Raw genomic sequence first — 115343 nt, forward strand, 5'->3', positions numbered from 1 at the left:
GCCCATCATCCTTGTCTTTCTTACCCTCCAACATGCCCTCTTTGACCAAGGTTTTTACTGCCTTGGTAACAGCAGCCTGGCTGACATTGAGAGCCTTAGCCAACTCAGAATTGGTCTTTTGCCCCTCAGACAAAAGCATGAGAATATGCTCCTGGGTGTTGGTCAACTTAACCTTACTTCGGCACTGACCAATGAGGAGCTCATACTGATTTTCAGCCTTAAGCAAAATTTGATTAATCAATTGATTTACTTGTTCTTCTAGTTCTATCATTACTTTCTCCATTTACTTAACCAGTTAATTATATCGAAAACACAGAGGTTTTGCAAGGAAAAATAAAAAGTCCAACCGCAGCTAGACTTAAAAATGATAATAGGTTTAAGATACTGCCCGTGTCTCTTCCTTCCAAAAACAGGTATAACCTATATTAAATACCGCCAAGAAAGCCAAGAGAGTCCATGACCAAGTAGCACCCAAGGACTGGTTTAAGGCCAAAATCACAGCTGCACCCAGGGGTACAGTCGCTGTGACAATGGTTGAAAAGATACTAAAGACAGCGTTCTGTCGCTCTTCGACAATGGAGAAGATGACGATGGTATCTGATTTTGGATTGGAAATGGCTGTCGCATAAGAAGAAAGAAAAAGCAAGGTAAAGAGGACAATGGGATTGTGCCATACAAAGATACTGATAATCATCAACAATGCTAGACTATTCTCAAAAAGCAGGTTGGACCTAATGGACCACTTGCGGTAAAAGTCGAACGGAAAAAGTGATCCTAAAAAGAAAGCAACCAATTCAATAGACTCAAAGACTGTGATAGTCACAGCATAAGACCCCAACTGCAACTCCTTGACCGATAAGAGATAAATCATCAACAGGGTGGCCATGGCTGACGAGAGCAGGTTCATACTAGAGTAAATCATGACCAAATTAAAAATAGAGGACTGGGATTTGAGAAAGGTGAAATTAGTTATGGTGTCCCTGACAAACTGACAAATCAGGGCTTTTAAGGATTCTGCTTGTTGTTCTTTGGACTCAGGTATTGGTTCATCAAGATGGTCAAAAAGTTTTCGCCCTCGTCGCAAGACCAGATAAGAAGCCAAGAAAACCAAAACATTAATCAAGGCAAACAAGAAATAGTTATGAGCCAGCAGGGCAATGAGCATGACACCCACGCTCTTTCCCGCTAAGGTGACGATATTAGACATTCCCTTACGAAAAGAGATGGCTAAGGAAAAATTCTCCTCATCTACCACCCGACGATTGAGGGAAAGATTGAGATAGGCAGTGTAATTACCAATAATATCACTCATAAAGTTGATGGCTAGGACCAAGACGAAGACCCACCAACTAGGTTTAAGCAAGGTTAACACCCCAAAAAAGACATATAGACTCATCTGCAACCAGCGTACCAATTTCATGGCCTTAAAGCTATTTGACGCTCGATCAGAGACATAACCCACAATAAAATCAAAAACATAGGGAAGCGAGGTAATCAAACTCGCCAACCCCACCGCCAATTCTGGATTAGGGAAGGTAGCCGCATAGAGAACCGAAACCAAGTCAAACAAGGTGGTCCCAAAGATACCTAACAAGATGGATAGGGTCAAAACCCTATAAGGCTTGTGTTGTAAAAAAAGCTGCATTTAAACCTCCTGATGGGGGAGAAATAGATTAAACATAAATTGATACTCATGAGTTACATCTCTCTCCTCATTATTAGAATAATAATCATAAATACGTAATCGATTCTTTTCTCTTAACTCGAATATTGAAGAATTAGACAGCTGTCTCATCGCTTTATTCGTCAGATTACAAGCAATTTATTATATATGAGCCCTGTTAGAGTACATACTAACAGAGCTCTTTCTATTTCATCGTAAAGTCGCAAAGATTTCTTTGACCTGAGCAACAGACTCGGCACGCGAGACTTCGCCACGAACCTTAGCTGCTCCTGCTGTTCCACGAAGATAGTGTGGAGCAAGACCACGGAATTCACGGACAGCAATCATCTCACCTTTAAGGTCTACCAAACGTTTGAGGTGATCTTCAGCAATGTCCAGCTTCTTATCAAACGGAAGATCTGGCAACTCCTCTCCCGTTTCGAAGAAGTGATTGATTTGCGTGAAGATGTATGGATTATTCATGGCTGCACGACCCACCATAACGGCATCTACGCCAAGTTCTTCAATCATGAGTTTAGCGTCTTGAACGTTACGCACATCTCCATTTCCGATAAATGGAATCTTAGTAATAGCTTTAGCAACACGAGCCAGCGTCTCGTGGTCACAGTGACCAGTATACATTTGTTCACGGGTACGACCGTGCATGGCAAGAGCAGAAACACCTGCAGACTCAGCTGCAAGAGCGTTTTCCACAGCCAAATCACTGTCTGACCATCCCGTACGCATCTTAACGGTCAAGGGAATATCAAGCACTGACGTTACTTCCTTGACAATGTGGTAAATCTTGTCTGGATCCTTGAGCCACTTGGCACCCGCTTCATTTTTGACTACCTTATTGACCGGACAACCCATATTGATATCAACGATATCAGCCTTGGTATTGGTCTGAATAAAATCAGCTGCACGCTTCAAGCCCTCAGCATCACCACCGAAAAGCTGGATAGACATTGGATGTTCATTCTCATCAATATGAAGCATGTGGAGGGTTTTCTCATTATTGTAGAGGAGACCTTTTTCAGAAATCATCTCCATCACCACAAGACCAGCACCAAACTCTTTTGCAATAGTACGGAAGGCAGAGTTGGTCACGCCTGCCATAGGAGCTAGGACTGTTCGGTGAGGGATCTCTACATTTCCAATCATAAAGGATGAATTAAGTTTAGTCATTGATGAGTTCCTCCAAGTCAGCTTCTGAAAATTCATACTTAGTTTGGCAGAATTGACAGACGATTTCAGCCCCATGGTCCTCGTCTTTCATAGCTTGAAGTTCATCCTTACCAAGCGTCAAGAGGGCATTTTCAAAGCGTTCACGTGAGCAATCGCACTCAAAGCTAAGCTCCTCTTCAGACAAGCGTTTGAAAGGCTCATCCCCATAAATGGCATTCAAGAGCGCTTCAATATGGTCATCAGACTCCAAAAGTGTTGAAATGGCTGGCATCTCTTGGATGCGTTTTTCGTAACGAGCGATTTCTTCCTCGCTAGCTCCTGGTAAGACCTGAAGCATGAAACCACCAGCAACCTTGACCTTATCCTCTTTGTCAAGAAGTACATTAAGACCAACAGCAGATGGTGTTTGCTCAGACTCTGTCAAATAGTAGGCAAAGTCTTCACCGATTTCACCAGAAATAAGCGGTGTTGATGACGTGTAAGGATTACCAGTTCCATAATCGATGATTGAGACAAATTGTCCTTGCCCCATGAAAGGACCTACTAAAACTTCACCAGTCGCTGTTTTCTTGATGTCTACACCTGGATTTTGGATGTAGCCCTTAACATGTCCTTTGGTATCAGCTACAGAGATGATATGACCAAAAGAGCCGTTTCCGATAACCTTAACTGTAATTTTGCTATCACCCTTTTGGTTAGCAGCCAAGATTTGATTGGCAATAAGGGTACGCCCCAAAGCAACTGTTGATGACGATAATGTATTGTGTTTTTCTTGTGCAGTTCTGACCGTTTCAGTACTATCAAGAACATAAGCACGGAAAGAACCTGATTCTGAAATTGTTTTAATTAATTTATCCATAGTGTTTCCATTATAACACAAAAAAGAGGATGGAAAAGTCATAAACGCTTGGCATTTCCTCTCCCACTCTCTCTAGCAAATTACCATAAAAATTCAGACAGTTTTTCCCTCAAACTTGCTAGTTGCCTATTGTCAAAATGATGCTTTTGCCTTATTACAGGTGATAAATTCTCCAAATACTCAATATAGATGCTGACAAGGAGATTATAGTCAATAGTCGTCAAGCGTTTGAGTTGACTATGAATGAAGGCTGTCACCTGATCATACTTTTCCTGAATTAACAAATCATCAATGTAAACATTTCCATCAACAGTCTGCCCTTGATCGTCTCCCACCTGACCTAAATCAATATCCAGAGTCTCAAATTTAAAAGCCTTGATGACGACATTAGCTGTCCCTCGAATCTGATTGAGTAGCCAGTCACTGTTGTTGTATACTCCCATATTAGTCCCCTTTCACTATTGCTCTATCACCCTTATCATACTGTTTTGCCTCTGGATTGTAAACGCTTACTAATCAAAAGGAGGTGACTAGAGAATCACCACCTTTTTACAGTTTAATTAGACTTGGTTTCTTCTTTATAATTTTTAGCCTCTGCTTCTGTAGCATAAACAAAATGCCCTGGTCGGATTTCATACATTTGTCTATTTTCCCCATCATTTTCAATAGAGGAATCGTAAATCAAATGCTGACGCTTACGCTCTCTTTCTGGATCTGGTTCTGGAATTGCAGATAATAGACTCTTTGTATAAGGATGAATCGGGTTATGATAGATCTCATCTGCTGGTCCTACTTCAAGAAGTTTACCCCAATGCATTACACCAATACGATCGGATATATATTTAACCATCGATAGGTCATGGGCAATAAACAAATAAGTTAACCCCTGTTCATGTTGCAACTTCTGCATCAAATTAACCACTTGTGCTTGAATAGAAACATCCAAAGCAGAAATCGGTTCGTCTGCTACAATAAAATGAGGATTAACCGCTAAAGCACGCGCAATACCAATCCCTTGACGTTGACCACCAGAAAACTAATGAGGATATCTTGATAGGTGATCTTCATTTAACCCTACCAAATCAATGAGTTCTTTAACCTTAGCTTAACACTCTTCCTTAGATTTAGCCAATTTATGAATATCAATGCCTTCAGCAATAATATCACGGATTTTCATGCGTCCATTAAGACTAGATTGAGGATCTTGAAAAATCATCTGAGCTGTCTTACGGAAATCATGAAGATCTTTCCCTTTTAAACTTGATATCTCATTACCTGAAAAGGTAACAGTACCCGAATCAATATCAGAAAGTTTTAAAACAGATCGCCCAATGGTTGTTTTACCTGATCCAGATTCTCCAACTAGTCCAAAAATTTCGCCCTCATAGATATCAAAGCTAACGTCATCAATAGCCTCAACCTCGTTTGATTTTCCTTTATTAAAAGTTAGAGACACATTTTTTAGTTCTACTAACTTTTTACGTTCTTGTGTCATCTTATTTCTCCTTCATCTTTGACCATTTTTCCCATCGTTTCAATATTGGCGAAGGAGGGGTTACTTTAGGAGCTAGTTCATCTAAGAGCCATGTTGCTGCAAAATGCGTATCTGATACTTTAAACATTGGCGGTTCTTCCTGATAATCAATATCTAAAGCAAAGACATTTCGAGCAGCAAAGGCATCACCTTTAGGAGGATAAAGCCAATCTGGAGGAGTTCCTGGAATAGCTTCTAGGCTACCAGATTCTGTTTCTATTGTAGGCATAGAGTTAAGAAGTCCCCATGTGTATGGGTGTTGCGGATTATAGAAAACCTCATCCACAGTCCCATATTCCACAATTTTACCGCAAACATAACTGCTACACGATCAGCCATCCCAGTGACAACACCCAAGTCATGATTAATAAAAATAATGGATAAATCACGCTCTTCTTGGATTTTTTTCATCAGACGAAGAATTTGTGCTTGAATCGTAACATCTAAAGCTGTAGTAGGCTCGTCAGCAATCAAAATTTCAGGAGCTGCAGCTAGAGCAATGGCAATTACTGCTCTGTGAAGCATTCCTCCTGACCATTGGTGAGGGTAGTCATTTATATGTTCTTCGTCATTAGGTATCCCAACATCTTTCATTAATTGTAAAGCCATTATCTAAGGCTTCTTTCTGATATAATTTGGTATGAAACATAATAGGCTCAGCAATTTGGCGCCCAATTTTCATAGTAGGGTCAAGACTGGTCATAGGATCTTGAAAAATCATAGCAATATCATTTCCACGAACTTTAACCCAATCTTCCTCCCTTAAGGCTTGCATATCGCGCCCTTTAAAGGTAATGTCTCCAGTTACCTTAGCGTTTTTTTGTCTGATAGACCCATTAGCGTCCTTGTCGTTACAGATTTTCCTGAACCAGACTCACCAACAATTGCCAGTGTCTCACCTTTTTTCAAGTCAAAATTGACATCACGAATCGCTTTTACATCTCCAGCGTAAGTATGAAAATTAACATGGAGATTTTTTACACTTAAAATCGTTTCTTTCATTATTATTACGCTCCTGTTAGTTTTCTTTGTTAGATTTAAGGTCAAATGCATCACGCAAGCCGTCCTCCCCTAAAAGAATGAAGGCAAGAGAGACAAAAACAAGAGCCAAGGCAGAAATAAGCACCTGATAAGAGTAGTATTGAAGATTCTCAGAAGCATCCGTAATCAACGAACCTAAAGAAATTATTGGTGGCTTAACCCCCAAATTGATAGCTGATAGAACCGCCTCGTACATAATAGCACTTGGAACGGTCATCATAATTTGAACAATAATGATACCTGAAATATTTGGCAAAACATGTTAAAAAGCTATCTTGAATTTATTTTCACCCAAAGCGCGTGAGGCTAAAACAAATTCACGTTCTCGGTAGGATAGGGTCAAATTACGGACTTGACGCGCCATAGACGTCCATCCGACAATGGCAATTGAGATAATGATTGACAAACACACCACTACCCAAGAGAAGCCCTAACATCGTTACTATGACCAAGTTAGGGATAGATGAGATGACCTCAATAACACGTTGCATGAAGAGGTCAATTTTTCCACCTAAGAAACCTGACACCAGACCATATGTTACTCCAATAATCAAATCAATTAAAGTAGCAACGATGGCAATTAAGAGAGAAATACGTATACCAACAATCACACGTTTTGCTAAGTTACGTCCTAGATTGTCAGTTCCCAAAATAAATTTATCGTCTTTTGGAACTGATTGATCAGAGTACACATCATTAGGCTCCTTATTACCTGAAAAGACAATACTACCATTCTAGAATGGTAGGCTATCTGATAGTTTAGGTGGTAAATTACGATATGTCTTAACTTCATCACCATTAAAATTATTAGCATCCTTGGCATTAACAAAGAAATTTGATCCAATTGAAAAGACCAGTAGAATTGCTAAAAACCAAAGTGATATGGTCGCCAATTTATTTTTTTCAGACGTCTCCAAACATCTTGTGTAAAAGAGAGAGTCGGTTTTTCAATTTTTTCTTGTGATTCAGTATTTCCAGCACCAACAAGGTTGACTAGTTGTTTTTCTTCCATAATACTCTCCTTAATTCAGACGGACACGTGGATCCACAAAACTAGTAATGATATCTGTCAATAGGATAGCTACCATAAGCATAACGGCATAAACGATAGTGGTTCCCATAATGACAGGATAATCTTTTGTTGGAATGGAGGTAACAAACTGTTGGCCAATCCCAGGAATTGAGAAAATCTGCTCTATAAGTGCTGAACCGGTTAGAATATTAGCAGCCATTGGACCGATCTGGAACTGAGCCTGTATCAACCGCAGCTTCGACAATACCTTTACGGTCGGTAGCAAGGTTGAGAGCTTGACGGATTTTAAAATTATCTAGACCTTTAACTTTACCAGTTTCATTATAAGTCATATAACTTGTTGTTGCTTCTGGAACTGTAACAACATCTTTGTTCTTTTTATTTGAGTTAAAGATTGCTGACGTACTTGAAATGCTTGCAAAGTCAAGTTGACCTTGTTTATACATTTGGACAGCAGTATCAGGTTTTTTAACCGTTTGAATATTGATTGTCTTTGTTTTGACGTGCTTTGCATCCCAATAATTGTTATTTTTGACAAGTTTGAAGCCACCACTTGTACCATTCCAATTTTCAACCTTGAAAGGTCCAGAATAAATTTGTTTGTCAGACTTCGTTCCATATTGTTTTCCAGTCTTTTCTACAAATTCCTTATGTTGTGGAACAAAGTTTGAGAATGACAAAAGACTTTTGAATTGTGGAGAAGGATTTGACAAGGTAAAGATAACTATATTTCCCTCAGCCTTAACACCCAATTCATCAACGCTCTTATTACCAGCAATAATGTCTGCAACATTAACAAGGTGAGAATCTGAAGCGAGGTAAGCATACTCAGAAGCTGTAGCAGGATCAACCATACGTTGCCAAGTATAGACAAAGTCCTCAGCAGTAATCTTAGTACCATCTGAATAATTCAAGCCATCTCTAAGAGTCACTGTATAAGTCAAACCATCGGATGACACATCAACTTTTTAGCCAAATCAGGTTGTAACTTCCCATTTTTATCAACACGAAGTAAGTTACTTTCTGAGTTCCCAAGCGCCAAGGCTAAATAGTGATCTGAATTTTTTAGAAATATCAAGGGTCAATATTTCAGTAGGGGTGTACCAGTTATTTCATCTTTACTTGAGGTTGATTTTGAGCCACAAGCAGCAAGAAGTGTTGCAGAAGCCAAAGCAATTACTCCAACAGCTACAATACTCTTAAAGTTACGTTTCTTAATCATAATTATAAGAGGCCTCCTCCAATCAAAAATTTACTTTCGTGTATATTTATACCTTAAAATAGTCTAAAGTAAAGACATAATTCTTAATAATTCGACAATTCAGTTATTTTGTCTCGAAAAAGACTCGAAATATCCAAAAAATGACGCATCTGTAGCTCTTGTCCACTACACATAAACGTTTTACAATCAATCCAAACAAAAAAGGCTAAGAAGTATATCTTAACCTTATAGTATTTTGAACCAATTTCTCAGTTTACTCTGTATTTTTACACAAACTTACTGCTTACCCAACTGATCCTTCCATTTCATAGCTAATCAAGCGGTTAAGCTCAACAGCATATTCCATTGGAAGTTCTTTGGTAAATGGTTCCACAAATCCCATGACAATCATTTCAGTTGCTTCTTGTTCTGAAAGTCCACGGCTCATGAGGTAGTAGAGCTGTTCTTCAGAAATCTTAGAAACTTTAGCTTCGTGTTCAAGCGCAACTTGTGAATTGTGGATTTCGTTGAATGGGATAGTATCTGATTTAGATAAGTCATCCATCAAGATGGTGTCACATTCGATGTGAGATACTGATTTCTTGGAATCCTTGTTGAAGGTTACTTGTCCACGATAGTCAACCTTACCACCATTACGAGCAATTGATTTAGAAACAATAGATGATGATGTATGCGGTGCATTGTGAATCATCTTAGCCCCTGTATCTTGGTGTTGACCAGCATTAGCAAAGGCAATTGAAAGCATGGTACCACGTGCACCTTCACCATCAAGGTAAACAGATGGATACTTCATGGTTACTTCAGCACCCAGGTTACCATCAATCCACTCAACAGTTGCGTTTTTCTTAGCCGTAGCACGTTTAGTTACCAAGTTGTAGACGTTATCTGACCAGTTTTGAATAGTTGAGTAGCGCATGTAGGCACCATCAAGTGCAAAGATTTCAACGATGGCCGCATGAAGGCTTGCCGTTGTGTATGTAGGCGCTGTACATCCTTCAACATAGTGAACGCTGGCACCTTCATCAACAATGATAAGAGTACGTTCAAATTGAGCAGTTGCTTCGTTGTTAATACGGAAGTAGGTTTGAAGCGGAATATCTACCTTAACGCCTTTTGGTACATAAATAAAGGTACCACCTGACCAGAAGGCAGAGTTAAGGGCCGCAAATTTGTTATCTGTTGGCGGAACCAGTTTTGAGAAGTACTTCTTAAAGAGTTCTGGATGCTCTTTAAGTGCTGAATCTGTATCTGTAAAGATAATACCCAACTTGTCATACTCTTCTTTCATATTGTGGTAAACCACTTCTGACTCATACTGAGCTGAGGCTCCAGCAAGATAGGCACGTTCTGCTTCTGGAATACCAATACGTTCAAAAGTTTCCTTGATTTTCTCAGGAACATCTTCCCAGTCACGAGCAGGTTTGTCTGATGCCTTTTGGAAATAAGTCAGATCATCAAAGTTAATACCAGAAAGGTCTGGCCCCCACTCTTGCATAGCCATTTTGTTAAAGGTTTCCAATGATTTCAAGCGGAATTCAAGCATCCACTCAGGCTCCTCTTTTTCAGCAGACATGGCACGGACCACGTCTTCACTGATTCCTTTTCCTGTTGAAAAGACTGGTGTCACATCATCACGGAAACCGTATTTATATTCCCCAAGATCAATGGGTTTTGGTTCTACTTTTTCATTTGTTTCAGTCATAGTATTTTCCTTTATCAAAGGTTTGATTAATTTGCTTTATTTAAGACTTGAGCAAGGAAGATAATTACTCCATTGCTTCCTAGAACTCACTTCTCTCTATAGCCATTTTAAGGGCATTCCAAGAGAGCGTTGCACATTTGATACGTTGTGGAAATTTAGAAACCCCCGCCAAAAGCTTGGCCTCACCTAACTTATCCTCATCCACTTTATGATTTCCTTGAATCATAAGAGAGAAAATTTCTGCTAGTTCTAAAGCCTCTGCCTTAGTTTTACCGATAACCGCATCCGTCATCATACTTGATGAGGCTGTTGAAATGGTACAACCATCACCAGCAAAGGCGATGTCTTCAATCATATCACCATCAAACTTAACTGACAGATTGATAACATCTCCACATGTCGGATTATTCAGTTGAAGTTGCTCCACATTAGGTAGAACACCGTGATGATGAGGGCTCTTAGAGTGATCCGCCACAACAGCCATATATAAACTATCTAGTCTAGAGAGTGCCATTGAAAAACTCCTTCGTCGCAAGAATTGCCTCTACAAGCTTGTCACAATCCTCTTTGGTATTGTAAATGTAGAAACTTGCACGGGCAGCCGATGAAATACCTAAATGATTAATTAAAGGTTGAGCACAGTGGTGACCCGCACGAACCGCCACCCCTTCATAGTCAAGGGCAGTCGCCACATCATGAGGATGAAGTCCATTAATATTAAAGGCGATAACACCCGCATGTTTGCCAGAATCTTCTGGCCCATATACCGTCAATCCCTCAATCGCTTGAAGCTTAGGCAAGACATAGTCTACCAACTCTTGCTCATAAGCATGAACATTTTCCATACCTAAAGCAGAGAGGTAGTCCACAGCAGTACCTAGTGCAATAGCTCCCGCAATGTTAGGTGTGCCAGCCTCAAATTTCCAAGGCAGTTCCTTCCAAGTGGCTTCTTGTTCATAAACGAAATCAATCATCTCACCACCAAATTCGATAGGATTCATCTGGTTGAGAATCTCTTCTTTTCCATAGAGAACCCCAATCCCTGTTGGGCCTAACATCTTATGTCCAGAAAGGATAAAGAAATCACAATCCAAATCCTGAACATCAATAGCCATGTGAGGTGCAGATTGGGCACCATCCACTACCATATAGGCGCCAACTCGGTGGGCCATTTGTGCAATCTCTTTAACAGGATTGATGCAACCTAAAACGTTAGAAACATGAGCCAGACTGACAAATTTTGTCTTTTCACTAATCTTATTGGCCAAGTCTTCCATATCCAACTGACCATCTTTCAAGTAGGCATAAACAAGTTTAGCCCCCGCCTTCTTACAAGCTTCCTGCCAAGGGATGATATTAGAGTGGTGTTCCATAATTGAAATAACCACCTCATCTCCTGGCTCAAGAACCTGCTCTGCAAAACGACCAACCCAGTTAAGACCAGTTGTCGTTCCACGTGTAAAGAGAATCTCTTTAGTTGATTTGGCACTAATAAACTGGCGAATTTTTTCACGACTAGCTTCGTAAGCAGCTGTGGCACGCTCTGCCAAAGTGTGCACGCCACGGTGCACATTAGCATTCTCCTCACGATAGTAGGCCATGAGGGTGTCCAAAACTACTTGAGGTTTCTGAGTCGTCGCTGCATTATCCAAGTATACCAAAGGTTCATCATTGACTACCTGATCTAAGATGGCAAAATCTTGTCGAATCTTATAGGCATCTAGAGCTGACATCTTATCTCCCTATCTAGATATATAATCGGTTAGACTATCTGCGTTGATAGTCCCTAACGTTTGTTTAGTTTTGTATCAGTTACAGAAATCATCTCGTCACGCACTTCCTTAACTGGGATTTCAGTGATAACTGCTCCCAAGAAACCGCGAATAACCAAGCGTTCTGCAGTCTCTTGATCAAGTCCACGACTCATGAGGTAGTACATATCCTCTGGATCCACCTGACCGATTGAAGCAGCGTGTCCTGCTGTAACTTCATTTTCATCAATCAAAAGTATTGGGTTAGCGTCTGAACGGGCCTTATCAGAAAGCATAAGAACGCGGCTTTCTTGTTGTGCATCGGCACCCTTAGCACCCTTGACAATGTGACCAATACCATTGAAAGTCAAGGTACCACGCTCCAAGATAACGCCATGTTGTAAGATATGTCCCACAGAGTTGTTACCATAGTTAGTCACACGAGTATCAATCCCCTGAACTTGGCGACCTGATGACAGACCAATAACTTTAAGATTGGCATGACTTCCATTGCCAATCAAGTCGCTATCAAAGTCAGCAATAACATTACCCTCGTTCATGATTCCGAGAGCCCAGTCAATGCTTGCATCACGACCAATACGACCACGACGGCTGATATAAGTTGTGACATTTTCACCTAAACGGTCAATAGCCGCAAACTTAACTTGAGCACCGTCTTGTGCAATAACTTCCACAGAAATGTTGGCACTAGCTTTTTCAGTAGATTCACCTAGCGTTTCAAAACGCTCAAGATAAGTCAATTTACTGTTTTTACCCGCTACAATCAAAACATGTTTGTTAAATGGAACAGATGAATCGCCATCTTGGTAGAAATAGCTCTCAACTGGCAAGTCAATTTCAACATTATCTGGTACATAAAGGACTGCTGCACTATTGAAATAGGCATAGTTATAGGCTGCTAATTTGTCCTCATCGTAGGCTACAGCCTTACCAAAGAAGGATTCAACGACTTCTGGGATTTCTTCAAGAGCTGTTGCAAGGTCTGTGAAGACAAGACCTTGATTAATCAAGTCAGATGGCAATTGTTCAAGGACAGTATTTGTTCCTACTTGAACCAATTTAGGATTGTTTCCAAGCGCTGTAAAGTCAGGCACATTTGCTGATGATTCATTTTCAGCAATCGTTCCATCGCCTAGATTCCAACGGTGGAATTTAACACGCTCAATTTTCGGAAGAGCCAAACCGTCAAGCTTATCAAACGCTGCTTGACGAAGGTCTTGCAACCAGAGTGGCTCTGCTTTTGCTTGTGAAAAAGCGATAATAGATTCTTTTGACATAGGTTACTCCTTTTCTAGTTATTTCGAGTAACAGACTTAGGCTTCTTCGTGGTACTCGTAACCGAGCTCTTCAGCGATTTTCGCATAACCTTCTTGCTCAAGACGGGCAGCCAATTCAGGACCACCTGAAAGAACCACTTGACCTTCCATCATTACGTGTACAACATCTGGAGTGATGTAGTTCAAGAGACGTTGGTAGTGAGTGATAATCATAGCACCAAAGCCTTCGCCACGCATAGCGTTAACCCCTTTTGAAACCACTTTAAGAGCATCAATATCAAGACCTGAGTCAATCTCATCAAGAAGAGCAAACTTAGGTTCCAACATAAGCAACTGAAGAATTTCGTTACGTTTCTTCTCACCACCTGAGAAACCTTCGTTAAGGTAACGCTCAGCCATTTCTTCACGCATACCAAGTAATTCCATCTTTTCATCCAATTTAGTGATGAAATCAAGGACAGAAATCTTTTCATCATCTTCTTTACCAGCATTCATAGCCGCACGGATAAACTCAGCATTTGTAATCCCTGGGATTTCAGCTGGGTATTGCATAGCAAGAAAAAGACCTAGGCGTGCACGTTCATCAACTTCTAAGTCGAGGATGCTTTCACCATCAAAAAGGATGTCTCCTTCTGTGATTTCATAATTTGGGTTACCCATGATAGCAGCCGAAAGGGTAGATTTACCAGTTCCGTTAGGACCCATAATAGCAGCAATCTCACCAGTTTTAAGAGTCAAATTAAGCCCCTTCAAGATTTCTTTATCTTCAACAGAAACATGAAGATTTTTGATTTCAAGTACAGACATTGTATACCCCTTTTCCATATATACAGCGAGCATGTGCTCGCTAATTGCATTATTTTTTTGAAAATAGCAAAACTATTTTCCGGAAAATAAAAAGAGAACTTCCATTTTCCTTAATTAGAATCATTATAACAAAAAAGCCATTGCTTGGCTTTTCAAATGTTTATTTTTTTCGACCTTGCTTCCATTTCAACATGATTGCTTGACGATAATTACTGTTCCCGATAAATTTCAGGAAGTTAAAGAGAGGTGTTCGACCAATGCCCCAAATCTCGAGCCCTTCAATCAGAATTTCCATCCCTAAAAGTAGACTCAAGAGCAGAAGGATACCACCAAGACGACTGGAAACATTCAACAAGAGGGCAATCAATGAAAAGAGAGTAGCGATGGCATAAACCACCAGAACTGCTCCTCGATGAGTGAACCCCATAGCTAAAAGGCGATGATGCAAGTGCATCTTGTCAGCCTCCATGGCTGGGCGCCCTGACAACTTACGGCGGACAATAGCCACCACCGTATCAGTAATAGGCACCCCCAGGATAATAACAGGCGACAAAATAGCTACTGCTGTCGCATTTTTCAGCCCTTGCAATGACAAGACACCTATCATAAAGCCAATAAAGAGCGCCCCTGTATCACCTAGATAGATAATCGCTGGATGATAATTGTAAGGGAAAAAGCCTATAATGGCAGCCACTAAGACAAAGATGGTCAAGTTCAAGAAAATATCAGTATCATAGAGGAAGAAATAAGAAATCACCCCCATGGTCATCAGGGAAATGATAGAAACTCCTCCAACCAATCCATCCAAACCATCAATCAGATTAATGGCATTGGTGATAGCAGCAATCCACAACACTGTTAGAATCAAGGTCAAGACTGGACCAAACTGAATCACGGGACCGCCAAAAGGTATCTTAAAGCTATCAAATCGAAAATCCGTAAAAGCCCAAACAATGACAGCCCCGATAACAATACCGAGCATCTTAGGCAAAGGTTTTAATTCAAAGATATCATCAATGAAACCTGTCAATACCACAATAGCACCACCCACAGCAACCGGTAGGATGTATCTAAAATAAGAAATATGCCAGACATCCTTCTGAATAATCATAGGCATAAATACCAAGGTCGCCAGTACAAAAGCCAAGAAAATAGCTAGACCACCAGCACTCGGCATTGGCTTTTTATTGATACGTCTTGCATTTGGATTATCAACTGCTCCGACTCGAAAGGCCAAAGAGCGAACCAGTGGGGTTCCCACAATGGCAATCAAAAAGGTCCCAATCAAGACAAAAATATAATTAATGGTCCAAGGCATGTCCTAGCTCCATTTCGTTGCTTGTAATACCGGTAAGGCGTCCTCTTCCATCAAGATTGTTGCATGCTCTTGTAGATAGGGACGTGTTCGGTCTGCCACATTCGCATATTCAAGAAAACGCGCATACATATTGTTCGCGTAATAATCAGGCTCATCAGCCAAGTAAAGAAGGATAGTCATATAGTAGACATCACCAAGTTTATAAAATTCAGAACCCTCCACTGACACATTCTTCAAACCTTGCGCAAAGGTCACTACTTGATCAAAGTCAGAGAAAGCCAAGACATAGTGAGTATAATCTTCACGAATAGTTTCCTCAGCCACTTCCTTAGCCGGCTCTGTCATAGTCTCATCAACCTCTTTCAAGGTCTTATCATGCTCTTCGAGCTTATGGTGGGCTTCAATATCTCCCTTATCCATAAAGTTATCTTCAAGAGCTTTGAGGAATTCTTCTGGAGAAAGTCCTGAATAGTCTTCCATATCTGACAAATCATTGAAATCAAGGTCTTCCTTAAGATCTGATTTAGTCACAAAAACATCCACACGATCCTTTCGTGGCGTGACACGGAAGCTCAACATCCCACTATTTTTAAAGTTATCAGGCAAGTCCAACTCATCCATGACAGTATAGAAAAATTCCTCTGTTTTTTCCTGGGGAATCAAGAAATCTTTCAGCTCCATACCATGTTCTTCAAGATCTTCCATGGTAATCATGATTTTTAGAGTTGTCTCGCTTATTTGTTTCATTTCCATATGTAAAAACCTCGCACGAGTAGTTATTTCATTATACTAGAAAAACAAAGAGATATCAATTTCTGAACAAGTTTAGATCTTATTTTAGGAAGCTTTTTTTAAAATTCTCTAATACTAGCAAAGACTTGAATTTTCCTATTTATAGCTGTCAGCTATCCTAGAAAAGAGTAAAATAAAAGTGGATATATAGTTGTAGGTAACAACCATGACTGCCTATAAAAAAGGATGACTTCGAACTAGCAATACTGTAAGAATAACGAGTTTTTTGACGCTCTTTCTCTACTTGTCAGGAAAACCTTATCAAGTAAACAAATCTACCTTTCTTACAGGATTAATCCTTGCCACTATACTGGCAACTGCACCCATTTACGACGATAATCATTTGACATTCAGACAACAATCACTCCTCCACTTCTCGATCTTGTATGTTACCATCCTTCCAATCCTCTGTTTTTCCGGATGGCATCCCTTGCATAATGATTGTAGACTTATTGAAAATCCTTTCCGGTTTCCTAACTTGCGGACTAGTTCTTTAGACACTAGCTTATCTTATCTTTGGAAAACTTCTCAATAACTAATCTCTAAACCAGATAAAAAGGACTTCAATCGAAATCCTTTCAATTTTTTATCCAAAAATAAGTTTGACAGCTCCATAGAAAAGCACAATGATACCGAGTACGATACGGTATTTTCCAAAAACAGTGAAATCGTGTTTCTTAATATAGTTCATCAAGAAGCGAATCACAAATAGGCTGACAAGAAAGGCTGTCACACTAGCTACCAATAGAATGGCCGCTTGTCCACCAGTCAAGGTGTTCCCATCAATAAAATACTTAACTGCCTTAAGCCCACTATAACCAAACATCGTTGGAATAGCAAGGAAGAAGGTAAAGTCAGCTGCTACGCTACGACTAGTACCAACGATGATTCCCCCAAGAATAGTAGCACCTGAACGACTAGTCCCTGGAATGATACTCAAGACTTGGAAAAGACCAATATAGAAAGCGGTCTTGTAAGACATACGTGCCAAGTCCGTTACCTTAGGCTCTACACGTCGATTGCGGTCCTCAATCCAAATAAAGGCAATCCCGTAGACCACCAACATGATAGCTACTACAAAGAAATTACTGAGGTGGGCCTCCATCCAATCATCTAAAAGAAGACCAAAGAAGGCTGAGGGAATACAAGCAATGACCACCTTGAGCCAAAGTTGCCAAGTCAACTGCACTTCACGTGCTGTTTTACCAGGTTGAAAGGGATTCAAACGTTTAAAGTAAATGACCATAACTGCTAAAATAGCCCCAAGCTGGATAACGATATTAAACATATCAATGAAATCTTTACTTTGTCTTAAGTTCAAGAATTCATTAACCAAGATCAAATGACCTGTTGATGAGATGGGTAACCACTCAGTTATCCCTTCGACAATCCCAAGAAAGACTGCCTTTAGTAATTCAATAATATACTGTGCCGTTTGCATTATTATCTCCGTTTTTAAATGTTAGACTTATCACATCAATAGTGAATAAGACTCCAAATCATACTCCCCATTATATCAAATTAGCAACTGTATTTAAAGACAATCCTGATATACAGTTTTTTCTAGCATCACCTTATTGTCATCAGTCTCAATTTCCTGTAAAATAGTAAGGAATGACATTTTTATAGGAGACATTGTTTCAATGAAAAAAATTATTGTAGCCTGCTTTGCGGCTCTCCTCCTCGTTTTTGGCGGAGTATCAAGCGCTCAAGCAGACGAGTATCTCCGTGTTGGTATGGAAGCTGCCTATGCACCTTTCAACTGGACACAGGATGATAACTCAAACGGAGCCATTCCAATAGAAGGTACTAAACAGTATGCCAACGGTTATGACGTGCAAATCGCTAAAAAAATCGCTGAAGCTCAAGGTAAGAAACCCTTGGTGGTCAAAACAGCTTGGACAGGTTTGATTCCTGCCCTCACTTCTGGCAAGATTGATATGATTATCGCAGGTATGAGTCCAACAGCTGAACGTCGTCAAGAAATTGACTTTTCAGATAGCTACTACCGTAGTGAACCTGTTATAGTTGTTAGCTCTGATGGCAATTACGCCAAGGCTAAGAGCGTCAAGGATTTCAAGAATGCTAAAATCACAGCTCAACAAGGAGTTTACCTCTACAACTTGATTGATCAGATTCCAAATGTGAACAAACAAACTGCCATGGGGGACTTCGGTGCGATGCGGCAAGCCCTTGCATCTGGTATCATCGATGGTTATGTCTCAGAGCGACCAGAAGCACGCACTGCTGAAAAGGCTAGCTCAAAATATAAGATGATTTCACTTAAAGATGGCGGCTTCCAGGTATCAGACGATGATGTTTCCTTGGCTGTCGGTCTTCGTAAAGGAGACAACCAGCAAATGGAACAAGTCAATAAGGTTCTTGCTGGTATCAGCCAAGAAAAGCGTGTCAAACTGATGGATCACATCATTGACATTCAACCTGCAGATAAGACTGATGAAGCTAAAAAAGGAAACTTCTTTAGCCAAGTGACTACTATTATTGCTAAAAACTGGCCACAATTCTTGCGTGGTACAGCAATGACACTTCTTATCTCCATTATCGGTACTGTTGTCGGAACTTTTATCGGTCTTATGATTGGTGTTTACCGTACAGCTCCTAAGGCTGCTAATAAATTTGTAGCCTTGCTCCAAAAAATCTTCGGTTGGTTTCTTAACGTTTATATCGAAGTTTTCCGTGGTACACCAATGATTGTACAATCTATGGTTATCTATTACGGTACTGCCCAAGCTTTTGGCATCAATATTGACCGTACACTGGCAGCTATATTCATTGTTTCTATTAACACCGGAGCCTACATGAGTGAAATTGTTCGTGGTGGTATCTTCGCTGTTGATAAGGGGCAATTCGAAGCTGCTACTGCTCTTGGTTTTACCCACGGTCAAACCATGCGCAAGATTGTTCTTCCACAGGTTATCCGTAACATCTTGCCAGCCACTGGTAATGAGTTCGTCATTAATATTAAAGATACCTCTGTGTTGAATGTTATCTCTGTCGTGGAACTTTACTTCGCAGGTAACACTGTTGCAACCCAAACTTACCAATACTTCCAAACATTCTTTGTTATTGCAGCAATCTACTTTGTTCTTACTTTCACAGTAACTCGCATCTTGCGTTATGTAGAACGCCGTTTGGATCAAGATACTTACACACAAGGAGGAGGGGTTCACTAATGACTGAGACGATTTTAGAAATCAAAAACCTCAAAAAATCATACGGAAAAAACGAAGTTCTCAAAGATATCTCCCTCAGTGTCAAAAAGGGGGAGGTTATCTCAATTATTGGTTCTTCAGGTTCAGGAAAATCAACCTTCCTTCGCTCTATTAACCTACTCGAATCACCTTCAGGTGGTGAAATCCTCTATCATGGGGATAACGTCCTTGAAAAAGGTTATGATCTCACTACCTATCGTGAGAGACTCGGTATGGTGTTCCAATCCTTCAACCTCTTTGAAAACCTTAATGTCTTGGAAAATGCTATCGTAGCTCAAACAACTGTTCTCAAACGTGACCGTAAAGAAGCCGAGAGTATCGCCAAAGCTAACTTAGAGAAAGTTGGTATGGGGGAACAATACTGGAAAGCTAAACCAAAACAACTTTCAGGGGGCCAAAAACAACGTGTGGCGATTGCTCGTGCCCTCTCTGTTGACCCAGAAGCCATCCTCTTTGACGAGCCAACTTCAGCCCTTGACCCAGAAATGGTAGGGGAAGTACTCAAGACCATGCAGGAGCTATCTGGAACCGGGTTGACCATGATTATCGTTACCCATGAAATGGAGTTCGCACGCGATGTTTCAGACCGTGTCATCTTCATGGATAAAGGGGTAATCGCTGAACAAGGTAGCCCAGAACAAATCTTTGAAAATCCTAAAGAAGAACGTACCAAGGAATTCCTCAAACGTTTCTTGGGTTAAAAACGAAAAAGTTAAGGTTTCGGCCTTAACTTTTTTAGATTCTCTGATATAAGAAACGGCAACTGCCATTTTTTGTCTCTATTTGCTTAGTTACGACGTGTACGTCTGTCAACAAAACCAAGAAAGGCCAATAGTGTCATAAAAAGACCTAAAAAGGCAAGTCCTACTACAGTTACCTCACCTGTTTCTGGCAAGCTGTATACTTCTTGAACAGGTACTTGTTTTTCAGCGTTTGTTTGAGTGGCTTTTTCTTGTGTTGTGAGAGCGACAACTTTACCATCTACATTATAAATTTGTCTGCTACATCTTTGGAAGTTTTTTCTGCTGATTGAGCGGTCGCTACTGCTGTCTTAGCTTCGTTAGCTTCATTTTCAGCGATGGATACTTGACCTTGAGCTACAGCAATAGCTTCTAGACTTGCTTCATCGGCTGCTGTTTGTGCCTTTTGCAAGTTAGCATCTGCAGTCGCTAAGTTTGCTTTAGCATGATTGATAGTCTCTTCGTGATCAGCGACTACTAACTCTTGATGCGATACCGATTGACTTACAGCATTGCTTGTTCCCTAGCCGTTTCTACTTGTGATTGAGTTGGGATAGCTTGTGTAGCTGTCTATAATACTGATGCTGTTGTTAAGACTTGATCATTTGTCGTTACCTCATCAGCTTTAGCAACTGAAGCAGAAACTGCAAGTGCTGCAATTCCAGCTGTCGTCAAAACCCTTTTTATTCATAAGACGAACTACTTTTTTTATTAAAAATCACTACTATACAATAATATTTTAACAGTATTAAGGCAGGATATTATCTTCTAATTTTTAAAATTTAATTATTTTATAAGGTTTCATAGCCTGCTTACAAAAATTGTTAGTCAAAAGTAGAATTGCTGTTTCAAAGTCCCTTTTTAGCCTTTGATTTTGCCCTACCCACCTATTCTATAAAATCTTCGTTACAGTTTCTTAACTTTCTTTAAACATTTTTTTGATATAATGTGTACTCATCATATGCAAAAGGAAGGGAAAAGTGGAAAAAGTATTGAGTAACATCCTACTAAGAATCATCTCACTTGGCTTGTCTTACTGGTTTTACAGAGGACATCTGGAACAATATGTTCATTATATCGCCCATTACGGTCCCTACTTCCAAGTTTTCCTAAACCTAGTCATTATTATTTTATTAGGGTACTTCGTCTACGCTTTTTTGAAACTCCTTCTCACTAGGAAAATAAAAAAACAAACACTTCTCCTACTTTACTTCATTTATTTTCTTTCTCTCTTTTACCTACTTTTCTTGAAAAACATCGGCATCCAAGGGATATCCCTTAATCCTCTTTCCTTCGCTCAGGAACTACACTGGGGCAGCCACTTTGTTCCCATCATGAACCTATTAATGTTCATCCCCCTAGGACTCCTCTTTTCTTCCCGAATGAGTAATCTCCTACTCTGTCTCATCGCCCTTTTCTCCGTCGAATCCATCCAATACTTTGGACATCTTGGAATATTTGATTTAGGAGATATCGTCTTAAATATGTTAGGTCTCCTTGTCGGGACTGCAATTCATCAACTCCCTCAGTTTCAAACATTAATCAAAAAAATTTTAACATAGAAAAGCCTCCAGAACTTAAATCTGGAGGTTCCGTTAGGGCACTTTTTTAGATGAATACAAAAAAATTAAACGAGGACGTCTTATAGGTTCGGAATAAAAGACAAAATAATAGCTTTCTGAATCCAGCTAGCTGTTTTGAACTTGGGCTAAAATCCTAATCAAAAATAAAAACTGCTCCATCATGGAGCAGTTTCAATTTCGTTCATTCAAGATACAAAGCTATCTTGAATTAACGACGAAGTCCAAGTGAGCTGATCAACTCACGGTAACGGTTAACGTCTTTGCGACGAAGGTATGCCAACAAGTTACGACGGTGACCGATTTTTTTCATCAAACCACGGTAAGTAGCGTGGTCTTTTTTGTGTTGTTTGATATGGTCGTTAAGGTGGTTGATTTCCCAAGTAAGGACAGCAACTTGAACCTCTACTGAACCAGTGTCACCTTCGTGACGTGCGTATTGTGCAATGATTTCATTTTTTTTCTCTTTTGAGATTGCCATGTTTTTTCTCCTTTTTTTGCTCCATCCGAGTCTTAGGATTGGCTCTCCTAAAACCAAGAAAGAGTTGGTTTGTCTTTACGACCTCTCTATTCTAGCTTATCTACTAATCTTTGTCAATCGTCAAATTCACTGTTTGAGACTTTCTAACTTAGGGTTTTTTGACCATTCTTGAATTCAGAAGGAAGCCTAAGAAAAGTAGAAAACTAACTATAGCATAAGCTAGGAAAATCCAACTAAAACTTGAAGAGACCAGTGCCAGCAATTTCAAAACATAAGGGGATACGGCTGAGCCTAGGTTGCATCCTAAGAGAACATAAGCCGTCGCCTTATTCAGCAAATTTCTAGCAATACATTCAGAAAGACGATGAAAGATAAAGGTCAAAATAATACTGTAAAAGAAACCAACACCAACAGAAGACAAAATCAATGTCAGCAAGTTGTTAGCCAGAGCTATTCCAAATAGACAGATAGATAGGCAAAGCAGGGCCATCGGCAAGAGACGGTTCTTAATGTGAGCTAGCAATGAAGCAAAGCTAAGTCCAGCTGCAATCCCAATTCCCTGCTCCAAACTAAGTACCAGAGCTGATTCCCCACCTACAATGGTCTTACCATCAACTTGAAAAAGAGGCACGCGCAAACTAATCGATGAATTAATGCAAATCACAAAACCTGACAAGAGGGCCATGCCTAAAATCATAGCAAAATCTTTTTTATTCAAACCTTGTTTACTTTTTTGTATCTCTTTCTTCTCTATCTGCTCCATCGGTGGTACAAAGAGAAGGTACATTGCTAGGATGATAAAACCAAAACCGTAGATAAGAAAAGCAAGTGTCCAATGAATTTTCAGTAATTGTCCAACCAAAAGGGAACATGATGCCCCACCAATCAATTCCACGGAACCTCTAATTCCAAGCATCTGAATCCTCTCTTTGCCCTGGTAACGCTGACTAATGATAGAAATAGCCTTGGCATTGATGAAACCGATACCCATTCCAAAAACAAGACGAGACAGTAAAACAAGTGGATACCATTGTACAAAGAAAGGAAAAATTCCAGCACTACTTAGTAAAATTAAACCTGTCATAATCAATTGCCTGTCATTTAACCATTTGTCAACAAAAGGATTAAGTAAGAGCATAGCCACTACGGAAAAAGAAGGGACAGACACCAAAAGCTCGACTTGAGAAGCATTATATGTTGGACTATAGTAGTCCAACATAGGTGGTAGAGCGGTTGAAATCGAGAAGGCTGAAATCAAAAGCAAAGATAGCCCGAGTAGGCTCATTTTTTCTAAAATCTTTGTCATAATCATAATATAGGGATAAGAGCATCCTTTCTTTACTTGTCTGATAGTTATTTTTTCATTATAATCTAAGAAGAGCTAAAAAAATAGGACCTAAGTCCTAAAAAGGAGATGTATGCGTAACCACACTATTCACCCTCAACTTGAACAAGTCTTCTCAGCCCCCTATCTCAGCCAATTACAGAAAGTCACCTTTCAAAAAGGCAATTACATTTGCACTCAGGGACAAGATATCACTGAGTTAACCTACATTTTATCAGGTAGGGTAAAAATTGTTCGCTCCCTATCCAATGGTAAAGAACACATCCTAGAAATGCCTCAACAACCACAGCTACTGGGAGACGTTGAACTCATGACCAATCAATTAGCGGGTTCTTCAGTCATTGCTTTAGAAGAAGTTCAAACAGTCCAGCTCCCATTAAATAATAAAGAGGCACTCCTCAAAGACCCTATTTTTCTCTATCATATTGGGCGTAACCTAGCAATGGCTCTGCATAGACAGGGCATTACTGCCTCAACGAATGCCAGCTACTTTGTCAAAGAGCGTCTAGCTACTCATATTTTGAATATTGAGGAACAAGATATCTTTCAGTTATCACCATCCATTTTATCTTCTAGTTTTGGGACTAGCTATCGACATGTACAGCGAGTCATCAAACAATTTATCGACCAAGGAATCATTGAGAAGAAAGCTTTTAAAACCTATCGCATTTTACAGAGAGATAGCTTGGAAACCTTGGCTTTCATCGATTAAAAAAACGCTATTTTAGCCCTTGATGGTTTAACTTTCAACCCTTTTGTGCTATAGTTATAAACAAGTAAACAAGTAAATCAAATAAAATAGAGGTATACAAATGGATGCTCAAACCAAAATTATTCGCGCCAGCCACATGATTGATATGAACGATATCATACGCGAAGGCAACCCAACCTTGCGTGCTGTCACTGAAGACGTAACCCTACCACTTTCAGATGAAGATATTATCCTTGGTGAAAAAATGATGCAGTTTCTTCGTAATTCACAGGACCCTGTTATCGCTGAAAAAATGGGACTTCGAGGAGGTGTTGGTCTTGCAGCACCACAATTAGATATTTCAAAACGCATTATTGCTGTTCTCGTTCCAAATCCTGAAGACGCTAAGGGGAATCCACCTAAAGAAGCTTATAGCCTTCAAGAAATCATGTATAATCCTAAAGTAGTTGCCCATTCTGTTCAGGAGGCTGCTCTAGGTAACGGTGAAGGATGCCTTTCAGTCGATCGCGACGTTCCTGGATATGTCGTTCGCCATGCTCGTGTTACTATTGAATACTTCAACAAAGAGGGTGAAAAGAAACGTATTAAACTCCGTGGTTACGACTCAATCGTTGTTCAACATGAAATCGACCATACTAACGGTATCATGTTCTACGACCGTATCAATAAAGACAATCCATTTACTATCAAGGATGGACTCTTGATTATCGAATAATGAGAATCCTCAGTAGAGATACTGGGGATTTAGATTGAAGAAATGATCCTCCTTAAGTCTTTCTAGATTATGATGGATTCTTCAAAGTATTTCATCGCTAGTTTACACATAGAAAAGAACTGACTAATATCAGTTCTTTTTTCATTATATGAACCCGTCCTCAGACAAGCATGTTGTAAAGTGTTTCATTTCCGTTAAGATTAATGTAACTTGGATCAAATTCAGAAAGACGCTCAAGAAGACCATCATAATCATTCTTATCACTAAGAGCTATACCAATGAGAACTGGACCTTTCCCTTTATTGGCACGTTTGATGTACTCAAAACGAGTAATGTCATCATTTGGCCCTAAGATATCATTTACAAACTCACGAAGGGCTCCTGGACGTTGTGGGAAATTAACCACAAAATAGTGCTTGATCCCATCATAGATAAGGGCACGTTCTTCCATCTCTGGCATACGGTTGATATCATTATTACCGCCTGAAATGATGCAAACGATAGTTTTTCCTTTAATTTCATCTTTAATCACTTCAAGTGCCGCAACTGATGCTGCCCCTGCAGGTTCTGCGATAGTACCAACCTTCGAGTACATATCAATTAAGGTTTCTGAGATTAATCCTTCATCAACTCCCAAGAGACGATCTACATATTTACGAGCAACTTCGTAAGTTTTTGCACCTACCTTTTGGACAGCAATCCCATCTGCAAACTTATCAATCTTTTCAAGTTTTACAGGATAACCATGGTCAAAGGCTGCACGCATACTACGAGCACCACTAGCCTCAACACCTACAACCTCTATAGAGGGTGCCACATCCTTGATATAGGTAGCCACACCAGAGATGAGTCCACCCCCACCTACCGGCACTAAGATACTATCAAAGGAAACACCTTCCTCTTGAGCTTGCTCATAAATTTCATAAGCAACAGTTCCTTGACCCGCTTGGACATTATAATCATCGAATGGATCAATAAAAGTCATCCCTTCCGACTTCGTATACTCTTGTGCCGCTTTAGCAGATTCATCAAAGGTATCTCCAACCAATTTAATTGTTACAAACTTGCCACCAAAGAAACGTACTTGACCAATTTTTTGGAGAGGGGTTGTTACTGGCATAAAGATAGTTGCAGGAATCTTCATTTCATTACAAGTATAAGCAACACCTTGGGCATGGTTTCCGGCTGATGCACAGACCACACCATGTTCCTTGTCTTCATCACTTAACTGATGGATCGCATAGTAGGCACCACGTAATTTAAAGGAACGTACCTTTTGCATATTTTCTTTTTTAATATAAATAGTCGCTCCATATTTTTCAGATAAGTAGCGATCAAAATCTAGTGGGGTACGCTCCACCACGTTTTTTAAGACTTCATTAGCCTTTACGATATCATTTGCAGTAATCATTGGCTCTCCTTTGACACAAAATTCAAACTATTTCTATTGTATCACAATTTTCAGAAAAATAGCAATCTATCAAAAGAAAACTCCTTGTTCATACAAAGAGTTTTACCTATTATTTATTCTTTTTTGACATCAAGAAATTACGAAGAACTGTCACCTCTGCTAGGACTATAGTTTTAAGTATAGCAACAACACGTTCTCCCCACTTATGAGATTTTGCTGTTTTATCAATGTAGCCTTAAGATTTTTAGTTGATCTTTTATCATCTGCTTGCATCTTTATCCTACTGGCAAGGTTAAGATCTTAACTACCATTGTAGGTGTTCTCTGACGAAGGTGTATTGACAAGGTCTTGACGACTGCTACACATATAACTGACATCCATTGTGATGCTGTCAATCATCTCAACAATATTTCTGATTGTTGTTGCATCATACAAGCCACCCTCCGTATCTCTCAAGATAGGTACTGCTAATTTTTCGATAGAAACCTCTGAAGTAGCTACTACCATAGAGTGAGATTCCGAGCTAGCTGTTTCTGAATATCTTTCATAATTACTAAAGAGTGATGCTACTTCTGTGACTGTTTTAAAAGTACTTAGTAAAAATTCTGAGACCCGTGGAGTTTCAGAAAGACGATTCCAACTATTGATGTTTTCTGGTACTCCTTCAAAGATCATTTCCTCTGAAGTGCTTGCCTGGCTCTCTGATTCTGTCAAATAAACTGCTGGTTCTTCAACTACTTCTGATTCTGAAGTTGACGCTTCTAATGATGCTGTTGTACTTTCTGACACTTCTGACAAGGCGACTGAAACAGATATACTTGCGGCCTCCGAAATTAAAATATTGATTGAATCTGATACTACTGAACCTTGATCCGTATTAGACGCTGAGTTATCACCTTTCTTAGCATGCAAGATCTCTGATACAGCTATTGCTACCGGAGCAGCTACTGAATTTACTAGCTCGTCAACTAATGGTGATGCTTTAAATGTCTCATCTAATTTAGGAGATTCCATAGATGGTTTCACATCTGTTGTAGCCTCTGAATCTTTGTATACTAAAGCATGTTCCAAAGAGTTAGTTTAGGAACTCAAATGACAAGTACCGGTTAATCATTTTCATCTGTTTCAAGCCTTGCTTGTGCCTTTCTCATAATCGAAAGTTGCCCAATCATCTGGTGACATCATATAGAGTTGATCTGCAATTTTAACAGCCTCTTGAGCTGTTTTTCCTGATAGGCTAAGACGAACTGTGAGATTTTCTTGAGCATACGGTGTTTTATTGTCCACATCACCCTCTTCATTATGCCAGCTCGCATTGATGCCGATCATGTTAATCATTTGAACAGTTGATAAGCCTTTCCCAGACTTGACAAATATCCAAACTTTATCACCTGTCACACCTAGAGCATCCTTAGAAAGGATTTCACCAGTAATATTCTTAGTAGATACAGACCGATTACTGTTAGTCACACCCTCACTGCGGAGAAGATTTTCATAAGCAGTGATAAACTGTTGGTGGTTGTAAAGCTTACGAATAGTATACTTAGCTACACTAAGGTATGGAGTTTGGTAATAGGCAACTTTGAAAGACGTTAAGAGCTGCAATGGACATGTGATAACCACCAGCTGCAACTACTGTCGCATCTACCAGAAAAGCCGCGTCGGCTTGTAATGGCTTGCTCGCAAAAACATTTTTACCAACACTGTTAGTTGCTTTTCCAGCAAGAACAGTATAGTCAATCCCCGATTCCCCCATGTAAGCACCAACGATAAGTGATTCAGTTTTGTTGCGTACCATATCAATACGTGCTTTCAAATCACCGTAGGCAATCTGCATACGACCTGGAATAACTAATAACTGGTTTTATTACTTCTGAATTGACCACGTTACCTGCCTTGGCAGCTTGATTCATCCCTAGGATACCACCGGCTACAAACAACCCTGATAATAATTTAGTTGACGCTACTTTCTTTAACATATCTACCTATCCCTCTAAAAAAGTTTAAATCACCTCAGCGTTTCAAATTATTACTATTTGTATTTGCATGCTGTAAACTCGAGTTATTTTTTGTAAAACAAGGGAATTTCCAGAAATCATCATAAACGGTAATTTTTTCATCTTGAATAGTCAGTTTTTTTCAGAAATTAGATATCCAGTTATCTAATTCTATCTAGAATGATAAAAATAAACAGTAAATGATGACATTTCAGCTCCTAAAATCCTAAATTTGATGAGAATAAAAAACATCTCCCATGCAAAGTGAGAAATGATTTGTTTATCTATTTTTAGTATCCAAGATGACAGTAACAGGGCCATCATTGACCAGACTAACCTGCATATCTGCACCAAAGCGTCCTCTTTCTACAGGAACATAACTTGACAAGGATTGGTTGAAATCGTCATAGAACTGGCTGGCCATGTCAGGCTTTGCAGCTCCCGTAAATGCCGGTCGATTCCCTTTTTTCGTATCTGCAAAAAGCGTAAACTGAGAAATCGATAAAATCTGACCACCAATATCCTTAACAGAGAGATTCATCTTGCCATCTTCATCTGAAAAAATGCGCATATTGATAATCTTACGAACCGCATAGTCAAGATCCTCTTTAGTGTCTTCTGGGCCAACTCCAACCAAGAGCAAAAGCCCTTGCTTAATAGTACCGACCGTACTATCCTCAATAGCTACAGAAGCACTTTGCACACGCTGAATCACAATCTTCATAGCAGCAACTCCTTAACCATTAGTACGTTTAACACTATAAACATCTGGAATAATTTTAATCTTATCCACAAGGCCAGTCAATTCAATAAGATTAGCAATTTCAAAGCTAACGTGAATATTGGCAAACTTCATATCCTTAGTTGGTTGTGCATTAACCGAAGCAATGCTCTTGGTTGTATTTGACAAGATTTGAAGAACATCGTTCAAAAGACCCGAACGATTTAGGCCATAGATATCAATCTCAGCTAAGTAAGATTTATTGGTATTGCGTTCATCCCACTCAACTTCAATTAAACGTTGCTCATAACCTTCTTGATTCTTGATATTATTACAATCTGAGCGATGAATAGCTATTCCACGTCCCTTAGTGATATAACCTTCAATCTCATCTCCAGGTACTGGGTTACAACACTTAGCGATACGCATAAGGAGACCTGAGGCACCTTGAATGATAACTCCATTTTCACTTTTAACCTTGAGAACATCTTTCTTCTCAGTCTTGACCTCGCCACCATTCATCAGTTCTTCAGCTTCAGCTTTTGCCTTAGCACGCTCTTCCTCACGGCGTTCTTTTTCTGTCAGACGATTGAAAACCGCAGCGGCACTAATTTCACCAAAACCAACAGCAGCATAGAGAGCTTCCTCACTACGCACACTCATACGAGGAAGGATCTCCTCTATATGTTTCTTGTCTAGGTACTTGTTGGCAATATAGCCATGCTCTTGGAAATAGGCTATCAAAAGCTCACGACCCTTGGTGATTGAAGCTTCCTTGTCTTGATTCTTAAAGAATTGACGAATTTTATTTCTGGCCTTAGTCGTTTTGACCATCTTAATCCAGTCACGACTAGGACCAAAGGAATGAGCATTGGTAATAATCTCAACCACATCACCCGTCTTGAGTTTGGCAGTCAGAGGCACCATACGACCATTAACCTTGGCACCTGTGGCTTTCTCGCCGACTTGGGTATGGATGGCATAGGCAAAGTCAATAGGACCTGAATCTTTAGGCAATTCCTGAACATCACCTTTTGGTGTAAAGACATAAATTCGCTCTGAGAAGATATCCTCTTTTACAGAGTCAACAAATCCCTTAGCATCCCCGTTTGAGGCATCTTGAAGTTCCACAAGATCTTTAATCCAATTCATTCCCAAAGCAGACTCTTTCGAATCGACCTTGCCCTTGATACCTTTCTTGTAAGCCCAGTGAGCTGCAACCCCGTATTCGGCAACTTGGTGCATCTCCTTAGTACGGATTTGGATTTCAATAGGCCCTATGGGACCATAAACCGTCGTATGGATAGACTGATAACCATTGGATTTAGGATTGGCAATATAGTCTTTGAAACGTCCAGGCATAGGACGCCAGAGCTCGTGGATGTATCCCAACATAGCATAAACGTCACTATGCGTCTCCATGACACAACGAATAGCAATCAAATCATAAATCTGATCAAAGCGTTTCTTCTTGTCACGCATCTTACGAAAGATAGAGTAGATGTGTTTTGGACGGCCATAAACATCACCGACAAGCCCTTGTTCAGCTGTATAGGTCTTAATTTTATCGACAATCTCGTCCACAAGTGCCTCACGCTCGCGGCGTTTTTCCTTCATCATGTGGGAAATCTTATAAAATTCTACCTCGTTAAGGTAACGGAAAGCCGTGTCTTCCAATTCCCATTTGATGCGGCTGATACCCAAACGGTGGGCCAAAGGAGCGTAAATTTCCATCGTTTCACGAGAAATGCGCTCCTGCTTATCCTTACGAAGATGCTTGAGAGTACGCATATTGTGCAAACGGTCTGCCAGCTTAACCAAGATTACTCGGATGTCCTTAGACATGGCCATAAGCATCTTACGGTGATTTTCAGCCAACTGCTCCTCGTGAGACTTATATTCAACCTTACCAAGCTTGGTAACACCGTCTACAATATTGCGTACATCCGTACCAAAATCCGCTTCTAAATCATCTAGCGTCTTTTCCGTGTCTTCAACGACATCATGCAAGAAACCACAGGCCACTGTTACTGCATCAAGATGGAGATCTGCCAAAATACCTGCCACTTGAATAGGGTGGATTATATAAGGTTCTCCTGACTGACGAAATTGCTCACTATGAGCATCCGTCGCATAATGCCAGGCCTTTTCGACTAATTTCAAATCATCTGCTGACATATAGGACGAGCAAACGTCTAAAATTTCTTCTCCTGTTACATTTTTATCTTTAGCCATGATTTCTTCCTTCGCTTCTTTTAATTAACCTTTATTTTATCACTTTTGTAAGTAAAGAAAAAGAGCTAGATAAGCAATTATTAACTGGGAGGAGTCAACTTGAAAAACACAACATCTTGTGTTAGAATGATTGAACAAACACAAGATATAGATAGAAAGAGGACACTCATGTCTCAACTCACCCTCGTGTATATTAGCCTGAGCGGTAACACCCAAAGCTTTGTCAAACGTATGTCTGATTATCTCTCCCTAAATCATGGGATTAATTGCCGCCAAATCAATATTAAAGAGCTTAATCATGAAACCTTCCAAGTGGATGAACCGTTTGTTGCACTCCTACCAACCTACCTTGAAGGTGGGAATGGTGTTGACAATGGAGATGTTGAAATCTTAACCAATCCACTGGGAGACTTTATCGCAGCCCATGACAACCACAAACGTTGCTTTGGTATCATCGGTTCTGGGAACCGCAACTTCAATAACCAATACTGCCTAACTGCTAAACAGTACAGCCAGCGTTTTGGCTTCCCAATGTTGGGAGACTTTGAACTACGTGGTACACAGTCCGATATTGAGCGTCTAGCACCTATTATCCTAGAAGCACAAAAGAACTTTATCCAACTGTAAAACTAGAGCAAAAAAGCCCTGACATGGGCTTTTTCTCTTGCTTAATTTTTTTGTATTTCTTGATTCCAAAGAAACCAGCCAAGGTCACAAGAACCAGACCAGCTAAAATTGCTGACACGGATTCATCTGAACCTGTATTTGGCAAAGTCTCAGCAGAACTTGAAACTTGAGTTTCTTGGATTTGAGCTTGAGGCAAGATGATTACCTGAGAATTTGACAACTGAATAGCTGTAGTAGGTTTAACCAAGCTAGACCCTTCGATAACCTTTGGTGTCACGCGCTTAGTTTGATCCACTGTCTCAGCACCTTTTGATAACTTCTCAGATTCTTTATTAGCCGTATCCTCGACTTGATTTGCTTTTTCCTTAACAATCAAACGGTACTCCGCAAATCCTGCCTGTGTTGATGGGCCCCACATAACTAATAGCATCCTGATTAGCAAGGTGGGCACGTGCATTATCCGATGAGGCAAAACGGATATCCGCATTTGCAATGTTTGGAAGGAAACTCCAATTCCCATCGGCACTCTGATTAATCGTTTTCTCACTGACAATATAGTCAATGATGGCCTGACGATTTTCAAAATTGAGGAGACGTTTTTCTGCGGCATCCTTAACACCAGGGAAATTACCAGTCGCACGGTAGTTATTGGTTACGACAAGGAAGGTTTGATTCAAATCAATTGGTTGACCTTGATAAGCTAAATCACGGACACGACTGACATCTTGGTTAACCAACTTACCTTTACGGTCATACTTGTTAGGTTGTGTTAAATCGAACTTGTAAGTCAACCCATCAATCACATCGTAATTATATGAGGGATAGCTACTGTTAATGAGTTGTTGGGGTTCTTTGCTGTTAGGGTCAATTTGATTGAACTGTCCTGCAGACATTTCCAACCATTCTTTAATCTGCGCACCAGTCACCTTGAGAAGAGCAGTGACATTATCATAGAGGTAGAGGTCTACGACATTCTTAATGGCTAATGGACCTGCTGGAATGTCAGTGTAGTAACTTGCATCCCCACGATTCCCTGCCTTGAAAGGTGCAGCTGCTGAAAGGATTGGTAGATTTTCATCTGCTGTTCCCGCTACTTGTTTTTTGGCATACCACAATTGCGCATTGTTTACGATTTGAATAGATGGATCGTCCTGAACTTGAGCAAAATAGCTAGTGATTGGGGCAGTGGTCTCACCAACTTCCTTACGAACATAGTTGATATTGTCCCATCGTGGTCATGAGCAGCCATGTCAATTAGAGCTTTATCCGCAATATCTGACTTAGTATCAATTTTTTCAAGCTTAGCCTTACTGTTGACAACTTTCCATTTGCCATCCGTATAAGTCAACTTGACATCCATGATACCGAGATGATCTCCGAACTTACCAGCCATAACTACAGGTTTCCCATTGATGAGACCATTGACATCATCTACACCAGGATATTTGGCATAAAAACTTGTACCATCACCATTTGGGAAATCCGCATGAGAATGTCCTGTCGCAACAGCATCAACACCTTCGATACCAGCAATTTGGTAACCTTCATTTTCCTCGTTCTTAGTATATTCATTGTCGCCAATACCAGAATGAGCAGCAACAAGAATAAAATCAGCCCCAGCAGCCTTCATTTGAGGAACAATAGTCTTAACAGCCTCCATTGGATCGTCGACAGTTACCTTACCTTCAAGATTGGCCTTATCCCAAACCAAAATCTGCGTTGGAAGGACACCAGTAATACCGATTTTTAGCGTTACCTGTTTGCCATCCGTATCGGTAAAGGTCTTATTAACAATCTTATAGGGATTGTAATAGTAGTCACCTGTCTGAGCATTGCGCACATTAGCATTGATAATGTTAATCTTAGCGGCCTTAACCATGCGATCCAAAAATTCGAGGCCATAAGTTAAACTCGTGATTTCCAAGCGTTTCAGCATCGTAACCAAGCATCTCAAAAGCCTTGTACATAGGGTGAGTCTCACCTTGGGCAACAGGATCAATCAAGGCCTTATAAGTTCCAAAAGGAGTTCCTTGAATCATATCCCCACTGTCCACCAAGACCGTATTGGGATTGGTTTCACGGGCTTTTTTGATAAGGACAAGCAGTTTTGGACAGACCAATGCTTTGAGACGGCTTATCTTGATAATAGTCATAGTTAACCAAGTTGGTGTGAATATCTGTTGTTGACAAAATCTGCATATCAACAGTCTGTCCCTCATGAGCAGGTTCAGTAACGGTTTCAGGCTGTACTGGCACTGCTGGTGTCACTTGATTGGCATTAGTCAAAACAGCACTAGCTTCTTGACTTGCTTGGGCTGTTGAGCTAGAAGATGATGATTCTACAGACGCATTTGTCGCTACTGGTGTTGGTGTAGCAGATACAGTCTCTGTTCCTCCTTGAACAGCTGTCCCCGAAGTTCCTTGTCCTGATACGATAGTGGCTCCACTATCTGTCACAGTTTCAGTTGAGGTAGTTGGAACTGGCGCCGTTGCCTCATCAGCATGCCCCACAACTTGTAGCACAGTCAAGAGAGCAAAAAGGTCCAAAACAACAGCGGATTGAGTCACATAACGATCCCGTTTTCATTAAAATTTTCCCCTTTTATAAAGATAATACAATTATATTAAACCGAAATAAGAATACCAACTTTTTTTAGAAATGCTCGATTTGTCATACAAAACCAATGACATGATTCAATCTTAGATTAAAAGTGTCAAATACAAAAAAGTTGGAACAAAGCCAACTTTCTCTTAATTATTCAATTCTAGGGCATAACTCACACTGCTCAAAGCATAGAGGGGAGCTGTTTCCGTCCGCATAATACGCGGTCCAAGGCCAATTTTAACGCCACCAGCTTCTTCAAATGCATCAATCTCAGACGGAGAAATACCACCTTCTGGTCCAAAGATAAAGAGGAGCTTCTGTCCATTTTCCACCTTAGCCAACTCACGAGCTAGAGTAGCCAACTCACCCGCTTTAGCTGTTTCCTCATAGGCGATAAAAATCTTATCAAAATGAGCTAATTCTGATAGAAATTCTCCCTTCTTCTCGAACAATCTGACTTCTGGAACACAATTACGCTTGGATTGTTCTGCAGCTCCTAGAGCAATTTTGGCAAGTTTATCTTCCTTCTTGGCAAGCTTCTTACCATCCCATTTAACTACAGACCAGTCGGCAGGGAAGCCCCAAATAGCCTGAGCTCCAAGCTCTGTTACCTTTTGTGTCACCAGTTCCAGCTTGTCTCCCTTGGGAAAACCAGAAGCAATGGTTACAGATACAGGCATCTCGACAGTCTCATTTAAGTCTTCAATCACTTCAAAGACATGATTCTCACGATCAATCACACGAGCAAGGCGCTTGACACCATCTTCAAAAACCAAGACAACCTGATCATCCTCTGTTAAACGCATAACGTTAAACATATGCTTCACAGCATCCTTGTCTTTGATGATCACTGGATTTTCAACCTGCCCCTTTATAAAATACTGTTGCATTTAGCCTCCAATCACACCTGAAATATCATCCGTCTTCTTGAAGACACAAGTATTCCACTCTCCCTGAACCATGTGAGTTTCCAGGAGGAAACCAGCTTTCTCAGCCGATTCACGCACCATATCCCATTTTTCAGAGATAATCCCTGACATAATCAAATAACCTTCATCCTTAACCAAACGATAGGCGTCTTCCGTCAGGTGGATGAGAATATCCGCCAAAATATTAGCCACGATAACATCAGCTTCTTGAGTTACACCCTTCAAAAGATCTCCCGTAGCAACGTGGATATTTTCCATACCAGGATTCATGTCGATATTTTCCTGTGCGACTCGAACCGCCACATCATCAAGGTCATAAGCATAGATTTCCTTGGCTCCAAGAAGAGAGCTAGCAATCGAGAGAACTCCCGAACCAGTTCCCACATCAATCACCGTCTCACCACCACGAAGCACCTGTTCGAGTGCAAAAAGGCTCATCTTAGTCGTTGGGTGGGTTCCTGTTCCAAAGGCCATGCCAGGATCCAGCTTGATAATCTTTTCACCTACTGATGCCTTATAATCTGTCCATGACGGCACGATGGTCAAATCATGGGTAATGCGAGCTGGTTCATAGTATTTTTTCCAATTCTCAGCCCAATCTTCTTCAACCAATTCTTGAGTTACCAAGTGAATATCTCCCGTTTCAAGACCAAAATCTGTCAACTCATCCAAACGATCATTAACCTGCTTAGTAATAGCCTCGATATCTGCTGATTCCGGATAATAAGCCGTAATTTTAACTGTCTCAACCTGCTCAACCTCAGGATAAAGTTCCCCAAAGCGGTCCGCATTTTCCAAATAATCTGCACTGTCATCAATAGTCACACCCTGGCTCCCAGATTCGATTAAAATATTAGAAGCCGCCTCTTCGACCTCACGATTAACTTCAATCGTTAATTCTTGCCATTTGTTCATTAATTATCTATTTCCTTTCCTACTAAATAGTCTTTAAAACGTTCTTGCAACTGGGGAATGACACCTTCTGCTTTTATAAAATCCTCTATAGGCATCAATTTAAATTCCTGCCCTTCATCTCCAAAACAAATCTCTTGATACTGCTTCTGACTAATTTGGGCAACCACAAAAACAGCTAACCTATCTTTATCCAAGATACTAGGGTAGATTCGCGACCAAATAATCGATTCCTCTTTCAAAGTCAAGCCTAGCTCCTCCCAGACTTCACGTTGAAGACACTCAAGTGGCGTTTCTATGCCCTCTCTTCCACCACCTGGTAATTCCCACATATTTGGCCAAGGAATATCTGGCTTATTATCTCTAAGAACGACCAGAATACTTTTCTCTACTAGTAAGGCAACCTTAACACCTGTAAAATCTAACTGATCCTTTAGATAAGCATCCATCCCTTTTCACTCCCTTTAATACCTTGGATAAGCAAAAAACACCTTCTCTTCAAGTTGAGCTTTCCCTTTTTCGAAAGCTTCTTTGTCCCAAACCAAACCGAATTCCTCAGGTCCATCATCAGATAGAAAATCCATCAAGTCACTCAACCCTTCCGTTGCCACCTCATTTAATGTTTCTGCAAAATAAGCTAAAAACTCACGAGACAGACCTTTTTTAGGTTCATATGGGATTGTTACTAGGTAATCCTCCTCATCAAATCTCGATTTTGCTGGATTGTAAAAGAGCACGTAATCTTCAAAAATAACATCTTCATCAGACACTTCACCCTTATCATCAATAGTCTCCACATTACCACTGTTTTGCGCTTCTAGGATGAACGTCACCTCCACAGCGTGATTCTTTTTATCCCAGTCCATCGCAAAATCATAATCCAGGTGCTTATCTAATTCTTCTTCTAATACTGACAAAAAGCCAAACTTAGCCATTTGTTTTCCTCACTCTTTCTTATTATTCCCTTTATTTTAGCATAAAAGAAGCCAATAAAAAACAGAGTAGGCTATTCCACTCTGTTCTAGTTCATTATTTAGCATTTTCAACCGCTGCTGTTACAAAAGCACTGTAAAGTTCTTCAGCATGGTTTGGACGGCTATGGTATTCTGGGTGGTATTGCGCTGCAACAAAGAATTTCTTATCTGGGAGTTCTACGACTTCCATCAAACGATTATCTGGTGACACGCCTGAGAATACAAAGCCCTCAGCCTCGAACTGCTCACGGAACTTAGTATTAAATTCATAACGGTGACGGTGACGACGTTGTACTACCTCTTGGTTGCCGTAAGCGGCTGCTGCCTTAGAACCTGGTTTCAACTTACATGGGTAAAGACCAAGACGAAGAGTACCACCCATATCTTCAATATCAATTTGATCACGCATAATATCAATAATTGGGTATTGAGTTTCTGGATCAAGCTCAGCTGAGTTAGCGCCATCCAAGTGAAGAACGTGGCGAGCAAATTCAATACATGTCAATTGCATACCGAGGCAGACACCCAACATCGGCACATCATTTTCACGTGCATAACGAATAGCTTGAATCTTGCCCTCTGTACCACGTTGACCGAAACCACCAGGAACGATGATACCATCAGCATCAGCCAAGCGAGAAGCAACATTTTCAGCAGTCAAATCATTAGCATTAACCCAGTCAATATCAATGGCAGTATCATTTGCCAAACCTGAGTGTTTAAGCGCCTCAACCACTGACAAATAAGCATCGTGAAGCTCCACATATTTCCCAACAAGAGCAATTTTAGTTGTTTTCTTAAGGTTAAGTACCTTATCAACCATAGCAGACCATTCTGTCATATCTGCAGCTGGTGCATTCAGCTTCAAATGATCGCAAACGATTTGATCCATACCCTGAGCCTGCATATTAAGTGGCACTTGATAGATATGTTCCACATCTAGTGATTCAATAACAGCCTCAGGTGCTACATCACAAAACTGAGCCAACTTATTCTTGATTCCTTGCCCAGCAGGTTCCTCTGTACGAATAACCAACATATTGGGTTGAATACCTAAACCACGCAATTCCTTAACAGAGTGTTGCGTTGGTTTTGTCTTCATTTCCCCAGCAGCCTTCAAGTATGGAAGAAGCGTTGTGTGGATATACATAACATTGTCAGAGCCCACATCAGCCTTCATTTGACGAAGAGCTTCTAAGAATGGAAGACTTTCAATATCACCAACAGTCCCACCAACTTCAGTGATAACAACATCTGAATCAGTCGTTGTCGCCGCACGCTTAATCTTGTCTTTCAAAGCATCTGTGATATGCGGAATTACCTGAACAGTCGCACCTAAGTACTCCCCTTTACGTTCTTTACGTAAAACTTCACTATAAATCTTACCAGTAGTAACGTTAGAGTATTTGTTAAGGTTAATATCGATAAAACGTTCGTAGTGGCCAAGGTCAAGGTCCGTTTCAGCACCATCATCAGTGACATAAACTTCACCATGTTGGTAAGGACTCATCGTTCCTGGATCAATATTGATGTAAGGGTCAAATTTTTGAATGGTAACCTTAAGTCCACGATTCTTAAGCAAACGTCCAAGACTCGCAGCTACAATCCCTTTACCAATTGAAGATACCACACCACCAGTGACGAAAATATATTTTGTCATGTTAACTCCTTATAAAATAATACAAAACAATGAAAAAAGCAGATTGATTACCGTATTCGATAATCAAAATTGTCCTTTACCAGTATACAACATGAGTGCTATTTAGTAACTCAATAGCAACAAAACCAGTAGATGACTGAAAACAAAAATGACCCCAAGAGTTTTACTCTGGGAGCCTTAATCATGGCCTCTTTAAAAGAGGTGCCCGATAATTAGTCTAAACTATCCAAAACCATTTGTCAATGAAAACTTAGTCATTTGTCTCATCTTCATAGTCATCATCGTCATCTTCTTCAGACAACTCAACATCATCTAAATCGTCATCTGGAATAATTTCATTCAACTCAGAATCATAAGATTCCACCTCGGCTTTCTCATCATCTTCGTTATCGTTGTCATATTCAAGAATAGCAGAAGAAGGTGTAAAGTTCTCGTCTTCTGGATCATCATCATTATAGTCGATGGCATCTTCATCACCATCCATGAAGGCATTAACTTTCTTGTTTTTACGTTTTGGTGCATTTTCATCAATATCTTCCAATGTGATAACCTCTTCATCGATTTCATCAATAGCATACCATGAACGCAAGCCCCATTTGTTATCACCTAGTGGAATGAAACTTCCATCCGTATTCAAATCTGAATAAAAGAATGGCAAAGCACTACGGATATCGGCATCCGATTTTTCTAAGTAATTTTGAATTTCATTGACTAAATCGTTGAAATACATTTCTTTATCACGACCACGTGTTTCTAAGATAGCACGGGCCACTTCAATCATTGATAATTCACTTTTTTCTTGTCCAGCAAATACGTCTAGTTCCAAAGCGGTTCTCCTTCATTATTACTCAAGCTAATTCCTACTAGAAAATAACCCAGCAATCAAATTTCGCTACCCTCTATTTTACGCTAAAAAGAGTCAATAGTCAAAGTATTTATAGAATAAAAAATCAAGTCTCAACAGAAACTTGATTTTAGGTATATTATTTAACTTTTGCTGAACTTGTAATAACTTCAACAGCTTTCTTCATAGCAATATCATGTTTAAGCATTTCAGGTGAAAGAAGTTCAGAAACTTGTGATACTTCCATATTGTACTCAGCTGCAAGGTCATTGATTTCTTTTTGGATTTCTTCGTCTGTAGCGTCAAATCCTTCCGCAGCAGCAACAGCTTCGATAACAAGGTTAGTTTTCACACGTTTATCAGAATCAGCTTCATATTGTTTACGAAGATCCTCTTGGGTTGTACCAGTAATTTGGAAGTACATTTCAGGAGAAATACCTTGACGTTGCAAGTTACCCATGAATTCGTTCATAGCACGGTGAACTTCATTTTCAACCATTTCTGCTGGCAATTCAACGATTTCAGCGTTTTCAACAGCCAAATCAAGTGCAGCACCTTCAACAGCATCATCAAATGCAATTTCTTTAGCTGCTTCAAGTTCTTTACGATATTTAGCTTTCAACTCATCAAGAGTGTCAACTTCGTCATCAAGGTCTTTAGCCAACTCATCATCAAGAGCAGGAACTTCTTTAGCTTTAACTTCGTTAACTTTAGTAACAAATACAGCAGCTTTACCTGCAAGATCAGTAGCTTGATAGTCTTCTGGGAAAGTTACTTTAACTTCTACTTCATCACCAGATTTTGCTCCAACCAATTGGTCTTCGAAACCTGGGATAAATTGACCTGAACCAAGTTCAAGAGAGTGGTTTTCACCTTTACCACCGTCAAATTCAACACCGTCTACTGAACCAACGAAGTCAATAACCACAGTATCTCCATATTCAGCTGCACCGTCTTTAACAATCAATTCAGCTAAGTTTTTACGTTCGTTTTCAAGCTTAGCATCAACTTCTTCGTCAGTGACTTCTTTTGAAACTTCTACTGAAACTTCAAGATCTTTATATGCTCCAAGTTTTACTTCTGGTTTTGTAACAACTTCTGCAGTAAGTGTCCAATCTTGACCTTTTCCAATTGATTTTACATCAATTTTTGGTTGTGCAACAACATCAAGACCAAGTTCAGCAATCGCTGCTTCATAAGCTGCTGGAAGTATTGCATTCAAAGCATCATCGTAAAGAGCTTCTTCACCAAATTTTTGGTTAAATACGGCACGAGGAATGTGTCCTTTACGGAAACCTGGTACGTTCAAATTCTTTTTAACCTTGTTAAACGCTTGATCCAAAGCTGGTTGAATTTTATCCTGACCGATAGTAAATGTCACCACACCACGGTTTGTGGCTGTGTTTTCAAATGATACAGACATGTAGTCATTCTCCTTAAATTTTTATAGATACAGTTTAGTTTACCATATTTCAAAGCCTTTTGAAAGTTTTTTTCTCCAATTTAATAACAAGAAAAACGTTATAGACTGTTTCTTTTTACAAATTTTGATAAACTAGAGATATGAATATTTTACAAAAATATATACAGCAATTTAATTTCGAAGAAAGCCTAATGCTACTTATTTCGAAAGGAATTAAACTTCTCATTCTCCTCATCATCTTTCTGCTTAGTAAAAAGATTATCAACTTTCTGTTTAAACATACTGTCGGACGTTCACTATCATGGACCATTCAAACATCCGCCCGTAAAAAAACTATTGAACACCTACTGCACAATTGCATGCACTATATCCTTTACTTTTTCCTTGTATACTGGCTTCTAAGTATTTTGGGTGTTCCCGTATCTAGCCTTCTAGCAGGAGCCGGACTTGCCGGTGTTGCCCTTGGTCTAGGAGCTCAAGGATTCCTATCTGACGTCGTTAATGGTTTTTTCATCTTATTAGAAGATCAATTTGAAGTTGGTGATTCTGTTGAGGTAGGAGCCATTACAGGTCTTGTTTCTACTATGGGTATCCGCACTACTCAGATTCGAGGCTTTGATGGAACACTTCATTTTATACCTAATCGTAATATCACAATCGTTTCCAATAAATCTCGTGGAGATATGAGAGCTCAAATTGACATCCCAGTCTATACTTCTACCGATATCAATAAAGTAACAAGCATTATCCAACAAGTTAATAAAGACAACATTGAAAATTATCCTGAAATTATTGGGAGTCCAAATATCATCGGATTAACTTCAAAACCTTCCGGACAACTTGTTTTTCGTGTTGACATTTTTACAAAAAATGGACAACAAGTCCATATCTATGCAGAATTCTTAAAACTTTACCATGAAGCTCTAAATAAAGAAAAGGTTGACCTTCCAAGAATTACTGGAAACACAATAGAGGTAAAATAAACAAACTCATCTTATAATGAGAGTCACTAATAAACAAATTAACTGATACGAATAATGTCCATAACTATTGAATAAAACAAACTAGAGAATAATTTCAACTCAGTCTTCTTCATTACATGGATCAAAGTCAACCATCCAAAATCTTAACTCTCGTATCATCTTTTTCCTTCCCCTAAAGCATTCACCACCCAACAATCGATCCAACTTAAGAGAATCTTCCGATGATAACTGCTCACGAAAAGCATTAAGCTGTTCATCATAAGCAAGTCTATCAACCATATCTAGCTCCTTATTGGGAATACAAAAGGCAATATCTGAAATTTCAACATAGCACTGTCTATTAGCTTGACGTTTTACTGACTCCTGCCGCCTCACTTCATCATTAAGTCGATTCCTAAACTTAGTTTTAAAGTAACGACGTAACTTATCATCATCTTTCTCTAAATCAGGAAACTTTTTTAAAAGCTGATACAAAGTCATCATCGCCTCTTGCTCCATGTCAGCTTGATCCCAAAGCTGAATAAAGTATTGCCTAAAAGCCTTAAGTACAATTGGCCTTACCTTTTCATATGCCTTAACAAAAACTTCTTGTTCCATTGAACCTCCAATAATAAATATAAATTCTGTAATTAGATAATTACAGACCTATTATAAAAGAATGTAGAAAAATAAAATAGAGACATATATGTCACTATAAATAACTTGACTAAAACAATTAAATAAGCGAGATAGAGTCAAAACCACCCACGAGAACAGGTGGTTCGTTCTTCAGCTAAAAGGCACCTCTAACGGTAGACGCCTAAAAATCTAACGAATCGTTTCCCTTCATCTCACCTTTTCTCGTTAACCCGACAAACTGCTCTCAATATCAACAAAAACTTAAAAACTAAATTTACAATACTCATATTTATACTTTAAATTAGCGTTTCCAATAAATATCATTAAGCTACTCTTACCCTTTAAATATCCCATAAATGAAGAAACAATTAGTTTATATAATCACACTACTTTTCCACAGGATTGTATTAGAGTGATAGCAAAGCGATTTTGTGAACTATTTTAGTAATTCATACCCCCATAAGTTGCCGTTTGCTTACCTCGAAAGTAAGCAAAAAGGAAAGCAAAAAAATACCCGTTAGGGTATCAATCAATTTACGAGTTCAGCAGGCAAGAGACTAGCACCAGCAAGGTGCTTTTTTAGTTGTCCTCGCCTAGCTCCTTTATTATATGGCTCTATAATTTCTGTAGTGGGTAAAACTACTGTAGAGATTATAGAGCTTTTTGAGTGTACACAAAAAGTCCCATAAGAACTATAATGAAAAGCAACCAAATCATCATTAGGAAGAACTTATGAGACTTATTAAGAATACCACAGAATTAATCGGAATCAAAGACCAAAACATCATTATTTCACTTGTTTTTGAAACTGACACTCATATCGAGATTCAAGCAAAACTTGATTACCCTTCACCATCATGTCCTCAATGCCAAGGAAAGATGATCAAATATGACTTTCAAAAAAACTCTAAAATCCCTCTTCTCGAGCAAGCGGGAACGCCAACTCTACTACGTCTGAAAAAACGTCGTTTCCAGTGTAAAAATTGTAGGAGAGTAAGGGTGGCTGAGACATCTATCGTTGAGAAAAACTGCCAAATCTCTAATCTGGTCCGACAAAAGGTTACACAACTCCTAACTGAGAAGGTGTTACTAACTGATATTGCCAGAAGACTTCGCGTGTCGACGTCCACTGGCTATCGTAAGCTTGATCAGTTTACTTTCAAGGAACATTATGACAAACTCCCTGCTGTTATGTCCATGTGGCTGCATCAGCGATGGTTGTATTAACTAGCAGTGCTGTAGCTGTAATAATACCGGCTAGTTTAATAAACTTCATCATGTCTCACTCACCTTGTGTCTCTAATTTGGCGTCTGCGTTCACCTTTTCGATTTCTTGCTTGATTAGCATAAAGGTTACTTCGAATAAGTGAAACGATATCATTTTATGAAAGCGTTTTCGTTACACAATTGTAAAAAAGCGTTCGCGACAAAAATGTTGCAAACGCTGAAAGGTTTTTAATTTTCGCGAGCTGTCATGTAAGCACGGCTCATTGGCAACCCTTGGCCGGCAGCACCCTTAGTCATTAGGAACTGGATAACATCAATGTTTCCTGATTCAAATGAAGCAGCACTACCTTGTAGGTATAAGTCCCAAGCACGGGCGAATGCTTCGCCACGCTCAGCAACTGTTTTGTCGTATACGGCGTGGTAATTCTCAGTCCAAGTTTCCAACGTCTTTTGGTAGTGTCGACGCAATGGTTCGATATCGTCCAACTGCATACCGGCTTCCATAATGTGTGTGACGTTCTCGGCGATATTTGGAATGTAACCACCAGGGAAAATGTACTTTTGGATAAATGGATCAACACCGGCACCGTAGTGTTGACCAGTGATACCGTGAATCAACGCACGGCCATTTGGTACGAGATAGTTCGCGACGTCCTTAAAGTACTCGCCCAAGTTTTCCTTACCAACGTGTTCAAACATCCCAACTGAAGTGATGTAGTCAAAGGTCATATCCACATCACGGTAATCGCGCAACATAACGTGGACCTTATCTTGTAGGCCTAGTTCTTGAATGCGTTGGTTCGTAAAGGCATATTGTTCTTCTGATAACGTTACGCCATATGTTTCAAGGCCGTATTCTTGGGCAGCCGTGATAATTAACGTTCCCCATCCAGAACCGATATCCAATAGCTTCTTACCTGGTTCACTGTGCAACTTGTCTAAAATATGGTGAACCTTGGCCATCTGAGCTTCTTCCAATGTCATCCCATCCTTTGGCCAGTACGCTGCAGAATAAGTCATTGATGGGCCCAACCACTCCTTATAGAAGTCATTACCAATATCATAGTGACTGTGAATGTCTTCTTTAGATTCATTCTTATCGTGGCCGTGGAGCATTTTCGTCAATGTGCCCTTGAAACCGCTTTGATCAGTTAAAAAACTACCGGATTGACGGTAAGCGGAAGCAATCAATTCTTGAATGCTTCCTTCAATTTCAATGCCACGATTCATGTACGCCTCAGCGAGTGTAAATGTTGGCATCTTGGCTAAGGACTTCATGTTTGGTTTCTCATTCAACTTAATGTGAATTTTTGGTAAGCCGTCCCCGTAGTTTTCTGACTTACCATCCCAATATGTCACCATAACGGGCACATCAAAAGCTTTTGACAAAAGCTTGCTAAGTACTTGTTTCTCTAACATGTTATCCACCCTATCTCAATAATCTTACATATTAAAGTATACACCCTTTTCATTAAAGTGTACACCCTTTTCAAACACCGATCAAAATAAAGGGCTATGATGGGGATAATTTCCGCCATCTTCAGGCTGTGCACCAATGTAAAAGAAAGTACTTGGTACAACTTGCCCATAATATGAAAAATCTTCAGAAGGATTTTGTGGTCCTAAATAGACTATATTATTGACTTCTGGAATATTCTGATCTTTTAAGCTGTCAACTACAAAGTGAGTGAGATTTTCTGAATTAAAGAGTACAGGATAGTTATCGTCATAATCTACAATCACTTCAACCCCAAAGGTTACTCCAACGCCTTTAGCAATTTGTTTCACTTGATCTCGGATGACTTTTCTAGTTGTTTCTTTCATCATCCGAACATCCCCTTTTAACACTACTTTATCTTGTATGGCTCTATAATTTCTGTAGTGGGTAAAACTACTGTAGAGATTATAGAGATTTTTGAATACAGACAAAACGTCCAATAAGAACTATAATGAAAAGCGACGAAACTACCATTAGGAAGAACTTATGAGACTTATTAAGAATACCACAGAATTGCAGACACTAACATCATTATTTCTCTTGTATTTGAAAAAGATACCTTAATCGAGGTTTAAACAAAACTAGAACACCAACACTACTATGTGCTTAAAAAGCCTTGCTTCCAGTGTAAAGGGTGTAAGAGAGTCATTATTTCAAATCTAGCTCGATAAAAAATTACACAACGCCTTACTTGAAAAGGGTATCATTTGTCCATCTTAAACTTGATCAGTTTACTTTCAAGTAACATAAAGACCAACTCCCAGCTATTAAGTTCTAAGATGAATAAGATACAGTTTCTTACAATGAATATGACAGAAGCCTATATGCCACTAGCTCGAAAACTTTTTATCAAACCTTAAGCTCAAATAAAGTCGTTGAAAAGACACATCTAGATATTAGCTTTTCGTCATCAACTACAGTTAACAAATAACAAAAAAAGCTAGACATTGTCTAGCTTAAAAAATATACTCCGCCAGTAGGACTCGAACCTACGACATCATGATTAACAGTCATGCGCTACTACCAACTGAGCTATGGCGGATAAAGGCTAAGCGACTACCGTATCTAACAGGGGGCAACCCCCAACTACATCAGGCGTACTAGGGCTTAACTTCTGTGTTCGGCATGGGAACAGGTGTATCTCCTAGGCTATCGTCACTTAACTCTGAGTATTCTCAACTCAAAATTGAATATCTATACTGTATCAAGAAACCAAATCGTTGTCAATATATCTCAGTTACATTCGTTGGATAAGTCCTCGAGCTATTAGTATTAGTCCGCTACATGTGTCACCACACTTCCACTTCTAACCTATCAACCTGATCATCTCTCAGGGCTCTTACTGATATAAAATCATGGGAAATCTCATCTTGAGGTGGGCTTCACACTTAGATGCTTTCAGCGTTTATCCCTTCCCTACATAGCTACCCAGCGATGCTCTTGGCAGAACAACTGGTACACCAGCGGTAAGTCCACTCTGGTCCTCTCGTACTAGGAGCAGATCCTCTCAAATTTCCTACGCCCGCGACGGATAGGGACCGAACTGTCTCACGACGTTCTGAACCCAGCTCGCGTGCCGCTTTAATGGGCGAACAGCCCAACCCTTGGGACCGACTACAGCCCCAGGATGCGACGAGCCGACATCGAGGTGCCAAACCTCCCCGTCGATGTGAACTCTTGGGGGAGATAAGCCTGTTATCCCCAGGGTAGCTTTTATCCGTTGAGCGATGGCCCTTCCATACGGAACCACCGGATCACTAAGCCCGACTTTCGTCCCTGCTCGAGTTGTAGCTCTCGCAGTCAAGCTCCCTTATACCTTTACACTCTGCGAATGATTTCCAACCATTCTGAGGGAACCTTTGGGCGCCTCCGTTACCTTTTAGGAGGCGACCGCCCCAGTCAAACTGCCCGTCAGACACTGTCTCCGATAGGGATAACCTATCTGGGTTAGAGTAGCCATAACACAAGGGTAGTATCCCAACAACGCCTCACTCGAAACTGGCGTCCCGAGGTCATAGGCTCCTACCTATCCTGTACATGTGGTACAGATACTCAATATCAAACTGCAGTAAAGCTCCATGGGGTCTTTCCGTCCTGTCGCGGGTAACCTGCATCTTCACAGGTACTAAAATTTCACCGAGTCTCTCGTTGAGACAGTGCCCAAATCATTACGCCTTTCGTGCGGGTCGGAACTTACCCGACAAGGAATTTCGCTACCTTAGGACCGTTATAGTTACGGCCGCCGTTTACTGGGGCTTCAATTCATGCCTTCGCTTACGCTAAGCACTCCTCTTAACCTTCCAGCACCGGGCAGGCGTCACCCCCTATACATCATCTTACGATTTAGCAGAGAGCTGTGTTTTTGATAAACAGTTGCTTGGGCCTATTCACTGCGGCTGACCATCAGTCAGCGCCCCTTCTCCCGAAGTTACGGGGCCATTTTGCCGAGTTCCTTAACGAGAGTTCTCTCGCTCACCTGAGGCTACTCGCCTCGACTACCTGTGTCGGTTTGCGGTACGGGTAGAGTATAATTAACGCTAGAAGCTTTTCTCGGCAGTGTGACATCACTAACTTCGCTACTAAACTTCGCTCCCCATCACAGCTCAATGTTAAAGATATAAGCATTTGACTCATATCACACCTCACTGCTTGGCCAGACACTTCCAATCGTCTGGTTTAGTTAGCCTACTGCGTCCCTCCATCACTATATACTCTAGTACAGGAATATCAACCTGTTGTCCATCGGATACACCTTTCGGTCTCTCCTTAGGTCCCGACTAACCCAGGGCGGACGAGCCTTCCCCTGGAAACCTTAGTCTTACGGTGGACAGGATTCTCACCTGTCTTTCGCTACTCATACCGGCATTCTCACTTCTATGCGCTCCAGCACTCCTCACGGTACACCTTCTTCGCACATAGAACGCTCTCCTACCATACCTATAAAGGTATCCACAGCTTCGGTAATATGTTTTAGCCCCGGTACATTTTCGGCGCAGGGTCACTCGACTAGTGAGCTATTACGCACTCTTTGAATGAATAGCTGCTTCTAAGCTAACATCCTAGTTGTCTGTGCAACCCCACATCCTTTTCCACTTAACATATATTTTGGGACCTTAGCTGGTGGTCTGGGCTGTTTCCCTTTCGACTACGGATCTTAGCACTCGCAGTCTGACTGCCGATTATATCTCATTGGCATTCGGAGTTTATCTGAGATTGGTAATCCGGGATGGACCCCTCACCCAAACAGTGCTCTACCTCCAAGAGACTTAACATCGACGCTAGCCCTAAAGCTATTTCGGAGAGAACCAGCTATCTCCAAGTTCGTTTGGAATTTCTCCGCTACCCACAAGTCATCCAAGCACTTTTCAACGTGCCCTGGTTCGGTCCTCCAGTGAGTTTTACCTCACCTTCAACCTGCTCATGGGTAGGTCACATGGTTTCGGGTCTACGACATGATACTAATGCGCCCTATTAAGACTCGGTTTCCCTACGGCTCCGTCTCTTCAACTTAACCTCGCATCATATCGTAACTCGCCGGTTCATTCTACAAAAGGCACGCTCTCACCCATTAACGGGCTCGAACTTGTTGTAGGCACACGGTTTCAGGTTCTATTTCACTCCCCTCCCGGGGTGCTTTTCACCTTTCCCTCACGGTACTGGTTCACTATCGGTCACTAGAGAGTATTTAGGGTTGGGAGATGGTCCTCCCAGATTCCGACGAGATTTCTCGTGTCTCGCCGTACTCAGGATACTGCTAGGTATAAAGACTATTTCGAATACGAGGCTATTACTCTCTTTGGCCTACCTTCCCAGGTAGTTCTTCTATAATCTTTAAGTCCACGTTGCAGTCCTACAACCCCGAAGAGTAAACTCTTCGGTTTGCCCTCTTGCCGTTTCGCTCGCCGCTACTAAGGCAATCGCTTTTGCTTTCTCTTCCTACAGCTACTTAGATGTTTCAGTTCACTGCGTCTTCCTCTACATTACCTTAACAGTAATGAGTGACAGGCATTACCTGCCGGGTTCCCCCATTCGGACATCTCTGGATCATTGCTCACTTACAGCTCCCCAAAGCATTTCGTCGTTAGTCACGTCCTTCATCGGCTTCTAGTGCCAAGGCATCCACCGTGCGCCCTTATTAACTTAACCTTATTTTGGCCTTTCGACCTAACTCATTAAATATTCACAGCGTTTCGGTTTATTTTCTTGTTACTATCTATATGTAATTACTTACATATGGAATTTGATATAGATATTCAATTTTCAATGGACAATACTTGAATCTTTCGATTCAATGGAGCCTAGCGGGATCGAACCGCTGACCTCCTGCGTGCAAAGCAGGCGCTCTCCCAGCTGAGCTAAGGCCCCACAAGACCTCTCAAAACTAAATAAGAAACTCAAGTACATTCCGTTTTTCCTTAGAAAGGAGGTGATCCAGCCGCACCTTCCGATACGGCTACCTTGTTACGACTTCACCCCAATCATCTGTCCCACCTTAGGCGGCTGGCTCCAAAAGGTTACCTCACCGACTTCGGGTGTTACAAACTCTCGTGGTGTGACGGGCGGTGTGTACAAGGCCCGGGAACGTATTCACCGCGGCGTGCTGATCCGCGATTACTAGCGATTCCGACTTCATGTAGGCGAGTTGCAGCCTACAATCCGAACTGAGATTGGCTTTAAGAGATTAGCTCGCCGTCACCGACTCGCAACTCGTTGTACCAACCATTGTAGCACGTGTGTAGCCCAGGTCATAAGGGGCATGATGATTTGACGTCATCCCCACCTTCCTCCGGTTTATTACCGGCAGTCTCGCTAGAGTGCCCAACTGAATGATGGCAACTAACAATAGGGGTTGCGCTCGTTGCGGGACTTAACCCAACATCTCACGACACGAGCTGACGACAACCATGCACCACCTGTCACCGATGTACCGAAGTAACTTTCTATCTCTAGAAATAGCATCGGGATGTCAAGACCTGGTAAGGTTCTTCGCGTTGCTTCGAATTAAACCACATGCTCCACCGCTTGTGCGGGCCCCCGTCAATTCCTTTGAGTTTCAACCTTGCGGTCGTACTCCCCAGGCGGAGTGCTTAATGCGTTAGCTGCGGCACTGAATCCCGGAAAGGATCCAACACCTAGCACTCATCGTTTACGGCGTGGACTACCAGGGTATCTAATCCTGTTCGCTCCCCACGCTTTCGAGCCTCAGCGTCAGTTACAGACCAGAGAGCCGCTTTCGCCACCGGTGTTCCTCCATATATCTACGCATTTCACCGCTACACATGGAATTCCACTCTCCCCTTCTGCACTCAAGTTTGACAGTTTCCAAAGCGAACTATGGTTGAGCCACAGCCTTTAACTTCAGACTTATCAAACCGCCTGCGCTCGCTTTACGCCCAATAAATCCGGACAACGCTCGGGACCTACGTATTACCGCGGCTGCTGGCACGTAGTTAGCCGTCCCTTTCTGGTAAGCTACCGTCATAGTGTGAACTTTCCACTCTCACACCCGTTCTTGACTTACAACAGAGCTTTACGATCCGAAAACCTTCTTCACTCACGCGGCGTTGCTCGGTCAGGGTTGCCCCCATTGCCGAAGATTCCCTACTGCTGCCTCCCGTAGGAGTCTGGGCCGTGTCTCAGTCCCAGTGTGGCCGATCACCCTCTCAGGTCGGCTATGTATCGTCGCCTAGGTGAGCCATTACCTCACCTACTAGCTAATACAACGCAGGTCCATCTTGTAGTGGAACAATTGCCCCTTTCAAATAAATGACATGTGTCATCCATTGTTATGCGGTATTAGCTATCGTTTCCAATAGTTATCCCCCGCTACAAGGCAGGTTACCTACGCGTTACTCACCCGTTCGCAACTCATCCAAGAAGAGCAAGCTCCTCTCTTCAGCGTTCTACTTGCATGTATTAGGCACGCCGCCAGCGTTCGTCCTGAGCCAGGATCAAACTCTCATTAATACTTTAATAATTGTTCGAGCGTTAACTCATTACCGTCGTCTGACGATTTATTCTTGTAAATTGACAGGTTATAATTCTTCTATCATAACCCTGCACTTGGTTTCTTATTCAGTTCTCAAAGGTCTTAATCGGGAAGACAGGATTCGAACCTGCGACCCCTTGGTCCCAAACCAAGTGCTCTACCAAGCTGAGCTACTTCCCGATAAAAATGCACCCTAGAGGAGTCGAACCTCTAACCGCCTGATTCGTAGTCAGGTACTCTATCCAGTTGAGCTAAGGGTGCTTATTATTAAGTTATGCCGAGGACCGGAATCGAACCGGTACGAAAGTTTCCTTTCGCAGGATTTTAAGTCCTGTGCGTCTGCCAGTTCCGCCACCCCGGCTCCTCAAGCGAACGACGGGATTCGAACCCGCGACCCCCACCTTGGCAAGGTGGTGTTCTACCACTGAACTACGTTCGCGTTTTATGCCGGCTACATGACTTGAACACGCGACCCTCTGATTACAAATCAGATGCTCTACCAACTGAGCTAAGCCGGCTAACTTTTTTCTAATGCGGGTGAAGGGACTTGAACCCCCACGCCGTTAAGCGCCAGATCCTAAATCTGGTGCGTCTGCCAATTCCGCCACACCCGCATATATGACCCGTACTGGGCTCGAACCAGTGACCCATTGATTAAAAGTCAATTGCTCTACCAACTGAGCTAACGAGTCTCAAATATTTCTACTTGAACGGTCCCGACGGGAATCGAACCCGCGATCTTCGCCGTGACAGGGCGACGTGATAACCGCTACACCACGGGACCTATGGGAGTTAACGGGATCGAACCGCTGACCCTCTGCTTGTAAGGCAGATGCTCTCCCAGCTGAGCTAAACTCCCTATTTGCTAAGCGACTACCGTATCTAACAGGGGGCAACCCCCAACTACATCAGGCGTACTAGGGCTTAACTTCTGTGTTCGGCATGGGAACAGGTGTATCTCCTAGGCTATCGTCACTTAACTCTGAGTATTCTCAACTCAAAATTGAATATCTATACTGTATCAAGAAACCAAATCGTTGTCAATATATCTCAGTTACATTCGTTGGATAAGTCCTCGAGCTATTAGTATTAGTCCGCTACATGTGTCACCACACTTCCACTTCTAACCTATCAACCTGATCATCTCTCAGGGCTCTTACTGATATAAAATCATGGGAAATCTCATCTTGAGGTGGGCTTCACACTTAGATGCTTTCAGCGTTTATCCCTTCCCTACATAGCTACCCAGCGATGCTCTTGGCAGAACAACTGGTACACCAGCGGTAAGTCCACTCTGGTCCTCTCGTACTAGGAGCAGATCCTCTCAAATTTCCTACGCCCGCGACGGATAGGGACCGAACTGTCTCACGACGTTCTGAACCCAGCTCGCGTGCCGCTTTAATGGGCGAACAGCCCAACCCTTGGGACCGACTACAGCCCCAGGATGCGACGAGCCGACATCGAGGTGCCAAACCTCCCCGTCGATGTGAACTCTTGGGGGAGATAAGCCTGTTATCCCCAGGGTAGCTTTTATCCGTTGAGCGATGGCCCTTCCATACGGAACCACCGGATCACTAAGCCCGACTTTCGTCCCTGCTCGAGTTGTAGCTCTCGCAGTCAAGCTCCCTTATACCTTTACACTCTGCGAATGATTTCCAACCATTCTGAGGGAACCTTTGGGCGCCTCCGTTACCTTTTAGGAGGCGACCGCCCCAGTCAAACTGCCCGTCAGACACTGTCTCCGATAGGGATAACCTATCTGGGTTAGAGTAGCCATAACACAAGGGTAGTATCCCAACAACGCCTCACTCGAAACTGGCGTCCCGAGGTCATAGGCTCCTACCTATCCTGTACATGTGGTACAGATACTCAATATCAAACTGCAGTAAAGCTCCATGGGGTCTTTCCGTCCTGTCGCGGGTAACCTGCATCTTCACAGGTACTAAAATTTCACCGAGTCTCTCGTTGAGACAGTGCCCAAATCATTACGCCTTTCGTGCGGGTCGGAACTTACCCGACAAGGAATTTCGCTACCTTAGGACCGTTATAGTTACGGCCGCCGTTTACTGGGGCTTCAATTCATGCCTTCGCTTACGCTAAGCACTCCTCTTAACCTTCCAGCACCGGGCAGGCGTCACCCCCTATACATCATCTTACGATTTAGCAGAGAGCTGTGTTTTTGATAAACAGTTGCTTGGGCCTATTCACTGCGGCTGACCATCAGTCAGCGCCCCTTCTCCCGAAGTTACGGGGCCATTTTGCCGAGTTCCTTAACGAGAGTTCTCTCGCTCACCTGAGGCTACTCGCCTCGACTACCTGTGTCGGTTTGCGGTACGGGTAGAGTATAATTAACGCTAGAAGCTTTTCTCGGCAGTGTGACATCACTAACTTCGCTACTAAACTTCGCTCCCCATCACAGCTCAATGTTAAAGATATAAGCATTTGACTCATATCACACCTCACTGCTTGGCCAGACACTTCCAATCGTCTGGTTTAGTTAGCCTACTGCGTCCCTCCATCACTATATACTCTAGTACAGGAATATCAACCTGTTGTCCATCGGATACACCTTTCGGTCTCTCCTTAGGTCCCGACTAACCCAGGGCGGACGAGCCTTCCCCTGGAAACCTTAGTCTTACGGTGGACAGGATTCTCACCTGTCTTTCGCTACTCATACCGGCATTCTCACTTCTATGCGCTCCAGCACTCCTCACGGTACACCTTCTTCGCACATAGAACGCTCTCCTACCATACCTATAAAGGTATCCACAGCTTCGGTAATATGTTTTAGCCCCGGTACATTTTCGGCGCAGGGTCACTCGACTAGTGAGCTATTACGCACTCTTTGAATGAATAGCTGCTTCTAAGCTAACATCCTAGTTGTCTGTGCAACCCCACATCCTTTTCCACTTAACATATATTTTGGGACCTTAGCTGGTGGTCTGGGCTGTTTCCCTTTCGACTACGGATCTTAGCACTCGCAGTCTGACTGCCGATTATATCTCATTGGCATTCGGAGTTTATCTGAGATTGGTAATCCGGGATGGACCCCTCACCCAAACAGTGCTCTACCTCCAAGAGACTTAACATCGACGCTAGCCCTAAAGCTATTTCGGAGAGAACCAGCTATCTCCAAGTTCGTTTGGAATTTCTCCGCTACCCACAAGTCATCCAAGCACTTTTCAACGTGCCCTGGTTCGGTCCTCCAGTGAGTTTTACCTCACCTTCAACCTGCTCATGGGTAGGTCACATGGTTTCGGGTCTACGACATGATACTAATGCGCCCTATTAAGACTCGGTTTCCCTACGGCTCCGTCTCTTCAACTTAACCTCGCATCATATCGTAACTCGCCGGTTCATTCTACAAAAGGCACGCTCTCACCCATTAACGGGCTCGAACTTGTTGTAGGCACACGGTTTCAGGTTCTATTTCACTCCCCTCCCGGGGTGCTTTTCACCTTTCCCTCACGGTACTGGTTCACTATCGGTCACTAGAGAGTATTTAGGGTTGGGAGATGGTCCTCCCAGATTCCGACGAGATTTCTCGTGTCTCGCCGTACTCAGGATACTGCTAGGTATAAAGACTATTTCGAATACGAGGCTATTACTCTCTTTGGCCTACCTTCCCAGGTAGTTCTTCTATAATCTTTAAGTCCACGTTGCAGTCCTACAACCCCGAAGAGTAAACTCTTCGGTTTGCCCTCTTGCCGTTTCGCTCGCCGCTACTAAGGCAATCGCTTTTGCTTTCTCTTCCTACAGCTACTTAGATGTTTCAGTTCACTGCGTCTTCCTCTACATTACCTTAACAGTAATGAGTGACAGGCATTACCTGCCGGGTTCCCCCATTCGGACATCTCTGGATCATTGCTCACTTACAGCTCCCCAAAGCATTTCGTCGTTAGTCACGTCCTTCATCGGCTTCTAGTGCCAAGGCATCCACCGTGCGCCCTTATTAACTTAACCTTATTTTGGCCTTTCGACCTAACTCATTAAATATTCACAGCGTTTCGGTTTATTTTCTTGTTACTATCTATATGTAATTACTTACATATGGAATTTGATATAGATATTCAATTTTCAATGGACAATACTTGAATCTTTCGATTCAATGGAGCCTAGCGGGATCGAACCGCTGACCTCCTGCGTGCAAAGCAGGCGCTCTCCCAGCTGAGCTAAGGCCCCACAAGACCTCTCAAAACTAAATAAGAAACTCAAGTACATTCCGTTTTTCCTTAGAAAGGAGGTGATCCAGCCGCACCTTCCGATACGGCTACCTTGTTACGACTTCACCCCAATCATCTGTCCCACCTTAGGCGGCTGGCTCCAAAAGGTTACCTCACCGACTTCGGGTGTTACAAACTCTCGTGGTGTGACGGGCGGTGTGTACAAGGCCCGGGAACGTATTCACCGCGGCGTGCTGATCCGCGATTACTAGCGATTCCGACTTCATGTAGGCGAGTTGCAGCCTACAATCCGAACTGAGATTGGCTTTAAGAGATTAGCTCGCCGTCACCGACTCGCAACTCGTTGTACCAACCATTGTAGCACGTGTGTAGCCCAGGTCATAAGGGGCATGATGATTTGACGTCATCCCCACCTTCCTCCGGTTTATTACCGGCAGTCTCGCTAGAGTGCCCAACTGAATGATGGCAACTAACAATAGGGGTTGCGCTCGTTGCGGGACTTAACCCAACATCTCACGACACGAGCTGACGACAACCATGCACCACCTGTCACCGATGTACCGAAGTAACTTTCTATCTCTAGAAATAGCATCGGGATGTCAAGACCTGGTAAGGTTCTTCGCGTTGCTTCGAATTAAACCACATGCTCCACCGCTTGTGCGGGCCCCCGTCAATTCCTTTGAGTTTCAACCTTGCGGTCGTACTCCCCAGGCGGAGTGCTTAATGCGTTAGCTGCGGCACTGAATCCCGGAAAGGATCCAACACCTAGCACTCATCGTTTACGGCGTGGACTACCAGGGTATCTAATCCTGTTCGCTCCCCACGCTTTCGAGCCTCAGCGTCAGTTACAGACCAGAGAGCCGCTTTCGCCACCGGTGTTCCTCCATATATCTACGCATTTCACCGCTACACATGGAATTCCACTCTCCCCTTCTGCACTCAAGTTTGACAGTTTCCAAAGCGAACTATGGTTGAGCCACAGCCTTTAACTTCAGACTTATCAAACCGCCTGCGCTCGCTTTACGCCCAATAAATCCGGACAACGCTCGGGACCTACGTATTACCGCGGCTGCTGGCACGTAGTTAGCCGTCCCTTTCTGGTAAGCTACCGTCACAGTGTGAACTTTCCACTCTCACACCCGTTCTTGACTTACAACAGAGCTTTACGATCCGAAAACCTTCTTCACTCACGCGGCGTTGCTCGGTCAGGGTTGCCCCCATTGCCGAAGATTCCCTACTGCTGCCTCCCGTAGGAGTCTGGGCCGTGTCTCAGTCCCAGTGTGGCCGATCACCCTCTCAGGTCGGCTATGTATCGTCGCCTAGGTGAGCCATTACCTCACCTACTAGCTAATACAACGCAGGTCCATCTTGTAGTGGAACAATTGCCCCTTTCAAATAAATGACATGTGTCATCCATTGTTATGCGGTATTAGCTATCGTTTCCAATAGTTATCCCCCGCTACAAGGCAGGTTACCTACGCGTTACTCACCCGTTCGCAACTCATCCAAGAAGAGCAAGCTCCTCTCTTCAGCGTTCTACTTGCATGTATTAGGCACGCCGCCAGCGTTCGTCCTGAGCCAGGATCAAACTCTCATTAATACTTTAATAATTGTTCGAGCGTTAACTCATTACCGTCGTCTGACGATTTATTCTTGTAAATTGACAGGTTATAATTCTTCTATCATAACCCTGCACTTGGTTTCTTATTCAGTTCTCAAAGGTCTTTGCCTCTCTTGAGACAACTTCTATATTCTAGCAAAGACAGAATATCTTGTCAACACTTTTTTTGAAGTTTTTTCTTTTCTTCGTGCTGGCCGTCTCTCATGAAACAGCTTATTTATAATATCATCCCTTCTTAAACTTGTCAATAGCTTTTTTTAAAGTTTTGGAACCTTTACGAGTTAGAGACAAATCGCTTAAGACAACTTTTATATCTTAGCACCCTTTTGGATAGCTGTCAAGAGGCTTATCACAAATCTGTTGTCATTTGTTTGATTGAACTCTTTTGAACGCTTGATATAATAGCCAACCAATTACAGTGCCTAAACCATTCTGACAAAAATTAGGAACCAACTCTGCGATTGAAGCTCCTGTTCCGTACATAAACACCGAAGAAAGGGCGTAGCCACTAACCCATTACAACAGTGGCTAGTAGTAGACCTAGGGGACGGTAGCCACCTTTTAGCCCTGCAAAATAGCCTTGTGCACCATGAATAAATAGACTTATGAACATCCATTGAGGAGCAGATGATAAGAGATCAATCAAAAAAGCAGATAAACCTCCTACAATAGCTCCCTCTTTCTTACCAAGGTAGAAGACTGTGAAGTAAATCCCTGCATCTACCAAAGTCAATAGTCCTGTTGGAGTTGGAATTTTCGCTACAAACCCAAAGGTTACTGATAAAGCCGTTAGAATGGCTAATAACGTCAGTTTTTTATTCTCTTATTTTGCATATTGAACGACTCCATATTCATTCGACTGTTTAATTGATTCAAAAACAAAGACCTTAGCATTGGCTACAGCTTCCGTTTCTGAAAATCCTTTGACTAATTCACTGGCTATGCTGGAAGCAAATGTACATCCTGCCCCTGTATTATTTTTATCTAGAACAGGTTTCTCAAATATTTTATATTCTTTCCCATTGTATAGAACATCTAACGCTTTATTACCATCTAGACGGTTGCCACCTTTTACGACGACAGTCTTAGCTCCCAATTCTTTTAAGCAACTAGCTGCAAGCTTCATATCATCAATAGTATGTATTTTTTTGTCAATAAGAAGTTCTACTTCTGGGAGATTTGGAGTAATGACTGTAACATAGGGGAAGAATTTAACCAATTCATCACGTAGCTGTGAAACCTCAACGTCATGTGTCTCCTTGCAAACTAGAACGGGATCCAATACAATTGGAATTTCTGGACATTTTTTAACAAAGTCTAAGGTTAATTCCGCAATTTCAACATTAGGTAATAAACCAATTTTTATTGCTGAGAAAGGAACATCTTTTAGTGAGTCAAGTTGTTGTTTAAATACCTTACTATCGATTGGAATAACCTCAAAACCATTCTCAGTCATAGCCGTTAGACAGGTAATAGCTACAAAACCATTTTGTTTATTAGTTGTAAATGTCGCTAAATCCGCATGAAGCCCGCCACCACTAAAAATATCATTCCCTGAAATCGCTAATACCAATTCATCACTCATATCGTATCTCCTTCAAATATAAACCATTACCTGCTACGGTTGGTCCCGCAAGATTGCGGTCACGACTTTCCAACACGGTCTTCGCTTGTGAAACTGGCATGCGTCCATTTCCAATTTTCAATAATGTTCCAACCATATTTCTAACTTGCTTATAAAGAAAGCCATTCCCAGAAAAAGCAAAGACATAAAACCCAGTTTTCTCATCGATAGATACACTTGCCTGGGTAATTGTACGCACTTTATTTTCTACAGATGTCCCTGAAGCTGTGAATCCTGTAAAATCATGTGTGCCGACCAATTCCATAGCAGCCTCTTGCATAAGAGCTAGACTTAGAGGGTAGGGATAGTGGATAGCATAATTACGCATCATGGGGTTCTTAGGTCGCCCTGCATCTACTAGGAATTCATAGGTTTTAATATGTTTACTATAACGTGCATGGAATTCCTCCGATACAAGCTCGATACTAACAATGTCAATATCATCTGGACACTGTGTATCTAAACCAAAACGCAGCTTCTCTGGATCCCTCTCCTGAGGTAAATCAAAGTGGATAACCTGTCCATAAGCATGAACACCAGCATCTGTTCGGCCTGCCCCGTGTACAGTTACAGGAATACCACTATTTAGCCGCAAAAGAGTCTTTTCGATCTCTTCTTGAATAGAACGAGCATTTGGTTGCCTTTGAAAACCTGAAAAAAGTGTCCCATCATAAGAAATTGTCGCTTTATATCTAACCATAAAATTATCATATCAGATTTTTTTAAGGATAAAAAGTATGTCAATCATCAACTGACCCCATACAGCTTCCAAAATAAAGAAAAAGACGCTTTTAGCGTCCTTTCTTTATAAATCCTCCAAAACATCTTTTACTTTGTTAAAAAATCCTTTTTTCTGTGGTGCAACCTTTTCATCACCACTTGCTTTTGCGAATGCAAGGAGAGCTTCTTTTTGAGCATCATTCAGCTTCGTAGGAGTTACAATCTTGACAGTAACTAGTTGATCCCCTTGTGAACCTCCACGAAGACGTGGCGCTCCCTTTCCTTTTAGACGGAAAGTTTTACCTGTTTGAGTACCCGCTGGAATAACCATCTCAACATTACCGTGAACGGTAGGTACTTCAACAGTATCACCAAGAGCTGCTTGGACAAAAGAAATGTTAAGTGTATAGTAAATTGTCGATCCATCACGAGTAAATTTATCGCTTGGATTAACATTGATGACTACAAAGAGGTCTCCATAAGGACCACCGTTGAAACCAGCTTCACCTTGGCCTGCAAGACGGATTTGTTGACCTGTTTCAACACCCGCTGGAATCTTGACAGATACTGTATGGCTTTGTTTTTCACGACCTGTTCCACGACAAGTTTGACAAGGATCCTTGATTTCTTGACCTGTTCCGTGACAGACGTCACAGGTTACTTGACGACGCATCATACCAAGTGGTGTTTGTGTATCAACATTGATAACCCCATGACCATGACAGCGACCACAGGTTACAGGACTTGTTCCAGGTTTAGCACCAGATCCTGAACATGTCTTACATGTCACTTCACGATTGTAGTGAATTTCTTTTTCAGCACCAAAAACAGCCTCTTCGAAACTTAGGTTGACACGATACTGAAGGTCGTCTCCTTGACGAGGAGCATTTGGATTGCGAGTAGCACCGCCACCAAAGAAGCTCGAGAAGATATCCTCAAAACCTCCGAAGCCTGCACCACCATCAAAGCCACCAAAGCTACCTTGGCCACCAAAGCTACCCTGGCCACCAAAGCCGTTCGCACCGTCTGGTCCGTATTGGTCATAGGCTGCACGTTTTTGGGCATCACTTAGAGTTTCATAGGCCTCTAGAATTTCTTTATATTTTTCTTCCGCACCTGGTTCTTTATTGATATCTGGGTGGTATTTTTTAGATAGCTTACGATAGGCACGTTTAATTTCGTCTTGAGAGGCATCCTTAGATAACCCAAGACGATCGTAATATTCGGTATTGTTCATAATTTAAGATACAAAGGGCATCTAATGGAGAAAGCCAAAGTAATAGTTTCGAAGATGGACTACTGGTCCCTCAAAACCATCTATCTTTTTGGCTTGTTCCATAGCCCGTGTTCAACGACGAACACTCTTTGATCCTTTCTATTTTATTTGTTACGAAACGAAGTAAAATATACATTATATTCACTTCACTTATTTTAGCGAAAAACAGAGGCTGGTTTGCAACCTCTGGATTTCTTCTTATGCTTTGTTTTTGAACTCGTAAGGTTGAATTGAGCACACCTTAACTTCTGTGTGAAAAAGAGACGTAGCAGTTTTCGCTTTAGCGAACTACATATAAGGCTACCTTTAGGTGCAATTCTTTCTAGAAACTAAAGCTTCTTCGCCTGATTTCCTATTTTCACTGTGAGATTTTAACAGTCTTTACATCTTACTTTTCAGTAAACTCTCCGTCTACGACATCGTCGCCTGAGTTATCTGTTGCTTGTGCGCCTTCTGCTCCTGCTTGAGCTTGTTGTGCCGCTGCTGCTTGTTCGTAGAGTTTAACTGCCAAAGCTTGGGCTTTTTCGTTAAGAGCTTCCAATTTAGCCTTCATGTCATCAAGATTACCTGATTCTTGAGCTTTCTTAAGCTCATCAAGTGCTGTTTGGGCAGCATCACGTTCTGTATCAAAGCCTTTACCTTCTGTTTCTTTAATTGTTTTTTCAGTGGCAAAGATAGCTTGGTCGACTTCGTTACGAAGTTCTACTTCTGCTTTACGTTTTGCATCTGCTTCAGCATTTGCTTCAGCATCTTTCATCATTCTTTCAATTTCTTCATCAGTCAAACCTGAGTTAGATTGGATGACAATTGTTTGTTCTTTTTGAGTTCCAAGATCTTTCGCTTTAACAGATACGATACCGTTCTTATCAATGTCAAATGTTACTTCGATTTGTGGGACACCACGAGGTGCAGCTGGGATATCAGTCAATTGGAAACGTCCAAGAGTCTTGTTATCTGCTGCCATTGGGCGTTCACCTTGAAGAACGTGAATATCAACGGCTGGTTGATTATCTGCTGCAGTTGAGAAAACTTGTGATTTAGATGTTGGAATTGTTGTGTTACGTTCGATGAGTTTTGTGAAGACGCCACCCATTGTTTCGATACCAAGTGACAATGGTGTTACGTCAAGAAGGACAACGTCTTTCACATCACCAGAGATCACACCACCTTGGATAGCAGCACCCATAGCAACTACTTCATCAGGGTTTACTGATTTGTTTGGTTCTTTACCAGTTTCAGCCTTAACTGCTTCTACAACAGCTGGGATACGAGTTGAACCACCAACAAGGATGACTTCATCAATGTCTGACAAGCTTAAACCTGCATCTGAAAGGGCTTGACGAACTGGAGTTTTAGTACGTTCTACAAGGTCACGAGTCAAATCATCAAATTTGGCACGAGTCAAAGTCATTTCCAAGTGAAGAGGTCCAGCTTCACCAGCCGTGATGAACGGCAAGCTGATTTGTGTTGAAGTTACACCTGAAAGGTCTTTCTTAGCTTTTTCTGCTGCGTCTTTCAAACGTTGAAGAGCCATCTTGTCTGTTGACAAGTCGATGCCGTTTTCTTTCTTGAATTCTTCAACCATGTAATCGATAATTTTTTGGTCAAAGTCATCACCACCAAGTTTGTTGTCCCCTGCAGTAGCCAATACATCAAAGACACCATCACCGAGTTCAAGGATAGATACGTCGAATGTACCACCACCAAGGTCAAATACCAAGATTTTTTCTTCTTTGTCAGTCTTGTCCAAACCATAAGCAAGCGCTGCTGCAGTTGGTTCGTTGACGATACGTTCTACTTCAAGACCAGCGATTTTACCAGCATCTTTAGTTGCTTGACGTTGAGCATCGTTAAAGTAAGCTGGAACTGTGATGACAGCCTTGGTTACTTTTTCACCGAGGTATTCTTCAGCATAACTTTTCAAGTACTGAAGGATCATTGCTGAGATTTCTTGTGGAGTGTATTCTTTGCCGTTAGCAGAAACTTTTTCAGAAGTACCCATCTTAGATTTGATAGAGATTACTGTATCTGGGTTTGTGACTGCTTGACGTTTTGCAGCATCACCAACGATGATTTCACCATTTTTGAATGAAACTACAGATGGAGTTGTACGATTTCCTTCTGGGTTAGCGATGATTTTTGGTTCAGTTCCTTCAAGAACTGCAACTGCTGAGTTTGTTGTACCTAAGTCAATACCAATAATTTTAGACATATGTTTTATCTCCTTAAGCTTTTTCTAAGCTTTTTCTTCTTTTCTGATATTTCTTTTTGCAAACCTTCGGCTTGCCTCTTATCTTTTCTCTCATAGTTTATTGTCGTTTCGGACAAGGTTTTTTTAGTTCTCTTTGTATACTACTACCATGGCTGGGCGTAGGATGCGGTCATGGAGTTTGTAGCCTTTTTGGAAGACTTGTGCGATGGTATCCGCCGGATGCTCATCATCTGCAGGCATGGTTTGAATAGCCATATGAAAGTTGTGATTGAACTCACCGTCTGCTGCGATTTCTTCGATTCCTTCCTCTTTAAGAGCATTTATCAAACTTTCCTGTATCATTTCCAAACCTTTTTTAACATCATCAGTCAATCCTTCAACAGCAAGAGCACGTTCAATGTTATCAAGTGATGGCAAGATTGCTTTTGCTAAATCTTGGCTACGATACTTTTGTAATTGTTGACGTTCTTCTTTAGCACGGCGTTGAATATTTTGCATCTCTGCATGGACACGAAGGTATTTATTTTCAAACTCCTCCGCACGCGCTTGAGCTTCTTCAAGCTCAGAAGTTTCCTTTGTTTCTTCTACAACTTCTTCAGTTGTCTCGGTAGCTTCCTTTGTTCCTTCTACAACTTCTTCAGTTGTCTCGGTAGCTTCCTCTTCTTTTACTTCTTCTTCTTTAATATCTTCAGTCAAGGCATTCACCTCTTTCTATATTTTTTAAAACGTTACGGCTTAAGAAAACTTCGTAATGGTTACTATTGAGATAACGGTAATAATCCGTTAATTTCATAACCAGAACTCGACTGATAACGTTGACTAAACTAACCATGCGACGATAATCCATTTCAATGGGTCCAATCACATGCATGAGTGCCGTCCCACGATAGGGGATCAAGAATTTATGACTCATAACCGTGACATTTTCAAGAGCTTCTTCAGTTGATTCTGCGACCGAAATTTTGGTCACTTCATCATCGGAGATAGCTGATCGAAGCGCAAGAGCCACATGTTGTGGATTATCCAAAAATTGATAAGTTTTCAAATCAGCATAGGCCAGTGATGCAACCTTACCTTCTATAAAAATCAGTTCCTTGAAGAGGTGTGAAAAGATATAATCAAACAAATCTAAAACATTATCTGTTATCTTAAAATACTTTTGCACAATCTGAGGAGTCTCTGTTCTCAATCGGTAATGGATATCTAAGACAGTATTTCCTAAAAACCGTCCCTGAACAAGCTTATGAAAAATTTCCAAATCGCTTGACAAGAAATTCTTTGGAATGGCAAACTGAACTGTCACCGGCTTAGATTCATCTAGAGTCAGAACTGCCAACGCATCGTGATTAGACAGCTGAACAATCTCAAATCCTGTCAGACGCTGTTTGGTCGGTTCCACATCTTGAATCACTGCTGTGCATCCTGTCATTTCTGCCAGCAGCTTTGCCGCCGCATCCAAGATATCTTCAAGTTTAAAGGCTTCAAAGTCGAAGGCCTTGACGACTTGGTAAACATCTTGTTCATCAATCGTATCAAGATTCAAAGAATTAGCAACAAAATACTGGAAACCCGCTCGGCTTGGCATGCGTCCACTAGAGATATGAGCTTTCTCAAGATAACCCATCTTTTCTAACTTAGCCATGTCATTACGAATGGTCGCTGAACTTGAATCAATCGAGTCTTGTAATGCTTTAGAACAAACTGGTTCATGTGTGCGAGTGAACATCTCAACTATCAAATTCAAAATAGCGTTTTGCCTTTGCGTAATCACGATGTCACCTCATTTCTATTTATTAGCACTCTCGTACAACGACTGCTAACTTATGATTCTATTATACACCTAAACTTAAACATGTCAACCCAAAAAAAACAAAAAAATTAGCACTCTTTTTGAAAGAGTGCTAAAAATACATCTAGAGACCTAGAAACATTAAAAAACATCCTTAGGGGTGTTCTAATATCAGCGATCATATTTTACCAAATTATAGGTCTCAATAATAGAAATAAGATGTTTAGTGTAATCAGGATCACTATTAAAACCTGCAGCTTGTAGCTTTTCTGCCGCAACTTTATAACTCGTAGTTCCTGCCACCTCTTTATAGGTTGATTCTCCCCATCTACCTTGGCGTAGTTCTTCTAGATAAGATGACATAGAACTTGACCAGTCTCTAAAAACTGCAAAATCTACTTTTTGATATTGCCATTTGCCTTTACTGTAAACATTATCCTTTAGATAGATATGTTCTTGTCCTGGCCGAGCAGGGAGACTGTAGATATTATGGTATTTAACAGATAAGAGACTACTACCATAGTTCGACTCATATGCGGCTTGGCTAAGGAGAATCTATGCAAGGACACCATAGTTTTTAGACATTTTTTGTGCTGTTGGCGCTAAGTTTTCAATAAACCCTTTCTGCGTATAGGAAACCTTTACCGTACGAGCATTATCAACTGTAGATGCATGAAGAATCAGCGGTAAGAGAATCCCTAAAGCGAAAACAGCAACTAAGATTATAAAGGCTTTTAGTTTAAAACGTCGTCTCACTTAGTTTTCTCCTTTAATAGTACCAAATATTCTTCCAAAGTAAGATTATGTTCAGTCATGTACTCTGCTGATTCTTTACCAACGTAGCGGAAATGCCAATCCTCATACCCCACACCTGTTGACGATGTCTTACCATCTGGGAAACGAAGAACAAAGCCATACTTTGGCGCTATTTTTTTGACCTTAGCCACAGTAGCTGGATCTGCTTCATCTAAGCTGTCTACAGTACTCATGTCAATCGCAAGACCTGTCTGATGCTCACTAGCACCCGGTGGTTGTGAATAAGTCTGAACCTTCTTCTCTGCCTGGGACTCTGTCAAAGTCGGATCATCAGCCATTTCCTGCTGAACATAACTGTTATAAAGTTCTGTCTGATAGGCAACACTACGATAACCCGAAATCAAATGATAACTTGGATTAATTTCTTGAGCTGCTGCTAAAAATTCTTCAACATTTTTCGCAATTCTCGCATCTACAGAAACACCATATACGTTAGCAAGCTCAGGATTAAGCTCTTTAGACTTATTATCTCGATTTACCAAAAGCAATTTCCAGTCTTTAGGCGATACATCAGGTAGTCCTTTTGTATCCTTGCTTTGAGTCGAATAGGTAATTTGCTTACTATTTTTTGTTACTGACGATCCATTGGTTTGTTGGACCGTACGACTGACACCAAATACTGAATAAAGTCCTGCTGTAACTAAAAGAATTGCAGTCAAGACGCCACTGATAACCAAAAACCAATTGGTTTGCTTTTTCGCCTGACGGCGACTCGGATAGCTATTTTTTACCATTGTCTTTTTCTATTATCTCTCGTCCAACCTGACGATAAGTCATATCGCCAAGTGTTTCCAATGTGAATCTACCATTTTCATAAGCAACAACAGTAACCGAACCGTTGTCCAATGAAGGATGCTCGAAGGAATAGTTTCCAAACCCGTCTCACGTAAAATGATGTCCATGGTCTGAATAGTTCGACCTGAATCACTAGAATAAGCAGATTTGAACGGGATACCTGCCGCTTTCAGACCTACCCCCAGTTCACGAATTCCTTCTTCACCGAACGGGGTCAAAGGGCTATCAGACCAACCTTGAACACGACCAATAGTATTAAACATAGTCTTGCCGTGTCTCGCAATATATAACTTAACCTTACTCATGACCCCTCCTTCTTTCCGTCATTTTGAACTCATTATAACACAAATCCACCTTGACTATCTAGCTAGCGAAATCATCAGAAAATGCTTTACCAATCCGGTAAAGCACTTATCATCCGTTTAGTTTTTAAAGCTGTGAACAGGGGCTGGGATTTGGCCACCACGCGCAATGAAGTCCGCCGATGAAGCTTTGTTTACCTTCATTACTGGTGCATAACCAAGAAGACCTCCAAGTTCCAACATGTCCCCTTCCTTACCATAAGGAATAATACGAACAGCTGTTGTTTTCTGATTAATGACACCAATAGCCGCTTCATCGGCAATCATGGCCGCAATTGTTGTATCTGGCGTATCAGCAGGAATGGCAATCATGTCTAGACCAACAGAACAGATAGCCGTCATGGCTTCCAATTTTTCAAGGTTGATATGCCCAGATTGAACTGCTGCAATCATTCCTTCATCTTCAGAAACTGGGATAAAGGCACCTGACAAACCACCGACCTGGTTACATGCCATGATACCACCTTTTTTAACTTGGTCATTAAGAAGAGCTAGAGCCGCAGTAGTACCATGCGTACCAACAACTTCAAGCCCCATGGCTTCAAGTACACGAGCTACCGAATCACCTACTGCTGGAGTTGGTGCAAGAGACAAGTCTACAATACCAAACTCGACACCTAGACGTTCGCTAGCCATTTGACCAACCAACTGCCCTACACGTGTGATTTTAAAGGCAGTTTTCTTAACTGTTTCAGCTAAAACATCAAAACTTTCACCTGAAACCTTCTCAACAGCACGTTGCACAACACCAGGACCTGAAACCCCAACATTGATTACAACGTCAGCCTCACCAACACCGTGGAAGGCACTTGCCATAAATGGATTATCTTCAACCGCATTAGCAAAGACAACCAATTTACCTGGACCCATTGGATCTGCCTCAGAAGCCTCTTTAATGATACGTCCCATATCACGTACCGCTGTCATGTTAATACCAGTTTTTGTTGAACCAATATTAACAGATGAGCAGACAAAATCAGTCTCAGCAAGCGCACGTGGGATAGAATCAATAAGAATCTCATCACCTTTTTGGTAGCCCTTTTGAACTAATGCAGAGAAACCACCAATAAAGTTAATGCCAATTTCCTTAGCTGCACGGTCTAGTGCCCTAGCAAACGGTACATAACCTGTCGCATCTGTCGCCGCACCGATAATTGAAATCGGAGTAACAGAAACACGTTTATTAACAATCGGAATACCAAGTTCAGCCGCAATTTCGTCACCAACAGCTACCAAGTTCTTAGCCTTAGAAACAATCTTGTTGTATACCTTTTCTGCTGCCTTATCAATATCTGAATCGATACAGTCTAGAAGTGAAATTCCCATGGTGATAGTACGAACATCAAAGTTCTGCTCCTCAATCATAGCAATGGTTTCTGTAACCTGTTTAATATCCATTTTCAACTACCCCTATCTTATAAGTTGTGCATAGCATCAAAAATCGCTGAGCTTTGGATATTGATTTTGACGTTTAATGATTCACCAAAAGCTTCTAATTCAGCACGTAGGTGTGTAAAATCTTTCTTATCTTCCGATGATACAACCGCCATCATGGTAAAGAATTCATCAAGGATTGTTTGAGTGATATCATCAATATTCAAACCAAGTTCTGCGATCTTAGTCGCAACACCTGCAACAATACCCGCTTTATCCTTACCTACAACTGTAATAATCGCTTTCATGAGAAGCCTCCATCATTTTATTTTATATAATTTTAGCATATTTTGATTAAAAACGCTATTTTTTATAGAAATTACACCTTTTTTATTGAAAAAAACGAATGTTTCTACAACATTTAACCAGTATCGTTTATAAAATTCAGTCTCTATCAATCCAACAACTTGTGGATAAACTTGTTAACAAGTAAAACAATACAATTCTAATAAAACCTTGAAAAATCAAGGTTTAACACTGAGAACAGACTTATCCACACCTGTGGATAAGTCTGTTGGTAACTTGTCGATAAAGAAAAATATCGCCAAATTTTAGCGATATCTTAGCTTTATTTCCATTTTAGATTAACATGAGCATTCATTTCTTTATAGGCAGTATCTATACGCTCTTTAGTTTCTTCATCTAGTTTATTTCTGTATTTTCTACCTTTAATGAAATCCTCTAAAATATAGGTTTGATAAGTATATAAAGGATATCCCTCTGGCGAAATTGTTCCCTTAGGTGTGCGGTTAACCCAGGTTGGATGCGCTTGAGCTGTCTTAATCGTGGTTTGACAATTCTTTTTCTCAAGAGTGACATCCATTAAGACGCCCCTCTCTGTCCATGCTGCATTATCCACACCATCCATAGTCTCTATGCGCTGGTTAGAGATAAAATTCCCCATTGAGTAAATAATGAGTTTTTACTGTCCATCCTTTTTAACCACTTCAGACGGCTCAACCACATGAGGATGGCCCCCAAAGATAATATCAGCACCCCAATCAATCATCTTATGGTAAAGCTTTACCTGTTCATCTGTCGGTTCCAAACGATATTCCACGCCCATCTGTGGCATAATAACCGTAACGTCAGCCTCTTTTTCAGCACGCTCAATCTCTACTTTCATCCGTTTTTCATCAAGATTCGACAAATGATGCGCAATCTCTTTTTCGGTCAGATTTGACTCCAAGCCATTGAAACCATAGGCATAAGAAAGTATTGCCACCTTGATGCCATTAACATTCTTGATAAACAGAGGCGCCTTATCACGCACAGGATTTTCATAAACACCAACAGGGTCAATGCCCACCTCTTTAAATGCATCGGCTGTTGTAAAAGCTCCCTCTAAACCAGAGTCCAAAATATGATTATGGGCCAAATCCATAACATCATAGCCGGCATCACTAATAACTGCCGTCACTGATTGAGGAGCATTAAACAGAGGGTAGCCTGACAAAGGATAATCAGGATTGATAGTTCCCTCAAAATCACCCAAGACCAAATCAGCCTGCTTTAACATGGCTTCACATATGTAAAATTTTCAGTAAAATCATAACTACCATCTGCCTGCAAGGCACTCATATAGAGACCGTCATGATAAAGCAAGTCCCCATTAGCCATGATACGTGCTGTCTGTACTTGATTTGAAACACTCTTTTGCTGCTCATTTTTACTATGAATAATCAAAATTTCAAGAAAAAGCAAACCTACGACAAGAGCAATCAACCTCATCAAAATCTTATTAGTCATCGTATTGTCATGCTTTTTAGCTTGGCTCCGTTCCATCATATCTCCTTTTTCATACTCCTAGTGTAACAAAAAAATGTTATCCATAGATGATAAAAAAGATTAATAAACGGTTACATCGGTTCTGTTGCAAAGTTTTAAATCTACTATCAAATAAGGTAGAATAATAGAAAAAGATAGCAGGAGGAATGACGATAAATCATTTTAAAGGAAAGCAATTTCAGCAGGATGTGATTATTGTAACCGTGGGCTACTATCTTCGTTATAACCTTAGCTATCGTGAAGTTCAAGAAATCTTATATGATCGTGGCATTAACGTTTCTCATACGACGATTTATCGTTGGGTGCAAGAATATGGCAAACTACTCTATCAAATTTGGAAAAAGAAAAATAAAAAATCCTTTTATTCATGGAAAATGGATGAAATATACATCAAAATTAAAGGAAAATGGCATTATTTGTATCGAGCCATCGATGCAGATGGTTTAACCTTGGATATTTGGTTACGTAAAAAACGGGACACACAAACAGCCTATGCTTTTCTTGAGCGGTTAGTTAAGCAGTTTGATGAACCGAAGGTTGTAGTCACAGATAAAGCCCCCTCTATTACAAGTGCCTTTAAGAAACTAAGAGAATACGGGGCTTTTATCAAGGGACAGAACATTGTACCATTAAATACCTGAATAATTTGATTGAACAAGACCATCGTCCAGTAAAGAGACACAATAAATTCTATCGAAGTTTACGCACTGCCTCTACCACGATTAAAGGCATGGAAGCCATCCGAGGATTATATAAGAAAACTCGAAAAGAAGGCACTCTCTTCGGGTTTTCGGTCTGTACTGAAATCAAGGTATTATTGGGAATCCCAGCTTAAATCATAGATACCGTAAGGGATTTTATTCTTTATTTAAAACTTTGCAACAGAACCGCATTTGACTCTAATCCAGAAAATGCCAATAATTTTAACGATGAAGTAGCCGTTGTTGGACTCACAAAGCAGACCATCATTGGCAATAAAAATGAAACCTTAAAAGTCCAAGATGACAAAGCGCAAAAATTTGCGAGTGGTTCTCTCAACACGTCAACAGATGGTGGCGTCTACTTCACCGATACCTCTGGCTCTAGGAAAGGGCGTGCTGAAACCATGCAAAAACTCGATACCTATATCGATGAGCATGGAGGTACACCAAAAGCCCCTGAACAGACGAAAGGAAAAACCAGAGACGGAGGCGGTGTCACAACAGGGGATGTCCCACAAGGCTATAGCCTCACCAAAGAAATCAATACCTCAAGCCACACAGGACTGTCTTATCCTTGGGGACAATGTACCTGGTTTGTCTATAACCGAGGAAAAGAAGTCGGTGTTAGCTTCGGAAAGTATATGGGAAATGGTGGCCAATGGATGAATGCCCCAGGGTATCAGACAACTCATACCCCAACCGAACACTCCGCTCTATCTTTTAGCCCAGGGCAAGCTGGAGCAGATCCAACTTATGGCCACATCGCCTTTGTGGAACAAGTCAAATCAGATGGCTCCATCCTCATCTCTGAATCAAATATCAAAGGACTAGGAGTCGTTAGCTACCGCACTTTTGATGCAGAAACAGCAAAACAAATTACTTATGTCATTGGACACTGATGATGGTTTTAATAATATTAATTTTTAGTATTATTAATTTAGATACGTTTAAAATCAATACTAAATGTTATAATTAATACAAAAATGACTAGGTGATCTAATGAACGAAGTTGCTAAATCAGAAAAGCAAAAAGAAGAATCAATCAAAAAAACTTACAATCTTTTGATTTATTTAAAAATGAGACAGATATCAAAACAACAGATATCTTTGAAATAAGTAGTCCTTTTGAACAAGCTCTCCCCAACATGATTAAAGAAAGTTTCCCATTTGATATCTTAAACTTATTTGATACTAAAGGAACCCCTCCATTCAACTTTTCAAACCAATATCTTAATCCTAACACTAAAATACTAGATTTCAATAATGCTACTCTATATGAGGTTGACTTTGACAGTCTATCTCCTGACACCAAAGCGAAACTTCAAGAGGGCGCTTATAAAATTGGGGAATCTAGAAAAGTAGAAGGAAATCTTAGGGCTGTAATTGTAGACACAACCGATCAGAAGAATCGTGTTGAAGATTTGACATTAAGGAAAATGACTAATAACAACGAAAATCAAGTTCCTAGTGATCTAATCGCTCAAGCTCAACTTAAACAAATCTATAACTTACTGTTAGATATCAAAGAAAATCAAGATTATCAGATTAGATGGGAAAGAAATAATAGTATACTAGCTCCATTTTATTCAGCTCGTACAAAAGTTATAGAAGCCAACAATAGCAAAGATTTCAGAGAAAAAGTTAAGTCACTAAAGGATGCAAATACATTATTTGAAGAATCAGTAAGTGCTATTAAATCTGATATAATTTCAAATAGAGATGAAATTATTAAGAAAATCAGCCAACCAACATACCGTCAAGCCTCTTTACAAACACATGCTGATTTTTTACTTCAAGACATAGAAATTATGACTAAAATTGTTGGTATGCAAATTTATATCGATTTAACACTAAATAATGAGGGGATAGCCCATGATCGGCTACTATCTTTTCAAGGTTCGATGGAATTAGTTTCTAAACAAAATATTCCATACAAAACAAATTATTTGAAAGAACTAGCAAAAAAACTTCTTTATGTAAAAGAATTAAAATGGATAAAGAATAATAGTATCCCAAAAGTAAGTTTGTTAGAATTAATTCATAATCATTACAGCTACTCAAAAAACAATAGGGACTTATTTATTAATATTAATACTAAATTAATTGAATTCCACCAAGATAGTAACGTTAACTTAAGCAATACCGAAACAGCAAAAATCGAAACGGAGAAAAAAATGACACTAAAAACGAAGAAGTGTAAAACTTGTAAAAAAACAATCTCATCACCTAAAACAATACCAATTTGTGATGCATGTCGTAATAAGGGCAAACAATTGACAGTGGTCGGGGTCGCTTTGCTAGTTTTTTTCAACAAAATAATAAATAAGAAGAATTAATCTTTTTAACAGCAGGAGAGTATTTTACTCTTCTTTTTTATTTTTAAGAGGAGAATAATATATGCTAGTACAATTGCCAGAAGAACAAACTCAAGAAATTCAGCAAATGATTGCAACACTAATAAAGAATGAAATTCATCATTTTAAAGAGGATATTGGGGCTGACAGCACTTTTCTAAACAAAAAACAGACTTACAACTACCTAGGTATCTCTAATAATACACTTGATATTGGGATTGCAATGGGATTACCCTATATCCGAATCGGAAAATCTATTAGTTTCAACAAGAAAAGTATCAATCAATGGATGACAAGATTAGAAATCAGCGCATAAGGAGGTAAATATGTCTATTAAGAAAACAAAAAATGGAACATATCAATTACGACTTTACATTCCAGAAGATGTTCAAGCAAAATTGGGTTTAGGTAAACTTTTTGAAAGAAAATATAAAACCAGACGAGAAGCCAAAGAAGTAGAATTAAAACTTTCTATCGACATTAAAAATGCTAAGTCTGGAAAAAGCCATATAAACATAAAAAATAAAGGAGAAATCATATTCAAAAAATTTTATGAAGATATTTGGCTCGAACCATACAAAGCAGGTCAAACCACAACAACAATAAAACCACCCACAAAAGCAACAGTTTTCCAAACAGAAAATATATTCAGGCTACACATTTTACCCATTCTGGGTAAATATTCTATCGAATACCCAAATAATAATAAACAACTTATTCTTTCATTACTTACTCCCAAAGCAAATAGCTATGCTAATTTCAAAGTAATTAGGAGCCATGTTAATTCTGTTTTCGATTGGGCTGAGGAACTAGAATATATTCCATCAAATAAACTCCGCAAAACAATTACTAGAATTAAAGCTAATAAAAAGATTCTCCTTAAAGAAAGCAAACGAGAGGAAGATTTATCTCTCGATAAAGAAGAGCTGAAATTATGGTTACAAGCTTTTGACATAGACTTAGAGAAAGGACTTATTGATTTAAAAGACTACACTCTCTTTTATACGACATTCTTTTTATCCGATAGAAAATCAGAAAGTTATGCTCTTCAATGGAAACACATCAATTTCTCTACTGGAGAAACACTGATAGAACAAGCTTTAGATCGTTTCGGAAATATAAAACCCACCAAAGGTCGTAAGAAGACCCTTTTTAAAACACCTATTGAATTAATTGAGCTATTAGCTAATTGGAAAGCAAGACAACAAGAGGAGTTAAAATTATTTGGATTGCGTCAAACTCAAAAGCAGTTTGTATTCACCTATAATGATCGTTCAAACAACATTAATTTACCTCTTCACGTGGATTATCTAAATTATAGAATGAAGTCAGTCAGACGGAGACATCCAGAACTTGCACCAGCATCACCACACAAACTAAGACATGCAGGTGTTACTCTTGCCAAACAAGCAGGTTATTCTCTTGAAGCTATTTCAGAAGCTCTAACTCATAGTGATAAGCAAATTACAAAGACTTATGTAAATACAAAAGATATAGTTAATCGGACAGTAGGCGATATTGCATTTCGTAGCTTGAAAAAATAATGGTGGAAAATTGGTGGAAACTTTGGTGGAAACTATCGAATTTTGAATAAAAAAAGACACCCAAGAGATAACTCTTGAATGTCTTGAAACATTGATATAATCGTATTGATTAACGTTTTGAGAATTGTGAAGCTTTACGAGCTTTCTTAAGACCTGGTTTGATATGAGTAATTTTTATTTAGTTTTAAAATGCCTATTTCATAACTTTTCTTGACACATTCATCAGAAAAGTTTTCAATAAATTTATATAGCTTTCATTGAAACATGGAAATAATCGAATACCTTTATACTTTTTAGCACTACTAAGCATATTAATACTATAACCAATCAAACTGAATTAAAAAAACGAGGATAAAAATATGAAAAAAGAAGCCATTTTATCAGAAGATAGAAAATATCGATACATTTTATCGAGAATATGGGACGAAGCAAAACCAACTGTCTTATTTATCGGATTGAATCCATCAACTGCTGATGAAACTACAGACGATCCAACAATCAGGAGATGTATCAACTTCGCCAAGAGTTGGGGATACGGTGGTATCCTCGTGGCAAACCTATTTGCATTTAGATCAACTAATCCCCAAAGATTGTACACTGAACAAGATCCAGTTGGAAGTGCTAATGATTTCTATATCAAAGAATACTCAGATAAATCAAAATTAACTATTGCTTGTTGGGGAAATCATGGTAACTTTATCAATCGCTCAGAGGAAGTTTGCAAGCTAGTAAATTCATTGTATTGCTTAGATATCAATAAAAGTGGTGAACCCAAACATCCTCTCTATGTTAAGCACAATATAACACCAAAACCATACACAAGATGATCTTTCTGAAAAATGCACATATTTTTCGGAAATTAGCTACATCAATTCAGATTATATAATATTAGTATCACAATTAAAATTAATCTTAAGCAATTGAAATCAAATTCTTTTATTAGTTAAAAATTATTGATTAATAGTGAATCAAATTTGTTGTACTGGTCTACCATTTGTAAAGAAAATGGACCATCTTTTCACGTTTATAAAGAAAAACTACACTCATATATACAAGAAAAACTCCCAATAGTTCATAGCCACCTATATCATCACCTGTATCAGGTAGTTTATTTTCATTATAATTATATTTTTCAATTTTATTACTAATATTGTATAACTGATTATTTCTTTTATCTTCTATATTTTTAGTTGTAATTAATTGTTCTGATACCACTTCTCTTACTTGAGCAAACAAACCGTTACCCTTTTGTTCTTTCACACTATCTTTATATACTACTGGTGTCATAAATAAAACATTCAGCCCATCAATATTAACAAGAGACTGTAAAATATGAGCATTAACTAGATCTACTTGTTTGTAAAAATCATATTTACCAATAGCTGCTGCGACTATACCAGTGACTTTAGCAGCAGCTAATGAATTTCCAGATAAATACTGATAACCTCTATTTCCTGCAGCTAAAATCCAATCTGTTAAATAATATCCTTCTGCTAAAAAGTCACTATAGGGCATTGATTTAAAATTTTTTGTCGTTCCTGCCGGTGCATAAATTAATTTATTGCTAAAATTTGAAAAATCAGATCGAGAACCAAATATATCAATTCCTCCAACACTTATAACACTTGGAATAGCGGTAAAAACATCAACCACTTTACCCGGATGTTCAATTTTCTTTTTCGTACTTATGAAATTTATTAAACTATCATTATCATCCAAGTTTAATGACTCATTACCAGCAGCGGCTATAACAACCACATCTCTCTCATATGCATAATCAAGAACCTTTTTAAATAAATTGAATTCATTTAAATCATTAGTTCCATCTTCATAAGAACCAGAAATCATTAGATATTTTCCCAAACTCAAATTAATGATATCATTACCGTCGTCAACAGCATCTTTTATCGCTCTTAGAATCCATTCAGTTTTTGCAGGTCCATCTCCAAAAATTCGATAAATATTAATTTTTGCATACGGATAAATTCCTTGCAAATTACTATCACCAATTATTTGTGACACTACGGCTGTTCCGTGTCCAGTTTTATCAACTACATAAGAAGATTCGCCACTCTCATCGCTATCGCACCCGCTGTAGCCACCACTGGAAACATAGTTTTTTAGTAAAGAAAAACTATTCTTTCTGAAAGGAAAGTTATCAATATTAATCCCAGAATCAATAACTCCAATTTTAACTTCGGAAGACTGATTCTGAATATACTTAAAACTATTTCCAAAATCAGTTTCCATTTGAATATCCCATTGTGCGCTCCAAAATGGTGTAACAAGCTTTGTTTCACTCGAAGAAGGTACGATGGCTCTATTTTTAACTATCTGATTTTCATCATTCAAAAGGTTTGTCTGACTCCCTGAATGTTTATCCAGCACTTCATTTTCAACCACCTGATTCTCATTATTTAAGAGATTTGTCTGACTCTCTAAATGTTTATCCAGCACTTCATTTTCAACCACCTGATTTTCATCATTTAAAGGATTTATCTGACTTTCTACAGAATCGTCTGAAGTTTCATTATTCACTATTCTACTAGATTGTGGAATTTGATTATCGATAATACTTTCTGATGTTAATGATATATCATCTGAAGAAGAAAAATTATCCTTATCAGAATACACTGTATCAGGAGCTGTACTATTTTTAAAATCCTCAGCCCCCACACTTCTTAAGCTTGATTTTCCACCGAAAAGCAACAATAATATTACTATAAGTATTTTGTTTTTTTTTCAATCTAAACATCTTCTTTTATACCTATATATTTTGTTATAAAATTGACAACTTGAAGAGTAAAGACAACAGTACAAATAAACACTTTGATAACGCTATCTGCTAGAAAGAAATATGCAACAAAATAAGAAAGTAAAAATACTACAAAATCAATTTCTGAAATTATCTTTAAACTTTTTTTCATGGTTACCCCTCCTGATAAAAACTCATGGTTAAATATGTAAATTTTTATTAAATATATCTTGAAAATTCTCTGCTTCCTGAACACCGACTTCCTCTAATAACATTTTTTCTTTTTCAGACAAATTGATATTTTTACTATACCAATCTTTATATAATAAAAATATTTTATTCTGCCGCTCTGACACTCTCACTTTCGATAAATCTGTATCCTCTATCAAATCCATAAAATTAATTAATTCATTTTTTATATTTTCTTCTGGCATAGCATGATTAAAAGAAAAATTTCCAAGAACAGTAACACCAAAATAGTTTAAAATTTTATCTAAATACTTACTTACCTCCTTGTTACCATTACTTGATGAAACAGTTATTACAACACCTACTTTACCTGCTAATCGCAGTGAGTGACTCCACACTACAAATAAATCCAAAATTTTTTTCATTGACCCAGATATATTATGTAAGTAAACAGGGCTACAGAAAATAACAACATCTGAATTAAGTATTTCTTCTTCAAAAAATTTTTTTAAACCAACTACATCTTTATTTAAGATATCATCATATGAGTTTCTAAAACTAACAACGTTACCTTTATTTTGTAATTCTTGTGTTAACCACTTCATATAGTAATTTGTTCTTGAAGAACTAAATTCTCCTCCTGATAAAATAAAAAACTTCATGTTCGTTCTCCTTCAACAACTTTAATATTAAGCATCTACCGAATTTTCCTGAGCAATATATAATTTATAATATGCTCCTCTAATATTCATTAACTCATCATGTGTTCCAAATTCAATAATTTTTCCATTATCCAAGAAATATATCATATCTGAATTTTTTATTGTAGTAAGCCTATGAGCAACCATTATTTGTGTATCAAATAATCTGTCTAGAGATTTCATGATTTTATTCTCGGTTAAAAAGTCCAAAGATGATGTCCCCTCATCGCTCATTAACATTGCTCCCTTATATAACATTGCTCTTGCAATAATTATTCTTTGCTTTTGCCCTCCTGATAAGTTATTAGACATGCTAGAAATTTTTGTATTAAGCCCTAAGGGAAGAAGTTTTACATCTTGATAAAGTCTAGAGCACTCTAAACAATTCTTCAGCTCATCTTTATTATATTGCCTACCCAAAACTAAATTATTATATATTGTGTCATCCATCAAATCAATATTCTGAGGAATATAGCTGATCAATTGCCTAAATGAACTAATATTAATAGTATTCAGATCACTACCGTTTATCAATATCTTACCCTTGGTCGGATTATATAATCTAGACAATAACTTTAAAATTGTACTTTTGCCCGATCCCGTTTCTCCAACAAAAGCAATTTTTTGTCCTTTTTTAATTTTAAAATTTATATTTGATAAAACTTCATCTGAGTTATCTGAATATTTAAATGAAACATCTTTAAATTCCATTTCCTTTATTCCAAGTATTGGGGCATTATTAGTATTTGTAATTTCCGAATTTGTATCATATATATCATTTACTCTCTCTAATATATTTTTTATCAGTTCAAAATTTGTAACATTTTGAAATAGCGATGTTTCCTTACTAATCACCATAGATGCTATAAAATATAGCGTCATCTTTTCACCAATAGTATTATTTGCTAATAAACCAGCAAATACACTTGTGTACAAAAGCAGAAACGGAGCCATTAAACCTAAAAAATCTAAGACTAAAGAATTAAAAAAAGATAGTTTTTCACTTTTTTTATAATACCCCAAAAAGCTTCTTAACTTATCGCAAAACTTCTTAAAGATTTGTTTTTCACTACCAGTTACTTTTAAATATTCCAACGTTTTAACTAATTCAATCTGAATTCTCAGTAACTCACTTTGTTTTGATAATACTGATTGATTTATAGCTAATATTTTCCGATTAACATTTAAAATATATATAAAGGTAATAATAGATAATACAACTACCACCAATCCATAGCAGTAATTCAATATAAAGATATATATAAGGAGAAAAAAAACAGTCCCACCATCTAAAATGACGTTTACTAAACCATTTGAAATAAGAGATCTAACAGAACCAAGAAGTCCTAGCCTATAAAGAATTTCATTTTCTCCCCTGGAATTAAAAAAAGTAAACGGAAGTTCTAAAACCTTTGTAAATAGACTAGTGTTTAAATCTTTATCAAAAATTAATTCGAGTTTGATAAAGATTTGATTTCTCATATGTGAACTAATCAGATAGGCTACCGCAACTAATAATGCAATAAACAAGCAAAATTGATCAGCGTTTTTACCACTACTTAGAGCATCAATAAGTATTTGTATCATAAAGGTTACAGAAAGTGTCAATAAATAAACTATCATTGAAGATATAAATAGTTTAAAGAATTGAAACTTACTTTTTTTCATTGGAACAAAAAAATGTCTCCAATAATTTTCTTTAATCTTTTGAGGAATAAAATTTTCTTCTAAGCTTGGTACTAAAAAATATGAAAATTTTTCGATTACTTCTGAAAATTTTAGTTTATACTTACCAATTTCAGGATCATAAATTATATAATTCTGTCCAGCAGTTTGTTTTATTAGTGAAAAATGATTGCTATTTTCATCTAATGCTATCATTGGAGTCTCACAAAATGAAAAATTCTCTCTACCAATAATAGTTGACTTTATTCCTTCATCGAACAATAAATCTGAAATTTGCAACAGATTTATTCCATCTCTCCCCACACTAATTTTATCTCTAAGATAATTTAATGATATGTATGAACCAAAGTAAGACAAAAGCATAACAACACAACATAATCCACACTCTGTCTCATTTATTTGGTGACAATACTTTATTTTCCCCATAATTTTTCCTTTAGATGTCTAAATATAAAATATTAGTGATATCTGGCATAACGGTACTTAACAATCCGTACACCACTCCCGCTTCTCCTAACATTAATCCTGAAATTGAATTATGATATAGTGTAACTTTTTGATTCAAATTAAAGTTTCCACTTCTTACGTCTTCAAATAACTTCTTTTGTACTATTGGAATAAAATCTGATAAAAGATCATCATTTTTTAAGAATAGTAAGGATAACAAATTTCCAGAAATCCCATGACACAATGAGTTTCCATTTGAAATAGTTACATCAAAATCCAATTCTCCAATTGAAAATTTAAGTAAACCTTCTGATGAAAGCCTATCTAAAATTGGAAGAATTCCCATTATACCTCTACACCACGTAGTAGTTTCGCATAGATCACTAACTTGTATTTGATCGATATTTTCTAACAATTCTACTATTTTTTGGTCATAATAAGATGAATTATAAATATCATTTAGTCTTAACAAAGCATAAACTAATCCTAAGAGTCCATGCGCCAGACCAATTCCATCTAAATTTAGTCGCTCTTCAGTTAATAATATTTTTAATTGCCTAGTACTTTTTTCCAAGACTAGAGCAGTAATAGGAAGACTGATGCTTTCATAAAGATTACTGATAAGTACTATAAAACCTGATAATCCATCAATATAATCAATATTCCTTGTTTTTTCTATAATAGAAAGGCTCTGTTGTAAATTTTCTTGAAGAATATCGTAATATTTCTGATTACCATAAATCTTGTACAACATTGCTGATACATATATAATGGAACCAATCCCAGAAAAAGCAGATATAGTTATTCGTTTTTTCGATAGGTCAAGCTTAAATCTTTCTATTGCCGTATCAAAAAGAGATTCTACAATATGGTAATATGCTTTAAATGAACTATACCTATCCACTTGAGCAAGTACAACTAAAATTCCAAAGTTTTCATATAAATCATAATCTATTCCGCCTACAACAGTCCACGGCAATAATTTTACACAGGCCAAATTAATATAGTCATCTACATAAAACAAATTTTTTTCTAAAAGATTATCTAAATATCTTCTACATACCTTTAAAATATCAGCTTGTGAGTATGACTTACTAACAACTCCTATCTCGCCAATTTTTTGTAATTCACTAGAAAATATGTTTTCTCTAATTAAAGCAAAACTCTTCTCAATTAAATTTATTTGAAAATCTATATCAATTAATTCTATACCCTTTATAAAATCTAGAACATTGTTATAAACTTCATCCTTCATATAATTTTCACAAACAACACCTTGACTGTCGTTCAAATTTTTATTAGTAACACTATAGTAAAAATATGGAATATCACCACGTTTTAATTGTTTTATTTCACTATCAATTATTTTTAAATCCAAAGATTTATTTTTATATAAGAGGTTTAGTATCGCTTTTTCTTGACTTTTATTTTGGAGATAATTAGCATTATATAACGCATTTAAGAATTCTATATAGAGCTGTGTGTCCCTAAGAATTGTCCTATTAATATTTTTTTCACTAATATTATCTTCTATAAATTCAATTAATAAAGACTTGTTTTCATAAAGAAAAACTGAGTATTTGGAAAATCCTTCCAGAAAATTATCTAAAAAATAAATCGGGTTTACAGCCTCTAAATTCTCTTTCAATATTGACTTTTTTAATACAGGAACTTGATTTTGAACAATTTTAATATCTGATGTAAACTCATTAACGAGAAATTTATTTTCAAAATATTCATCTTTATAATGAAAATTACCAAACATCCCGCTCACATCGACTTTTTGAAAAACTTCAGTTGGATTTGTTGGGAGAATAGATGTATTTAAAACACTATTTACCATACCTGGTTTCTTTTCTTTATCGTTCTTTATTTTAGCAGAAAATAATGTTTCTATATCATAAAAGATTGGTGACTCAGATGACATTAAGATGTTGTCATAGTGGATATCTGTTAAAGTTAAAAAATAGGAAATCGAAGTAAGAGCTCCCAAATTCTTATAATAACTTTCTATCACTTTTCTATCACTTGGAATAACCTCCTTAATGAATTCTTGATACCCATATTGAGAATGGTCAATGTTTTTAATGACCTTTAAATTAAAATTATTTTTTGAATTCAATTTCTGCAATAGGTTATTAAAAAATATCTCATTTGATAAAGAGTGAGGTTTAAAAACTAATTTTCCACTTTCAAATTCCAATATAGCTACACTTTTTCCATTATTGTGTGTATCACCACCATCAAAAATGATTTCAACCAATTTTTCGGCTTTAAAGCCAGAATTTTTAAATTCTTCAACTAATTGATTTTCATCTCTAAGAACTGCTTTTAAAATAGATTTAGTATACTCAAAAAAATTACTTTTCAAAATACTAACCTTTTCCATTAGCAATGGATATTTACTTGAGAATTCACTTTTATAAACATTAGTTAAAAACAAGTTATCATAATTTTGGTACTCAATCTTTGTATCCTTTAAATCTTCCTCACCCAACTTTTTTTCTTCTTTACATTTATGAATATCTTGAATTAGTGCTGAAAGAGATATGGATAATATTTTTTGTTGTAATGTCTCTTCAATTATAGAAAAATCAAGCAAAGAAAAAATATGAGAATACTCACTTTCCAATACTTTTATACAATTACCACTTTGCCACTTGACATAATTATTAAACAATATTTCTTTCATAACTAATCTCACCCTTTTAATAAACTAAAATCAAGGCTCTAATAGCAGTTACTCTCACTATTAGAGCCACTTAAAATTTTGAAAAAACTCAGATAAATCCTAAATTAAATAATCAAACTAATAAAAACTATTTACAAAAGCCTTTACCACAACTTCTGTATTTTGTTACAAAATTAGATACACTAACAGTTAATGCACTAATAGCTGTCAACTCAGGTGTTGCAATTGGTACTGTTACTGTCGGAGTTGATCGTGGTTGAACCTCTCCACTAGCACCTGAAATTTTTTCTAAACGTTCTAAATCAACACTGCCTTCAAAATTATTATTTTCCATATTATAAACCTCCAAAGTTATCTGAGTTTTTTCAGATTTATTTTAACACAATCATATTCTAATGTACACTATTTTATTAAAAAAACAGATTATTAAAAAAATTCTGTCAGATATTCCGATAATCTTTCCCCATTTATTGAAAAATAATGTTATAAAATTTTATATATAATCACATCACAAATCAAATATTACATTGAGAACAAAATCGTCCTCGCTTTCATTTTAGCTTGTTTTTTTGTTATTCTATCACTTAACCACGCATAAGCTACTGCTTTCCCAAATTCAAAATCTACTCATGTTTTAACATTTCCATACTTCATTTTTTACTGTTTCCTAAATTTATGACTTAATAGCTCTGGAAAGACAGTGCTAACCATGAAACTATTTATTTCTAGTTCATAAATTAATCGTTTAAAAATATCATATTCAACTTTTTGATACTCTGTGATTATATTTTCTTTTATTTGTAAAAAGTAATTAAGATTTCCTTGATTGTAGCCTTAATAATATTCGCAAACAGCTTGAAATATTTCAACCAATCGATAGAGCAGTGTTTCACATGGTACCATTACCTCTTTTTTTACTTTTTGCAAACTATCTTTTCGATAAAAAATTTTAGCTAATAAAATAACATCAGGCATTAGTACGAAAGTTGAAAATATATTTATCACTCTTTCTTTTATAGAATCACTCTTACCACGTAATGTAATTCTGTGAAATATTTTCCTAAGTACTCTAAAATAAACATACTAAGATTAGCAGTGAGGCAATCTCCAACGGGAGAAAGTACTCACTACTTTTTCTTTTATAATTGTTTTTTGGAAAAATTTTGGATAGGATTTTCTAAAGAGAAATGGACATGCATTCCTCCAACTTTAGTTTATCAATCTCCAATCACTATCAATTTCATTTTTCGATATTATCCAAGGCTTATCAATTTTAAAAATTAGCATCTCATGATACTTGTCTTTTGAATCATAGTAGGAAAATCTTACTTCATCAAATTCTTTTCCATCTAAATCCTCCTGCCAAACCGCAAATTCTAACTCAAACCGTCTGATTTCATTTCCAGCCAATAAAAAACTGTATGAACCATTTTCGCCATAAAATTCCTGCATGCCGTTCTTCTCATAGCAATTTATTTGAACCGTTTTACCAATAAACTTTTTGGAATTATACAAAGACAGATTGATATTTCTTAAAATCTGTTTAGTTGACTTCATATTATGAATTTCTAACCATAATGGGACATCAAATATCAACCCTGATCTTCCTATACTATTTGTAAATCCCCAAGGTTTCCCTGTTGTTTTATTATAAACTGATTTAATATAAATTTTTACTTTCCCTTTGTTAGTAAGTATTGAAGTTATTAAAGTTTGTGCAAAAAAACCTACCATTGTTGAAATCAGAGAAATCACAGAACCTAAAATAAGTATCAATACTTCGTGTTGTTGGAATAAATTCTTCACTAATATTTCCTCACTCAACTTTCATTAAATAATGTAAAAAATATTCAAGATACCTATCTTGAATATTTAAAACTATCAATATAGTTACACTTTAAAAACGACAATATAATCTTTACTGCGCACTACTGCGTTCTACTGCGCACTACTGCGTTCTACTGCGCACTACTGCGTTCTACTCTTTTAAACTATAATATTGATTTCTATCATTTTTACTAGTTCCATGCCATTTTAGAAGTCCCTTCTTCAGCATAATTTGTAATAACTTACCTGCATATCTCCTACTTCTTTCTGTAAGCTTCATAGCCTTAGCCGTTGTCATTTTTTCACCAGAATTATACATATAATGAAGAATTATCTTCTCATCATCGCTTAAGTCAGTATAATATTCAAAGTCTTTTTCCATTCTATCCTCAACTCTAAGATGACGACTAACAATACTATTTTCAAGCGTTAGAACAACCTTGTTACCTGGTTCAGAATAAATTGGTTCATGTAAAAAGAAAGACTCCATCTCAGAATAAATACGTTTGACACCTTCATTCATTTCTCGAACCCACCCAAACTCAGTTAAAGTTCTTGCTATGCGAGGATTTCTTGAGAATCGCTCATGTTTAATGTTTTCCACTGTTACAATATTTGGGAGTTTTCCCGGACTATGAATTTCAAGACGATCATCAAACATCATAATGCGTATATAATCACCAAATATTGGGTAATTTCTATGCGTTACTGCATTTACAATTCCTTCAAACCATGCAAACTCAGGATATTCTGGTAATACTTGGAATTGTCCTTCATCATCTAAATATTGAAACTCTCTTAGTTGAGTTCTAACAAATTCTCTTACTTTTATAATGAGAGTAGGGAGAGCATCTTCGAAAGTTACATCTTTAACAACATTAAATTGACTTCCTGTTCCCATTGTAACACCATCAAAACGTAAAAAACGAACTCGAACTTGAGGAAAGAAACTAGACGGATATTTACCAAAAAGCAAAATTGCAGCCTTAGTTAAACTACCATTAATCATTAAGCGTCTTGCTTTTAAAATTTCTTCTGTTGTTCGATTTTCACTATCAAATCTTTTCTTATACTCATTTACTAAATTTTCATCAATATCATCTAGGCTTGCATCGGGAACTAGTTCATCTTCAAAGAAACGCTGTCCCTTATCATAGCTTAATTGGGTCCTTTGTTCGTAACTCAGTTTAACTGACTCATCACCTTGGCGCAAATATACCTCATCGTTTGGAGCTGTGATAACTCGATTTGAAGATAATTCTACAGAAACTATTAATATAAAATCATCCTCACCTTTATAGTTTTCTACCGAAACTCGTTTATATTTAATATTAAGAGGATTGTCACGCATTTCACGATCAATTTTTTCAAATTCTTCAATCGGATAAGCTCTACTATCCCTAAAACCTGTAATAATATTATTCTGTTTTTCATCTTCAATACCGATAACTAATTGACCACCATCGGCATTTGCAAATGCAATCAGATGTTTTAACAATTCTGACGGCTTTTTACGTGCACTTTTTCTATCTAAATATTGACTTTCTGGTGAAAATTGCCAATATGATAAATTTTGTTCCATTTAATTCTCCTCGATATTGCTATTAATATTATACCATACTAACAGTTCAGAATTCATTTTACTCTTTTAAACTTATCTTGCAAAATTAAATAGAAATTTATAAAAGGAAGATTTTTTCAAAGTTTGTACAGTTTTTATAATTTTCTAAAAATTCTATCTTTTTGATTGCGATTCACTCTTTTTTGTGTATAATTATAACATATAGGAGGAAATTTATGAAAAACATTAAAGATAGTATTACCACTGCCCCTAGAACAGGTGTACTTGCAGATTTTTTTGAGAAAACCGCATTAGGCGAGTTGGGAGAACCAAACAATACTTATTTAGGTGATATCAATTTATTTAAAAATGACGAAAAAATGTCATCTTTTTATTTAAATCATAGAAAATTGCAAGGACAATTTGACAAGCATTTCTACTCAAGTATGCCCTTTATATTAGAGGAAGAATGTCGCGTTGGCTCAGCATTAAAAGATTACTTAGAAAAAAGAGATGGTACACAGTATTTATATGTTCTCGGAGCCGCTGAAGGAACAATGGCTAGAACAATTGGAAATTTGAGCAATGGTAAGATAAAAACTTTATCTTGTAGCCCAACAAAAGCTAATCAGGATAATTTTTTTAGATATGGCAAGCCACTACATTCAAAATTTATCCTATCCCCTTACAATAAAATAACCAACTCAAATATCAGAGAATTATTTCCTAATTTCAATGGTTTTGACGTCATAATAGAAGATACAACATTTCAGATGTACAGCCCAGATAGAGCTAAACAAATAAAATTTACAAAAGAAAAGCTTAAAAAAGATGGTATAATTGGTTTTATTGAGAAATTTTCCAATAAAGATATTACGGAATTTCTAAAAAGAGAACATATCAAAGACTCGCTTTTTAAAAATAGATTTTTCTCACAAAAAGCCATTCAATTGAAAAAAGACAATGTATTAACAGATATGAATAATGGTCTTGTTACAATTGACATATTTAAAAACATTTTAGCTGACTTCTTTAAATATGCTGTCATAAATTGGAATTCTGGAAATTTCTACACAATCTACGCATCTAATAGCAAAAATAATCTTTTAAGCTTTTTATCTAATATGACACCAGCATTAACTCCTAATCAGTTTGTACATACCGATCTTCCAGTCGCATTACTGAACTTAAATAAAAACGAAATAAAATACAGAGTCATAAAGGAAAAATAATATGTCACTATCTACTTGGATATCATACACTATCGCTTGCATTCTACTTATTTCCCCCCCTGGACCAACAGTAACTTATCTTATAACTACTAGTATGACTCATGGGAAAAAAACAGCCTATGAAATTGTTTGGGGAAGTTTCTGGGGAGGACTTGTTTGTCTAATCCTCTCCTTTATTGGGATTGGAGCTATACTTAAAACTTCAGAAACCTTGTATGCAATTTTACGTCTACTTGGGATCGCTTATCTTATCTATTTAGGAATCAAAAGTTTTCTTGATGCTAATAAGGTAAAAGATAAAACTGAAAAAATGGCACCTCCTGAAAAAGGAGAAGCCTTTAAAAATGGATTTTTATTGATATTTTTAAATCCTAAAAACATTATTTTCTTTGCTTCATTTTTACCTCAATTCATTAATCACAACTCTCCGTTTTTATTACAAACTACAATATTAAGTTTGACATATCTAATTGTTGGTTTAATCAACGATTATTTATATAGTTTTTTTGCTTCAAATATTGGAAACGTACTTGGAAAACATTCTGAAAAGTGGATTGCCTACATCGGTGGTGTAGCTATGATACTATCAGCTATAATCGTTGTATTTCAAAATTTTTAGTAAAATTTCGAAGAAATTATCTTAAGAATTAAGAAATCCTCCGAATTATTCATAAACTACTTTTCTACTTCATTGACTTTACTCTAATACCTAAAACTCAACCTCAAATAAATATGACAGAAAAAATTATTTTTAACACATAAACAAAAAACACTCTAAAAACTGGATTTTTAACCCGTTTGAGAGTGTTTTTGTTAAAAATGTAATATATAATAAAGCACTAACTAGTTCATCAACTCGAGCAATTTTCGATTAATTTTTTATATAAAACAACTTATAAAAAACATTCCATTTTCAAACCGTATTTTATATAATTATGTACTATCAATCGGATAATAGTATTATTCTTTTTGCTCTATTTCTTGCTTCTTGTTTTGTCATTTGCTTGGTTAACCAAGCATAGCCAATTGTCTTTCCAAAATTGTATTCTATCCATGTTTTCACATTTGGTAGATTCAATTCTAGCTCCTTTCGAAACTTATCATCTAATAATTCAGGTATTTGATCACTAGCTACAAAACCACATACTAGTAGCTTTTGTTTAATCTTAATAAAAACATCACCGCTTACTTCTTGATATTCTTTAATAATTTTTTCTTTAACCATCCTAAAATAATCTAAAATATATTGATTATTACCATGATAATAGTGATAAACCACTTGATAAACTTTATCTCTACTATCAAGTAATAAGTTCACAAATAGATTTACCAACCTATAAATAAGTGCTTCACATGATACTACTAAATCTGCTTTCACTCTCTGAAAGCTATCCTGACGATAAAAAATTTTAGATAATAGTACGATATCTGGCATCAAGATAATAGCCGAAAAAGTATTCGCTTCTCTTTCTCGTAAAGAATTTTGGTTTCCTCTTAATTCGGTGAAAAAACTTCCTGAATGTCCTAAAATAAAATGTCCCAATTCATGACATTTTGTAAAATTTTGTTTTACTAATGAATTATCTTTTTCATAAGAAATTGATACTCCATCTTTATTAATTATTGTTAGACCTTCAATTTTTCGATTTGAAAAATGATGCCCCAAAAGTTGAATGCTATACTTCTCCAAACAGTATTGAAAATATAAATCAAAACAATAATTTAACGCTGACTGTTCATTAGTTTTCATAAAGCTATAAATATTTTGTTTAGCAATCTTACTTACTTTCGCATATACTTCATTCAAAATAAACATCTCCAAATAATTCATAAATCAAGTGTTAGCTATATAACTAACAAAATTGTATATGAATTAAAAATAAATGTCTAGTCAAAAGTTACGATTAATATTTTTGTAATGAATTTGTACTACAATAGTGATAAATTGACATAATATTAAGGGTATCAAAAATGTTTAAGATGTTCTCAATAAATGGTAGTGTAAAATAAGTTGTGTAAACACAAAAAGGAATAAATCCGTTATAGTAGAGTTGCAAAACATTACTAGAAAGAGATTTATTCCTATGACTCAGTTTACCACAGAACTACTTAACTTCCTAGCCCAAAAGCAAGATATTGATGAATTTTTCCGTACTTCTCTTGAAACAGCAATGAATGATCTGCTTCAAGCAGAGTTATCAGCCTTTTTAGGGTATGAACCTTACGATAAATTAGGCTATAATTCTGGGAATAGTCGTAACGGAAGCTATGCACGGAAATTCGAAACCAAATATGGGACTGTTCAGTTGAGTATTCCTAGAGATCGTAATGGGAACTTTAGTCCAGCTTTGCTTCCCGCTTATGGACGTCGAGATGACCACTTGGAAGAGATGGTTATCAAACTCTATCAAACCGGTGTAACGACTCGAGAAATTAGTGATATCATCGAGCGAATGTATGGTCATCACTATAGTCCTGCCACAATTTCTAATATCTCAAAAGCAACTCAGGAGAATGTCGCTACTTTTCATGAGCGAAGCTTAGAAGCCAATTACTCTGTTTTATTTCTTGACGGAACCTATCTTCCATTAAGACGTGGAACCGTTAGTAAAGAATGTATTCATATCGCACTTGGCATTACACCAGAAGGACAGAAGGCTGTTCTTGGATATGAAATCGCCCCAAATGAAAACAATGCTTCTTGGTCCACCCTGTTAGACAAGCTTCAAAACCAAGGAATCCAACAGGTTTCTCTTGTAGTGACCGATGGCTTCAAGGGGCTTGAACAGATTATCAATCAGGCTTACCCATTAGCTAAACAACAACGTTGCTTAATTCATATTAGTCGAAATCTAGCTAGTAAAGTGAAACGAGCAGATAGAGCGGTTATTCTGGAGCAATTTAAAACGATTTATCGTGCTGAAAATTTAGAAATGGCAGTGCAAATTTTAGAGAACTTTATCGCCGAATGGAAACCAAAGTATAGGAAAGTCATGGAAAGTCTGGAGAATACGGATAATCTTTTAACTTTTTATCAGTTTCCCTACCAGATTTGGCATAGCATTTATTCGACAAACCTCATTGAGTCTCTTAACAAAGAAATCAAACGTCAAACGAAAAAGAAGGTTCTTTTTCCTAACGAGGAGGCTCTGGAACGTTATTTAGTTACCCTGTTTGAAGATTATAATTTCAAGCAAAGTCAACGCACCCATAAAGGGTTTGGCCAATGTGCTGACACACTTGAAAGCTTATTTGATTAACATTCTTCAACTCTACTTGAGTGTTTACACATAATTATTGACAGTATCCAATAAATTTAAAAAAACAATTCTTAGTTTCTTAATAAAATATATCAGTATTAGCTTGGTAATAAGTGTAACTTTTATTCTCTCATTGCTATCAATATTGTTAATTATTTTATTAAGCATAATAATAAAACAAAGGAACTGCGTTGAAGTTTAATAAAATTATATAAAATAAAACAAGGTAATATCTCTACAAATCTTAATTTTTCATATTAATAAAGAGGTTTGGAACTATTTTCCAAACCTCTTTATATTTCAAATACTTTATTCTACCACTTTTTGTCTTCATCAAAAGCTTTCTTGCGTTCCTTCATGAACTCAACCAATTCTTCCCTAAAGACTGCTTTTTCTTCCTCTGTTAAGCCATCAGAGGTCATTCGGAATAGCATCTCTACATTGGCAAATTCATCATCTTCTGATTCATTTCCTAGTAAATAATCTGTAGTAACTCCATAGAACTTAGCAATTTTTGTTAATTTATCTGGTGTCGGTGTTTTAACGCCTTTTTCCCAATAACTATACGCTGGACGTGAAACTCCTATTTTTTTAGCAATTTCTTCTTGAGTCAAATTTGCTTTTTGTCTTAATGTTTTCAAACGTTCTGCTAACATATTTTTTCCTCTTTTTTAAATTTTTTTCAAAAAACGCTTGACTTTTATGTAACCATAGGTTACAATTACAATGTAACCAAGAGTTACACAAAATTCCAAAAAAAATTATCTTTCTTGGAAAAGCAATTGATCCTTGAAATTTTAATAAAAAAGTGCGTCTGACAACCAGAAGACTGACTATCAAACCACACAATAATCTTCGTACCTTTATTGTAACGTGTTTGAGCTTTTCAGTCAAGTCCCTTTATGGTTGAAGTTAAGATTTAAAACAGTTTTTGTGGGCTTACACGCATTTCGGACTTTAGCACTTTTCCGAATAGCAAAGTGAACTGGCTTCGCCAATAGGCGTAAGAGAATCCTTCGGGCATGATAATGACTACCCGACAGATTGGCTGGGACAGCGATGGTAATTGATACAATGCACCTTGTTAAACGTTGCCACCGTGAAAGGTTAGTTTCGAAGCTAGCCTTTTAACCAAATAACTTTTTTCTCAAACTGTTGCAACTAAGCAACATATTTCTGAGCTACTGGTTTCTACTGGTAGCTTTTTTCTTACAATAAAGGAAAGGAGGTCTCTCATGACTTCTTATTTTGAAAGTGTCCTTGAACGGCACTACCAGAATTTTATCTTTACCTATCAGATGTATGCTTACAGCTCAAAGTTAGTAGAGTGTCTCTATCATGATGCTCTGGAAGAAATTGAACACTTAGTTAACAAATTTCAAGAAGCAGGCTATACTTACTCTGAATTACACTTTTATAGCCGCTTATATAGTCGTAAAATCAAACAATTTTACTTTGCTAGAGTCAGTTTAAGTCACTGACTTTTTTTATTACCTAAAAATAGAAATGGAGATTATTTATGATTCCTGAAACTTTAAAAATGAACCCTGAATTTATTGGAAAAGCCTACTATGAAAAACTTGGAACAGCTCCTCGTACTGTTTTTGGAAAAGCTGGAAAATACCAACGTCACATTCTAAATAGCGAAAAACATGGTGCTTTCCATGTGATTACTCCTGCTTTATCGCAAGTCTTTGATGAGGATACGGTGGTTGAAGTGGTTAATCCAATCTTTCTACCTGACCGTAGCCTTAACGGAAACAACGTTGCTCCTGCTCTTAATGTCTTTGCTGAAAACTTGAAAGTATCTAAATAATAGAAAAGAGGATTTAACTTATGGCTAAAATCGGATTAAACTATGGCGACAAATTACAAATTGCTGACAAATCATACCGTGTTATCACTGATGGTTTAAATATTTCAGAAGTCTTTGGAAAACTAACTTTTCGTGGAATTGAAGGGGCTGACCTCATTTACGAAGAAGACCGTACACAACGTAACGAAGATGGTTCTTATGCACAAACTACAACTGGTGAAGTTCGAGGTATCGTTGTTGGTATCCACTCTTCTGTCCAACATGAAACGCTTTTCTTTACCATTGCTGACATGAGCGAACAGGAAATTGAAGACCTTAATTTAAAATACCGTGAAGAAGTTGAACTTGAGGATATTGTTGTAACTTATTCATCTATTGGACGTAACGACAACTATAAACTTTACGCTGCTAAACTAAAAACAAAATCAGATACAACACCAACTAAAAATGATGTCAAAACTGACACTAAAAAATAAAGTTAGGAGGTAAATATGAAATTATTTACCTATCGTGGTTGGCGAGTTCGAAAGTGCTATCAAAAAATCAAGGTAATAACATACAGTATCATGTTATTACCTTTTTTGATTGGTAATGGTTATTATGCTTACATGTCCTATCAAGGAATAATAATAACACCTTTCCCCTATCTCATAAAGTTTTCAATAACGCTTCTACTTCCTGCTTTTATTCTCTTAGGGCTCCATCATCTCTGTTATCAGAAACTTCTCTTTTTTAAACGCCTCAATACCCTTAGAATTTTAGCGAATTTCTTGGTAGAAAATCGTTATTATCTTTCTAAAACTATCAAACGTGATGGACGGTCAATGGAAAAAATAATTCTTCCAAAAGTTTTTGTTAAACAAACCAATTACCATTTATTAATCAGTTTTATTCTTGAAGGTAATAAATTTCAAGACCGTTTTATCAACCTTGGCTCCACATTAGAAGTAATGTTTAACGGAGACTTTAAAAATAAAACTTTTGATGACCGCTTTATCCAATATGATATAAGTATTAATCGGATTGACAGTCGCATTGATATTTCAGAAGTTACAATTAATAACCACTCCTTAAAATTAATGGCGGATGTCTTTTGGGACTATATCGCTGAACCACACTTATTGATTGGTGGAGGAACTGGTGGCGGGAAAACTGTTGTTCTAATGTCTATTGTATGGGCATTGGCTAAAGTTGGTTTTATTGACCTTTGCGATCCAAAAAACGCTGACTTGGCTGGTTTAAAAGGTGTTCCTGTTTTTCATGGAAGAGTTTTTAGCACCAAAGAAGAAATTATCCAATGTTTAAAAGATAATGTAACGTTTATGGAAAATCGCTATCAAGCCATTCAAAATCACCCAAACTACAAAATTGGAAAAAGTTTCAGCGATTATGGCATGAAACCGAAATTTATCGTGATTGATGAATGGGCAGCCCTTATGGCAAAAATTGATAGTGATTATCGCCTACAAGCCGAAGTAACAGAATATCTTACCCAATTAGTTTTGGAAGGTCGTCAATCAGGCGTGTTTATCATTTTTGCCATGCAACGTCCCGATGGTGAATATATCAAAACGGCTTTGAGAGATAACTTTATGAAACGCTTATCAGTTGGGCACTTAGAAGATACAGGTTACACCATGATGTTTGGTGATGCTAATCGAAATAAAGAGTTTAAAAAGCTTGATAAAATCAATGGTAAAACGGTCAAAGGGCGTGGCTATATCGCTTCTAATGGTGAATTAGCGGGAGAATTTTTCTCTCCTTATGTTCCTTTTGACAAAGGTTTTTCCTTTTACGAAGCCTTTATGAAGCTTCCTGTTTTAAAGATGGAAGGAGAAGAATTTGAAGTCTTTGACATCAAACAAACACCTCAACAAGAAGAAAAACCAAAGATTGAACAAACTTCTACAAAACTATTGTCTGACTTTGCCAAAGAGAAAGAACTCCCTTTAAAAACACTAAGAAAATTAGCTTATCTTTTTGATGAGAGGGGGATGACTTTTGACAAGGAAGGCAAGTCTTTAGTAGTGACACCAGACCAAGAAAAACTACTCCTTGAAGCTTTGGAAACATATAATGGCGGATGCAGTTCGTATGCACGAGCGGTTGAAATGTGCTTAAGCAGTCATGGGCTAGAACAAGAGCAAGGGCAAGCCTGAACAACGTTCAGGCGAAGTCCCGAAGTCTCGCCGTTCTAGTCCATGACGTGTTTTAACCCCCGCTATTCTAATAGGGGGGTAACATTTGTCAAAATGACAACGTCCGACCCCAAACACGCCAGTAGTACCAAGGTTTTCAAAGATTTACTTAGTGTGTCACTTTCACTAAAAAACTGTGTCACTCACTAGAAAGGAGTCTTACTCTATGAATGGATAAACTAAGCCCACTCAATCTCAAGAAATTCCGAAAACAAACAGGGATGACGCAGAAACAATTTGCGGAGTCTGTTGGGATTTCAACTCGTACCTACCGCAGCTATGAAGATGGCTCACGAGGTTTGAGCCTAGAAAAGTTCGGTCAGTTCAAGGCAGAACTTGGCTATCATCAAGATAATGCCGATGACCTGATTGATGTTCATATCGACTACCTCCGCATGACCTTCATGTCTATCCGTGACCTCTATCACTTCTGTCAGACCTATCTTCACTGTTCCTTCACTGAGTTCAAAGAATTTGAAACCAGGCTCCTTAATTACACAAGGCTCTGGAAGCGAGGCAACATTTGGTTATTTGATTTTTTTGACAAAATCGAAACAGGAAATTACCAAGTGACCTTGCAACTCTCTGGTCAAGGTTGCCGTGAAATGGAACTGATTCTGGAAAGTGTTGACATGAGCTGGCAAGAATTTCTTCAAGCTCTGCTCTTTGACCTCACAGATAGTCGGGTAACTAGGTTAGACATTGCCATGGATGAACGCTATCTCGGTCACGATAGAGAAGATGAGCAATTTCTTCTCTCTGATATGATTGCGAAAGTCTATAAGGACGAGGTTAGCTTTAAGAACATCAGAACGTGGAATCACATTGGCGGTGGTAACCTCAGAAACATGGATGAGGTAGAAGGCAGTCAGGGTATCTCTCTTTATTTTGGGAGTCGCCAAAGTAACCTCTACCTCAACTTCTATGAAAAGCGCTATGAGCTCGCCAAAAGTGAACAAATCTCCGTGGAAGAATCCTTGGAGATTTTTGGTATCTGGAACCGTTACGAATTGCGCTTCGCCCAAGAAAAAGCTCAGCTTGCCATTGAAGAATATATCAGCGGAGTTGACCTGGCAGAAATCGCCCGTGGCGTCATCAATCATGAAATGCAAGTTTACGATGGTACCAATAAATTTGGCGCCTTTGTTCCTGACCAGAAATGGCAACGGATGTTTGGAGGTACAGAACCCTTGAAACTCAGGATGAAACCTGAACCCTATTCTATTGATAGGACGATAAAATGGCTCATGTACCAAGTCGCCAATTCGCTCAAACTGGTGGAAGAAGCTGACAAAATCATGGAGACTGACTTTATCAAAATGATTCAGGAAAATGGTGAAATCACTGATAGAGCTGAAAACATTCTTCAAGACTTGCAAGCATCCTATAACCTAAAGAAAAAGGAAGGTGAAACAATCAATTGACAAAAACCAAAGAGAGGTATACACTTAGTGTATACCAAAAACATAGGAGAAAAAACATGACAGTAGTTAAAACACGACAAATCGGTAATTCTCTAAGTATCACAATTCCAAAAGAATTTGAAATTCCACAAGGTCAAGAATACAATGTTTATAAGGGAAGCGATGGGACACTCATCTTTAGCCCAAGCAAAGAAAACCTCTTGGAAGAAGCTACTGATGAGCTTATCCGTGAAAAAATGATTGATGAGCTTGGTGCTATCATTGATAGAAACATGGCAGAAATCGAAGCAGGTAACTACGTCACCATTGAAGAAATGGAGGCGGAGCTACTTGGATAGATACACTGTCAATATCCCACAAACGATTTTTGTTCAAATCAAAAGTATCAAAAACTATATTCAAGATGTTTTGCTGAGTCCTGATGCTGCTTTGAAAACCAGTCAGCTTCTCCTTGAAGGCATTAAAAGTCTTCAAACATTTCCTGAACGTGGCTTTGATGCGGATGAAAAGATTGGAAGACAAATTTCCAAACAATACAAAACATTTGGCATCGTGATTGCTAACCGCAAATACTTGCTTTTCTATAACATCAATACGGAAGATAAAATTGTGAACGTCACTCACCTCCTTCCTGTGAAAAGTGATTACGCTAAATTGTTATTGTGAAGCACTCCAAGGTAACTGAATTCAGTTGCCTTTTTTTGATACCCAAACTTAAAGGAGGTCATTATGGAATACAAAGTTGAACTTTCTAGCATCGACAATTTCAAAGCTTGGTCAGGTGCTAGAGAAACCTTAGACACCGTCCGTGAACGTGGCGGAATTGACCAACTCACTAGCCTCTGTGAAGATGTCTTCTCAGGAAGTACCCCAACAGAGAGGCAAATTAATGATTGGCTCTGGTTTGATGATGACTACATTTATCAAGCCCTTGGCTATCATGACCTAATCGAAGAATGATAAGGAGGTATCTCTGAGTCATGCTTGTCAAAAAAATCTACGAAGGCATCACCTGCTTTCCTGATACTAATGAGTTCTGGAATCTCTATATCGTACTCATGAAGGAAAAGGATTTCTTCTTTGATGCCTTTGCTCGTGAGACCGTTGACCTAGACTCTCCCGCTAAATACCAACACGCTTACTTTACTACTGATGGTCAAGTCTTAGACTTTAATCGAAATATGGACACCAAACTGGTCACTCTCTTTCGACAAGTCATCTTAGACCAACAAGAACAATTCATGGAGGAAATAATCATGGCAAAACAATCACTCATTGAAAAGAAAATCAAAGCTGCTTCCCTTGAACTGGGCGAACTCATGAAGGCACACAAAGATAACGAAGCCTGGACAAAAGCTGGTGAGCTCAATCACCTGCTCAAAAATGAAGAAGCTGAAAAGCTCCCTGCTGACCTTCTCGAAAAAATCCGTCTGGAACTTCGTGGCTACTACTACGTCAATGGAGAAATCAATAAACTCCACAAACAGCTCTATGCCAAAGGCAATAAGCTGATTGAACTGGCCAGCGCCTGATAAGGAGGGATTATGAACAAACTGAGAACACTCATCCAACAAGTCACCCATTACTTGTCTCGTTTCAAGAAACAAGATAAGAAGCGTGGCTCACCAAAACTCATCAAGACAACACGGAAAAACGTGAATATCCTAGTCCTTACGGGATTAGGATGTTTAGTTTTCATCGGAGCTACTGGTTCCCTGCGTGCTATCACGCTATCAAGCAAGGTCACCTCTCTTGAAACGGAAGTCAAAAAAGCTCAATCCTCCCAAGTGGTGACTACGGCAACTGACACCGACTACCGCTTAACTTATTACCTCAATGACTTTGTCGCAGCCTACTTCTCTTTCTCTGATAAAGCCGAGGAACAAGAAGCCCAAATTGAAAAACTCAATAGCTTCTATGACGTTGAACCTGAGATAAAGTCACAAGGTCAGAAACGAACACCGATGTCTCTGGTCTCAGCTAGGTTGTTATTGCTGACGGATAATACCGCTACTTATCAAGTTACCTACAAACAAAAAGTCGGTGATAGGGAGGAAGAAATTACCACAGGGTTTAATATCCCCTACGCTTCTAAAAATAGCTCCTACTACGTTTCTGGACTTCCCTGGTATTCTAGCCTCAGTGACAGCCAAGCCAAAGGCTTTGACAAGGAATCAGCGCTTAATCTAACAGCTTCTGACAATCTCCCAGAAAAGACACACAAGAAAGTCAAAAAGTTCCTCAATGTCTTCTTTACCAACTACACCACAGACCAAGACAACCTGGATTTGGTTGGTAAAGATTTAGCTGTCCTTGAAAACACAACTTTCAAGTCACTTGATTATGTCTACCTGGTAGAAGATGGTAATGCCATTACCGCCTACGTTCAAGTCACCTTTGAAGTTACCGCTAACACTCGTTCAGAGAATTTCACTCTGACCCTTACACCTAAAGGGAATTCCTACTACGTCACTAAGGTAGCTCATACCATTCCAAAAGATTATGCAAAACATGAAGGAGAATAACATCTATGAACACAAGCTCACTACAACAATTCCTCCAAGGTGATGGTGCTTGGATTATCACTGCTGTGGCAATCCTGCTAGCCATCAAGGCTTGGAAAAATAGCTCCTGGCTCCAACTTTTTTCCGTTATCGGATTTTGGGGGATTATCGTGTCCATGACCAAAGGACAACAGATTCTCTCTGTCATTGGTTGGTTCCTACGCCTCATCGGTATTGAAACGGGGCTCTGATATGAACAATGAGAAAGAACCACTCTATGACTACGCTAGGGGGCTAAATGCTCCTTACTGGATTCAAGAAATCAAGACACAAAAAGGGGCACGTATCTGGTACTTCGCAACACCGATGCAGCTGTCCTTTTTTGTTGTTTTCATTCTCGTCTTTGTCATCATGCTTCTGGGACTTTCTTTCATCCTTGTCCCATTAGCCCAAATCACCCACTCTATCTCCATGTTGCTCTATGCTTACGTTCCTTACAAACTCGCCAAATGCTACACAGAGTATGAACCACACGGTAAGAAAATGCACATCTTTCTGGCTGATTACTTCCGTTACCTCTATGAATTTCGTTGGAACAAGAAAGCCATCTACCACGATGAACGAGTGGAACCTTATGACGATGAAGACATTGTCTTTGAACAAACACACCTTTAGAAAGGAGGCACTATGGCACTAAAACTACAATACCCCATTAAAGCCACGCATGAAAACTTAGCTTTTCGCAAAGACAAGCAAGTCATGGCTTACTACCGTATTCCTAATACGCCTATCACCATTACTGATAATGAGAAAAAAGGAAAGCACAAAATCACAGTCAGCCAAATGCTCAAAAAGTTGGCTAAAAACCAGTACTTTGATATTTCTCTCATTCCCAAGGATTACCTCCTAGAAGAAAAGATGCGTGACTTTATGGATGCTCTCTCACCAAACAATCAAGCACTCGGTAAAGACCTGCTACTCTACACTGTGGATAAGCTGACAGATGAAATGGAAATCCCTTATCAGTTTGACTGGCTAGTCGGTGTCCGATTGAGAAAACATGACAAGGGAGCTAGTCTTGCTGACCTCGCCTATGAACGACTCTCTGAGATTTCAGAGACCCTGGCTAACGGGCTAGGCTTTGAACTGGAAGAAGAAAAGCCCTGGTTTGAAGACTATCTCGCTGATGAACAAGTCATCTACCAAGTGCTTTCAACCCTTCGTTGCCGCCGTCTCACAGATGATGAACTCTTCTACTACCAACGGATGCAATACCTCCGCTACATTCCCCACCTCAAGAAAGAAGTCATTGCTAACCGTTTCCTTTTCAATGTCACAGACACCCTGATTAAAAGCATGAACGGAGGCTTTCTCAAACTCGAAACTCCCTACGGCAATTCTTTTGTGACCATACTTCCTGTCGGGAAATTCAATACCATCTTCAACGGCTTCCATCTAGGAGAATTTGTTCAACGTCTTAACTTCCCCGTAGAATTGCGCTTCAAGGCTGAATTTATTGACCGCAATAAAATTAAAGGGAAAATGGGACGTTCTAACACTCGCTACAAGAACATCATGGAAGAAGCTGAGAATACCGATACCGTCCAACAAGACGAAATTATCATGGGTTCTTTCTCTCTGAAAGACCTGATGAAGAAAGTAGGGAATAAAGAAGAAATTATTGAATATGGTGCTTATCTCATTGTCTCTGGTTCTTCCCTTAGTCAGCTGAGAAGTCGACGTCAAGTCGTCCTCAACTACTTTGATGACATGGGCGTTGAAATCAGTGAGGCTAGCCATGACACTCCTTATCTCTTCCAAGCGTTACTCTACGGTCAAGACTTGCAGAAGAAAACTCGAACCTGGACACACATGGTCACCAGTCGTGGATTTGCGGAGCTCATGCCTTTTACCAACACATCCGCTGGTAACCGTATTGGCTGGTATATCGGACGAGTCGATAACTGGACAGGTCGCTGGGACAATATCGAAAAAGCCATCAACGCCTCCAAAAACATTGTCCTCTTTAATGCGACTGTCGGTAATAAAGAAGACATTGCAGGCAAAATTACCAAGAACCCACACATCATCATTACGGGCGCTACAGGTCAAGGGAAATCCTTCCTAGCACAGATTATCTTCTTATCTGTTGCCCTTCAAAACGTGAAGACACTCTACATTGACCCCAAACGAGAACTCCGCTATCACTACCAAGAAATCATCAATAGTCCTGAGTTTGCCCACCTCTATCCTGAACGCAAGAAACAAATTGAAGCCTTTAACTTTGTCACTCTTGATAGCTCACTCACCTCTAACCATGGAGTGCTTGACCCGATTGTCGTTCTGGATAAAGAACAAGCCGTTGAGGTCGCTAAAAATATGCTGGAATTCTTGCTCCAAGCGGTTGACAACGTCACCATGGATCAGAAGACAGCCATTACCGAAACCATCAACGACATAGTCGACAAGAGACAAACAGGTCAAACCGTTGGCTTTAAGCACGTTCTGGAAGCACTCAAAGACAGTGATAATGACCAAATCGCATCAGTTGGTCGCTACCTCACTTCTATTGTGACCAATTCCATCTTGGAACTTGCCTTCTCTGATGGAACAACGCAAGGGCTCAATTATGAGTCACAAGTCACTATACTTGAAGTTGCGAACCTGAAATTGCCTAAGACAGACGCAACGAAGATTTCAGACCACGAACGAAACTCTATCGCTCTTATGTTTGCCCTTGGTGCTTTCTGTACCCACTTTGGAGAACGTGATGAAAGTGAAGATACCATTGAGTTCTTTGACGAAGCCTGGATTCTTATGAAGTCTGCCGAAGGTCAAGCCGTTATCAAGAATATGCGCCGTATTGGTCGCTCGAAAAATAACACTCTGGCACTCATCACACAATCTGTCCACGATGCTGAAAATGATGATGACACCACTGGATTTGGAACTATCTTTGCCTTCTACGAAAAATCAGAACGAGAAGATATTCTCAAGCACGTCAATCTGGAACCAACAGAAAGCAACCTGGAATGGATTGACAACATGATTTCAGGGCAATGCCTCTACTATGACGTCTATGGCAATCTAAACATGATTTCCATTCACAACATCTTTGAAGACATCGACATGCTTCTAAAACCAATGAAAGCAACGGTATCATCTAGCCTTGAAAATAAATATGCTAGTTAGAAAGGAGGGCTCACATGCAAGAAGCCTTTGAGAAACTAAAAGGCGTGGACATCTTCGCCTTAAAATCGTATCTGGAAAAGACGTCAAAAATTGAGACCTCCATTATCGTGGCAATGAATGAGATTTTCGTCAATCTCTTTTTCTTTCTGCTCAATCTAGTGGTCGGTTTCTTCTCCCTCATGATTCGTATCATGGAGAACATTGACCTCTACGACTCTTACAAAACCTATGTCTATAACGCTGCTAAATCCATCTGGCAGGGACTAACAGGTTCAACTTCTGGCGGATTATCAAGTGGTTCCCTAGTTTCCATGCTTCTGACCATCGGAGCCTTTTACCTCTTCTACCAGTATTTCTTTTCTCGTGGAAACTTCATGCGAAAAGTCCTTCATGTGCTGCTCGTCGTACTGCTTGGATTTGGTTACTTTGGAACCGTCGCTTCTACCTCTGGTGGGCTCTACATCCTTGATACGGTTGATAACCTTGCGGATACTGTCACCTCTAAGATTTCCAATATCTCCGTTTCTTATGGTGAGAATAAGTCAATCAAGGTAGGAAAATCCATGGCTGATAGCTATATCGCACAAACTTCCTACACTGCCTATGTCTTTGTCAACACGGGTCAAGAAAACGGAAAATACGTCAATAACCAAACAGGTGAAGAGGAAGCCTTCGATGATGCTAAAGTCTTGGGAAGCGTGGATGACTCAGGAAAATTTGTAGCGGTCAAAAACAAAGATAGAAAAGACTATCTGGATAAACTTGGTGATAAAGCTGATGACGGGAAGGAAAAGAACCGCTGGGTATCAGCCGTCTGGGATTATCTTTTCATCAAGACCTTCTACGTCATCTTCAAAATTATTGAAGCCATCGTTATTGCGGTTCCAATTATCCTGGTACAACTTCTGAATCTGATTGCTCAACTCTTAGTCCTAGTCATGATTCTCCTGTTCCCTATCGCTCTTCTCATTTCCTTTATCCCTGCCATGCAAGATATCATCTTTGGGATTTTCAAGGTCATGTTTGGTGGTCTCGTTTTCCCTACGATTACGACACTCATCACACTCATTATCTTCTACATCGAAAAAGTCATTGAAACCTTGATTACCTCTGGATTTGACGGCGTCATCGAAACGTTCCCATCTTTAGGAACATTCGCTCTCCTCTTCAAGCTCATTCTTTCAGTCGTTGCCAAAGCTGCCGTCTATTATTTCCTCTGGATTTATAAGGGGGAACTCATTGAATTCATCATGGGCTCACGGGCTCGCATCAAGATGGAAGACATTGGAAACCAAGTTGAAAACAAAGTTAGCCAGGGCAAAGACCTCATCCAACAGATGCCGTCACGTAGCTTTGAGACTGCCCAACACTTGGGTAACTTTGCCATGGCTGGTACTGGTTTTGTGGCTGGAAGTGCTATGAACGCTTCTTCTCACATCAAGGAAGTTGGCAACTTCTTTAGACGGTCAAAACCAAATCCTGAACCAGCTGAGGAACCGGACCTTCCAACAGAACAACTGACTGAACAATCTGTTCCAACACCTGACCAACTGCCACCAACATCCTCTGAACCAAATCTTCCAAAACAGGATATTCCAACAGATAAGCCAATCCAGGAGAAAACACCAACTCCTGAAGCTATCCCTACTCAACCAACAACTCCTCCACCACCAGAAATGGAATTCCAGGAACTCAAGGAGCATTGGGTATCTCCACGCAAACAACGGAAAATGGAACGCTTGGAAAGGGAACTTAGCGCCTATGATGATGCAGGTGCCATGTATCAAGCCCAAGGCTCAAACGCCTTTACCCGAAGCTTCCGTCAAACACTGACCAGGGACGACAAAATCAAAGCCAATATCGAGCGTAAGAACCGTCTCACTCAAGAACTCAACAGATTGCGAGGTGAACAAAATGGACACTATTAGGATATATACGAGAAGTCAGATTCAACCAATCCTTGAAAAGTACATTTACCAAGCCTATGAAAATGACTTAAAGGCTATCAAGGTAACTGTCCTTTATCCCGTTAATGACCAAGAAGCCAAACGGATTATCGAACTCTGCCGTGCTATTCCAGCTGTCCTAGATGCCAAATGGCTCTTTGGAACAGTTATCTTCAAAGCCTATCTTAAACACTAAAGGAGGTGATAGGGACACATGAAAAAACTATTCAAACTGAGTCTTCTCTCTTCGCTTCTGTTGCCCCTATTACTTGTCATCATTTGTGCAGCTGCGATAACTGGTGACTCGTCTAATACATCAAGTAATGGTAGTTCAACTGGGAAGCGAACGACACTAACAGCTAAAGAGGTGGCTCAAAAAGCCTCAATCACAGAAGAACGGGCAGAAGATGTCATCAAAATCCTCAACTACCAGCTATCCAAAGAAGGATTTACTCTGGCTGGTTCATCTGGTAATTTAGCCGTTGCAGAACGTGAATCAGGATTTGACCCCAAAGCCATCAACACTGGCGGTGGGGTAGCTGGTTACTTCCAATGGTCGGGCTGGTCTAACACTGTCAACGGTGACCGCTGGGCACAGGCTTCTAGTCGAACGCTGGATGCTGATGTTGAACTCCAACTCATGTCAACCGAGTTAAACGGTGCCTACAAAAAAGTCAAAACTGAAATGCAAAAAGCAACTGACCCTGGAGATGCTGCTTTGTACTGGTCAGAACATTATGAAGGTGTCGCACTCTCGGACGGTCAAACCAAAGCAGAGAAGCTCCAAACGGATGCCGACAAGTGGTTTAAAGTGTTTGACGGAACAATCACCTCAGACTCCTCTGTCACTTTCTCAGGCGATACAGGGCTTGCTACTGGTACTCTAACTTCTACCTTTGACTTGCCACCAGAATACCTTGGAAAACTCAAATACGGGGTTCCTAGTGAGAACACTGTCACGACTCAAGGAAACAATACCTATCCTGCTGGACAATGTACCTGGTATGTTTGCAATAGACTGATTGAGACAGGCATCTGTACCAACTCAGCTATCTACAACTACAACGGAAATGGTCAAGATTGGGTGGCTAGTCTTGTCTCTCGTGGTTGGAAACAAGTATCCGAGCCTCAAGTTGGCGCTGTTATGTCCGTCCAAGGTGGCTACGGAGGCACCTATGCTGAATATGGTCACGTCGCATTTGTGGAAGCTGTCAACCAAGACGGAACCTTCCTTATCTCAGAATGTAATGTCGGTGGCGTTCAAAACAAACCACACTACGCCGTTCTCAGCAACCAAAGCTACTACAGCTTTGCGGTTGCACAATAAGATTTACGAATTTTTACGATTCTTTATTGTTTTTACGATTATGATTTAAGATTTGTTTAGGGTGGCTCAGATATACTGTATTCATCCTAAATAACTTTTCTTTTTCATAATCTCCTTGGAAGCAAGCTCAGAAATGGGCTTGTTTTCGTTTTTTTAAATACTACGTATAGGAGGAAATGACCATGCAAGTTATTTTAGCAGAAGAACAAACTCTTGAACTCCAGCATATGATTGGAGAGTTAATCAAATCAGAAGTTAAAAATGCAAGAGAATCAGTTGGTGCTGATTCTCCTTTTTTAAATAAACGACAAGCCTGTGATTATCTAGGGATTTCTAACAATACTCTTGACCTATGGATTTCTATGGGATTACCATATATCAAAATTGGTAAATCCATACGATTCAATAAGGAAAGCGTCAATCATTGGATGGCAAGACTTGAAATCTCTGCCTAGAAAGGATTGTCTATGTCTATCAAAAAAACAAAAAATGGCACGTATCATTTGAAAGTCTATATACCTAATGAAGTTCAACCAAAATTAGGACTTGGTGCTTACTACGAGAAACGCTTTAAGACGAGACGTGAAGCTAAAGATGCTGAATTGAAATTATCTGTTGATATTGAAAAAGCCAAGCTTAATAAACACTATCAAAAGCCAGTCCGTAAAGAAGATATTCTTTTCGCTGACTTCTATAAAGATGTCTGGTTAGAGCCATATAAAGCTGGACAAACCACAACAACAAATAAACCTCCAACACTTGCTACAGTTTTCCAGACCGAAAATCTGTTTCGGCTTCATATCCTACCACTTCTTGGTAAATATTCAATTAGCTACCTTAATGAAAATAAGCAGCTAGTCCTCTCACTATTGACTGGAAAAGCAAATAGCTACGCCAATTTCAAAGCACTCCGTGGCTACATCAACTCTGTTTTTGACTGGGCGGAAGAACTAGAATTTATCCCTGTCAATCGACTCCACAAAACAATCAGCCGTATTAAGGCCACAAAGAAGCAGATACTTAAAGAGAGTAAGCGAGAAGAAGATTTAGCCCTCGATGAAGAAGAGCTTCGACTCTGGTTAAAAGCCTTTGATGATGATTTAAATCAGGGACTGATTGAGTTTAAAGACTATGTCCTTTTCTATACCACTTTCTTCTTATCAGATAGGAAATCTGAATCTTATGCTTTACAGTGGAAACATATTGACTTCAACCAAAATGAGATTCTAATAGAAAATGCTCTGGATAGATTTGGAAACGTCAAGTCAACAAAAGGAGGCAAGAAAACACTTTTTAACGCTCCCTTAGAACTTATGAGACTTCTTAAGGAATGGAAAGCCATCCAGCGGGAAGAACTAAAACTCTTTGGAATTAAACAGACCAATAATCAATTTGTTTTTACATATAATGACCGAAGCAACAATATTAACAAAGTAGTTCATATCGACTATCTAAACTATCGGATGAATTCTATTAAAAGACGACACCCGGAACTTGCTCCTGCTACGCCTCATAAATTACGACATACAGCAGCAACTCTAGCTAAAAAAGCTGGTCGGTCTATTGACGAGATTTCAGAAGCACTTACACATAGTAACCAGTCAATCACAAAGACATATATCAATACCAAAAACACTGTTAAGCAAACAGTTGGTGAAACAGCCTTCCGAATCATCAAAAAGAGCTAAGGGAAATTTCAGGGAAATTTTCAGGGAAACTTTTGATTTTAGAGCAAAAAAAGACACCCAAGAGACAACTCTTGAATGCCTTGAAACGTTGATATATCGCTGATAATTAACGTTTTGAGAACTGGCTAGCTTTACGAGCTTTCTTAAGACCTGGTTTCTTACGTTCAACCATACGTGCATCACGAGTAAGAAGTCCAGCGCGTTTCAATGAATCGCGGAAGTCTGGGTCTACTTGAAGAAGTGCACGAGCGATACCGTGACGGATCGCACCTGATTGACCAGCGTATCCACCACCTACAACGTTAACGTGTACGTCGTATGAACCTTCAGTTGAAGTAACTGCGAAAGGTTGGTTGATAACGAGACGAAGGTCTGCGTGTGGGATGTATTCTTCTAGATCTTTTTTGTTAACAGTGATTTTACCAGTACCTGGAACCAAACGTACGCGTGCAACAGCGTTTTTACGGCGTCCTGTACCTGCATATTGTGCTTGTGCCATTATATTAGTGCTCCTTTCCTCTTAGAATTAGATAAGTCCTGAGATATCAAGTACTTCTGGTTGTTGTGCAGCGTGAGTGTGCTCACCGCCAACGAAGACTTTCAATTTCATACCTTGTGCGCGTCCAAGAGTATTGTGTGGAAGCATACCTTTAACTGATTTTTCGATCAAACGAACAGCGTTTTTAGAACGAAGTTCACCTGCTGAGATTTGTTTCAAACCACCTGGGTACATTGAGTGAGTGTAGTAGATCTTATCAGTTGCTTTTTTACCAGTCAATTTAACTTTTTCAGCATTAATAACGATTACGAAATCACCTGTATCAGTGTGTGGTGTGAAAGTTGGTTTGTTTTTTCCGCGAAGTACGCTAGCAACTACTGCAGAAAGACGCCCAAGTGGCACATCAGTTGCGTCAACGACATACCATTTACGTTCAACTTGGCCTGGTTTAGCCATAAATGTTGTTTTGTTCATGATTTCTCCTATATATAGTTCGATTTTTGTTTACGAGTGATGGGTGTCCCTTCCCATCGAAAAGTATATTTGGAAGGTTCCGGGGCCTTTCAAATGGGGTAAACAATACCGTTTAACATAATATCAAAAAAACAAGTCCAAGGCAACACTTACCTACCATCTTTTCTAAGTTTTTTAGCGATTTTTTCTTCTTTTTCATAGAAAACGCTTAGCGGAATTTACGGGTATTTTCTGCTAAGTGAACTAAGTGGCGTAAAAAGTCATGCGTTTTTGCTTGGTAATTATAAGTCCTGCCTAAATCATAGATATAACCATTGATATAATCAACTTCTGTCTGACGTCCTTTGTTCATATCTTGGTACATTGACGGATAATGCAGAGGGCTTGTTTCCGCGCTAACATACCGAATAGTCTCCCATTCTTCATCACGACTATTCAGAGGAGTAATGCCCGCTAATTCGGCAACGTTATAAGCTTCATCAATTAATTGACGTCCTAGTTTTTCGGCACCTTCATAATCAATGAATTGTCCCATACGAATTTCAAAAAGGGTGCAAATGGTATTGATGACAGAATTGAACACAACTTTTGTGTAAAGTGTTCCTAAAAAATTATCAGTCAGATTTGGATTGAGGTTTGAGGCTTCAAATTCAGTTATTATCTGCTTTTGAACATCATCGACCGTCCCTGATTGAGCGGCAATATTAATAGAACCAGCACCTGCTTTTCCAATAAAATCAACATCTCCTGCGTCTTTCAAGACCGTTCCAATCAGACAAGTTCCTGCTAAAACTTTTTCAGGCACAAAATAGCGATTGATTTTCTCGATATGTCCCATGCCATTCATTCCTGTGAAAACATATTGATTTTCGTGGAAGAAATGCTTACTTCGTTCGAGCAACTGTGACAAATGCATTTGTTTATCAAAAATGATAAAAACATCTGGTTTCCCTTGGTATTCTTCTGGTGTCTGAATGCTAATTGGAATCAGATGACGATTTTTACCATCACGTGATTGATAAACACCACCTTGTTTTCTAACCGTGTCGATTTGCTCTTCCCACGTATCAATAAAATCCACTTGAGCACCGAGGTGTTCTTTTAATAGCAGCCCAAAACGTAGTCCCATTGCACCACTTCCAAGTACAGCATAAGTCAAAGCCATGTCTTTTCCTCCTTTGATTTAAAAAATTATATCACTTCATCAGTCGAATATGGAGGAAATCAGGTATAAAATTTTCTTATGGCTAGCTATAAATAAAGCCTATAAATAAAGCAATGAAAGATTTCATGTGCTTTTTCAAACAAGTCACTAACTATTAACTTTAATATTGTAATCCAAACTAACAACTTTTTCTGTATAAGCATCGGCTGTAATGCGAATACAATAGTCTCCACTTTTAAAATAGAGCTTTTGTGAATCTTTTAAGTCATCACCATCTATTTGATAATAGTGATGATGATTATTATCTACGATAGTTAGGTGAAGGTTGCCATTATCTGTCGTCGCATTAACCTTGACCTCTAATTTACCAGCTTTTGGAACTGTAAAATATCCTTTAGCCACTGTCAGAGAGGTTTGTGCCGCATCATTACTTTTATAAGTTTTATCATCTTTCATGGAAAAATTAACTGATTGGCTATTGTGTTTATTCCTACCAACAGCTATTACACAAATGAGGACAAAAATTGGTAGAGCAATCAACCATAAGCGAGAGTTCGTCTTGGATTTGTTGTTAGTCGTCAATTGCATTTCATTTTTGACTAAGTCATCAACTGAGATTCCAAAGTGTTGACTAATTTTAATGAGCATTTCAACATCGGGATAACTTTTCCCATTTTCTCAACTAGAAACCGTTTGTCTAGATACATGGAATAAATTAGCAAACCCATCTTGACTAAGATTATTCTTTTTTCTTAATTCGTTGATATTCATTATAAAACTCTCCTTTCGCTACTGACGTAACGAGTACATTATCTCCTTTTTCGTTTTGAAACACTATCCAATATCCTTGACATATTAGCTAAGGTGCCTTTACATCGTGTCAAATTCACCTGACAGTCCCATTTTACAATAAAAGAGCAGCATTTTACTACTCTTTTTACTTTAACTTTATCTAGCTTTCTCACCAATCGTAAAGATGGCTAATGTCCCTGGTCCGACGTGGGTAGAAATAACTGGACCTAGTGGCATAATAAGAACTTGCTCAATGCCGTTAACTGTTAACAATTGTTCTTTTAGATTCTCAGCAGCTTCTAAATCATTAGCATAAGCGACAATCGCTGTGCTATGTCCAATATCCTGAGTAGCATACAACACCATTTCTTTAATGGCTTTTTTACGTCCACGGATTTTAGCCAAAGGAACCAACTTACCCGAATCGTCTAGCCAAAGAAGAGGCTTGATATTAATCAAACTACCAATAATTGCTGAGCTCTTAGAAAGACGGCCCCCACGCATAAGATGATAGAGATCATCAACTAAGAAATAAGTTCGTAAACGTGGCAGAATGTCCTCAATCATGGCTTTCGTTTTGGCTAAACTCTTACCTTGGTCACGAGCTTCTGCCGCCAAGATAGAGAGATAACCTTCTCCACCTGCTGCCGCCAGGGTATCTATAATCTCAATGACAGCTTCTGGATGCTCATCCAAAATCATGTCACGCGCCATAACAGCACTTTGATAAGTACCTGAAAGCACTGATGAGAAGGCCAGATAAAGGAGATCATCACCATTTTGAGCGTGACGACGAAAAACCTCTTCAAATTGACCAACATTCACCTGACTTGTGGTCGGTTGACCTCCTTCTTGCATAGCTTCCAACAGACGGTCACTCGTTAATCGATTGGGGCCAACGGTCTCATAAGTAATATCATCGAGCGTAATGGTTAGACCAATAAGTTCAACATCATTCTCCTGAGACCATTTTTCATCTAGATCTGCTGTTGAATCTGTCAAAATTTTAAATGTCATATATCCCTCTATTTTATTTCATTTAAAAGGTTCTGTAATTTTCCTAATTGTGTTTCGTCCCATGGACGTAACTTGGGGGTTGTTAAGTCAATATGTGCTGACATCTTGTCTAAATCCGACTTAACGGTATTAACACGCTCCTCCAACTCACGTGCTGAAACACGTAAAGCTCCTTGAGAAAAGATGGCCCACTGTTCATTTAAGTCGCTAGTTGCTACTTCAACTAGATTTTGAATAGTATTCATCTCGGCTGCTGAGCGCTCAATATAGCTATCAGCTGTCTCGTCTTCCTCAGTAAAAATAACACTGACACGGTACTGATCATAGCGCTGACGATTCCCTGGAACAAACTGGGCATCAAACACACAGATGATATCAATATGCTCAAAGTTGGCATAATGATTAAGCTTACGAAGCAGTGTTTCACGAGCTTCGTCAAGCTGATTGGTCTTAAAGAGTTGACGGGTTTCTTTCCAAAAGGCAATCATATTATAACCATCAACCAGAAGTATTCTTTTTTTCATAGTTACAATCGGTTTCGATAAACTTCATACATAAGAACCGCAGCTGCCACACTGGCATTTAGGCTCTGCACATGGCCACCCATAGGAATAGTAATCATCTCATCAACTTGTTTCTTGATGTTAGCGGAGATCCCCTTACCTTCATTACCAATGATAAGAGCAATCTTGCCAGCTGTGTTCCATTTATGAGATGCTGTACCATTCATATCTGTACCAAATACCCAAAAACCTGCTTCTTTAAGCTTATCAAGGGTTTGGCTAAGATTAGTCACTCTTGCAATCGGAATATACTCCACCGCTCCTGTTGATGTCTTGGCAACGACAGGTGTTACCCCTACAGCACGATGCTTGGGAATAATGACTCCTGTCACCTGAGTAGCATCAGCCGTTCGTAGGATAGAACCAAAGTTATGAGGATCATTAAGTCCATCTAAAATGAGAATCAGAGGGTTCTCCTCTTGCTCAGCCTTATCCATAATAACTGAGAGATCAGAGTAAGCGAACTCTGACACACGAAGGACGAAACCTTGATGAACAGCCCCACCTGTCATATCAGACAAGGTTTTCTTTGGTGTCCAAGAGATGGAAACCTTCTTTTCAGCTGCCAAGGCCTTAATAGCATCCACATTTTTCCCTCGAAGATCGTCTTGAATATAGAGTTTGTTTCCAGTATTAGCTTCTAGACTCTCCGTTACAGCATGCACACCATAAACAATGTCCAGGATTGATTCTTTAGTTGTTTTCATATGCCTATTCTATCATAAAAAAAGCACTCTTACGAGGGCAAAGCGTATTAAATAAATGTAATTTCCGCTAGGTAAAGCACTAGAAGAAATAAAACAACCCTTGCAGCAGCCAAAGTCTGCTTACCAATTGTATCTAGATCTGCAATTGATTCCGCAATCTTTCTCGCAGCCTGGGTAACGGTTTTACCTGCTGCTTGTAAGATGTCAATTGATCCTGCACTTGTTGAACTGTTTCCGGAAATCTCTGAGATAAGTTCGTCTGTAAAGGTTACTTCTGACGAATAGATCAAATTCTCAATCTATACTTTTATCCAACTGACTTATTTCTGCAGTTGTCTATACAAGAGATCTATCAGTTTCTTAAGCCACTTCAGATATTGGGCTTGAATCTCCTCGCTCAGATCCAGCTACTGATCGGTCCTCACCAAGAGCCTGGACACGAGCCTCTTCTGAATGAGGTTTAGCCATAGAAACACTCGTTTCTACAATATCAACTTGAGAATGCACCTCAAGAAGCGCCTCATCTGTCTCACATGAAGAGAAAACCATCAGTGACGTTGAGGTTACCACTGAGCTTACTTGACTGGGTGGTTCTACCTGGGCTTCAACTGAAGAAAAATCAACTTACGGAGCTGATGCCTCACTATTAACATAATCTATTTTAGCTTCATCAGATTTCACCTGAACTTCGTCTGCTTTACCTGTTTGCAACATAAAACTAGACAAAATCAAAACAACAAAAGTTGTATAGAAAACTTTTTCCTTAGCTATTTCATTCACCTCCTCATTTTTGATATAGACTCATTTACTAACATTATAGACTTCTTTAACTTTCTGTTAAAAGAGTTTTATTAAAAAACGTTATAGTATCGGGATTACACGTGTCAGACACTCCTTAATTTCCTCATTTTAAAGCCTCTAAATATCAGTTTTATCTTATTTTTATTGTTAAAACACTGAATTACTTTGATTCTCAAACAATCTTGATTTTTAGACATCGTTTATTTTTCACAATCTAGATGAATTTTAAACAACAAAAAATCCTGCTCTCAGCAGAATTTTTAGATTTCTTTTTCAACTTCATCAATGCACCAAGCAACCAACTCTTCTAGACGGTCGATATCCTCGGTCATATGAAGATAACCCATGACTGCCTCGAAGCCTGTTGACATTTTATAGGTAATAACATCCGTATTTTTAGCTTTGGTATGACTCTTAGCATTACGACCTCGTTTGTAGATGTCCAGCTCTTTTTCAGTCAAAAGCTCTCGCTCTAGCATTTTTTCAATGAGGCTAGCTTGAGCCTTGGCGGAAACATAGCGTGTAGCTAGACGATGCAATTGATTTGGCTTAGTCTGTCCTTGAAAAATCAGGTGACGGCGAATGTATAAGGAATAAACAGCATCTCCCTCAAAGGCGAGTGCAATACCATTAATAAGATTTACATCAATGTGTTTAGTCACGTGTCCACCTCACGCCCTCCTTGGTATCAAGAAGTTTGATACCTTGAGCAGCTAACTCATCACGAATACGATCTGCTGTCGCAAAGTCCTTGTTGGCACGAGCTGCTTGACGCTCTTCAATGAGTTTTTCGATATCTTCATCAAGAGTTTCTTCTTCGAAAACAATACCGAAGACTTGTAGAATTTTTTCAAAAGCATTTTTAACAGTTTCATCATAGTTGCCTGAATTAATCCATTTAGCCATATCAAACAGAACAGTCACACCATTTGCCGTATTAAAGTCATCATCCATAGCCGCCTGGAAAGCATCAAGATAAGCTTGCAATTCGGCTTGGCTTACCTCTTCTGTTAGTGGTAGACTGTGCGTATTTTTCAAATACTTGAGATTGACTTCAGCATCATGGATAGCTTTCTCGGTAAAGTTAATTGGTTTACGATACTGTTGTGTCGCTAGGAAGAAGCGAAGCACTTGCCCATCAACCGTCTTAAGCATATCATGAACAGTCACAAAGTTACCCAAGGATTTTGACATTTTCTCATTGTCCACATTGACAAAACCGTTATGCATCCAGTAATTAGCAAAGGTCTTACCAGTCTTGGCTTCTGATTGTGCGATTTCATTAGTATGGTGTGGGAACTCAAGGTCCGCACCTCCACCATGGATATCGATAGTATCCCCAAGGATTTCAGTTGCCATAACAGAACATTCGATGTGCCAGCCTGGACGTCCAGGTCCCCAAGGACTTTCCCAAGAAATCTCTCCTTCTTTGGCAGCTTTCCAAAGGGCAAAATCCAGAGGATCTTCCTTACGATCTGTCTCAGCATCCGTACGTCCGCTAGCACCAATTTCAAGATCTTCCAAGGTCTTGTTGGCTAATTTAGCATAATTGTTTGACTTAGTTACTCGGAAGTATACATCACCTTCAGAAACATAAGCAAAACCTTTATCAATCAAGATTGATACAAATGCAATGATTTCATCCATGTAGTTAATAACACGAGGATTTTGTGTTGCTGGTTTGATTCCAAGTTGTGCGGTATCTTCCATAAAGGCTGTGATAAACTTGTCTGATAATTCTTTGGTCGAAATACCAACTTCATTGGCCGCCTTGATAATCTTATCATCTACATCTGTAAAGTTAGAAATGTAGTTAACAGTGTAACCACGATACTCAAAATAACGACGAATGGTATCAAAAGCTACTGTTGAACGGGCATTTCCGATATGAATATAATTGTAGACGGTTGGTCCGCAAACATACATATTGACAGTGTTCTCTGTCAAAGGTACGAAATCACGGAGCGAACGTGTCATTGTATCATAAATTTTT

96 protein-coding genes, 12 tRNA genes, 6 rRNA genes and 14 pseudogenes (2 of these 128 only partly in view) are annotated in these 115343 nt (G+C 39.0%); 36 read left to right on the forward strand and 92 right to left on the reverse strand.

The genetic code is table 11. The features are described from left to right. The 17 genes and pseudogenes from MHH90_RS08880 to mecA form a co-directional block, all read right to left on the reverse strand. On the reverse strand, nucleotides 1–271 hold the 5' portion of the coding sequence (locus MHH90_RS08880; RefSeq protein ID WP_340725897.1) for a zinc-dependent MarR family transcriptional regulator. The gene continues 173 nt to the left of window position 1, outside the view; 271 of the gene's 444 nt are visible here — the first part of the coding sequence; the start codon lies at nucleotides 269–271; its stop codon lies off the left edge, out of view. Between the two features lie 105 nt (nucleotides 272–376). Further along, entirely contained in the window at nucleotides 377–1645 is a 1269-nt protein-coding gene (locus MHH90_RS08885) for a peptidase (RefSeq protein ID WP_011225384.1), read from the reverse strand. Between the two features lie 228 nt (nucleotides 1646–1873). Next, nucleotides 1874–2851: a tRNA dihydrouridine synthase DusB gene (gene dusB, locus MHH90_RS08890; RefSeq protein WP_011680674.1), complete on the reverse strand. Its 978-nt coding sequence runs from the start codon at nucleotides 2849–2851 to the stop codon at nucleotides 1874–1876. Then, the gene (gene hslO, locus MHH90_RS08895) at nucleotides 2844–3710 is read right to left on the reverse strand and encodes an Hsp33 family molecular chaperone HslO (RefSeq protein WP_024704163.1); all 867 of its coding nucleotides are present in this window, start codon (nucleotides 3708–3710) and stop codon (nucleotides 2844–2846) included. The genes dusB and hslO overlap by 8 nt, the downstream gene beginning before the upstream one ends. 80 nt (nucleotides 3711–3790) lie before the next feature. After that, entirely contained in the window at nucleotides 3791–4153 is a 363-nt protein-coding gene (locus MHH90_RS08900; RefSeq protein ID WP_014727303.1) for a hypothetical protein, read from the reverse strand. Between the two features lie 113 nt (nucleotides 4154–4266). After that, a pseudogene (locus MHH90_RS08905) lies at nucleotides 4267–5205 on the reverse strand (ABC transporter ATP-binding protein). Between the two features lies 1 nt (nucleotide 5206). Then, a pseudogene (locus MHH90_RS08910) lies at nucleotides 5207–6249 on the reverse strand (ABC transporter ATP-binding protein). Between the two features lie 13 nt (nucleotides 6250–6262). Continuing rightward, nucleotides 6263–7297, reverse strand: a pseudogene (locus MHH90_RS08915) (ABC transporter permease). A gap of 10 nt (nucleotides 7298–7307) precedes the next feature. After that, nucleotides 7308–7526 (reverse strand): annotated as a pseudogene (locus MHH90_RS08920) (ABC transporter permease subunit); the annotation flags it as partial. A gap of 1 nt (nucleotide 7527) precedes the next feature. Then, nucleotides 7528–8540, reverse strand: a pseudogene (locus tag MHH90_RS08925) (peptide ABC transporter substrate-binding protein); the annotation flags it as partial. A 283-nt stretch (nucleotides 8541–8823) separates the two neighbouring features. Further along, the gene (sufB, locus tag MHH90_RS08930) at nucleotides 8824–10242 is read right to left on the reverse strand and encodes a Fe-S cluster assembly protein SufB (protein WP_002947647.1); all 1419 of its coding nucleotides are present in this window, start codon (nucleotides 10240–10242) and stop codon (nucleotides 8824–8826) included. A gap of 79 nt (nucleotides 10243–10321) precedes the next feature. Then, complete coding sequence (gene sufU, locus MHH90_RS08935) at nucleotides 10322–10756, reverse strand: Fe-S cluster assembly sulfur transfer protein SufU (protein ID WP_014607895.1); 435 nt, start codon at nucleotides 10754–10756, stop codon at nucleotides 10322–10324. Continuing rightward, on the reverse strand, nucleotides 10743–11975 hold the full coding sequence (locus tag MHH90_RS08940) for a cysteine desulfurase (protein ID WP_167401409.1): 1233 nt from the start codon (nucleotides 11973–11975) through the stop codon (nucleotides 10743–10745). Before MHH90_RS08940 ends, sufU begins: the two co-directional genes overlap by 14 nt. Before the next feature lie 53 nt (nucleotides 11976–12028). Continuing rightward, entirely contained in the window at nucleotides 12029–13291 is a 1263-nt protein-coding gene (sufD, locus tag MHH90_RS08945) for a Fe-S cluster assembly protein SufD (RefSeq protein ID WP_011680669.1), read from the reverse strand. A 36-nt stretch (nucleotides 13292–13327) separates the two neighbouring features. After that, nucleotides 13328–14098, reverse strand: coding sequence for a Fe-S cluster assembly ATPase SufC (gene sufC / locus MHH90_RS08950; RefSeq protein WP_002947634.1), 771 nt, complete (start codon nucleotides 14096–14098; stop codon nucleotides 13328–13330). A 160-nt stretch (nucleotides 14099–14258) separates the two neighbouring features. Continuing rightward, on the reverse strand, nucleotides 14259–15416 hold the full coding sequence (locus tag MHH90_RS08955; protein ID WP_014621088.1) for a glycosyltransferase family 4 protein: 1158 nt from the start codon (nucleotides 15414–15416) through the stop codon (nucleotides 14259–14261). Between the two features lie 3 nt (nucleotides 15417–15419). Then, the gene (gene mecA, locus MHH90_RS08960) at nucleotides 15420–16169 is read right to left on the reverse strand and encodes an adaptor protein MecA (protein ID WP_011680667.1); all 750 of its coding nucleotides are present in this window, start codon (nucleotides 16167–16169) and stop codon (nucleotides 15420–15422) included. Nucleotides 16170–16452: 283 nt separating this feature from the next. On the opposite strand from mecA, the gene MHH90_RS08965 reads away from it, so the two are divergent. Then, nucleotides 16453–16743, forward strand: a complete 291-nt coding sequence (locus tag MHH90_RS08965) for a DUF3021 family protein (protein ID WP_223899616.1) — start codon at nucleotides 16453–16455, stop codon at nucleotides 16741–16743. A 51-nt stretch (nucleotides 16744–16794) separates the two neighbouring features. On the opposite strand, the gene MHH90_RS08970 is transcribed toward MHH90_RS08965, so the two are convergent. Beyond that, on the reverse strand, nucleotides 16795–17649 hold the full coding sequence (locus tag MHH90_RS08970; protein ID WP_011680666.1) for an undecaprenyl-diphosphate phosphatase: 855 nt from the start codon (nucleotides 17647–17649) through the stop codon (nucleotides 16795–16797). Between the two features lie 202 nt (nucleotides 17650–17851). On the opposite strand from MHH90_RS08970, the gene MHH90_RS08975 reads away from it, so the two are divergent. Next, nucleotides 17852–19402 (forward strand): ABC transporter substrate-binding protein/permease, encoded by a 1551-nt coding sequence (locus MHH90_RS08975; protein WP_011680665.1) that lies wholly within the window; start codon nucleotides 17852–17854, stop codon nucleotides 19400–19402. Continuing rightward, nucleotides 19402–20142 (forward strand): amino acid ABC transporter ATP-binding protein, encoded by a 741-nt coding sequence (locus MHH90_RS08980; RefSeq protein WP_002949253.1) that lies wholly within the window; start codon nucleotides 19402–19404, stop codon nucleotides 20140–20142. The genes MHH90_RS08975 and MHH90_RS08980 overlap by 1 nt, the downstream gene beginning before the upstream one ends. 86 nt (nucleotides 20143–20228) lie before the next feature. On the opposite strand, the gene MHH90_RS08985 is transcribed toward MHH90_RS08980, so the two are convergent. Beyond that, a complete protein-coding gene (locus tag MHH90_RS08985) occupies nucleotides 20229–20336 on the reverse strand; it encodes an LPXTG cell wall anchor domain-containing protein (RefSeq protein WP_081247985.1) in 108 nt (35 codons plus the stop codon). Between the two features lie 86 nt (nucleotides 20337–20422). Then, nucleotides 20423–20593, reverse strand: a complete 171-nt coding sequence (locus MHH90_RS08990) for a hypothetical protein (RefSeq protein ID WP_011680664.1) — start codon at nucleotides 20591–20593, stop codon at nucleotides 20423–20425. A 568-nt stretch (nucleotides 20594–21161) separates the two neighbouring features. On the opposite strand from MHH90_RS08990, the gene MHH90_RS08995 reads away from it, so the two are divergent. Then, on the forward strand, nucleotides 21162–21743 hold the full coding sequence (locus MHH90_RS08995) for a VanZ family protein (RefSeq protein ID WP_011225359.1): 582 nt from the start codon (nucleotides 21162–21164) through the stop codon (nucleotides 21741–21743). Nucleotides 21744–21972: 229 nt separating this feature from the next. Here MHH90_RS08995 and rpsO read toward each other — a convergent pair whose 3' ends face one another. Next, the gene (gene rpsO, locus MHH90_RS09000; protein WP_002949247.1) at nucleotides 21973–22242 is read right to left on the reverse strand and encodes a 30S ribosomal protein S15; all 270 of its coding nucleotides are present in this window, start codon (nucleotides 22240–22242) and stop codon (nucleotides 21973–21975) included. 148 nt (nucleotides 22243–22390) lie between these two features. After that, the gene (locus MHH90_RS09005) at nucleotides 22391–23554 is read right to left on the reverse strand and encodes an MFS transporter (RefSeq protein WP_011680662.1); all 1164 of its coding nucleotides are present in this window, start codon (nucleotides 23552–23554) and stop codon (nucleotides 22391–22393) included. A 106-nt stretch (nucleotides 23555–23660) separates the two neighbouring features. Between MHH90_RS09005 and MHH90_RS09010 the strand changes: the two genes are divergently transcribed. Next, nucleotides 23661–24299 carry a cyclic nucleotide-binding domain-containing protein gene (locus tag MHH90_RS09010; protein ID WP_014607889.1) on the forward strand — a complete coding sequence of 213 codons (639 nt, stop codon included), beginning with the start codon at nucleotides 23661–23663 and terminating at the stop codon, nucleotides 24297–24299. 100 nt (nucleotides 24300–24399) lie between these two features. Then, nucleotides 24400–25014, forward strand: a complete 615-nt coding sequence (gene def / locus MHH90_RS09015) for a peptide deformylase (RefSeq protein ID WP_340725898.1) — start codon at nucleotides 24400–24402, stop codon at nucleotides 25012–25014. Nucleotides 25015–25174: 160 nt separating this feature from the next. Here the strand turns inward: def and ilvA are convergent, their stop codons facing one another. From ilvA to MHH90_RS09045, 4 genes and pseudogenes are all read right to left on the reverse strand, one after another. Next, a complete protein-coding gene (gene ilvA, locus MHH90_RS09020) occupies nucleotides 25175–26425 on the reverse strand; it encodes a threonine ammonia-lyase IlvA (RefSeq protein ID WP_002949243.1) in 1251 nt (416 codons plus the stop codon). A 109-nt stretch (nucleotides 26426–26534) separates the two neighbouring features. Next, nucleotides 26535–28265, reverse strand: a pseudogene (locus MHH90_RS10310) (glycoside hydrolase family 66 protein); the annotation flags it as partial. Between the two features lie 437 nt (nucleotides 28266–28702). Further along, complete coding sequence (gene dtd, locus MHH90_RS09040; protein ID WP_004197391.1) at nucleotides 28703–29146, reverse strand: D-aminoacyl-tRNA deacylase; 444 nt, start codon at nucleotides 29144–29146, stop codon at nucleotides 28703–28705. Between the two features lie 12 nt (nucleotides 29147–29158). Beyond that, nucleotides 29159–31378 (reverse strand): RelA/SpoT family protein, encoded by a 2220-nt coding sequence (locus tag MHH90_RS09045; protein ID WP_340725899.1) that lies wholly within the window; start codon nucleotides 31376–31378, stop codon nucleotides 29159–29161. Between the two features lie 168 nt (nucleotides 31379–31546). On the opposite strand from MHH90_RS09045, the gene nrdI reads away from it, so the two are divergent. Next, a complete protein-coding gene (gene nrdI, locus MHH90_RS09050) occupies nucleotides 31547–32005 on the forward strand; it encodes a class Ib ribonucleoside-diphosphate reductase assembly flavoprotein NrdI (protein WP_041826949.1) in 459 nt (152 codons plus the stop codon). Here the strand turns inward: nrdI and MHH90_RS09055 are convergent. The 8 genes and pseudogenes from MHH90_RS09055 to tig all read right to left on the reverse strand — a co-directional run bounded on the left by MHH90_RS09055 (nucleotide 31992) and on the right by tig (nucleotide 41352). Continuing rightward, nucleotides 31992–34204, reverse strand: a pseudogene (locus tag MHH90_RS09055) (bifunctional 2',3'-cyclic-nucleotide 2'-phosphodiesterase/3'-nucleotidase). The gene nrdI and the pseudogene MHH90_RS09055 sit on opposite strands and share 14 nt — an antisense overlap. Nucleotides 34205–34756: 552 nt before the next feature. Then, nucleotides 34757–35500 (reverse strand): 16S rRNA (uracil(1498)-N(3))-methyltransferase, encoded by a 744-nt coding sequence (locus MHH90_RS09060; RefSeq protein WP_084825734.1) that lies wholly within the window; start codon nucleotides 35498–35500, stop codon nucleotides 34757–34759. After that, nucleotides 35501–36454 (reverse strand): 50S ribosomal protein L11 methyltransferase, encoded by a 954-nt coding sequence (prmA, locus tag MHH90_RS09065; protein WP_113870452.1) that lies wholly within the window; start codon nucleotides 36452–36454, stop codon nucleotides 35501–35503. Then, nucleotides 36454–36900: an NUDIX hydrolase gene (locus MHH90_RS09070; RefSeq protein WP_011680655.1), complete on the reverse strand. Its 447-nt coding sequence runs from the start codon at nucleotides 36898–36900 to the stop codon at nucleotides 36454–36456. The genes prmA and MHH90_RS09070 overlap by 1 nt, the downstream gene beginning before the upstream one ends. A gap of 15 nt (nucleotides 36901–36915) precedes the next feature. Then, nucleotides 36916–37386 (reverse strand): DUF3013 family protein, encoded by a 471-nt coding sequence (locus MHH90_RS09075; RefSeq protein WP_014607879.1) that lies wholly within the window; start codon nucleotides 37384–37386, stop codon nucleotides 36916–36918. A gap of 94 nt (nucleotides 37387–37480) precedes the next feature. Next, nucleotides 37481–39085 (reverse strand): CTP synthase, encoded by a 1605-nt coding sequence (locus tag MHH90_RS09080; RefSeq protein WP_002949230.1) that lies wholly within the window; start codon nucleotides 39083–39085, stop codon nucleotides 37481–37483. A 250-nt stretch (nucleotides 39086–39335) separates the two neighbouring features. Next, nucleotides 39336–39911, reverse strand: coding sequence for a DNA-directed RNA polymerase subunit delta (gene rpoE / locus MHH90_RS09085; protein WP_024009706.1), 576 nt, complete (start codon nucleotides 39909–39911; stop codon nucleotides 39336–39338). 157 nt (nucleotides 39912–40068) lie between these two features. Then, the gene (gene tig, locus MHH90_RS09090; RefSeq protein ID WP_011680653.1) at nucleotides 40069–41352 is read right to left on the reverse strand and encodes a trigger factor; all 1284 of its coding nucleotides are present in this window, start codon (nucleotides 41350–41352) and stop codon (nucleotides 40069–40071) included. Between the two features lie 140 nt (nucleotides 41353–41492). Between tig and MHH90_RS09095 the strand changes: the two genes are divergently transcribed. Next, nucleotides 41493–42335 (forward strand): mechanosensitive ion channel family protein, encoded by an 843-nt coding sequence (locus MHH90_RS09095; RefSeq protein WP_011225338.1) that lies wholly within the window; start codon nucleotides 41493–41495, stop codon nucleotides 42333–42335. A 99-nt stretch (nucleotides 42336–42434) separates the two neighbouring features. On the opposite strand, the gene MHH90_RS09100 is transcribed toward MHH90_RS09095, so the two are convergent. Both MHH90_RS09100 and MHH90_RS09105 read right to left on the reverse strand, forming a co-directional pair. After that, the gene (locus MHH90_RS09100) at nucleotides 42435–42932 is read right to left on the reverse strand and encodes a sigma factor (protein ID WP_002949220.1); all 498 of its coding nucleotides are present in this window, start codon (nucleotides 42930–42932) and stop codon (nucleotides 42435–42437) included. Between the two features lie 291 nt (nucleotides 42933–43223). Continuing rightward, nucleotides 43224–43328 (reverse strand): annotated as a pseudogene (locus MHH90_RS09105) (IS200/IS605 family transposase); the annotation flags it as partial. Between the two features lie 357 nt (nucleotides 43329–43685). On the opposite strand from MHH90_RS09105, the pseudogene MHH90_RS09110 reads away from it, so the two are divergent. Further along, a pseudogene (locus MHH90_RS09110) lies at nucleotides 43686–44150 on the forward strand (transposase family protein); the annotation flags it as partial. Nucleotides 44151–44408: 258 nt separating this feature from the next. Here MHH90_RS09110 and MHH90_RS09115 read toward each other — a convergent pair. From MHH90_RS09115 to MHH90_RS09275, 33 genes and pseudogenes are all read right to left on the reverse strand, one after another. Next, entirely contained in the window at nucleotides 44409–45599 is a 1191-nt protein-coding gene (locus tag MHH90_RS09115) for an SAM-dependent methyltransferase (protein ID WP_024704158.1), read from the reverse strand. Between the two features lie 81 nt (nucleotides 45600–45680). Continuing rightward, nucleotides 45681–46007, reverse strand: coding sequence for a M20/M25/M40 family metallo-hydrolase (locus tag MHH90_RS09120; RefSeq protein ID WP_014607875.1), 327 nt, complete (start codon nucleotides 46005–46007; stop codon nucleotides 45681–45683). Nucleotides 46008–46646: 639 nt separating this feature from the next. Further along, a tRNA-Asn gene (locus MHH90_RS09125) sits at nucleotides 46647–46720 on the reverse strand. A 5-nt stretch (nucleotides 46721–46725) separates the two neighbouring features. After that, nucleotides 46726–46841 (reverse strand): 5S ribosomal RNA (gene rrf / locus MHH90_RS09130). A gap of 83 nt (nucleotides 46842–46924) precedes the next feature. Beyond that, a 23S ribosomal RNA gene (locus MHH90_RS09135) occupies nucleotides 46925–49824 on the reverse strand. Between the two features lie 146 nt (nucleotides 49825–49970). Then, a tRNA-Ala gene (locus tag MHH90_RS09140) sits at nucleotides 49971–50043 on the reverse strand. A 54-nt stretch (nucleotides 50044–50097) separates the two neighbouring features. After that, nucleotides 50098–51645, reverse strand: a 16S ribosomal RNA gene (locus MHH90_RS09145). Between the two features lie 128 nt (nucleotides 51646–51773). After that, nucleotides 51774–51847 (reverse strand) — tRNA-Pro (locus tag MHH90_RS09150). Nucleotides 51848–51854: 7 nt separating this feature from the next. Then, nucleotides 51855–51928, reverse strand: a tRNA-Arg gene (locus MHH90_RS09155). 14 nt (nucleotides 51929–51942) lie between these two features. Next, nucleotides 51943–52028, reverse strand: a tRNA-Leu gene (locus MHH90_RS09160). Between the two features lie 6 nt (nucleotides 52029–52034). Beyond that, nucleotides 52035–52106: transfer RNA gene (locus MHH90_RS09165), tRNA-Gly, on the reverse strand. Between the two features lie 6 nt (nucleotides 52107–52112). Beyond that, a tRNA-Thr gene (locus tag MHH90_RS09170) sits at nucleotides 52113–52185 on the reverse strand. A gap of 14 nt (nucleotides 52186–52199) precedes the next feature. Then, nucleotides 52200–52281: transfer RNA gene (locus MHH90_RS09175), tRNA-Leu, on the reverse strand. A 5-nt stretch (nucleotides 52282–52286) separates the two neighbouring features. Continuing rightward, nucleotides 52287–52359: transfer RNA gene (locus MHH90_RS09180), tRNA-Lys, on the reverse strand. Nucleotides 52360–52378: 19 nt separating this feature from the next. Further along, nucleotides 52379–52451: transfer RNA gene (locus tag MHH90_RS09185), tRNA-Asp, on the reverse strand. A gap of 2 nt (nucleotides 52452–52453) precedes the next feature. Beyond that, nucleotides 52454–52526, reverse strand: a tRNA-Val gene (locus MHH90_RS09190). 5 nt (nucleotides 52527–52531) lie between these two features. After that, nucleotides 52532–52647: ribosomal RNA gene (rrf, locus tag MHH90_RS09195) — 5S ribosomal RNA — on the reverse strand. A gap of 83 nt (nucleotides 52648–52730) precedes the next feature. Beyond that, nucleotides 52731–55630: ribosomal RNA gene (locus MHH90_RS09200) — 23S ribosomal RNA — on the reverse strand. Between the two features lie 146 nt (nucleotides 55631–55776). Beyond that, a tRNA-Ala gene (locus MHH90_RS09205) sits at nucleotides 55777–55849 on the reverse strand. Between the two features lie 54 nt (nucleotides 55850–55903). Beyond that, nucleotides 55904–57451 (reverse strand): 16S ribosomal RNA (locus tag MHH90_RS09210). The 16S, 23S and 5S rRNA genes sit together here with 12 tRNA genes alongside, the layout of an rRNA operon. Nucleotides 57452–57835: 384 nt before the next feature. Beyond that, nucleotides 57836–58306, reverse strand: a pseudogene (locus tag MHH90_RS09215) (ECF transporter S component). Beyond that, complete coding sequence (locus MHH90_RS09220; RefSeq protein WP_011225331.1) at nucleotides 58296–59057, reverse strand: bifunctional hydroxymethylpyrimidine kinase/phosphomethylpyrimidine kinase; 762 nt, start codon at nucleotides 59055–59057, stop codon at nucleotides 58296–58298. The pseudogene MHH90_RS09215 and the gene MHH90_RS09220 overlap by 11 nt, the downstream one beginning before the upstream one ends. After that, entirely contained in the window at nucleotides 59050–59796 is a 747-nt protein-coding gene (gene truA, locus MHH90_RS09225) for a tRNA pseudouridine(38-40) synthase TruA (RefSeq protein ID WP_011680650.1), read from the reverse strand. The genes MHH90_RS09220 and truA overlap by 8 nt, the downstream gene beginning before the upstream one ends. Nucleotides 59797–59901: 105 nt before the next feature. Then, complete coding sequence (gene dnaJ, locus MHH90_RS09230) at nucleotides 59902–61053, reverse strand: molecular chaperone DnaJ (protein WP_113870454.1); 1152 nt, start codon at nucleotides 61051–61053, stop codon at nucleotides 59902–59904. 427 nt (nucleotides 61054–61480) lie between these two features. Then, nucleotides 61481–63304: a molecular chaperone DnaK gene (gene dnaK / locus MHH90_RS09235; RefSeq protein WP_024704305.1), complete on the reverse strand. Its 1824-nt coding sequence runs from the start codon at nucleotides 63302–63304 to the stop codon at nucleotides 61481–61483. A 123-nt stretch (nucleotides 63305–63427) separates the two neighbouring features. Further along, complete coding sequence (gene grpE / locus MHH90_RS09240; protein WP_340725900.1) at nucleotides 63428–64000, reverse strand: nucleotide exchange factor GrpE; 573 nt, start codon at nucleotides 63998–64000, stop codon at nucleotides 63428–63430. Beyond that, nucleotides 63993–65075: a heat-inducible transcriptional repressor HrcA gene (gene hrcA / locus MHH90_RS09245; RefSeq protein ID WP_011225328.1), complete on the reverse strand. Its 1083-nt coding sequence runs from the start codon at nucleotides 65073–65075 to the stop codon at nucleotides 63993–63995. The genes grpE and hrcA overlap by 8 nt, the downstream gene beginning before the upstream one ends. Before the next feature lie 189 nt (nucleotides 65076–65264). Then, nucleotides 65265–65849: pseudogene (locus tag MHH90_RS09250) on the reverse strand (glycoside hydrolase family 73 protein). Next, nucleotides 65846–66643, reverse strand: coding sequence for a M15 family metallopeptidase (locus tag MHH90_RS09255; RefSeq protein ID WP_011225326.1), 798 nt, complete (start codon nucleotides 66641–66643; stop codon nucleotides 65846–65848). The pseudogene MHH90_RS09250 and the gene MHH90_RS09255 overlap by 4 nt, the downstream one beginning before the upstream one ends. Beyond that, a pseudogene (locus MHH90_RS09260) lies at nucleotides 66630–67009 on the reverse strand (phosphoglycerate mutase family protein). The gene MHH90_RS09255 and the pseudogene MHH90_RS09260 overlap by 14 nt, the downstream one beginning before the upstream one ends. 117 nt (nucleotides 67010–67126) lie before the next feature. Beyond that, complete coding sequence (locus MHH90_RS09265; protein ID WP_340725901.1) at nucleotides 67127–68464, reverse strand: PFL family protein; 1338 nt, start codon at nucleotides 68462–68464, stop codon at nucleotides 67127–67129. A gap of 17 nt (nucleotides 68465–68481) precedes the next feature. Beyond that, nucleotides 68482–68748: an ACT domain-containing protein gene (locus MHH90_RS09270; protein WP_002949160.1), complete on the reverse strand. Its 267-nt coding sequence runs from the start codon at nucleotides 68746–68748 to the stop codon at nucleotides 68482–68484. Between the two features lie 320 nt (nucleotides 68749–69068). Further along, a pseudogene (locus MHH90_RS09275) lies at nucleotides 69069–70285 on the reverse strand (CapA family protein). A 155-nt stretch (nucleotides 70286–70440) separates the two neighbouring features. Between MHH90_RS09275 and MHH90_RS09280 the strand changes: the two are divergent. The 6 genes and pseudogenes from MHH90_RS09280 (at nucleotide 70441) to MHH90_RS09305 (ending at nucleotide 75714) form a co-directional block, all read left to right on the forward strand. Next, a protein-coding gene (locus MHH90_RS09280; protein WP_162465557.1) for an IS6 family transposase occupies nucleotides 70441–71123 on the forward strand; the annotation gives its coding sequence in 2 pieces (ribosomal slippage) (nucleotides 70441–70884 and nucleotides 70887–71123; 681 coding nt in all). Between the two features lie 54 nt (nucleotides 71124–71177). Next, nucleotides 71178–71888: pseudogene (locus MHH90_RS09285) on the forward strand (CHAP domain-containing protein); the annotation flags it as partial. A gap of 246 nt (nucleotides 71889–72134) precedes the next feature. Then, nucleotides 72135–73325 carry a hypothetical protein gene (locus MHH90_RS09290; RefSeq protein WP_014607862.1) on the forward strand — a complete coding sequence of 397 codons (1191 nt, stop codon included), beginning with the start codon at nucleotides 72135–72137 and terminating at the stop codon, nucleotides 73323–73325. Between the two features lie 61 nt (nucleotides 73326–73386). Next, a complete protein-coding gene (locus MHH90_RS09295; protein WP_014607861.1) occupies nucleotides 73387–73659 on the forward strand; it encodes a Fis family transcriptional regulator in 273 nt (90 codons plus the stop codon). Nucleotides 73660–73669: 10 nt separating this feature from the next. Next, complete coding sequence (locus MHH90_RS09300) at nucleotides 73670–74887, forward strand: tyrosine-type recombinase/integrase (protein ID WP_024009702.1); 1218 nt, start codon at nucleotides 73670–73672, stop codon at nucleotides 74885–74887. Between the two features lie 359 nt (nucleotides 74888–75246). After that, nucleotides 75247–75714, forward strand: a complete 468-nt coding sequence (locus MHH90_RS09305; RefSeq protein WP_252524548.1) for a DUF1643 domain-containing protein — start codon at nucleotides 75247–75249, stop codon at nucleotides 75712–75714. 160 nt (nucleotides 75715–75874) lie between these two features. Here the strand turns inward: MHH90_RS09305 and MHH90_RS09310 are convergent, their stop codons facing one another. From MHH90_RS09310 to MHH90_RS09345, 9 genes are all read right to left on the reverse strand, one after another. Next, nucleotides 75875–77599, reverse strand: a complete 1725-nt coding sequence (locus MHH90_RS09310) for a S8 family serine peptidase (RefSeq protein WP_252524549.1) — start codon at nucleotides 77597–77599, stop codon at nucleotides 75875–75877. A gap of 35 nt (nucleotides 77600–77634) precedes the next feature. Then, nucleotides 77635–77814, reverse strand: coding sequence for a hypothetical protein (locus tag MHH90_RS09315; RefSeq protein WP_252524550.1), 180 nt, complete (start codon nucleotides 77812–77814; stop codon nucleotides 77635–77637). A gap of 28 nt (nucleotides 77815–77842) precedes the next feature. Then, the gene (locus tag MHH90_RS09320) at nucleotides 77843–78493 is read right to left on the reverse strand and encodes a flavodoxin family protein (RefSeq protein ID WP_252524551.1); all 651 of its coding nucleotides are present in this window, start codon (nucleotides 78491–78493) and stop codon (nucleotides 77843–77845) included. A 27-nt stretch (nucleotides 78494–78520) separates the two neighbouring features. Continuing rightward, nucleotides 78521–80644, reverse strand: a complete 2124-nt coding sequence (locus MHH90_RS09325; RefSeq protein ID WP_252524552.1) for a peptidase domain-containing ABC transporter — start codon at nucleotides 80642–80644, stop codon at nucleotides 78521–78523. 10 nt (nucleotides 80645–80654) lie between these two features. After that, nucleotides 80655–83357, reverse strand: coding sequence for a type 2 lanthipeptide synthetase LanM (lanM, locus tag MHH90_RS09330; RefSeq protein ID WP_252524553.1), 2703 nt, complete (start codon nucleotides 83355–83357; stop codon nucleotides 80655–80657). Nucleotides 83358–83484: 127 nt separating this feature from the next. Then, nucleotides 83485–83691, reverse strand: coding sequence for a hypothetical protein (locus MHH90_RS09335; RefSeq protein WP_252524554.1), 207 nt, complete (start codon nucleotides 83689–83691; stop codon nucleotides 83485–83487). 500 nt (nucleotides 83692–84191) lie between these two features. Beyond that, nucleotides 84192–84332, reverse strand: a complete 141-nt coding sequence (locus tag MHH90_RS10315) for a hypothetical protein (RefSeq protein WP_412080327.1) — start codon at nucleotides 84330–84332, stop codon at nucleotides 84192–84194. Between the two features lie 234 nt (nucleotides 84333–84566). Beyond that, nucleotides 84567–85163 carry a hypothetical protein gene (locus MHH90_RS09340; protein ID WP_252524555.1) on the reverse strand — a complete coding sequence of 199 codons (597 nt, stop codon included), beginning with the start codon at nucleotides 85161–85163 and terminating at the stop codon, nucleotides 84567–84569. Between the two features lie 172 nt (nucleotides 85164–85335). Further along, on the reverse strand, nucleotides 85336–86766 hold the full coding sequence (locus MHH90_RS09345) for an ATP-binding protein (RefSeq protein WP_252524556.1): 1431 nt from the start codon (nucleotides 86764–86766) through the stop codon (nucleotides 85336–85338). Between the two features lie 215 nt (nucleotides 86767–86981). Here MHH90_RS09345 and MHH90_RS09350 point away from each other — a divergent pair, with 215 nt between their 5' ends. Then, nucleotides 86982–87977: a hypothetical protein gene (locus MHH90_RS09350; RefSeq protein ID WP_252524557.1), complete on the forward strand. Its 996-nt coding sequence runs from the start codon at nucleotides 86982–86984 to the stop codon at nucleotides 87975–87977. 1 nt (nucleotide 87978) lies between these two features. Beyond that, nucleotides 87979–88596 carry a LysE family translocator gene (locus MHH90_RS09355; RefSeq protein ID WP_252524558.1) on the forward strand — a complete coding sequence of 206 codons (618 nt, stop codon included), beginning with the start codon at nucleotides 87979–87981 and terminating at the stop codon, nucleotides 88594–88596. Between the two features lie 324 nt (nucleotides 88597–88920). Here MHH90_RS09355 and MHH90_RS09360 read toward each other — a convergent pair whose 3' ends face one another. Then, the gene (locus tag MHH90_RS09360; protein ID WP_252524559.1) at nucleotides 88921–89784 is read right to left on the reverse strand and encodes an ImmA/IrrE family metallo-endopeptidase; all 864 of its coding nucleotides are present in this window, start codon (nucleotides 89782–89784) and stop codon (nucleotides 88921–88923) included. Between the two features lie 277 nt (nucleotides 89785–90061). Here MHH90_RS09360 and MHH90_RS09365 point away from each other — a divergent pair, with 277 nt between their 5' ends. Further along, nucleotides 90062–91237, forward strand: a complete 1176-nt coding sequence (locus MHH90_RS09365) for an IS256-like element IS1191 family transposase (RefSeq protein WP_340725903.1) — start codon at nucleotides 90062–90064, stop codon at nucleotides 91235–91237. Between the two features lie 314 nt (nucleotides 91238–91551). Here the strand turns inward: MHH90_RS09365 and MHH90_RS09370 are convergent, their stop codons facing one another. Beyond that, nucleotides 91552–91893, reverse strand: coding sequence for a helix-turn-helix domain-containing protein (locus MHH90_RS09370; RefSeq protein WP_340725904.1), 342 nt, complete (start codon nucleotides 91891–91893; stop codon nucleotides 91552–91554). A gap of 579 nt (nucleotides 91894–92472) precedes the next feature. Between MHH90_RS09370 and MHH90_RS09375 the strand changes: the two genes are divergently transcribed. From MHH90_RS09375 to MHH90_RS09460, 18 genes are all read left to right on the forward strand, one after another. After that, nucleotides 92473–92718, forward strand: a complete 246-nt coding sequence (locus tag MHH90_RS09375) for a hypothetical protein (protein ID WP_252524561.1) — start codon at nucleotides 92473–92475, stop codon at nucleotides 92716–92718. 38 nt (nucleotides 92719–92756) lie between these two features. Further along, nucleotides 92757–93053, forward strand: coding sequence for a cytoplasmic protein (locus tag MHH90_RS09380; protein WP_252524562.1), 297 nt, complete (start codon nucleotides 92757–92759; stop codon nucleotides 93051–93053). A gap of 20 nt (nucleotides 93054–93073) precedes the next feature. Further along, nucleotides 93074–93529 (forward strand): conjugal transfer protein, encoded by a 456-nt coding sequence (locus tag MHH90_RS09385; RefSeq protein WP_252524563.1) that lies wholly within the window; start codon nucleotides 93074–93076, stop codon nucleotides 93527–93529. Nucleotides 93530–93544: 15 nt separating this feature from the next. Next, nucleotides 93545–95212 carry an FtsK/SpoIIIE domain-containing protein gene (locus tag MHH90_RS09390; RefSeq protein ID WP_252524564.1) on the forward strand — a complete coding sequence of 556 codons (1668 nt, stop codon included), beginning with the start codon at nucleotides 93545–93547 and terminating at the stop codon, nucleotides 95210–95212. A 209-nt stretch (nucleotides 95213–95421) separates the two neighbouring features. After that, the gene (locus MHH90_RS09395; RefSeq protein WP_100273239.1) at nucleotides 95422–96675 is read left to right on the forward strand and encodes a replication initiation factor domain-containing protein; all 1254 of its coding nucleotides are present in this window, start codon (nucleotides 95422–95424) and stop codon (nucleotides 96673–96675) included. Between the two features lie 56 nt (nucleotides 96676–96731). After that, a complete protein-coding gene (gene mazE, locus MHH90_RS09400; RefSeq protein ID WP_017649870.1) occupies nucleotides 96732–97013 on the forward strand; it encodes a type II toxin-antitoxin system PemI/MazE family antitoxin in 282 nt (93 codons plus the stop codon). After that, complete coding sequence (locus MHH90_RS09405) at nucleotides 97006–97341, forward strand: type II toxin-antitoxin system RelE/ParE family toxin (protein ID WP_232693727.1); 336 nt, start codon at nucleotides 97006–97008, stop codon at nucleotides 97339–97341. Before mazE ends, MHH90_RS09405 begins: the two co-directional genes overlap by 8 nt. 63 nt (nucleotides 97342–97404) lie before the next feature. Then, entirely contained in the window at nucleotides 97405–97635 is a 231-nt protein-coding gene (locus tag MHH90_RS09410) for a hypothetical protein (protein WP_100273238.1), read from the forward strand. Between the two features lie 20 nt (nucleotides 97636–97655). Further along, on the forward strand, nucleotides 97656–98207 hold the full coding sequence (locus MHH90_RS09415; RefSeq protein ID WP_100273237.1) for a conjugal transfer protein: 552 nt from the start codon (nucleotides 97656–97658) through the stop codon (nucleotides 98205–98207). A gap of 12 nt (nucleotides 98208–98219) precedes the next feature. Further along, nucleotides 98220–99200 (forward strand): conjugal transfer protein, encoded by a 981-nt coding sequence (locus MHH90_RS09420; protein WP_340725905.1) that lies wholly within the window; start codon nucleotides 98220–98222, stop codon nucleotides 99198–99200. A 5-nt stretch (nucleotides 99201–99205) separates the two neighbouring features. Next, nucleotides 99206–99430: a hypothetical protein gene (locus MHH90_RS09425; RefSeq protein ID WP_003104677.1), complete on the forward strand. Its 225-nt coding sequence runs from the start codon at nucleotides 99206–99208 to the stop codon at nucleotides 99428–99430. Nucleotide 99431: 1 nt separating this feature from the next. Beyond that, a complete protein-coding gene (locus MHH90_RS09430) occupies nucleotides 99432–99854 on the forward strand; it encodes a conjugal transfer protein (RefSeq protein WP_100273235.1) in 423 nt (140 codons plus the stop codon). A 12-nt stretch (nucleotides 99855–99866) separates the two neighbouring features. After that, entirely contained in the window at nucleotides 99867–102371 is a 2505-nt protein-coding gene (locus tag MHH90_RS09435) for an ATP-binding protein (protein ID WP_100273234.1), read from the forward strand. Nucleotides 102372–102385: 14 nt separating this feature from the next. Beyond that, nucleotides 102386–104299 (forward strand): conjugal transfer protein, encoded by a 1914-nt coding sequence (locus tag MHH90_RS09440; protein WP_277426460.1) that lies wholly within the window; start codon nucleotides 102386–102388, stop codon nucleotides 104297–104299. Continuing rightward, nucleotides 104286–104513: a hypothetical protein gene (locus MHH90_RS09445; protein WP_100273232.1), complete on the forward strand. Its 228-nt coding sequence runs from the start codon at nucleotides 104286–104288 to the stop codon at nucleotides 104511–104513. The genes MHH90_RS09440 and MHH90_RS09445 overlap by 14 nt, the downstream gene beginning before the upstream one ends. A gap of 18 nt (nucleotides 104514–104531) precedes the next feature. Continuing rightward, complete coding sequence (locus tag MHH90_RS09450) at nucleotides 104532–105644, forward strand: phage tail tip lysozyme (RefSeq protein ID WP_100273231.1); 1113 nt, start codon at nucleotides 104532–104534, stop codon at nucleotides 105642–105644. A gap of 182 nt (nucleotides 105645–105826) precedes the next feature. Then, nucleotides 105827–106099, forward strand: a complete 273-nt coding sequence (locus tag MHH90_RS09455; RefSeq protein ID WP_100273230.1) for a helix-turn-helix domain-containing protein — start codon at nucleotides 105827–105829, stop codon at nucleotides 106097–106099. Nucleotides 106100–106111: 12 nt separating this feature from the next. Then, on the forward strand, nucleotides 106112–107332 hold the full coding sequence (locus tag MHH90_RS09460; protein WP_100273229.1) for a tyrosine-type recombinase/integrase: 1221 nt from the start codon (nucleotides 106112–106114) through the stop codon (nucleotides 107330–107332). A 106-nt stretch (nucleotides 107333–107438) separates the two neighbouring features. On the opposite strand, the gene rpsI is transcribed toward MHH90_RS09460, so the two are convergent. From rpsI to cysS, 12 genes are all read right to left on the reverse strand, one after another. After that, nucleotides 107439–107831 (reverse strand): 30S ribosomal protein S9, encoded by a 393-nt coding sequence (gene rpsI, locus MHH90_RS09465; RefSeq protein ID WP_002947796.1) that lies wholly within the window; start codon nucleotides 107829–107831, stop codon nucleotides 107439–107441. A gap of 27 nt (nucleotides 107832–107858) precedes the next feature. Then, nucleotides 107859–108305 carry a 50S ribosomal protein L13 gene (gene rplM, locus MHH90_RS09470; protein ID WP_002886374.1) on the reverse strand — a complete coding sequence of 149 codons (447 nt, stop codon included), beginning with the start codon at nucleotides 108303–108305 and terminating at the stop codon, nucleotides 107859–107861. A 208-nt stretch (nucleotides 108306–108513) separates the two neighbouring features. Further along, a complete protein-coding gene (locus tag MHH90_RS09475) occupies nucleotides 108514–109470 on the reverse strand; it encodes a ketopantoate reductase family protein (RefSeq protein WP_011226761.1) in 957 nt (318 codons plus the stop codon). A gap of 147 nt (nucleotides 109471–109617) precedes the next feature. After that, a complete protein-coding gene (locus MHH90_RS09480) occupies nucleotides 109618–110118 on the reverse strand; it encodes a hypothetical protein (RefSeq protein WP_011680625.1) in 501 nt (166 codons plus the stop codon). A 300-nt stretch (nucleotides 110119–110418) separates the two neighbouring features. Beyond that, entirely contained in the window at nucleotides 110419–111279 is an 861-nt protein-coding gene (locus tag MHH90_RS09485; RefSeq protein WP_340725907.1) for a DegV family protein, read from the reverse strand. Nucleotides 111280–111287: 8 nt separating this feature from the next. After that, complete coding sequence (locus MHH90_RS09490) at nucleotides 111288–111803, reverse strand: NYN domain-containing protein (RefSeq protein WP_084828427.1); 516 nt, start codon at nucleotides 111801–111803, stop codon at nucleotides 111288–111290. A gap of 2 nt (nucleotides 111804–111805) precedes the next feature. Next, complete coding sequence (gene rlmB, locus MHH90_RS09495; protein WP_100262598.1) at nucleotides 111806–112549, reverse strand: 23S rRNA (guanosine(2251)-2'-O)-methyltransferase RlmB; 744 nt, start codon at nucleotides 112547–112549, stop codon at nucleotides 111806–111808. A 47-nt stretch (nucleotides 112550–112596) separates the two neighbouring features. After that, entirely contained in the window at nucleotides 112597–112839 is a 243-nt protein-coding gene (locus tag MHH90_RS09500) for a hypothetical protein (protein WP_011680622.1), read from the reverse strand. Between the two features lie 70 nt (nucleotides 112840–112909). Further along, on the reverse strand, nucleotides 112910–113098 hold the full coding sequence (locus MHH90_RS09505) for a hypothetical protein (protein WP_011680621.1): 189 nt from the start codon (nucleotides 113096–113098) through the stop codon (nucleotides 112910–112912). Nucleotides 113099–113173: 75 nt separating this feature from the next. Continuing rightward, on the reverse strand, nucleotides 113174–113329 hold the full coding sequence (locus tag MHH90_RS09510) for a hypothetical protein (protein WP_002948458.1): 156 nt from the start codon (nucleotides 113327–113329) through the stop codon (nucleotides 113174–113176). A gap of 281 nt (nucleotides 113330–113610) precedes the next feature. Then, nucleotides 113611–114012, reverse strand: a complete 402-nt coding sequence (locus tag MHH90_RS09515) for a Mini-ribonuclease 3 (protein WP_011680620.1) — start codon at nucleotides 114010–114012, stop codon at nucleotides 113611–113613. Continuing rightward, nucleotides 114005–115343: the 3' portion of a cysteine--tRNA ligase gene (cysS, locus tag MHH90_RS09520; RefSeq protein ID WP_011680619.1), read on the reverse strand. 5 nt of this gene lie beyond the right edge of the window; only the last 1339 of its 1344 coding nucleotides appear in the window; the start codon falls outside the window, past its right edge; it ends in the stop codon at nucleotides 114005–114007. Before cysS ends, MHH90_RS09515 begins: the two co-directional genes overlap by 8 nt.

The organism is Streptococcus sp. FSL E2-3488 (assembly GCF_038003585.1).
Taxonomy (GTDB): Bacteria; Bacillota; Bacilli; order Lactobacillales; family Streptococcaceae; genus Streptococcus; species Streptococcus thermophilus.

Coding starts and splice junctions, on each gene's coding strand:
- MHH90_RS08885 (WP_011225384.1), bottom strand. CDS start 1,645: ATGCAGCTTTTTTTACAACACAAGCCTTATAGGGTTTTGACCCTATCC.
- dusB (WP_011680674.1), bottom strand. CDS start 2,851: ATGACTAAACTTAATTCATCCTTTATGATTGGAAATGTAGAGATCCCT.
- hslO (WP_024704163.1), bottom strand. CDS start 3,710: ATGGATAAATTAATTAAAACAATTTCAGAATCAGGTTCTTTCCGTGCT.
- MHH90_RS08900 (WP_014727303.1), bottom strand. CDS start 4,153: ATGGGAGTATACAACAACAGTGACTGGCTACTCAATCAGATTCGAGGG.
- sufB (WP_002947647.1), bottom strand. CDS start 10,242: ATGACTGAAACAAATGAAAAAGTAGAACCAAAACCCATTGATCTTGGG.
- sufU (WP_014607895.1), bottom strand. CDS start 10,756: ATGGCACTCTCTAGACTAGATAGTTTATATATGGCTGTTGTGGCGGAT.
- MHH90_RS08940 (WP_167401409.1), bottom strand. CDS start 11,975: ATGTCAGCTCTAGATGCCTATAAGATTCGACAAGATTTTGCCATCTTA.
- sufD (WP_011680669.1), bottom strand. CDS start 13,291: ATGTCAAAAGAATCTATTATCGCTTTTTCACAAGCAAAAGCAGAGCCA.
- sufC (WP_002947634.1), bottom strand. CDS start 14,098: ATGTCTGTACTTGAAATCAAAAATCTTCATGTTTCTGTTGAAGATAAA.
- MHH90_RS08955 (WP_014621088.1), bottom strand. CDS start 15,416: ATGCCTTGGACCATTAATTATATTTTTGTCTTGATTGGGACCTTTTTG.
- mecA (WP_011680667.1), bottom strand. CDS start 16,169: ATGGAAATGAAACAAATAAGCGAGACAACTCTAAAAATCATGATTACC.
- MHH90_RS08970 (WP_011680666.1), bottom strand. CDS start 17,649: ATGCAAACGGCACAGTATATTATTGAATTACTAAAGGCAGTCTTTCTT.
- MHH90_RS08975 (WP_011680665.1), top strand. CDS start 17,852: ATGAAAAAAATTATTGTAGCCTGCTTTGCGGCTCTCCTCCTCGTTTTT.
- MHH90_RS08980 (WP_002949253.1), top strand. CDS start 19,402: ATGACTGAGACGATTTTAGAAATCAAAAACCTCAAAAAATCATACGGA.
- rpsO (WP_002949247.1), bottom strand. CDS start 22,242: ATGGCAATCTCAAAAGAGAAAAAAAATGAAATCATTGCACAATACGCA.
- MHH90_RS09005 (WP_011680662.1), bottom strand. CDS start 23,554: ATGATTATGACAAAGATTTTAGAAAAAATGAGCCTACTCGGGCTATCT.
- MHH90_RS09010 (WP_014607889.1), top strand. CDS start 23,661: ATGCGTAACCACACTATTCACCCTCAACTTGAACAAGTCTTCTCAGCC.
- def (WP_340725898.1), top strand. CDS start 24,400: ATGGATGCTCAAACCAAAATTATTCGCGCCAGCCACATGATTGATATG.
- ilvA (WP_002949243.1), bottom strand. CDS start 26,425: ATGATTACTGCAAATGATATCGTAAAGGCTAATGAAGTCTTAAAAAAC.
- dtd (WP_004197391.1), bottom strand. CDS start 29,146: ATGAAGATTGTGATTCAGCGTGTGCAAAGTGCTTCTGTAGCTATTGAG.
- MHH90_RS09045 (WP_340725899.1), bottom strand. CDS start 31,378: ATGGCTAAAGATAAAAATGTAACAGGAGAAGAAATTTTAGACGTTTGC.
- nrdI (WP_041826949.1), top strand. CDS start 31,547: ATGTCTCAACTCACCCTCGTGTATATTAGCCTGAGCGGTAACACCCAA.
- MHH90_RS09060 (WP_084825734.1), bottom strand. CDS start 35,500: ATGCAACAGTATTTTATAAAGGGGCAGGTTGAAAATCCAGTGATCATC.
- prmA (WP_113870452.1), bottom strand. CDS start 36,454: ATGAACAAATGGCAAGAATTAACGATTGAAGTTAATCGTGAGGTCGAA.
- MHH90_RS09070 (WP_011680655.1), bottom strand. CDS start 36,900: ATGGATGCTTATCTAAAGGATCAGTTAGATTTTACAGGTGTTAAGGTT.
- MHH90_RS09075 (WP_014607879.1), bottom strand. CDS start 37,386: ATGGCTAAGTTTGGCTTTTTGTCAGTATTAGAAGAAGAATTAGATAAG.
- MHH90_RS09080 (WP_002949230.1), bottom strand. CDS start 39,085: ATGACAAAATATATTTTCGTCACTGGTGGTGTGGTATCTTCAATTGGT.
- tig (WP_011680653.1), bottom strand. CDS start 41,352: ATGTCTGTATCATTTGAAAACACAGCCACAAACCGTGGTGTGGTGACA.
- MHH90_RS09095 (WP_011225338.1), top strand. CDS start 41,493: ATGAATATTTTACAAAAATATATACAGCAATTTAATTTCGAAGAAAGC.
- MHH90_RS09100 (WP_002949220.1), bottom strand. CDS start 42,932: ATGGAACAAGAAGTTTTTGTTAAGGCATATGAAAAGGTAAGGCCAATT.
- MHH90_RS09115 (WP_024704158.1), bottom strand. CDS start 45,599: ATGTTAGAGAAACAAGTACTTAGCAAGCTTTTGTCAAAAGCTTTTGAT.
- MHH90_RS09120 (WP_014607875.1), bottom strand. CDS start 46,007: ATGATGAAAGAAACAACTAGAAAAGTCATCCGAGATCAAGTGAAACAA.
- MHH90_RS09220 (WP_011225331.1), bottom strand. CDS start 59,057: ATGAGTGATGAATTGGTATTAGCGATTTCAGGGAATGATATTTTTAGT.
- truA (WP_011680650.1), bottom strand. CDS start 59,796: ATGGTTAGATATAAAGCGACAATTTCTTATGATGGGACACTTTTTTCA.
- dnaJ (WP_113870454.1), bottom strand. CDS start 61,053: ATGAACAATACCGAATATTACGATCGTCTTGGGTTATCTAAGGATGCC.
- dnaK (WP_024704305.1), bottom strand. CDS start 63,304: ATGTCTAAAATTATTGGTATTGACTTAGGTACAACAAACTCAGCAGTT.
- MHH90_RS09255 (WP_011225326.1), bottom strand. CDS start 66,643: ATGGTAAAAAATAGCTATCCGAGTCGCCGTCAGGCGAAAAAGCAAACC.
- MHH90_RS09265 (WP_340725901.1), bottom strand. CDS start 68,464: ATGGATATTAAACAGGTTACAGAAACCATTGCTATGATTGAGGAGCAG.
- MHH90_RS09270 (WP_002949160.1), bottom strand. CDS start 68,748: ATGAAAGCGATTATTACAGTTGTAGGTAAGGATAAAGCGGGTATTGTT.
- MHH90_RS09290 (WP_014607862.1), top strand. CDS start 72,135: ATGATTAAAGAAAGTTTCCCATTTGATATCTTAAACTTATTTGATACT.
- MHH90_RS09295 (WP_014607861.1), top strand. CDS start 73,387: ATGCTAGTACAATTGCCAGAAGAACAAACTCAAGAAATTCAGCAAATG.
- MHH90_RS09300 (WP_024009702.1), top strand. CDS start 73,670: ATGTCTATTAAGAAAACAAAAAATGGAACATATCAATTACGACTTTAC.
- MHH90_RS09305 (WP_252524548.1), top strand. CDS start 75,247: ATGAAAAAAGAAGCCATTTTATCAGAAGATAGAAAATATCGATACATT.
- MHH90_RS09315 (WP_252524550.1), bottom strand. CDS start 77,814: ATGAAAAAAAGTTTAAAGATAATTTCAGAAATTGATTTTGTAGTATTT.
- MHH90_RS09320 (WP_252524551.1), bottom strand. CDS start 78,493: ATGAAGTTTTTTATTTTATCAGGAGGAGAATTTAGTTCTTCAAGAACA.
- MHH90_RS09325 (WP_252524552.1), bottom strand. CDS start 80,644: ATGGGGAAAATAAAGTATTGTCACCAAATAAATGAGACAGAGTGTGGA.
- lanM (WP_252524553.1), bottom strand. CDS start 83,357: ATGAAAGAAATATTGTTTAATAATTATGTCAAGTGGCAAAGTGGTAAT.
- MHH90_RS09335 (WP_252524554.1), bottom strand. CDS start 83,691: ATGGAAAATAATAATTTTGAAGGCAGTGTTGATTTAGAACGTTTAGAA.
- MHH90_RS10315 (WP_412080327.1), bottom strand. CDS start 84,332: ATGCCTGATGTTATTTTATTAGCTAAAATTTTTTATCGAAAAGATAGT.
- MHH90_RS09345 (WP_252524556.1), bottom strand. CDS start 86,766: ATGGAACAAAATTTATCATATTGGCAATTTTCACCAGAAAGTCAATAT.
- MHH90_RS09350 (WP_252524557.1), top strand. CDS start 86,982: ATGAAAAACATTAAAGATAGTATTACCACTGCCCCTAGAACAGGTGTA.
- MHH90_RS09355 (WP_252524558.1), top strand. CDS start 87,979: ATGTCACTATCTACTTGGATATCATACACTATCGCTTGCATTCTACTT.
- MHH90_RS09365 (WP_340725903.1), top strand. CDS start 90,062: ATGACTCAGTTTACCACAGAACTACTTAACTTCCTAGCCCAAAAGCAA.
- MHH90_RS09370 (WP_340725904.1), bottom strand. CDS start 91,893: ATGTTAGCAGAACGTTTGAAAACATTAAGACAAAAAGCAAATTTGACT.
- MHH90_RS09375 (WP_252524561.1), top strand. CDS start 92,473: ATGACTTCTTATTTTGAAAGTGTCCTTGAACGGCACTACCAGAATTTT.
- MHH90_RS09380 (WP_252524562.1), top strand. CDS start 92,757: ATGATTCCTGAAACTTTAAAAATGAACCCTGAATTTATTGGAAAAGCC.
- MHH90_RS09385 (WP_252524563.1), top strand. CDS start 93,074: ATGGCTAAAATCGGATTAAACTATGGCGACAAATTACAAATTGCTGAC.
- MHH90_RS09390 (WP_252524564.1), top strand. CDS start 93,545: ATGAAATTATTTACCTATCGTGGTTGGCGAGTTCGAAAGTGCTATCAA.
- MHH90_RS09395 (WP_100273239.1), top strand. CDS start 95,422: ATGGATAAACTAAGCCCACTCAATCTCAAGAAATTCCGAAAACAAACA.
- mazE (WP_017649870.1), top strand. CDS start 96,732: ATGACAGTAGTTAAAACACGACAAATCGGTAATTCTCTAAGTATCACA.
- MHH90_RS09410 (WP_100273238.1), top strand. CDS start 97,405: ATGGAATACAAAGTTGAACTTTCTAGCATCGACAATTTCAAAGCTTGG.
- MHH90_RS09415 (WP_100273237.1), top strand. CDS start 97,656: ATGCTTGTCAAAAAAATCTACGAAGGCATCACCTGCTTTCCTGATACT.
- MHH90_RS09420 (WP_340725905.1), top strand. CDS start 98,220: ATGAACAAACTGAGAACACTCATCCAACAAGTCACCCATTACTTGTCT.
- MHH90_RS09425 (WP_003104677.1), top strand. CDS start 99,206: ATGAACACAAGCTCACTACAACAATTCCTCCAAGGTGATGGTGCTTGG.
- MHH90_RS09430 (WP_100273235.1), top strand. CDS start 99,432: ATGAACAATGAGAAAGAACCACTCTATGACTACGCTAGGGGGCTAAAT.
- MHH90_RS09435 (WP_100273234.1), top strand. CDS start 99,867: ATGGCACTAAAACTACAATACCCCATTAAAGCCACGCATGAAAACTTA.
- MHH90_RS09440 (WP_277426460.1), top strand. CDS start 102,386: ATGCAAGAAGCCTTTGAGAAACTAAAAGGCGTGGACATCTTCGCCTTA.
- MHH90_RS09445 (WP_100273232.1), top strand. CDS start 104,286: ATGGACACTATTAGGATATATACGAGAAGTCAGATTCAACCAATCCTT.
- MHH90_RS09450 (WP_100273231.1), top strand. CDS start 104,532: ATGAAAAAACTATTCAAACTGAGTCTTCTCTCTTCGCTTCTGTTGCCC.
- MHH90_RS09455 (WP_100273230.1), top strand. CDS start 105,827: ATGCAAGTTATTTTAGCAGAAGAACAAACTCTTGAACTCCAGCATATG.
- MHH90_RS09460 (WP_100273229.1), top strand. CDS start 106,112: ATGTCTATCAAAAAAACAAAAAATGGCACGTATCATTTGAAAGTCTAT.
- rpsI (WP_002947796.1), bottom strand. CDS start 107,831: ATGGCACAAGCACAATATGCAGGTACAGGACGCCGTAAAAACGCTGTT.
- rplM (WP_002886374.1), bottom strand. CDS start 108,305: ATGAACAAAACAACATTTATGGCTAAACCAGGCCAAGTTGAACGTAAA.
- MHH90_RS09475 (WP_011226761.1), bottom strand. CDS start 109,470: ATGGCTTTGACTTATGCTGTACTTGGAAGTGGTGCAATGGGACTACGT.
- MHH90_RS09480 (WP_011680625.1), bottom strand. CDS start 110,118: ATGCTCATTAAAATTAGTCAACACTTTGGAATCTCAGTTGATGACTTA.
- MHH90_RS09485 (WP_340725907.1), bottom strand. CDS start 111,279: ATGACATTTAAAATTTTGACAGATTCAACAGCAGATCTAGATGAAAAA.
- MHH90_RS09490 (WP_084828427.1), bottom strand. CDS start 111,803: ATGAAAAAAAGAATACTTCTGGTTGATGGTTATAATATGATTGCCTTT.
- rlmB (WP_100262598.1), bottom strand. CDS start 112,549: ATGAAAACAACTAAAGAATCAATCCTGGACATTGTTTATGGTGTGCAT.
- MHH90_RS09505 (WP_011680621.1), bottom strand. CDS start 113,098: ATGGTTTTCTCTTCATGTGAGACAGATGAGGCGCTTCTTGAGGTGCAT.